The sequence below is a fragment of the Flavobacterium sp. 40-81 genome (assembly GCF_001898245.1).
Lineage (GTDB): Bacteria > Bacteroidota > Bacteroidia > Flavobacteriales > Flavobacteriaceae > Flavobacterium > Flavobacterium inviolabile.
The window spans coordinates 1-115343 of the sequence record NZ_MKTM01000012.1; the positions used below are offsets into that span (position 1 = coordinate 1).

At 40.6% G+C, this 115343-nt stretch carries 107 protein-coding genes (1 of these 107 running past the window's edge); 62 read left to right on the top strand and 45 right to left on the bottom strand.

The genetic code is table 11. The features are described from left to right. Positions 1–386: 386 nt before the first annotated feature. Positions 387–1100: a DUF4294 domain-containing protein gene (locus BGO42_RS03700; protein WP_177734692.1), complete on the bottom strand. Its 714-nt coding sequence runs from the start codon at positions 1098–1100 to the stop codon at positions 387–389. 82 nt (positions 1101–1182) lie between these two features. Here BGO42_RS03700 and BGO42_RS03705 point away from each other — a divergent pair, with 82 nt between their 5' ends. The 4 genes from BGO42_RS03705 to BGO42_RS03720 all read left to right on the top strand — a co-directional run bounded on the left by BGO42_RS03705 (position 1183) and on the right by BGO42_RS03720 (position 6416). After that, on the top strand, positions 1183–2271 hold the full coding sequence (locus BGO42_RS03705; protein WP_273246250.1) for a M42 family metallopeptidase: 1089 nt from the start codon (positions 1183–1185) through the stop codon (positions 2269–2271). 4 nt (positions 2272–2275) lie between these two features. Next, positions 2276–4234, top strand: coding sequence for a tetratricopeptide repeat-containing sensor histidine kinase (locus tag BGO42_RS03710; protein ID WP_273246252.1), 1959 nt, complete (start codon positions 2276–2278; stop codon positions 4232–4234). 5 nt (positions 4235–4239) lie between these two features. Then, positions 4240–4965 (top strand): LytR/AlgR family response regulator transcription factor, encoded by a 726-nt coding sequence (locus BGO42_RS03715; RefSeq protein WP_273246254.1) that lies wholly within the window; start codon positions 4240–4242, stop codon positions 4963–4965. A gap of 113 nt (positions 4966–5078) precedes the next feature. Next, entirely contained in the window at positions 5079–6416 is a 1338-nt protein-coding gene (locus tag BGO42_RS03720) for a phage tail-like protein (RefSeq protein WP_273246256.1), read from the top strand. 48 nt (positions 6417–6464) lie between these two features. Here the strand turns inward: BGO42_RS03720 and BGO42_RS03725 are convergent, their stop codons facing one another. The 3 genes from BGO42_RS03725 to BGO42_RS03735 form a co-directional block, all read right to left on the bottom strand. Next, positions 6465–6848: an ankyrin repeat domain-containing protein gene (locus BGO42_RS03725; protein WP_273246258.1), complete on the bottom strand. Its 384-nt coding sequence runs from the start codon at positions 6846–6848 to the stop codon at positions 6465–6467. A 178-nt stretch (positions 6849–7026) separates the two neighbouring features. Next, a complete protein-coding gene (gene dnaK, locus BGO42_RS03730) occupies positions 7027–8916 on the bottom strand; it encodes a molecular chaperone DnaK (RefSeq protein WP_177734698.1) in 1890 nt (629 codons plus the stop codon). Between the two features lie 168 nt (positions 8917–9084). Beyond that, positions 9085–10341 carry an NHL repeat-containing protein gene (locus BGO42_RS03735; RefSeq protein WP_273246260.1) on the bottom strand — a complete coding sequence of 419 codons (1257 nt, stop codon included), beginning with the start codon at positions 10339–10341 and terminating at the stop codon, positions 9085–9087. A 130-nt stretch (positions 10342–10471) separates the two neighbouring features. Between BGO42_RS03735 and BGO42_RS03740 the strand changes: the two genes are divergently transcribed. Next, complete coding sequence (locus tag BGO42_RS03740) at positions 10472–11893, top strand: L-serine ammonia-lyase (protein WP_177734700.1); 1422 nt, start codon at positions 10472–10474, stop codon at positions 11891–11893. A gap of 97 nt (positions 11894–11990) precedes the next feature. Here BGO42_RS03740 and BGO42_RS03745 read toward each other — a convergent pair whose 3' ends face one another. The 4 genes from BGO42_RS03745 to BGO42_RS03760 form a co-directional block, all read right to left on the bottom strand. After that, positions 11991–12401, bottom strand: a complete 411-nt coding sequence (locus tag BGO42_RS03745; protein ID WP_273246262.1) for a DUF1573 domain-containing protein — start codon at positions 12399–12401, stop codon at positions 11991–11993. Between the two features lie 17 nt (positions 12402–12418). Beyond that, on the bottom strand, positions 12419–13006 hold the full coding sequence (locus tag BGO42_RS03750) for a bacteriocin fulvocin C-related protein (RefSeq protein ID WP_273246264.1): 588 nt from the start codon (positions 13004–13006) through the stop codon (positions 12419–12421). A 639-nt stretch (positions 13007–13645) separates the two neighbouring features. Next, on the bottom strand, positions 13646–14053 hold the full coding sequence (locus BGO42_RS03755; RefSeq protein WP_177734703.1) for a hypothetical protein: 408 nt from the start codon (positions 14051–14053) through the stop codon (positions 13646–13648). 195 nt (positions 14054–14248) lie between these two features. Next, positions 14249–14680 carry a nuclear transport factor 2 family protein gene (locus tag BGO42_RS03760; RefSeq protein WP_273246266.1) on the bottom strand — a complete coding sequence of 144 codons (432 nt, stop codon included), beginning with the start codon at positions 14678–14680 and terminating at the stop codon, positions 14249–14251. Positions 14681–14780: 100 nt separating this feature from the next. On the opposite strand from BGO42_RS03760, the gene panB reads away from it, so the two are divergent. The 5 genes from panB to ypfJ are packed head-to-tail and all read left to right on the top strand — an operon-like array spanning position 14781 to position 19397. After that, on the top strand, positions 14781–15599 hold the full coding sequence (gene panB, locus BGO42_RS03765) for a 3-methyl-2-oxobutanoate hydroxymethyltransferase (RefSeq protein WP_177734705.1): 819 nt from the start codon (positions 14781–14783) through the stop codon (positions 15597–15599). Between the two features lie 27 nt (positions 15600–15626). Beyond that, positions 15627–16322, top strand: a complete 696-nt coding sequence (locus BGO42_RS03770; RefSeq protein WP_273246267.1) for an RluA family pseudouridine synthase — start codon at positions 15627–15629, stop codon at positions 16320–16322. Between the two features lie 45 nt (positions 16323–16367). Next, a complete protein-coding gene (locus BGO42_RS03775) occupies positions 16368–17696 on the top strand; it encodes a hypothetical protein (RefSeq protein ID WP_177734707.1) in 1329 nt (442 codons plus the stop codon). A gap of 42 nt (positions 17697–17738) precedes the next feature. After that, positions 17739–18524, top strand: coding sequence for a DUF2189 domain-containing protein (locus tag BGO42_RS03780; protein ID WP_273246268.1), 786 nt, complete (start codon positions 17739–17741; stop codon positions 18522–18524). 18 nt (positions 18525–18542) lie between these two features. Beyond that, positions 18543–19397: a KPN_02809 family neutral zinc metallopeptidase gene (ypfJ, locus tag BGO42_RS03785; protein ID WP_273246269.1), complete on the top strand. Its 855-nt coding sequence runs from the start codon at positions 18543–18545 to the stop codon at positions 19395–19397. Between the two features lie 33 nt (positions 19398–19430). On the opposite strand, the gene BGO42_RS03790 is transcribed toward ypfJ, so the two are convergent. The 3 genes from BGO42_RS03790 to BGO42_RS03800 form a co-directional block, all read right to left on the bottom strand. Further along, the gene (locus tag BGO42_RS03790) at positions 19431–20966 is read right to left on the bottom strand and encodes a YifB family Mg chelatase-like AAA ATPase (RefSeq protein ID WP_273246271.1); all 1536 of its coding nucleotides are present in this window, start codon (positions 20964–20966) and stop codon (positions 19431–19433) included. A gap of 374 nt (positions 20967–21340) precedes the next feature. Then, entirely contained in the window at positions 21341–21907 is a 567-nt protein-coding gene (locus BGO42_RS03795) for a YdeI/OmpD-associated family protein (RefSeq protein ID WP_273246272.1), read from the bottom strand. A gap of 215 nt (positions 21908–22122) precedes the next feature. Then, positions 22123–22773, bottom strand: a complete 651-nt coding sequence (locus BGO42_RS03800; protein WP_273246274.1) for a DUF6624 domain-containing protein — start codon at positions 22771–22773, stop codon at positions 22123–22125. Positions 22774–22933: 160 nt separating this feature from the next. On the opposite strand from BGO42_RS03800, the gene BGO42_RS03805 reads away from it, so the two are divergent. Together BGO42_RS03805 and BGO42_RS03810 are read left to right on the top strand one after the other, a co-directional pair. Next, positions 22934–23311, top strand: coding sequence for a PH domain-containing protein (locus BGO42_RS03805; RefSeq protein WP_177734713.1), 378 nt, complete (start codon positions 22934–22936; stop codon positions 23309–23311). 341 nt (positions 23312–23652) lie between these two features. Continuing rightward, on the top strand, positions 23653–24486 hold the full coding sequence (locus tag BGO42_RS03810) for a DNA-formamidopyrimidine glycosylase family protein (protein WP_273246276.1): 834 nt from the start codon (positions 23653–23655) through the stop codon (positions 24484–24486). Between the two features lie 116 nt (positions 24487–24602). Here BGO42_RS03810 and BGO42_RS03815 read toward each other — a convergent pair whose 3' ends face one another. From BGO42_RS03815 to BGO42_RS03835, 5 genes are all read right to left on the bottom strand, one after another. Further along, positions 24603–26609 (bottom strand): protein-disulfide reductase DsbD family protein, encoded by a 2007-nt coding sequence (locus BGO42_RS03815; RefSeq protein ID WP_273246278.1) that lies wholly within the window; start codon positions 26607–26609, stop codon positions 24603–24605. 57 nt (positions 26610–26666) lie between these two features. After that, positions 26667–27980, bottom strand: coding sequence for a tRNA lysidine(34) synthetase TilS (gene tilS / locus BGO42_RS03820; protein WP_273246280.1), 1314 nt, complete (start codon positions 27978–27980; stop codon positions 26667–26669). An 88-nt stretch (positions 27981–28068) separates the two neighbouring features. Further along, entirely contained in the window at positions 28069–29367 is a 1299-nt protein-coding gene (locus BGO42_RS03825) for an anthranilate synthase component I family protein (RefSeq protein WP_273246282.1), read from the bottom strand. A gap of 185 nt (positions 29368–29552) precedes the next feature. Continuing rightward, on the bottom strand, positions 29553–29777 hold the full coding sequence (locus BGO42_RS03830) for a hypothetical protein (protein WP_177734718.1): 225 nt from the start codon (positions 29775–29777) through the stop codon (positions 29553–29555). A gap of 175 nt (positions 29778–29952) precedes the next feature. Then, the gene (locus BGO42_RS03835) at positions 29953–30783 is read right to left on the bottom strand and encodes a universal stress protein (protein ID WP_273246284.1); all 831 of its coding nucleotides are present in this window, start codon (positions 30781–30783) and stop codon (positions 29953–29955) included. A 177-nt stretch (positions 30784–30960) separates the two neighbouring features. Between BGO42_RS03835 and mnmE the strand changes: the two genes are divergently transcribed. Then, positions 30961–32352 (top strand): tRNA uridine-5-carboxymethylaminomethyl(34) synthesis GTPase MnmE, encoded by a 1392-nt coding sequence (mnmE, locus tag BGO42_RS03840; RefSeq protein ID WP_273246287.1) that lies wholly within the window; start codon positions 30961–30963, stop codon positions 32350–32352. 447 nt (positions 32353–32799) lie between these two features. Here the strand turns inward: mnmE and BGO42_RS03845 are convergent, their stop codons facing one another. The 6 genes from BGO42_RS03845 to BGO42_RS03870 form a co-directional block, all read right to left on the bottom strand. After that, entirely contained in the window at positions 32800–34230 is a 1431-nt protein-coding gene (locus BGO42_RS03845; protein WP_273246289.1) for a glycosyltransferase family 2 protein, read from the bottom strand. Between the two features lie 4 nt (positions 34231–34234). Beyond that, entirely contained in the window at positions 34235–35056 is an 822-nt protein-coding gene (locus BGO42_RS03850; protein ID WP_273246291.1) for a hypothetical protein, read from the bottom strand. A 93-nt stretch (positions 35057–35149) separates the two neighbouring features. Further along, on the bottom strand, positions 35150–35515 hold the full coding sequence (locus BGO42_RS03855) for a response regulator transcription factor (protein ID WP_177734726.1): 366 nt from the start codon (positions 35513–35515) through the stop codon (positions 35150–35152). A gap of 76 nt (positions 35516–35591) precedes the next feature. Next, a complete protein-coding gene (locus BGO42_RS03860; RefSeq protein ID WP_273246292.1) occupies positions 35592–37583 on the bottom strand; it encodes a GAF domain-containing hybrid sensor histidine kinase/response regulator in 1992 nt (663 codons plus the stop codon). A gap of 651 nt (positions 37584–38234) precedes the next feature. Further along, positions 38235–42488, bottom strand: a complete 4254-nt coding sequence (locus tag BGO42_RS03865; RefSeq protein WP_273246293.1) for a T9SS type A sorting domain-containing protein — start codon at positions 42486–42488, stop codon at positions 38235–38237. A gap of 186 nt (positions 42489–42674) precedes the next feature. Further along, positions 42675–43169 (bottom strand): T9SS type A sorting domain-containing protein, encoded by a 495-nt coding sequence (locus BGO42_RS03870; protein WP_273246294.1) that lies wholly within the window; start codon positions 43167–43169, stop codon positions 42675–42677. 205 nt (positions 43170–43374) lie between these two features. Here BGO42_RS03870 and BGO42_RS03875 point away from each other — a divergent pair, with 205 nt between their 5' ends. Together BGO42_RS03875 and BGO42_RS03880 are read left to right on the top strand one after the other, a co-directional pair. Next, positions 43375–43749, top strand: coding sequence for a hypothetical protein (locus BGO42_RS03875; RefSeq protein ID WP_273246295.1), 375 nt, complete (start codon positions 43375–43377; stop codon positions 43747–43749). A 75-nt stretch (positions 43750–43824) separates the two neighbouring features. Next, on the top strand, positions 43825–44334 hold the full coding sequence (locus BGO42_RS03880; protein ID WP_273246297.1) for a contractile injection system tape measure protein: 510 nt from the start codon (positions 43825–43827) through the stop codon (positions 44332–44334). Between the two features lie 91 nt (positions 44335–44425). Here the strand turns inward: BGO42_RS03880 and BGO42_RS03885 are convergent, their stop codons facing one another. Both BGO42_RS03885 and BGO42_RS03890 read right to left on the bottom strand, forming a co-directional pair. After that, positions 44426–44830, bottom strand: coding sequence for a DoxX family protein (locus tag BGO42_RS03885; RefSeq protein ID WP_177734732.1), 405 nt, complete (start codon positions 44828–44830; stop codon positions 44426–44428). Between the two features lie 304 nt (positions 44831–45134). Beyond that, entirely contained in the window at positions 45135–46595 is a 1461-nt protein-coding gene (locus BGO42_RS03890; protein WP_273246300.1) for a glycosyltransferase family 2 protein, read from the bottom strand. 78 nt (positions 46596–46673) lie between these two features. Between BGO42_RS03890 and BGO42_RS03895 the strand changes: the two genes are divergently transcribed. The 7 genes from BGO42_RS03895 (at position 46674) to BGO42_RS03925 (ending at position 53336) form a co-directional block, all read left to right on the top strand. Then, positions 46674–46919: a hypothetical protein gene (locus BGO42_RS03895; protein WP_273246302.1), complete on the top strand. Its 246-nt coding sequence runs from the start codon at positions 46674–46676 to the stop codon at positions 46917–46919. 112 nt (positions 46920–47031) lie between these two features. Then, entirely contained in the window at positions 47032–47442 is a 411-nt protein-coding gene (locus BGO42_RS03900) for an OsmC family protein (protein WP_177734735.1), read from the top strand. Positions 47443–47547: 105 nt separating this feature from the next. Beyond that, on the top strand, positions 47548–48531 hold the full coding sequence (locus tag BGO42_RS03905; protein ID WP_246296996.1) for an alpha/beta hydrolase: 984 nt from the start codon (positions 47548–47550) through the stop codon (positions 48529–48531). 201 nt (positions 48532–48732) lie between these two features. Then, positions 48733–49755 carry a catalase family protein gene (locus tag BGO42_RS03910; RefSeq protein WP_273246305.1) on the top strand — a complete coding sequence of 341 codons (1023 nt, stop codon included), beginning with the start codon at positions 48733–48735 and terminating at the stop codon, positions 49753–49755. Between the two features lie 9 nt (positions 49756–49764). Further along, positions 49765–51639, top strand: a complete 1875-nt coding sequence (locus tag BGO42_RS03915; protein WP_273246307.1) for a LodA/GoxA family CTQ-dependent oxidase — start codon at positions 49765–49767, stop codon at positions 51637–51639. 26 nt (positions 51640–51665) lie between these two features. Continuing rightward, complete coding sequence (locus tag BGO42_RS03920; RefSeq protein ID WP_273246369.1) at positions 51666–52727, top strand: FAD-dependent monooxygenase; 1062 nt, start codon at positions 51666–51668, stop codon at positions 52725–52727. A gap of 270 nt (positions 52728–52997) precedes the next feature. Then, the gene (locus BGO42_RS03925; protein WP_177734739.1) at positions 52998–53336 is read left to right on the top strand and encodes a hypothetical protein; all 339 of its coding nucleotides are present in this window, start codon (positions 52998–53000) and stop codon (positions 53334–53336) included. A 64-nt stretch (positions 53337–53400) separates the two neighbouring features. Here the strand turns inward: BGO42_RS03925 and BGO42_RS03930 are convergent, their stop codons facing one another. Beyond that, entirely contained in the window at positions 53401–53631 is a 231-nt protein-coding gene (locus BGO42_RS03930; RefSeq protein WP_177734740.1) for a hypothetical protein, read from the bottom strand. A gap of 468 nt (positions 53632–54099) precedes the next feature. Between BGO42_RS03930 and BGO42_RS03935 the strand changes: the two genes are divergently transcribed. Then, positions 54100–54789 carry a Bax inhibitor-1/YccA family protein gene (locus BGO42_RS03935; protein ID WP_177734741.1) on the top strand — a complete coding sequence of 230 codons (690 nt, stop codon included), beginning with the start codon at positions 54100–54102 and terminating at the stop codon, positions 54787–54789. Positions 54790–54838: 49 nt separating this feature from the next. Here the strand turns inward: BGO42_RS03935 and BGO42_RS03940 are convergent, their stop codons facing one another. The 4 genes from BGO42_RS03940 to BGO42_RS03955 are packed head-to-tail and all read right to left on the bottom strand — an operon-like array spanning position 54839 to position 57529. Beyond that, the gene (locus BGO42_RS03940) at positions 54839–55498 is read right to left on the bottom strand and encodes a response regulator transcription factor (RefSeq protein WP_273246310.1); all 660 of its coding nucleotides are present in this window, start codon (positions 55496–55498) and stop codon (positions 54839–54841) included. 10 nt (positions 55499–55508) lie between these two features. Further along, positions 55509–56279, bottom strand: a complete 771-nt coding sequence (locus BGO42_RS03945) for a sensor histidine kinase (RefSeq protein WP_273246312.1) — start codon at positions 56277–56279, stop codon at positions 55509–55511. Continuing rightward, a complete protein-coding gene (locus BGO42_RS03950; protein WP_273246314.1) occupies positions 56269–56913 on the bottom strand; it encodes a hypothetical protein in 645 nt (214 codons plus the stop codon). The genes BGO42_RS03945 and BGO42_RS03950 overlap by 11 nt, the downstream gene beginning before the upstream one ends. Continuing rightward, positions 56906–57529 carry a hypothetical protein gene (locus BGO42_RS03955; RefSeq protein ID WP_273246315.1) on the bottom strand — a complete coding sequence of 208 codons (624 nt, stop codon included), beginning with the start codon at positions 57527–57529 and terminating at the stop codon, positions 56906–56908. The genes BGO42_RS03950 and BGO42_RS03955 overlap by 8 nt, the downstream gene beginning before the upstream one ends. Before the next feature lie 284 nt (positions 57530–57813). Between BGO42_RS03955 and BGO42_RS03960 the strand changes: the two genes are divergently transcribed. Genes BGO42_RS03960 through BGO42_RS03975 form a run of 4 tightly spaced genes read left to right on the top strand, consistent with a single transcriptional unit; the run spans position 57814 to position 61873 of the window. After that, entirely contained in the window at positions 57814–59769 is a 1956-nt protein-coding gene (locus BGO42_RS03960; protein WP_273246316.1) for a hypothetical protein, read from the top strand. Positions 59770–59772: 3 nt separating this feature from the next. Further along, the gene (locus BGO42_RS03965) at positions 59773–60366 is read left to right on the top strand and encodes a hypothetical protein (protein WP_273246317.1); all 594 of its coding nucleotides are present in this window, start codon (positions 59773–59775) and stop codon (positions 60364–60366) included. 3 nt (positions 60367–60369) lie between these two features. Further along, on the top strand, positions 60370–61464 hold the full coding sequence (locus BGO42_RS03970) for a hypothetical protein (protein WP_273246319.1): 1095 nt from the start codon (positions 60370–60372) through the stop codon (positions 61462–61464). A 16-nt stretch (positions 61465–61480) separates the two neighbouring features. After that, positions 61481–61873 (top strand): hypothetical protein, encoded by a 393-nt coding sequence (locus tag BGO42_RS03975; RefSeq protein ID WP_177734749.1) that lies wholly within the window; start codon positions 61481–61483, stop codon positions 61871–61873. 79 nt (positions 61874–61952) lie between these two features. Here the strand turns inward: BGO42_RS03975 and BGO42_RS03980 are convergent, their stop codons facing one another. Next, positions 61953–62108, bottom strand: a complete 156-nt coding sequence (locus tag BGO42_RS03980; RefSeq protein WP_273246320.1) for a hypothetical protein — start codon at positions 62106–62108, stop codon at positions 61953–61955. A 255-nt stretch (positions 62109–62363) separates the two neighbouring features. Between BGO42_RS03980 and BGO42_RS03985 the strand changes: the two genes are divergently transcribed. Together BGO42_RS03985 and BGO42_RS03990 are read left to right on the top strand one after the other, a co-directional pair. Continuing rightward, positions 62364–62945 (top strand): Crp/Fnr family transcriptional regulator, encoded by a 582-nt coding sequence (locus BGO42_RS03985; protein WP_273246322.1) that lies wholly within the window; start codon positions 62364–62366, stop codon positions 62943–62945. Positions 62946–63024: 79 nt separating this feature from the next. Further along, positions 63025–63711 (top strand): CPBP family intramembrane glutamic endopeptidase, encoded by a 687-nt coding sequence (locus BGO42_RS03990; protein ID WP_273246324.1) that lies wholly within the window; start codon positions 63025–63027, stop codon positions 63709–63711. 90 nt (positions 63712–63801) lie between these two features. Here BGO42_RS03990 and BGO42_RS03995 read toward each other — a convergent pair whose 3' ends face one another. Beyond that, entirely contained in the window at positions 63802–64287 is a 486-nt protein-coding gene (locus tag BGO42_RS03995) for a DNA-deoxyinosine glycosylase (RefSeq protein ID WP_273246325.1), read from the bottom strand. Between the two features lie 345 nt (positions 64288–64632). Between BGO42_RS03995 and BGO42_RS04000 the strand changes: the two genes are divergently transcribed. From BGO42_RS04000 to BGO42_RS04015, 4 genes are read left to right on the top strand one after another with little or no spacing between them, the layout of a single operon-like run. Next, on the top strand, positions 64633–65250 hold the full coding sequence (locus BGO42_RS04000; protein ID WP_177734753.1) for a hypothetical protein: 618 nt from the start codon (positions 64633–64635) through the stop codon (positions 65248–65250). Between the two features lie 3 nt (positions 65251–65253). Next, positions 65254–65919 carry a hypothetical protein gene (locus BGO42_RS04005; RefSeq protein ID WP_177734754.1) on the top strand — a complete coding sequence of 222 codons (666 nt, stop codon included), beginning with the start codon at positions 65254–65256 and terminating at the stop codon, positions 65917–65919. Beyond that, the gene (locus BGO42_RS04010; protein WP_273246326.1) at positions 65877–66626 is read left to right on the top strand and encodes a sensor histidine kinase; all 750 of its coding nucleotides are present in this window, start codon (positions 65877–65879) and stop codon (positions 66624–66626) included. Before BGO42_RS04005 ends, BGO42_RS04010 begins: the two co-directional genes overlap by 43 nt. An 8-nt stretch (positions 66627–66634) precedes the next feature. After that, positions 66635–67312: a response regulator transcription factor gene (locus tag BGO42_RS04015; RefSeq protein ID WP_273246327.1), complete on the top strand. Its 678-nt coding sequence runs from the start codon at positions 66635–66637 to the stop codon at positions 67310–67312. Between the two features lie 19 nt (positions 67313–67331). On the opposite strand, the gene BGO42_RS04020 is transcribed toward BGO42_RS04015, so the two are convergent. Next, positions 67332–67463 carry a hypothetical protein gene (locus tag BGO42_RS04020; protein WP_273246328.1) on the bottom strand — a complete coding sequence of 44 codons (132 nt, stop codon included), beginning with the start codon at positions 67461–67463 and terminating at the stop codon, positions 67332–67334. Between the two features lie 26 nt (positions 67464–67489). Here BGO42_RS04020 and BGO42_RS04025 point away from each other — a divergent pair, with 26 nt between their 5' ends. Further along, on the top strand, positions 67490–67900 hold the full coding sequence (locus BGO42_RS04025) for an SRPBCC family protein (RefSeq protein WP_273246329.1): 411 nt from the start codon (positions 67490–67492) through the stop codon (positions 67898–67900). A 94-nt stretch (positions 67901–67994) separates the two neighbouring features. On the opposite strand, the gene BGO42_RS04030 is transcribed toward BGO42_RS04025, so the two are convergent. The 3 genes from BGO42_RS04030 to BGO42_RS04040 are packed head-to-tail and all read right to left on the bottom strand — an operon-like array spanning position 67995 to position 73754. Continuing rightward, complete coding sequence (locus BGO42_RS04030) at positions 67995–69083, bottom strand: efflux RND transporter periplasmic adaptor subunit (RefSeq protein ID WP_273246330.1); 1089 nt, start codon at positions 69081–69083, stop codon at positions 67995–67997. Then, positions 69073–72357, bottom strand: coding sequence for an efflux RND transporter permease subunit (locus BGO42_RS04035; protein ID WP_273246331.1), 3285 nt, complete (start codon positions 72355–72357; stop codon positions 69073–69075). Before BGO42_RS04035 ends, BGO42_RS04030 begins: the two co-directional genes overlap by 11 nt. Positions 72358–72368: 11 nt before the next feature. Then, positions 72369–73754, bottom strand: coding sequence for a TolC family protein (locus tag BGO42_RS04040; RefSeq protein WP_273246332.1), 1386 nt, complete (start codon positions 73752–73754; stop codon positions 72369–72371). A gap of 167 nt (positions 73755–73921) precedes the next feature. On the opposite strand from BGO42_RS04040, the gene BGO42_RS04045 reads away from it, so the two are divergent. The 10 genes from BGO42_RS04045 (at position 73922) to BGO42_RS04090 (ending at position 87627) form a co-directional block, all read left to right on the top strand. Beyond that, on the top strand, positions 73922–74935 hold the full coding sequence (locus BGO42_RS04045) for a sensor histidine kinase (RefSeq protein WP_337955191.1): 1014 nt from the start codon (positions 73922–73924) through the stop codon (positions 74933–74935). Beyond that, positions 74932–75627 (top strand): LytR/AlgR family response regulator transcription factor, encoded by a 696-nt coding sequence (locus BGO42_RS04050; protein ID WP_177734763.1) that lies wholly within the window; start codon positions 74932–74934, stop codon positions 75625–75627. The genes BGO42_RS04045 and BGO42_RS04050 overlap by 4 nt, the downstream gene beginning before the upstream one ends. A 468-nt stretch (positions 75628–76095) precedes the next feature. Beyond that, positions 76096–80019 carry a Dyp-type peroxidase gene (locus tag BGO42_RS04055; protein WP_273246334.1) on the top strand — a complete coding sequence of 1308 codons (3924 nt, stop codon included), beginning with the start codon at positions 76096–76098 and terminating at the stop codon, positions 80017–80019. A gap of 148 nt (positions 80020–80167) precedes the next feature. After that, a complete protein-coding gene (locus BGO42_RS04060) occupies positions 80168–81538 on the top strand; it encodes a T9SS type A sorting domain-containing protein (protein WP_273246335.1) in 1371 nt (456 codons plus the stop codon). Positions 81539–81717: 179 nt separating this feature from the next. Beyond that, on the top strand, positions 81718–82287 hold the full coding sequence (locus BGO42_RS04065) for a Crp/Fnr family transcriptional regulator (protein ID WP_177734766.1): 570 nt from the start codon (positions 81718–81720) through the stop codon (positions 82285–82287). 239 nt (positions 82288–82526) lie between these two features. Next, on the top strand, positions 82527–83750 hold the full coding sequence (locus BGO42_RS04070; protein WP_177734767.1) for an MFS transporter: 1224 nt from the start codon (positions 82527–82529) through the stop codon (positions 83748–83750). Between the two features lie 2 nt (positions 83751–83752). After that, positions 83753–84751 (top strand): TIGR03571 family LLM class oxidoreductase, encoded by a 999-nt coding sequence (locus tag BGO42_RS04075; protein WP_273246336.1) that lies wholly within the window; start codon positions 83753–83755, stop codon positions 84749–84751. After that, the gene (locus tag BGO42_RS04080; protein WP_273246337.1) at positions 84741–85862 is read left to right on the top strand and encodes an alkene reductase; all 1122 of its coding nucleotides are present in this window, start codon (positions 84741–84743) and stop codon (positions 85860–85862) included. The genes BGO42_RS04075 and BGO42_RS04080 overlap by 11 nt, the downstream gene beginning before the upstream one ends. 2 nt (positions 85863–85864) lie before the next feature. Further along, the gene (locus BGO42_RS04085; protein WP_273246370.1) at positions 85865–86839 is read left to right on the top strand and encodes an aldo/keto reductase; all 975 of its coding nucleotides are present in this window, start codon (positions 85865–85867) and stop codon (positions 86837–86839) included. A 110-nt stretch (positions 86840–86949) separates the two neighbouring features. Beyond that, the gene (locus BGO42_RS04090) at positions 86950–87627 is read left to right on the top strand and encodes a type 1 glutamine amidotransferase domain-containing protein (RefSeq protein WP_273246338.1); all 678 of its coding nucleotides are present in this window, start codon (positions 86950–86952) and stop codon (positions 87625–87627) included. A 69-nt stretch (positions 87628–87696) separates the two neighbouring features. On the opposite strand, the gene BGO42_RS04095 is transcribed toward BGO42_RS04090, so the two are convergent. Further along, positions 87697–89673 carry a PKD domain-containing protein gene (locus tag BGO42_RS04095; RefSeq protein ID WP_273246339.1) on the bottom strand — a complete coding sequence of 659 codons (1977 nt, stop codon included), beginning with the start codon at positions 89671–89673 and terminating at the stop codon, positions 87697–87699. 192 nt (positions 89674–89865) lie between these two features. On the opposite strand from BGO42_RS04095, the gene BGO42_RS04100 reads away from it, so the two are divergent. From BGO42_RS04100 to BGO42_RS04110, 3 genes are all read left to right on the top strand, one after another. Beyond that, positions 89866–90714, top strand: a complete 849-nt coding sequence (locus BGO42_RS04100; protein WP_273246340.1) for a helix-turn-helix domain-containing protein — start codon at positions 89866–89868, stop codon at positions 90712–90714. A gap of 126 nt (positions 90715–90840) precedes the next feature. Next, positions 90841–91623: a HipA family kinase gene (locus tag BGO42_RS04105; protein WP_177734773.1), complete on the top strand. Its 783-nt coding sequence runs from the start codon at positions 90841–90843 to the stop codon at positions 91621–91623. Then, positions 91601–91984 (top strand): DUF3037 domain-containing protein, encoded by a 384-nt coding sequence (locus BGO42_RS04110; RefSeq protein WP_177734774.1) that lies wholly within the window; start codon positions 91601–91603, stop codon positions 91982–91984. The genes BGO42_RS04105 and BGO42_RS04110 overlap by 23 nt, the downstream gene beginning before the upstream one ends. Before the next feature lie 2 nt (positions 91985–91986). On the opposite strand, the gene BGO42_RS04115 is transcribed toward BGO42_RS04110, so the two are convergent. Both BGO42_RS04115 and BGO42_RS04120 read right to left on the bottom strand, forming a co-directional pair. Then, on the bottom strand, positions 91987–92316 hold the full coding sequence (locus BGO42_RS04115) for a DMT family transporter (protein WP_177734775.1): 330 nt from the start codon (positions 92314–92316) through the stop codon (positions 91987–91989). A 56-nt stretch (positions 92317–92372) separates the two neighbouring features. Then, on the bottom strand, positions 92373–94004 hold the full coding sequence (locus BGO42_RS04120) for a SulP family inorganic anion transporter (protein ID WP_273246341.1): 1632 nt from the start codon (positions 94002–94004) through the stop codon (positions 92373–92375). A gap of 666 nt (positions 94005–94670) precedes the next feature. Here BGO42_RS04120 and BGO42_RS04125 point away from each other — a divergent pair. The 4 genes from BGO42_RS04125 (at position 94671) to BGO42_RS04140 (ending at position 99127) form a co-directional block, all read left to right on the top strand. Then, positions 94671–95327 carry a suppressor of fused domain protein gene (locus BGO42_RS04125; protein ID WP_273246343.1) on the top strand — a complete coding sequence of 219 codons (657 nt, stop codon included), beginning with the start codon at positions 94671–94673 and terminating at the stop codon, positions 95325–95327. Between the two features lie 190 nt (positions 95328–95517). After that, positions 95518–97824, top strand: a complete 2307-nt coding sequence (locus BGO42_RS04130; protein ID WP_273246344.1) for a hypothetical protein — start codon at positions 95518–95520, stop codon at positions 97822–97824. A gap of 115 nt (positions 97825–97939) precedes the next feature. After that, a complete protein-coding gene (locus BGO42_RS04135) occupies positions 97940–98392 on the top strand; it encodes a RidA family protein (RefSeq protein WP_177734779.1) in 453 nt (150 codons plus the stop codon). 282 nt (positions 98393–98674) lie between these two features. Further along, on the top strand, positions 98675–99127 hold the full coding sequence (locus BGO42_RS04140; RefSeq protein ID WP_273246345.1) for a GNAT family N-acetyltransferase: 453 nt from the start codon (positions 98675–98677) through the stop codon (positions 99125–99127). Between the two features lie 100 nt (positions 99128–99227). Here the strand turns inward: BGO42_RS04140 and BGO42_RS04145 are convergent, their stop codons facing one another. From BGO42_RS04145 to BGO42_RS04155, 3 genes are all read right to left on the bottom strand, one after another. After that, the gene (locus BGO42_RS04145) at positions 99228–99512 is read right to left on the bottom strand and encodes a hypothetical protein (RefSeq protein WP_273246346.1); all 285 of its coding nucleotides are present in this window, start codon (positions 99510–99512) and stop codon (positions 99228–99230) included. 127 nt (positions 99513–99639) lie between these two features. Continuing rightward, positions 99640–100134, bottom strand: coding sequence for a hypothetical protein (locus BGO42_RS04150; RefSeq protein ID WP_273246347.1), 495 nt, complete (start codon positions 100132–100134; stop codon positions 99640–99642). Between the two features lie 195 nt (positions 100135–100329). After that, positions 100330–102306: an alpha-ketoacid dehydrogenase subunit alpha/beta gene (locus BGO42_RS04155; protein WP_273246348.1), complete on the bottom strand. Its 1977-nt coding sequence runs from the start codon at positions 102304–102306 to the stop codon at positions 100330–100332. 219 nt (positions 102307–102525) lie between these two features. Between BGO42_RS04155 and BGO42_RS04160 the strand changes: the two genes are divergently transcribed. The 5 genes from BGO42_RS04160 (at position 102526) to BGO42_RS04180 (ending at position 105805) form a co-directional block, all read left to right on the top strand. Next, complete coding sequence (locus tag BGO42_RS04160; protein ID WP_177734784.1) at positions 102526–103476, top strand: isopenicillin N synthase family dioxygenase; 951 nt, start codon at positions 102526–102528, stop codon at positions 103474–103476. A 118-nt stretch (positions 103477–103594) separates the two neighbouring features. Beyond that, positions 103595–103945, top strand: coding sequence for a translation initiation factor (locus tag BGO42_RS04165; protein ID WP_177734786.1), 351 nt, complete (start codon positions 103595–103597; stop codon positions 103943–103945). A 14-nt stretch (positions 103946–103959) separates the two neighbouring features. Then, complete coding sequence (locus BGO42_RS04170) at positions 103960–104832, top strand: nucleoside phosphorylase (RefSeq protein WP_177734788.1); 873 nt, start codon at positions 103960–103962, stop codon at positions 104830–104832. Further along, on the top strand, positions 104833–105288 hold the full coding sequence (locus BGO42_RS04175; RefSeq protein WP_273246349.1) for a DinB family protein: 456 nt from the start codon (positions 104833–104835) through the stop codon (positions 105286–105288). Then, on the top strand, positions 105272–105805 hold the full coding sequence (locus BGO42_RS04180; RefSeq protein ID WP_273246350.1) for a GNAT family N-acetyltransferase: 534 nt from the start codon (positions 105272–105274) through the stop codon (positions 105803–105805). Before BGO42_RS04175 ends, BGO42_RS04180 begins: the two co-directional genes overlap by 17 nt. On the opposite strand, the gene BGO42_RS04185 is transcribed toward BGO42_RS04180, so the two are convergent. After that, positions 105802–106632 carry a helix-turn-helix domain-containing protein gene (locus tag BGO42_RS04185; RefSeq protein WP_273246351.1) on the bottom strand — a complete coding sequence of 277 codons (831 nt, stop codon included), beginning with the start codon at positions 106630–106632 and terminating at the stop codon, positions 105802–105804. The genes BGO42_RS04180 and BGO42_RS04185 overlap by 4 nt on opposite strands. A gap of 158 nt (positions 106633–106790) precedes the next feature. Between BGO42_RS04185 and scpC the strand changes: the two genes are divergently transcribed. The 3 genes from scpC (at position 106791) to BGO42_RS04200 (ending at position 110261) form a co-directional block, all read left to right on the top strand. Beyond that, positions 106791–108302 (top strand): succinyl-CoA:acetate CoA-transferase ScpC, encoded by a 1512-nt coding sequence (gene scpC, locus BGO42_RS04190; protein WP_273246352.1) that lies wholly within the window; start codon positions 106791–106793, stop codon positions 108300–108302. Positions 108303–108455: 153 nt separating this feature from the next. Next, positions 108456–109304: a substrate-binding domain-containing protein gene (locus BGO42_RS04195; protein WP_273246353.1), complete on the top strand. Its 849-nt coding sequence runs from the start codon at positions 108456–108458 to the stop codon at positions 109302–109304. Between the two features lie 24 nt (positions 109305–109328). Beyond that, on the top strand, positions 109329–110261 hold the full coding sequence (locus BGO42_RS04200) for a transglutaminase-like domain-containing protein (RefSeq protein ID WP_177734794.1): 933 nt from the start codon (positions 109329–109331) through the stop codon (positions 110259–110261). On the opposite strand, the gene BGO42_RS04205 is transcribed toward BGO42_RS04200, so the two are convergent. Then, a complete protein-coding gene (locus tag BGO42_RS04205; protein WP_177734795.1) occupies positions 110262–110927 on the bottom strand; it encodes a uracil-DNA glycosylase in 666 nt (221 codons plus the stop codon). Between the two features lie 91 nt (positions 110928–111018). Here BGO42_RS04205 and BGO42_RS04210 point away from each other — a divergent pair, with 91 nt between their 5' ends. The 3 genes from BGO42_RS04210 (at position 111019) to BGO42_RS04220 (ending at position 113821) form a co-directional block, all read left to right on the top strand. Continuing rightward, positions 111019–113190: an endonuclease MutS2 gene (locus tag BGO42_RS04210; RefSeq protein WP_273246354.1), complete on the top strand. Its 2172-nt coding sequence runs from the start codon at positions 111019–111021 to the stop codon at positions 113188–113190. Positions 113191–113193: 3 nt separating this feature from the next. After that, positions 113194–113607 (top strand): thiol-disulfide oxidoreductase DCC family protein, encoded by a 414-nt coding sequence (locus tag BGO42_RS04215; protein WP_177734798.1) that lies wholly within the window; start codon positions 113194–113196, stop codon positions 113605–113607. A gap of 70 nt (positions 113608–113677) precedes the next feature. Beyond that, the gene (locus BGO42_RS04220) at positions 113678–113821 is read left to right on the top strand and encodes a hypothetical protein (protein ID WP_177734800.1); all 144 of its coding nucleotides are present in this window, start codon (positions 113678–113680) and stop codon (positions 113819–113821) included. 42 nt (positions 113822–113863) lie between these two features. On the opposite strand, the gene BGO42_RS04225 is transcribed toward BGO42_RS04220, so the two are convergent. Then, complete coding sequence (locus tag BGO42_RS04225; RefSeq protein WP_273246355.1) at positions 113864–114700, bottom strand: T9SS-dependent choice-of-anchor J family protein; 837 nt, start codon at positions 114698–114700, stop codon at positions 113864–113866. A 166-nt stretch (positions 114701–114866) separates the two neighbouring features. After that, on the bottom strand, positions 114867–115343 hold the 3' end of the coding sequence (aroC, locus tag BGO42_RS04230; protein ID WP_273246356.1) for a chorismate synthase. 573 nt of this gene lie beyond the right edge of the window; the window shows 477 of its 1050 coding nt (coding positions 574–1050); its start codon lies off the right edge, out of view; it ends in the stop codon at positions 114867–114869.

The following is a 115343-nucleotide window of genomic DNA, read 5'->3' on the forward strand; positions in this document are numbered from 1 at the left end:
CTTTTTTGAAAAAAAATTTAATCCCTTTTTCTCCCTGATTCAACCTCAATATCTAATGAACTTCGCCTTGATTGCGGGTGCAAAAGTAGCACCTTTTTACTCTTCTCCAAACTATTTCTAAACTATTTTTTAAAAAAATCAGGGTAACAAATTTAAACATTTAAAAATCAAAACATTAGTTTTTTAGATTTATTTTTTCAACAATTGCCTTTAGTCAAAAACAACACTAAAACCGTACTCTGTAAAAACGAAACGGGCTGTATAAAACAACATCACCCTGCAAATGCAGGGTGATGTTGTTTTTATGATACCTTATATTATACCTATAGAGTCATATTATACCTATAGAGTCGTTAAAATATCCTACCTATATATATAAGGTGTTTTTAATTTTCAAGTTCTTCTTTTACTTTCTCCAGTCGCAGCTGTTTGGATTTTTCGGCTTTAATTCTCCATGTGGCCGCCAATTCCGCTAAATCCATTGCTTTTGCCGGATCCTGTTTTTGCAGTTTACCGCTTTTGAATGCTTTGATCAGGATACTTTCAATGTAAAAATCTTCCAATTCATTAAAAGGATCGTATTCTTTTTTCAGATTGATATCAAATAAACGGGCTGTATTATTCGACCAGAAGGCTTTCCATCCGCTTTTAAGTTCTTTGATCAGACCAAAAGTTGTCTGCCCGGTTTGACGGTGGATTAATTTTACCAGAATCTGCCCGTCTTTACGGGAGAATTTTTTCAAACGGTCTTCAAATTCATTCTGAAGATAATTTTCAACAATCTTAAAATATTTCTTCTTCTCTCTGTCGGAAGAAAGTTTTGCCATATTCACATTCAGCATCGTTAAGTTTTCTGCTGCCGCTTTTGCATAGGGATATACTTTTAAAACACGACGCTCTAAAATCCGTAGTTTTTTCTGTTCTTCCAGATAGGCCGTATTTTTTCCGATTATTACTTCATCTATATGCACTAAATAGCTAACGGATGTATCATTTACGGTATTGTTATTTTCTGTTTTCAGCGAGTCCTTAGTGACTACCTGTCCAAAAAATACCAAAGGCGTAAAAATAGCTCCTGCAAGAAAAAATAAGCGCTTCATATAAAACAAATTAATGCGTAAAATTAGACAATATTCTGAGCAACTCTAATGCCAAATTCATATTTTAGCAAAAAAATATTTTATGGCAACAAAATCAATATTAACAAAATCGTCCCTATCCTTTTTAGAAAAATACCTTAATAATGCCTCTCCTACCGGTTATGAAGAAAGCGGGCAGAAAATATGGATGGATTATTTAAAGCCTTATGTAGATACTTTTATTACGGATACTTACGGAACAGCCGTAGGGGTTATCAATCCGGATGCTCCTTATAAAGTTGTTATTGAAGGACATGCCGATGAAATTTCATGGTATGTTAATTATATTACCGACAACGGTTTAATTTATGTTATCCGCAATGGTGGAAGTGATCACATGATTGCACCTTCAAAACGCGTTCACATCCACACAAAAAAAGGAATCGTTAAAGGTGTTTTCGGATGGCCGGCCATTCATACCCGAAACCGGGGCAAAGAAGAAGCTGCCAGAATTGACAATATCTTTATTGACTGCGGTTGTGAAACCAAAGAAGAAGTTGAAAAATTAGGCGTTCATGTGGGCTGCGTAATCACTTATCCGGATGATTTCATGATTCTGAACGAGAATAAGTTTGTTTGCCGTGCCATCGACAACCGAATGGGTGGTTTTATGATTGCCGAAGTTGCCCGTTTGCTGCATGAAAACAAAAAGAAATTACCATTTGGGCTGTATATCACTAATTCCGTTCAGGAAGAAGTAGGCTTGCGTGGTGCCGAAATGATCACCAAAACGATCAAACCTAATGTTGCGATTGTAACCGATGTTTGCCATGACTCCTCGACTCCAATGATTGACATGAAAATTGAAGGGGAAACCAAAATCGGCAAAGGGCCGGTAGTTACTTATGCACCAGCCGTACAAAACAATTTAAGAGAATTAATTCTTGATGCTGCCGTTGCCAATAAAATTCCTTTCCAGCGCCTGGCTTCGTCAAGGGTAACCGGAACCGATACCGATGCTTTTGCATACAGCAATGGCGGAGTAGCTTCGGCTTTAATATCGCTGCCGTTACGATACATGCACACTACTGTTGAAATGGTACATCGCGATGATGTTGAAAATGTGATCAAACTTATTTATGAGAGTTTGCTAAAAATAGAAAACAATGAAACGTTTTCCTATTTCAAATAATTAAATGTTTCTATCAGGGAAACTAAAAACAGCCTTATCAGTACTATTGTTTTGTGCTTCGATGGGTCATGCCATGGAAGAAAAAGACAGTATCATGACCGTATACTGTTCACAAAAAGGTATTGATAAGGTTCTTTTTTACGAAAGCCTCAGTCTTAATCAGAAAAGGGCGTATAAAAATTTCTTTTACCTCAATTTACCGAAGCTAACTGCGAATACCGCTATTAAAACCTCTAAAAAGGATTATATAAAATTCCTGTTTGCCTTAGCCGAAGTATACAATATAAAAGGTGAAGAAGTAAAATCTATTGGTGTTTTAAAAGAAATCAAAAACAACAAGGAATACAGGTTGTCCGATTTAGAGTATATGAATCTCCTGGTTGCGCTACAGAAATCGTATCTGAATTTAAACTTATACTCCAATGTTTTCCATATCAATTCTGAAATAGCCACTTTAAGAAAACAAGGGGTTCCGTTTCCGTTATGGAGTTATAATATCAAAAGCCAGCTATATGCCCGGTTATTTCTGTATGACAAGGCAATCATCCAGCTGAAATCAGAAATAAAAGAGTTGCTGCACAATCCGGAAAGAGATGCTCTTATCATTCCTTCTGCATACAACGACCTCGGATTTTATTATTCTTTAAACAACAATATTGACAGTGCTTTTCATTATTACAGAACTTCCTTAAAACTTTCCGGACAACATTTAAAAAAAACGCATCTTGATTCCTATGAGCGGTTAGCCGGAACGATTAAAGGAAACATGGCGGTATTGTATTTTAAAGCCGGGGATTATAAAACAGCTGTTTCGCTTTTAAAAGAAGATATTGCCGTTACCTTAAAAAACAAAGACGATAATGTGTGTGCCGCAAACAGTCTGCTTTTTTTAACGGAATCCGAATCCCGGTTAAAACATTACGCGGAAGCTCAAAAAGCCATTGCATTAGTGGAAAAATTACTTCCTAATATTACCGATCCTGCAACAAAAATTTATTTTTATAAAACAAAAGCCGAACTATTAAAGTCACTTAACCAAACGGAAGAGGCTTACCAGCTTTATAAAAAGGCATTTTATATTAATGATTCAATCAACAAAATAAGGCAGCACCGACTGCTTGAAGGCAATGAGATCTTATACCATCTGGAAAAACAGGACGACCTGATCGCCAGTCAGCAGATCGATCTTACTAAAAAACGGCAGAATACGCTGCTGATTATTTTATTTGGTTTGCTGGTTACTACTTTTTTCTTCTTCCTGTATCTGGTCAATTCCAAAAAGAAACAATTGAAGATCCAGAAGATGAATGCGGAAATTTCCTCCAAGAACCGGCTTATTAAAGAATCGCTTTCTGAAAAAGAAATGCTGCTCAAAGAGATTCATCACAGGGTTAACAATAACCTTCAGATTATTTCCGGTATCCTTGAGCTGCAAAACAGCGCCATTGCCGATCCGGATGCTAAAGTTGTTTTACAGGAAGGACAGGCACGCATCCAGTCGATTTCGTTAATTCATAAAACCCTTTATCAATCGGATAATTTTAATAAAGTTCCTTTTCAATCGTATTTAAACGAGCTGATCGGTGCGATCCAGAAAACATACCGCCAACATTATGTTTCGGTCCAAACGGATATTGACGCCCAAAACATCGAACTGAATATCAACACCGCTATTCCGTTAAGTCTTATTATTAATGAGATTGTCACAAATTGCTTTAAGCATGCTTTTAAGAAAACAACACAGGGTACCATTAAGGTGACGATTAAAAAAGAGGCCCACGGCTATGTGTTATGTGTTCAGGATAACGGTATCGGTTTTCCGGAAAATTTTAATCCGAAAGATTTGCATTCCATCGGTTTTGATCTTATTCAGGGGCTAACCAAACAATTAGACGGCGCATTTCAATGGAAAAGTAGTCACGGAACCGAAATTATTATTACATTTAAAGAAATCGTTAACTAAATATCATGAACCAGCCTCTAAACATTCTTATTGTTGAAGACGAATACATCACTCAGAAAACTATTTCCATTTTTTTAAAAGAGATTGGTTACAATGTTATCGGTACTGCAATGAATGCCGAAGAAGCCCTGATATACCTGAAGGAGCATACGGTGGAATTAGCCCTGCTTGATATCACGATACAGGGCGATAAAGACGGAATATGGCTGGCCAATTATATCCAGGAGCATTATCGCATTCCTCATTTGTTCCTGACAGCTTATGTGGACGATACGACTATAAAAAATGCCATTGCAACAAATCCGTACGGTTACCTGGTAAAACCGTTTCAAAAGGCGGAGCTTTTTTCGGCTATTGAAATCGCCATTATGAATTTTAACAAATGTATGCCGTCTGAAAAAACAAAATTGCCGGACTATATTTTTGTCAAGCATCATGAAGTATTTGAAAAGGTAAGTCTTAACACGGTTTTATATGTTGAATGTCAAAAAAATTACCTGCTGCTGGTAACAACCGATAAAGAATACCGTTTCAGAGCTACCATAACCGATTTTCTGTGTAAACTTCCGAATCAGTTTATCAAAACCCATAAAGGTTTTATTGTAAATACCCATAAAATCCAAAGCTTTAATTCCAGTACCATTATTGTGAACAATAAGAGTATTCCGGTATCCAAAACCTATAAAGAAGCTGTTTTACGTAAGATAAACATTTCATTTGTAAAAGCTTAGAATCCGATTATTATTTTTCATCCCTAAACAAACTGCTTATATCCCATTTTTTTTAAACAGTAATTGGTTTTAGTAATTTTTGTCCTAACAACTATTAAATATCAATGACTATTATGAAAAAAATACTTTTCGCATTATTGTTTCCAATGATGCTTTTTTCTCAGGTTGGCATTAACACCACTACTCCTCATGCCAGTTCAATACTGGATGTAACCGCAACCGATAAAGGTTTGCTGATTCCCAGAGTTTCCATTCCCAATCTCAATGCTGCCGCACCGGTGAGCAGTCCGGCAACCAGTTTACTTATTTACAATACAAATGTCACAACCGGTATCGGGTTTCACTATTGGGACAGCAGCAAATGGGTGCCGATAAGCGGTGCGACCAACAGCCACTGGATACTTACCGGAAATGATCTGCGCAATGGCAATTCCGGCAATGTTGGTGTGGGCACTACTACTCCAACGGCCAAATTTCATATTGAAAATTCCGCCGGAGCAGGCGTTGTTCCTTTTGCAAACGGTTTTGAAAGCGGTATTGCTCCGTTTACCACTTCCGGCAGCGGCGGTTCCTGGACCACCACTACTGTAGCCGGGCAGTTTAATGCCGGTGCCACCGGAATAAAATCCGGTTCCGGAATAGCCAGCAGTACCTCAACACTGGAATTAAATGTATCAATTCCTGCCGGAGGTTCTCCTTATTCCTTTAATTACCGCGTAGATAGTGAGGCGAGTTATGATTATCTCCGATTTTATATAGACGGCGTGCAGACCAGCCAATGGTCCGGTGCGGTTCCCTGGTCAACATATTCCGGAACTTTAACAGCCGGAAATCATACTTTATCCTGGCGTTATGAAAAAGACAGTTCTACCAATACAGGTCTTGATGCTGCTTTTCTTGACCAGGTTTCCATTACCAATACCCAATCTTTATCTCCCGTTATACGAATTGTAGATGGTTCGCAGGGAGCCGGAAAGGTGCTGACATCCGATGCCAATGGCTATGCCAGCTGGCAAAGTACCAATTTGCCCAACATTGCAACATTACAGGGTATGGTGATTCCGGTATGCGACAGTTATTCCAACGGGAGCTCCGGTTCCTTCACCATTCCGGTACGAGGAGTAAATACAACCGTTAGCTGGACAATTCTCGCAAAGCAAACCAAGAGTGGTTCGGCAGTTATATCCGGAAGCACCGTTGCGCTTGCTCCCATCACCGCTGAACGGTTACAGGTGCGCTACGATTTTTCGCCGCAATTGCCGTTCAATCCTTTGGGTATTATTTTTAACGCTTATAATTCCAGCGGTTACCCGGATACTTTCGTACTGAATTATGCCAACAAATCGCAGAGTTCCATTACGGTGAACATTGCCCGTGCCGATCTTTTTGCCAGTCAGACAACCAACTGCTGGACCGGACAGTTTTATTTTGACGTAATGGTCATGAACTAAAATAAAAAAGGGAGCCAAACGCTCCCTTTTCCATTGTGTCTTGTTTCCTTATTTTCTGGCACCAGCAGCTTTTAAAACTTCGATGATATCGTTGTTTTTATACATTTCTGCTAATTTCAATACAGTACTTCCGTTTTGGTCAACAGCAGTAAGGTCTGCTCCTTTTTCAACTAATAATTTTACAACTTCAAGGTTGTTGTAACGTACAGCGAACATTAACGGAGTTAAGTTGTTTGTTCTTTCGTTTACATCTGCACCGTATTCAATAAATTTTTTGATTGTTGCCACATCACCTTTGCTGATTGCTGTGCAAAGTGGTGTAGCGTTTAAAATTGATACTGTCTGAACTTTTGTGTTCACAGTATTTGAAGCAACAGAAACATTTGTAAATGCTACTAAAGCCAGTCCTAAAATAATGATCGATTTTTCCATGATGATTGATTTTTAAATTATTTATTTTGATTGTTACGAGTTAGACGACCCAATCATTATTTCGTTACAGGAAAAATCTTATTATAACATTTTTTTAACATATCCGGCTGTAAGATGGCTGTAACCCATAAAAAAACCGGAGCCATAGCTCCGGTTTTTATTATTCGTGATTCCGAGATTATTTTACTTCTTCGTAATCTACATCTTGTGTCTGATCGCCATTTTGAGCGTCCTGAGGTTGTCCTTGCGGCGCTCCCTGACCATCAGCCTGTGCTTTGTACATTTCTTCCGATGCATTTTTCCAGGCTTCATTAATTTTGTCTAATGCCGGTTGGATCGTTACTACATCTTTTGTTTCGTAAGCTTGTTTCAATTCGTCTAAAGCACCCTGAATAGCTGCTTTATTTCCTTCTGACAATTTATCTCCAAACTCAGACAATTGTTTTTCAGTCTGGAAGATCATTCCGTCAGCTTCGTTTAGCTTATCAACTTTTTCTTTTACTAATTTATCTGCTTCAGCATTTGCTTCTGCTTCTTTACGCATTCTTTCGATTTCTTCCTGTGTTAAACCTGAAGAAGCTTCAATACGAATATCGTGTGATTTTCCGGTTCCTTTATCTGTTGCGGAAACTTTGATAATACCATTCGCATCAATATCGAAAGTTACTTCAATTTGAGGTACTCCTCTTGGTGCTGGCGGGATTCCGTCTAAGTGGAAACGTCCGATCGTTTTGTTATCGTTAGCCATTGGTCTTTCTCCTTGTAAAACGTGGATTTCTACCGATGGTTGGTTGTCTGCTGCTGTAGAGAAAACCTGTGATTTTTTAGTAGGGATTGTTGTATTCGACTCGATTAATTTTGTCATTACACTACCCATAGTTTCAATACCTAAAGATAGTGGTGTAACGTCTAATAATAATACGTCTTTTACATCACCTGTTAATACACCACCCTGAATCGCTGCACCTACGGCAACAACTTCATCCGGATTTACTCCTTTTGACGGTTTTTTACCGAAGAATTTTTCAACTTCTTCCTGGATTCTCGGCATACGTGTAGATCCACCTACCAAGATTACTTCATCAATTTCTGATTTCGAAATACCAGCATCTTTTAACGCTTTCTCACAAGGAATCATTGAACGACGGATTAATTCATCTGCCAATTGTTCAAATTTAGCTCTTGTTAAGGTTTTTACCAAGTGTTTCGGTCCTGAAGCAGTAGCCGTTACATACGGTAGGTTAATTTCTGTCTGAGCAGATGCCGATAATTCAATTTTAGCTTTTTCAGCAGCTTCTTTCAAACGTTGTAAAGCCATTGGGTCTTTACGTAAATCCACACCTTCTTCGCTGTTGAATTCGTTTGCTAACCAGTCAATAATTACCTGGTCAAAATCGTCACCTCCTAAGTGTGTATCACCGTTTGTAGACAATACTTCGAATACACCGTCTCCTAATTCCAAGATAGAGATATCGAAAGTACCACCACCTAAGTCATAAACCGCAATTTTCTGATCTTTTCCTGCTTTATCCAAACCATACGCTAACGCTGCAGCTGTTGGTTCATTGATAATACGACGTACTTTTAATCCTGCAATTTCTCCGGCTTCTTTAGTAGCCTGACGTTGTGCATCATTAAAGTATGCCGGTACTGTAATAACCGCTTCCGTTACTGTAGTACCTAAATAATCTTCAGCCGTTTTCTTCATTTTCTGAAGTGTCATTGCTGATAATTCCTGTGGTGTATAAAGTCTTCCGTCGATATCCACACGTGGTGTGTCGTTATCACCTTTAACAACTTTGTACGCTACATTTCCTGCTTCTTTTTGGCTTTCTGAGTATTTGTTACCCATAAAACGTTTGATAGAAGCAATTGTTTTCGTTGGATTGGTCACTGCTTGTCTTTTGGCAGGATCTCCTACTTTGATTTCACCACCTTCTACAAAAGCAATTACAGATGGTGTTGTTCTTTTTCCTTCTGCATTAGGAATTACTACCGGCTCATTACCTTCCATTACAGAAACGCAAGAGTTAGTCGTTCCTAAGTCAATTCCAATAATTTTACTCATAACTAAGTTTATTTTATTATATCAATTTTGTCGTTTCGTTTTTTCAACTTGCTTGGTATAAGTCAATCATTGTGCCATTACAAAAAAGACATGAAAATTGTCATAATTCTATTTATTTTGATTTTCAAACACTGACAAGTTGACACTTTACCAGGCATAACAACACTGTCATTCTTTTAAACGATATTGGTATAATACCGGATTATCACACTGTTGCAGGTCTAATGTGTGATCTTTTTTATAGGCATTCCAGGGAGCATTGGCAAAAAAGTATATTTGCTTATCCTGTACTGCCATTAAAACCGGCTCGTTAAATTCCGGTCTGTTACTATCCAGAACTTTACTGGCGGTTATTGTATTTTCGCTATCATCGAGCGTGTACTGCATCAGCCTGACCGGCTTTATACCATTGTGAATGGCTATTAAGGATTGCTTATAATATGCCAGCCCGTCTATCCCCTTCCCTGTAGCTCCTTCCGGGAAGGAAAGCCATTTCCGGTTATTATTCTTTATATCGACAGCCAGTATACCTTTTAAGTAATCGGCTACAAACAGCTTTGATGCTGCGGTATTGAGCGTTATTCCCTGCAAATTAAACGCTTCCTGTGACAAATCGAGGAAAACGTCCATTGTATTGTTTTCAATTTTATAGAGTACCGGCTGTGCACTATCCGATACATATACCGTTCCTTCCCGGGTAACTGCGAGATCTCCAAACAAATGATTCCCGTTAACCGAAAACCGTGCGGTGATTTTCTTCCCGGCAATATCAATTTTCAGTATTACCGCCTTACCTTCCAGTTCCTTAGTGAACGATTGTGCTTCCGGAATGGCCGCAGTGGCAACCCATAAATATTTTTCGTTTTTATCCGGTTTCATGGCAAAAACAGCAAATCCCTTGTCGGCTATAAACCAATCCGTACACCCTCCTGTCTGGCTGTCGAAAGCAATTATTTTCCCTTTATGGATACTGGCTGCCAGCCATAATTTTGCTTTTGGCAGATACGTCAATCCTTCCGGATGCAAGTCCTTTTCCTTTAAAACCACTACTTTTCCGGAACCGGTTACGGTCTTGTTCTGCTCCTGCTTTAATGCTAAAATACGCTGGTAACCGGGCTTACTCCTCACCGGTTCAAAATCGGCATCCTGATCAAAATCGACTCCGTTATCCATCAGGATACTTTTTGCCATTACCGGCAAAGCTTCTTCTGTTTTTCCGTTCAACACCAGGGCAGCGGCAAGATTATATGTAAAAACAGGATGCGAAGGACGAAGGCTGTCCAGCTGCTTCATTATTTTTAAAAACGATCCGTATTCTTTGTTCTCATAAGCCGATTTGCTTTTATTATACATTTCCTGTAAATTTTGTGAATTTGCTTTAAAAACAAAGCTTATCAGCGCTATGAAAATGATGATATGACGCATGTTTTGAAGTATTTATACGATCAAAGATACCATAAAGCAGGTTATACTGATCAAAATATGTTTGGTCCGTTTTATTTATTGAATTATCGGGCTATCTTTGCTTTAACAAACTAAACATTTAGATTACTTTATGGAATGTATTTCTGTATTTGATATGCTTAAAATTGGTGTGGGACCGTCCAGTTCCCATACTTTAGGTCCTTGGCGTGCAGCCGAACAGTTTCTTGTTGAAATCAGAAATCACAATCTTATTGACCACATTAACCGAATCAAAGTGGACCTTTACGGTTCCTTATCATTAACCGGAAAAGGACACGCTACAGATCTTGCTGTCATGTTAGGATTAAGCGGTGCCGATCCGGAATATATTCCCGTAGAAAGCATTGATGTTATCATTTCGGCCATTAAAAACAAAAAAGAGATCTTTTTAGGAAATGAAATTATCATTCCTTTCGATACGGAAACCGACATTGTTTTTAATAAAAATTTCCTGCCGTTTCATTCCAATGGGATGACTTTTACCGTGTATACGGACAGTCAGGAATACAGCGCCACTTTTTATTCCATTGGTGGCGGATTTGTAGTAAAAGAACAGGCAGAAGAGAATATAGAAAAAGAAACAATCAAAAGAACCTTTCCTTTCCCGATCGATAAAGCCGAAGAATTACTAACCTATTGCCAGGCGGAGCAAAAAAAGATTTCGGAAATCGTATATGAAAATGAAAAATCCATGCGTACGGAGGAGGAAATTCACCATGAATTGCTTCGTATCTGGAATACCATGTTAGAATGCATGTATATTGGCTGTCATAGTGAAGGGACATTACCCGGAGGTTTAAACGTACGCCGCCGTGCTTATGACATGCACAAAAACCTGATTGGCGTTTTACCGTATGACAATCCGCAATCGTGGCTGGAAATCATCCGTATGACAGAAGTAAAATTCCGTCAGATCCTGAAATGGGTAAGCTGTTTCGCTTTAGCGGTAAACGAAGTCAACGCTTCCTTAGGCCGTGTGGTTACCGCTCCTACCAATGGCAGCGCGGGTGTTATTCCTGCCGTGCTGATGTATTATATGGTTATTGAAGATCACAAAGCCAACGAAGACCAGATCAAACAGTTTTTAATGGTTGCCGGAGAAATTGGCAGTATCTTTAAAAAAGGCGCTACTATTTCGGCTGCAATGGGCGGATGCCAGGCAGAAATCGGCGTTTCTTCTGCTATGGCCGCAGGTGCTTTGTGTGAATTGATGGGCGGCACACCGGAGCAGGTTTTAATGGCTGCCGAAATTGCGATGGAACACCACCTGGGGCTAACCTGTGATCCTATTGGCGGACTGGTGCAGATTCCTTGTATTGAAAGAAATACGATGGGTGCCATTAAAGCAATTAATGCTGCCGAATTAGCATTGGAAACCGATCCTAAAAATGCGAAAGTACCATTGGATAAAGTTGTCGATACGATGTGGCAAACCGCCAAAGACATGAACAATAAATACAAAGAAACCTCAGAAGGTGGTCTGGCTGTTGCCGTAAATATGTCAGACTGTTAAACCATTCTTTATAATACCAATAAAAAAGCGGAACTGACACAAGTATTCCGCTTTTTTTTTGCAACTAACAACTAATTAAGTAAAAAAACTCTAAACTTTATTTTTTAACAATTCCGTGTAAACTTAAAACGGTATAAGGAGGCGCTGTATTAGCCTCGACCACGATACTTTTTTCGGCTCTGCCTACCTGCTGCGGCACGAACGTAACGGCTATTTCAGCCGATTCGCCTTTCTTAATCTTTTCCCTGCTAAAGCTTGTGATTGTACAGCCGCAATTACTGTGTACGGCAACGATATTCAACACATTATCAGAGGTATTCTTGATTAAAAAAGTATGTTTTAAGGTATCTTTTAAATGCATGCTTTCAAAATCGAACGTATTGACAACTTCAATTGTTGCATTAGACAAACTGAAAACATTATTCCATTCCCGGCATTTCCCGATATAACATATCGCAATTACCAATACAAGACAGACTACTGAAACTTCTATTATTTTCCTTTTCATGGTATCCTTAGTTTATCTTATTTCCGGGCACAAAATCCATTACATATTTCTCCCAGCCACCATCCGCAGCCGGAATCGGCAGAGGAACAATAAAAAGAATAACAATCGCCGGTAACACACCAGCTATCGCTTGTATTACAGCCGCAATGTATTTCGGGCGGACCGGCAACAATGATTTTACTGTTAATGCTTGCAAAATTTGCAACCATTTCAGACGGTGTAAACAGGCTTAATCCTATCCGCTTCATCTGCGGCAGGTAACTGTTGTAATATTCTTTTGCGGTACGGGAACGTTCTTTTTCAAAAAAATCAACCCGAAGCGTTTCCTGCAATTCCCGGACAAAATGCTGTTGTTTGGCATTTAATTCACCGGTGCGCTGCAATATTTCCAGCTTGGTATTCCAAATATAAAATTTGTCGGCGGCTGTCAGCATATTATATGCAATAATCTGGCTTTCCCCATTCATTGCGATCACACTCTTAATTTTATTCAGATCAATGGCGGACGATACGATCTCCTTAGAATCTTCTTTTACACAAGAGGTAAACAAAGTAAAAGTGAGAACACTGAACAATAAATACGGTAAAAAAAATCGTTGTTTCATGGCAGTTAATTATTTATGGTTTATAAAAATTTTTCCGTGGCAAAATGCAACGCTTTTGTGGCGGCAATAAATATTTGACTAACTTAAACAAATTTTACCACAAAAACAAACTGTATTCTATTTTTACAAACAAAATAACATAATAAACAATATTTTAAAATAAATAAACAATATTAAAATACAAACAATACTCTACTAATTATTCGATTTTTTAAAAATATCCACAAAAAAAAGAACGAGTGCTTTACCCGTCCTTTTGTAAAATATATCCTAATTTAACTATTGCATCACCCGGCTGACACAGCATACACAAAAATTCCGAAAAGCAACAAGGAACTTATGCTATCAGCATTTCTGATCAATTGTTTTCTTTCCGTAAAATATAGCAGCACACTAATAACCGGCCTAATTAGTAACTGGGAACAGAACACTATAAAAATAATCCTGTTAGCCGGTTTTATATGGTTGAAATTACCGTTTAAAATGCCTTTAAAACTGGTTGTCAGTCCGCATGTTTTACAACTTGATCCTATTTCGGAATAGACACATTTAAACGAAACAACATTGCATTGAAGCAGTAAAAACATGGCCAGTATGACGGTCACAATGACAATGTTTAGGAGATGGTATTCCGCAAATTTAGAATTGAAGAGAATCTGCCTTACTTTTTTGAATGGAATCATTTTTTAAACTATCTTTTTCAAGAGCATTGTCCAGAGCTTCCTTCGTGATGGTTTCGAAGGCTTCATCTGTGATCGCATTAATCTCATCTTTGGCTTCAAAAACCGATTTATAATTCACATACTGAAAGATACCAATCGAAATAGTAATAACCGCAATGATCATTCCTGCCAAAGGTACACTGCCGTTCTGCTTTTGCTGTCTTGAATATAAAAAAGCGATCGTACAAAAAACAAATGCTATAAAAGCGGGAATAATGGCATAAAATCCAATGCAGGGAATAATCGAAAATAGCAGTGAGAATATTGCAATAACCAATCCTATGATACCAAACGGTTTCGGGTTACCTGAAAATTGTGTTTCCATTTTTTTGTTTTTTTCAGTGCTCAATATATACCTAAATATTCGTTTTGAAAAAGAAAAATAGGACAAATTTTACAAAAAACTAAAAAGCAAAAAGCAAAAAAGCAAAAAAGCAAAAAAGCGAATACCCAATTCAAACCCCATATATCATATATCATATACCATATATCGCATCTCAAATATCCCCAATCAAACTTCCTACTTCCTCCTCGTATCCACCACATAAATAATTTTCCAGCTGCCATTGTCCTTATACAACTGAAACGAATTAACGCCATGATGACTTAACTTACCGTCAATATAAAACTCATACGGCGTCCAGACATGTGCCATCGCACCGTCTATTTGCGTATTAAATTTCAGCAACCGTTCTTCAAACTTTTTATCGGAAGGAAAAGTGGCAATGGCTTTAAAGAAATCGGACGCTTTTTCATCCAGGAACTTTGTTCCCTTCGCTCCTTCCATAATGGATTGTAAAATCATTTTATCATGGCAGACCGATTTGATTTTTAGGGTATCTTTTGCGTGAAAACCTTCAAAAAAGGTCTTTATCGTGTTTTCAACATCCTTTTGCTGTGCCTGTAAACCGAAAGACAAACCACATACCAACAGTATTAAAAAGTTTTTCATAACAAGGAATTTAGATACCTTATCAGTAGTATTAATCTTTATTATGTTACAGTATCCTAGAAATTATAGTACTTTTACATTTCCTAAAATTTTTAAAACTATGTCAGTTGCAAAAAAAGACTACAAAAGAATCACGACAAAATCATTGATTGAAATGAAAGCCAATGGTGAAAAAATCTCCATGCTAACGGCTTACGATTATACTATGGCTAAAATTGTGGACAGTGCCGGAATTGACGCTATTTTAGTTGGTGACTCCGCTTCCAATGTAATGGCCGGACACGAAACCACTTTACCCATTACCCTTGACCAGATGATTTACCATGCTTCTTCGGTTGTGAGAGCCGTAGAAAGAGCTTTGGTTGTTGTAGATTTACCTTTCGGTGCCTACCAGTCGGATCCAAAAGAAGCCTTGCGTTCTTCGATCAGAATCATGAAAGAAAGCGGCGGACACGCAGTAAAACTGGAAGGCGGAAGTGAAATAAAAGACAGTATCAAACGTATCCTGAATGCCGGTATTCCGGTAATGGGACATTTGGGTTTAACACCGCAGTCTATCTATAAATTCGGGACTTATACCGTTCGTGCCAAAGAAGAAGCCGAAGCACAAAAGCTGATTGAAGATGCTAAAATGCTGGAAAAAATAGGCTGTTTTGCTTTGGTTCTGGAAAAAATCCCTTCTGCATTGGCTAAAAAAGTAGCCGAAAGCATTTCCATTCCGGTGATCGGAATCGGTGCCGGAGGCGGTGTAGACGGACAGGTTCTTGTTTTACACGACATGATTGGCATGACACATGAGTTCAGTCCGCGTTTTTTAAGACGCTATATGAATCTTTATGAGGACATGACCAAAGCCATCGGCCAGTATGTTACCGATGTGAAATCAGAGGATTTTCCAAATGCCAACGAGCAATATTAATTTACCGTTTAACCAACATTCTTTTTTGTGTCAGAAAAAATAGTTTCTACAAAAAATAATCTTCAGGTCATTTATGAGGACAATCATCTTATTGTCGTCAACAAACGCGTGGGCGACATTGTCCAGGGCGACAAAACCGGTGACAAACCGTTAAGTGACGTTGTTAAAGAATATATTAAAGAGAAATACAACAAACCGGGTGAGGTTTTTTTAGGTGTGGTGCACCGTCTGGACCGCCCCACTACCGGAATCGTAGTGTTTGCGCGTACTTCTAAAGCGCTCACCCGCCTGAATGATTTGTTTAAAAACAGGGAAACCCAGAAAACATATTGGGCGGTTGTTAAAAACCGTCCTTCAAAAGAAGAAGACACTTTAGTCCACTTTTTAAAACGAAATCCTAAAAACAATACTTCAAAAGCACATGTAAAAGAAGTTCCGGACAGCAAAAAAGCCAGCCTTACCTATACTGTGATTAAGGTACTAAACAACTATTTTGCGTTGGAAATCGATCTGCACACCGGAAGGCATCATCAAATCCGCAGTCAGCTGGCAGCTATCGGAAGTCCGATAAAAGGGGATCTGAAATACGGCTTCGACCGCAGTAATCCGGACGGCGGTATTCACCTCCATGCCCGCAAGCTGGTTTTACAGCATCCGGTCACCAAAGAACCGTTAACATTAATTGCTCCGGTTCCTGATGATACTATTTGGAAAAGCATTTAATTTTTTTACTATTTTTAACATTTAAAAGTTAATAACACCCCATTTATGCGAAAAGTATTGATCATAACCTGCAGTTTATTTATTTCATCCCTGTATGCACAGGAACATTTCAGCGGTATTAATACAACACGCCGGACCGGTATCCTGAATGCTTCTGTGAATCCGGCCGAACTGAGCAATCTTTCCAACCGGTATGAAGTGAATATTTTCAACACCAGCCTTAACGTTTCCAATAACAAAATCAGTTTTAAAGATATTGTCAAAGGAAACAATGTGGAAGATTTGATCTTTGAAGGCGATAAACCGGTGAACATGCGTCTGGATGCCGAAATTTTAGGGCCTTCATTTGCCATGAAAAAAGACAAATGGACGTTTGCGGTTACTTCCTCTGCCAAAGTAAAAGCCAATCTTATCGATGTGGATGTCAATCTGGGGAATGCCCTGAGAAACTCCTTTATAGGCTCGGCTATGATCGCTTCTGCGAACAACCAAAGAGTCAATGCAGTAACCTGGGGAGAGATCGGATTTTCCGCTTCGCGCATTGTTTTTGAAGACGATGTACACAAGTTTAGCGGCGGGGCTACTTTTAAATTATTGTTTCCGGGTTCTTATGCCAATATTTCTGCCGATAAGTTTACCGGTACCGTTACCAACGTTTTGGGTGATGTGGAATTAACCAATGCACATGCCGCCCTGAATGTTGCCTATTCCGGTTCCCTGGCAGACGGATTTACCGACAGCAGTAATTTCAACCAGTTTTTCGGAAACGGTATAAACGGTTATGCTGTGGATCTGGGCGTTAATTACCAATGGAAAGACACCAGCGACGATAGTTATAAAATCAATGCCGGATTATCGGTTCGCAACCTGGGAAGCATGACGTTCAAAGCGGATAATAATGTGTCCCGCGATTACAGTTTATCCGTTCAGGGCTTACAGAGTTTCGATCTGAACCAGTTTGAAGGCGTTGACAACATCAAAGAAATTGAACAGATTTTATTGAATAGCGGCTATGCTACCGTAGTGGATACCAAAAAAGATTTTAAGGTAAAAACACCAACGGTTTTATCGGCTTATGCCGATGTGCGTTTGCATGAAAAATGGTATGCTACCGTTTACACCCAGCAAAAAATTGTAAACGACAGTGAAAACAATCTGGCGACCGCTCAAAATATTATTACAATAACGCCGCGCTTTTCGGCAGAAACCTATGAGATTTATTCTCCCTGGTCCAGTAATGAAATCTCCGGTTTAACGGGTGGTATCGGATTTCGTTATCAGGGATTCTTTATCGGTTCCGGTTCCATTATTACCGCATTGGTAAACGATACCAAACAGGCTGATGCCTATTTAGGCTTCCGAATCGGTTTTTAAGCTACCCGCCAGAAATCAAATTTATTATTTAAAAATTATACGATGACAACTATTAAAAAAAGACTCGAAGAAATTAACCAGAAAGGATTACACCTGGATACGGGTGAACTGATTAACGAGAGTTTTGAAAATTATAAAAAAATAGCCTTAACTGCCGGTCTGGCTTTCCTTATCGTTACCGTTATTTTAGCGGCTCTTGTGATCAGCGGAATATCGGTATTTTACGGAATAGAGCGCTATGTTCAGGATTTTACACAAATCGAGCAAAAAGCGCTTTCGAAAGAGTTTCTGTTGATTTCAGCCGGTGTCAACACGCTTATGTCGGCTATTATGGCTCCTTTTATTGCCGGTATCCTTAAACTGGCACATGATGCGGATATGAACCGGGAACTAAGCATCGGCACTACTTTTGACTATTACAAATCCCCTAAATTCAAGAATATTTTCCTGGCAAGCTTTTTAATCGCGCTGCTATCGGTTTTAGCCAGCACCCTTTTACAGCTTGTTAACATGAATCTTGTCGGGACTTTTGTGAGCTTTATCATTAGTTTCCTGACCTTTCTGACCATTCCGTTAATTATTTTCGGAGATCTGAGCGTTAAAGATGCCATTACTATCAGTATTACTGTAATTAATAAAAAACCATTAACCATACTGTTAGCAATATTTGTTGCTGCGATAGGTTCATGCGTAGGTATAATTGCTTTCTGTTTAGGAATATTTTTTACAATTCCTTATATTTATTCTATGTATTATACGATTTACAAAAATATTTTCGGAGCAGAACAACACGAAATAGAAGAAATAGGGAATCACGAACATTTTTAATCTCTAAAATCTAAACATATGAAATGGAAAGGTCAAAGTAAAAGCGATAATGTAGAAGACCGTCGCGGGATGTCTACAGGTGGTAAAGTAGTTGCCGGAGGCGGAATTATTGGTATTATCGTTTTGCTTCTCAATATGTTTGGAGGCGAAAACGCTCAGCAATTAGCTCCTATTTTAGAACAATTACAACAAGGACAGTCCACAGAACAGGTGCAACAGCGGGAATTAACACCCGAAGAAATCGAAATGGGTGACTTTGCAGCGACAATGTTAGGAAATAATGACAGTATCTGGAATAAGGTTTTTAAAGAGAATAAAATGATTTATGAAAAGCCCGGAATGGTCTTGTTTACTGATAATGTTACAACAGCCTGTGGAAGTGCTACTGCTGCATCCGGTCCTTTTTATTGTCCGGCCGACCGAAAAGTATATATGGATCTGGCTTTTTTTGATGAATTGCGTACCCGTTTCGGTGCTCAGGGCGGTGATTTTGCCATTGCTTATGTTATCGCACACGAAGTCGGACACCACGTTCAGACCTTATTGGGCACATCCGGTAAGGTTCATAAACTGCAACAGGGTTTAAGTCAGACTGCTGCTAATAAATTATCGGTTTCCTTAGAGCTACAGGCTGATTTTTATGCCGGATTATGGGCACATTACAATCAGAAATATCTGGAAGCCGGCGATATTGAAGAAGCTTTGAGTGCTGCTCAGGCCGTAGGTGATGATGCTATCCAGAAAAAAATGCAGGGACACGTAACACCGGATTCCTTTACACACGGAACATCAGCCCAACGAATCGAATGGTTTAAAAGGGGTTATGAAACCGGAGATATCCGTAAAGGCGATACCTTTGCCGAATTGAATTAAATAAAAAAACGTCCGGTAATACCGGACGTTTTTTTATCCCAGCCATCCTTCCCGGTCCAGGCTTCGGTATTGAATCGCCTCGGAAATATGAACGGATGTAAGCTGTTCCGAAGCCGCTAAGTCGGCAATGGTCCGGGCAACTTTTAAAATCCTGTCATAGGCACGTGCCGACAGGTTTAGACGTTCCATTGCTGTTTTTAAAAGACTTAATGAACTATCGTCTAAAACGCAATATTCGCGGATCTGCCGGGTCGTCATCTGTGCATTATAATGGATACTTTCCGAATCCCGGAATCTTTCCGACTGGATTTTTCTGGCTGCCGTAACCCGTTTCCGGATGCTGGTACTGCTTTCGGCATTAGTCGAATCGGCAAGCTTTTCAAAAGGAACCGGAGCAACTTCCACATGTATATCGATCCGGTCCAGTAACGGTCCGGATATTTTGCTTAAATAGCGCTGTATTTCGGCTGCCGAAGTTGTTACCGGTGCATCCAGATCGTTGAAATAGCCTCCGGGACTGGGATTCATACTGGCTACCAGCATAAAGGATGACGGATAGGTAATTGTAAATTTTGCTCTTGAAATCGTGACTTCCCTATCTTCCAGCGGCTGCCGCATGACTTCCAATACTTCCCGTTTAAATTCGGGTAATTCATCTAAAAACAATACCCCGTTATGAGCCAGTGAAATTTCACCGGGCTGCGGATAACTCCCGCCACCTACTAACGAAACGGCAGAAGAAGAGTGATGCGGACTTCGGAAAGGTCTCAGGCTGATTAATCCGGCTTCTTTTATCTTACCCGCCACACTGTGGATTTTAGTCGTTTCCAGGGCTTCCTTCATTGTCATTGGCGGCAATATGCCGGGCAGTCGTTTGGCGAGCATCGTTTTACCGGAACCGGGCGGTCCGATCAGTATAATATTGTGTCCGCCGGCAGCCGCAATTTCCATGCTTCTTTTAATGCTTTCCTGCCCCCGTACTTCTGCAAAATCAAATTCGGGATAGTCCAGCGGTTTATAAAATTCGTCTTCTATATTGATCGTTTCCGGGAGTATGGTGCTTTTACCTTCAAAGAAATCCAGTACTTCCATCACATTTTCCACACCGTAAACATCGATTCCGCTCACCACAGCCGCTTCTTTTACATTCTGCTTTGGCAGGAAGAATCCTTTAAAACCTTCTTCCTTTGCTTTGATTGCAATGGATAAAGCGCCCCGGATGGGCTGTAAGCTTCCGTCCAGGGAGAGTTCTCCCATAATCATATACTGATCGATATTATCCGGTTTTATCTGACCGGAAGCCGCTAAGATACCAATCGCTATCGGCAGGTCGTAAGCTGAGCCTTCCTTACGCAAATCGGCTGGCGCCATATTGATGGTGATTTTCTTTCCGGGAAGCTGGTAGCCGTTGTTTTTTAAAGCAGCGGCAATCCGGTAACTGCTTTCTTTTATGGCATTGTCCGGCAGTCCTACCAGGTGGTAACCAATGCCTTTGTCGATATTGACTTCAATAATAATGGTCGTGGCGTCTACGCCAAAAACGGCGCTTCCAAAAACTTTTACTAACATGGCTTATACGTATTTATCAACTAAATATAAGCCTTTTCAAAAAAACTTAAAAATAAATCTGATTTTCAAAAATCTCTAATTATTTCTTCTTTTGGGTATTTTACCGTTCTTAATCCTGATAATTATACTGTCATTATATAATTTTTAAATCTATTATTTTAAGTATTTTACCTAATAAGCTTTGGTTTCCCCCATTCTGTAATTGCGTCTTTTACAAACTGATCCCAAATCTTTTTACTTCCAATACAAGAAGTATCATCTAATAAATCATCAAATCTGAAAATCCTTCTAATTCATTAACGATAATTCTCTTCGGTTTTATGTTAGTATTTATGCAAGACTAATACTAAAAAGCAGTTATTCTATTCGACTGATTATGGTCTTGCCTTCAAGTTTTGTTCACAAAGTTTGATTATCTCTACAATTCTGGCATTCCTTGTTTCCTCTCGTTTAGCATGATTTAACCAATAGAGATAGCTTTTCCTATATGAAGGACTGAAATTCTGATAATTAGTGTATGCCACTTTATTTTGGTTGAATGCCAATTGTAAATCTTCAGGAATTTCATGATTTTCAACTGCATCAAGCGAAGTCCACGAGCCATTTTGCTTAGCTGTTTCAATTTTAGCCAAACCACTTTCATGCATTAAGTTTTCTGCAATTAACTTTTCGATATAGGCTTTATTGAGTTTACTCCAAACACTTTTATCTTTTCGAGGGCTAAAAGTTTGTTTGCGACGTTCGTCATCTATTCTCTTTACAGTAGAATCAATCCATCCGTAACAAATGGCAACCTTCACCGCCTGTTCCCAACGCATGCTTTCAAAAATACTTCCCACTTTATAAAATATCAATTCAACACCCTGAGAAGTAGCATGATTTTCATGAAGCCATTCGCGCCATTCCTTGTCATTTTTGAAGTAAAATTGGGGTTTAGACATAATTTATTAAGGTTTATATGATTCTACAAAGTTCAATAAATTTTACCATATTATAATTTTATCCCTTTATTTTGGATATTCATCAATAGAATGTTAAATAAAAGCATATACATCTACGCCAAAAACGGCACTTCCAAAAACTTTTACTAACATGGCTTACGCATTTATCAATTAAATATCAGCTTTTTTAGCAAACCTGTTCCGTTTGTTAGGCTTTACGGCTTCCGGTATTTTGCTTCTATAGCGGGTAAGTCTTTTTTATATTGTTCCGGATCCCATTTCATATTCCAGTGGGCAATATAATCTGCCAACGGCGGAAGTCCTACTTTCGCTCTTCTCCGGTCTACTTTATCCGGATTTTCAAGCGGCAGCATATAGTATTCATTTGTTTTCATATCCCAGCCCACCTGTGAGCCGTAAATCTGTTTTCGTCCCTGCCGCAAGGCCACGCGGTCTTCCAGCAGTGCCAGGCTGCTTCCTTTTGCTTTTTTCTTTTTTACTGCCTTTCGCATCAGCGGTAAGTATTTTTCCTGAGCTTCCAGATCGGCATGCTGAATCACGAGGAACAAGGTACTGTTCCCCTCTTCTCCTACCTCATCGGCACCCAGCCAGCCGTAGCTATCCAAAATACGGCTTACTTTGATCAGGTTTATGGAATCGCTTTTGCGCATATTGGTCAACAATGCTTTCATCTCGGCAGAATTTCCGCCATATTTATCCTGAACAAATTCCATTTGTCCCCTTTCCAGCTGATCGCTATCCCTGATACCCGTGAGTTCCTTTATCAGCGCTTCATTGCGGGCGTTTTGTCCCGAAACTGTCATCGCAGTAAGCAGGAAAACTAAAGGCAAAAATATTTTTCTCATTTTATTCGTATTCAAGAGGATACCGCTTCTTATCACAAACATAATCATTCTCCCGGAAAAAAGCGGTATCGCGAAAAACCGATAAAACATTTCTTATAAAAGAAGGCCAAACATCAAATCTAATTTCTACATTTGGCGAGTTTTTATTCATACAGCAATTATGGGATTATTTAACGCCATTATGGGCAACGCTTCGGAAGTAAGCACAGAGAAAATAGCAAAAGAGTTCGACCCGATCTTAATTCAGGGGGAACATATCGAAAAGGCTTTTAAAGTGATCAGAGATATGTTTGTATTCACGAACAAACGTCTTATCCTGGTTGATAAACAAGGTTTAACAGGATCAAAAGTAGATTATCAGTCTATCCCGTATACCAGCATTAAAAAGTTTTCTAAAGAAAGTGCCGGATTAATGGATCTGGATGCCGATTTAAAAATCTGGATTACCGGTGAAGCGGCTCCGATTAAAAAACAATTCGGTAAAGACAACAATATCAATGAAGTTTACCAAATATTAAGTCAACATATCTTAAAATAAATTTCAGGCAATAGCTATCACATTTTGAAACGGGCAAAACAGTTGTAAAAGCTTAATTTACAACTGTTTTGCCCGTTTTTTTTCGATATTGCGTTTATAAATCCCAACACTCCTCAAAAAACCTATACTTTCGAAAGGTTTTTGTTTGCTGATTTTGCAACTACATACATTTTTAACCATCAGGATGCCGGACTAAATTATACCCTTTATTTAACAACGGAAAGTACAATTCTTATTAATTTTGTATAGCAAAATACTATCCCCTTCTTTTCAATCCCCCCTTGAATATGTTTTTTTGAATGCAAAAACAATACCGGCAGAAAAATTAAAACATAAAGATCATGAACGAGTTACCCGAAAATCAAACCGTAAGCCGTCAGATTAATGAGGCTGTTCAAGGGCGTACTATCACCAAAGTGTGCAATGCTACCAAACTTCATAAAAATACATTCTGGTTTGGTGATCCGCTGACCTACGAAAAACTACTAACCGGAAAACGAATAGTATCTTCCGAAAGTTTCGGCATGTATGTTGATATTCTTATGGAAGAAGGAACAAAAATCAGTTTTGGAGACGGAACGAATCTAAGGCATGGGGTTATAACCCAAAAAATGCCGGCAAATTATCAATTACTGCTTACTCTTGACAATAATACCTATCTTGTATTTACTGTCGGGATGTTTGGCGCAATAGCAGCCTATAACGGAATTTATGATGACCCATACTACCAAAAAAGCGCAAACAGCATCTCTCCGTTGAGTGACGATTTTAATAACGTTTATTTTGATAGTCTTTTTACCCAAAATAAACCTGCATTACCCGTTAAACTGTTTTTGGCAGCAGAACAGCGCATACCCGGTTTAGGAAATGGGGTTTTACAGGATATACTATTCAATGCGGGTATTCATCCCAAACGACAGTTAAACACATTGACCGATACCGAGAAATCGGTACTGTTCCAATCTATAAAAAGGACCTTAAAAACGATGACCTCACTAGGCGGCAGAGATACCGAAACCGATCTTTTTGGAAACAAGGGAGGATACAAAACCATACTTTCCCGCAAAACAAGTGGTGATCTATGCCCACAATGTGGCAGCCGGATTGTAAAAGAAGCTTTTATGGGCGGAGGTGCCGTATATTATTGTCCTGATTGTCAAAAAATACAACAGTAGTGATACCAATATTCACCTTTGTCCGTGAGTACATAAATACGTTACCCTATATTTTTAAACTTATTTTAGGACGGGACATTTTAAATAAAAAAAGCCACTCAATTGAGTGGCTTTTTTTATTTGTATTTGGCTATAGCGGTATCCAGCCATAGTTTATATTCTTCTGCATCCGGAGTATAGCCCACCGGTTCTGACAGTCTGTTTTCCTGATTGTCTAAAATAATATAATACGGCTGCGCATTGGCTTTATAATGGGTAATCTGGAAGTCACTCCATTTGTTTCCTACCGTTACGATTTCTTTTCCGGTTTCTTTGGAAACATATTGTTCGTTTTTAGGTAATTCACGCTTGTCATCTACATATAGCGAAATTAAAACCACTTTCTCTTTCAGTACAGCAAGTATTTCCGGTTTGGACCATACGAAGTCTTCCATCTTTCTGCAATTCACACAGGCAAACCCGGTGAAGTCCAGTAATACCGGTTTGTTTACCGATTTGGCATACGCCATTCCTTTTTCATAATCGGTGAATGCCATAATATCATGTGCGCCTAATTTAGCGCCATCCGGCAGTTTTTCACTTGCTGTGCTGCTTCCGCCTTTGGCATTACCAACACCATACGGGCTTTCACTATAGGTCATTGGCGGCGGGAATCCTGAAATCAGTTTTAAAGGCGCTCCCCAAAGTCCCGGAATCAAATAGACCGTAAACATTAATACCAAAAGTCCCATATACAATCTTCCTACGGAAATGTGCGATAACGGACTGTCATGCGGTAAGGTGATTTTCCCGAATAAGTATAGGGCAAGAACTCCGAAAATGGCGATCCAGATCGCTAAGAATACTTCTCTTTCCAGCAAATGCAATTGCAATACCAAATCGGCATTGGAAAGGAATTTAAACGCTAATGCCAATTCTAAAAATCCTAACACAACTTTTACGGTGTTTAACCAGCCGCCCGATTTTGGCAGGGAGTTTAACCAGCCCGGGAACATTGCAAATAGCATAAACGGTAATGCCAGTGCCAATGAGAATCCTAACATTCCTACAATTGGCGCGATACCACCTTTAGATGCGGCTTCAACCAATAACGTTCCTACGATAGGTCCGGTACAGGAGAATGAAACAATTGCCAGTGCCAGTGCCATGAACAAGATTCCAATTATACCGCCTCTGTCTGCCTGGCGGTCTACTTTATTCGCCCATGAATTGGGTAACATGATTTCGAATGCTCCTAAAAATGAAGAGGCAAATACCACTAAAAGGATAAAGAATATAATGTTGAACCAAACGTTTGTAGACAGTGCATTAAGGGCATCTGCTCCAAATATTGCGGTTACTAATGAGCCTAATAATACATAAATCAAGATGATCGAGATACCGTAGATCACAGCATTTTTGATTCCCTGCGCTTTAGTTTTACTTTGTTTGGTAAAGAAGCTTACCGTCATGGGAATCATCGGGAATACACAAGGCGTTAGCAACGCTGCGAATCCGGAGAAAAAGGCAATGATAAAAATGGTAAACAGTCCTTTTTGTTCTTCTTTTTTACCGATTGGTTTTGCTGTATCAACTGCTGCTACGGTTTCTTTTACTGCTGCCGTATCCACTGTTGCTGCCGTTTGGAGTGTGTCTGATACGGAACCTGCTGTTGCTTCGTAAGCTGCAATCTTTAAAGCCGGAAGTACAAATTCGAAGGTTTTATCCTGCTGAATACAGGCTTCTTTACAAACCTGGTATGAAATTGCCGCTTTAACCGATTTTAAGTTCGGATTGGTTACTTTTATCGTTTGTGTAAAACGGGCTTTATTGGCAAAGTAATATTCGTCTACTTCAAAAACATCATTAAAGACTTTTTTATATTCGCTTTCTTTTGTTTTTCCTACTATTTCGTAGTTTCCTTTACTGTCTTTATAGGTAAAAACGGTTGGCAATGCCCCACCTTCAGGAGTAAATTGGGAATACATATGCCATTCGTTATCGATAGCAGCTTCAAATACCAGAACAACTTCATTATCGGATTTTTTCTCTACGGAAGTTTTCCATTTAACGGGGTCTAAAATCTGTGCCTGCGTACTTAAAAAAGTAAAAAAAAGAAGTAGTAAGGAGGTTAACTTTTTCATGTAATTTTTATTTGCTTTCGAATTACAGACAATCGCCTTCTTTCTTTTTTGGGGCAATTACCATAAGCGTAATTCAATTTTTATAATGGTTTTGGTTATTGGTTCTACTTTAAATCTGCGGTCTGAACGTTTTCCGACAACCCATACAATCTGATTGTCTGAACATAAAAGCCAGCATTTTTCTTTATCTATTAACGAAAATTTTTCGTCTTTAAAGTATTTACTCAGTTTTTTCCGGCCATTCATTCCAGAAGGGTAAAAATAATCACCTTCTTCCCATTTACGCAAAACTAAGGGTAATTTTAACTTATCTTTATCAACAAAGATAACCCTGCTGTCTTCGTTATCTGTAACATTTGTTACGGACGCCATGACGATACTAAAATCATCGGGTTTTATTTCCTGATTTTCCGCAATTTCATAGGTGCGGTTTTCTGTTTTTTTCTGTTTTTTCAGGATTAAAAATTCACGGTCTTTCAGCAGGCGGTAACCGGCAGAAAACACCTGTTTCCCGGATTGTGCTTCCACTAAATCGTAAATATCATTCCAGGCGGTAAATCCGAATGGTTTTAGCCACTGATACAGATACGCATTATAGTCTGATAACAGTTTTAATTTTTCTATCGAAATGAGCTTTTGTTCTTCTTTTTCGGTTACGATCAGTTTGTACATCTGCGCAGCGGCATCTTTCATCAGGGTTTCTGCCTGCTGCAAATGCTGTAATGTTTCCTGAAAGCTGTTCAGGAAATTCGGGTTGAGTTCTTTCAGTACCGGAACAAGCTGATGGCGCAGGCGGTTCCGCTGGTATTTGTCGGATGCATTACTGCTGTCTTCTCTCCACGAAATCTGATGTTCCCGGGCATATTCTTCAATTTCTTTCCGGCTGAACGCCAATAAAGGTCTTATGATTTTATCGTTTTGTTTCGGAATTCCGGTTAGTCCTTCCAATCCGGTTCCGCGGGTCAGGTTGATCAAAAACGTTTCGATGGCATCATCTGCATGGTGCGCTGTGAGCAGGTAATCATAGCCTTCGTTTTCCAATAGCGTATGGAACCAGTCATAACGCAACTGGCGCGCGGCCAGCTGAATCGATAATTTATGCTGCTCTGCATATCCGGTCGTATCAAAACGCGTCGTAAAAAGCGGTATATCCAGCGCCTGGCAAGTTTCCATGACAAAAGCTTCATCCCCGTCACTTTCCGCTCCTCTCAGTCCGAAATTGCAATGGGCCACGGCAAGCTTGTAATTAAGCTTATGAAACAACCGGATCATAACGATGCTGTCTACTCCTCCACTTACCGCAAGCAGCAGTTTCTTTTCCTGCAGAAAAGGAAAATCGGTTGTAATGATTTTTTGGAGTTTTGGCAGCATTATATTTTAAAATGTCAGGTTTTGAATGATAACAATGAATACAAATTTACGAAAAGATATCGGGGTTTGTTTGGCTCCTTTACAGGACTCATTCCCTGTTTCCTTCCAGTACTTCCCGCATGGCTCTGGCTTTCAGCAGGCATTCTTCATATTCGTCTTCGGGTAAAGCCGCCGCTGTAATGGCACTGCCCACAGAAAACGAAACATATTGTTCCGCGGCATGGTATAGAATACTCCGGATGACCACATTGAAATCGAAGTCGCCTTCGGGTGTAAAATAGCCTACAGCACCGCTATACAGTCCTCTTTTGGTTTCTTCGAGTGCTTCGATTATTTCCATAGCCGATATTTTTGGTGCTCCGGTCATACTGCCCATCGGAAAGGTGGTTCTTATTATTTCTACCGGTGAAATTGCCGTACTGACTTCCGAAACAACGGTAGAGATCATCTGGTGTACTTGTTTAAAGCTGTAAATTCCGCAGAGTTCTTCAACTTTTACACTGCCTTTTTCGGCCGTATGGGATAAATCGTTCCGTACCAGATCGACGATCATGATGTTTTCTGAACGTTCTTTCGGATGCTGTGCCAGTATTATTTTAGCTTCGGTGTCCTGTAGTATATCAGTATGGCGCTTAGCCGTTCCTTTTATCGGTTGGGAAATTACTTTGGTTCCTTCTTTCCGCAGGTACCTTTCCGGTGAAGCCGACAAGAGATAATGGCTGTTATTTTTAAAAAAGACAGCAAATGGCGGCTGGGAAATGGCATTTAGCTTGCGGTACACTTCAAACGGTTCTATTGTTGCGTTTTCAGCAAAAAATTCCATACAGAAGTTGGCTTCATAAATATCCCCTCTATGGATATGGTGCAGCATTGTACTAACCTTATCTACATATTCCGCTTTGCTGATACGCTGCTGAATACGGTTGTTTTGAGGAATTACCTCCTGATATTCCGTAACGGACTGTATGTCATCCCAATCGGAATCGACTTCATCATCACACATGTTCAGATAGCGGATTTCCAGTTCGTTTCCTTTTAACAAGAACAGTTTTTTAGGCTGAAAGAAAAACAAATCAGGGAAATGTAAGCCGTCATGATTGTTCGAATGCAGTTGTTCCGTATCGTTTTTCAGATCGTAAGCCAGATAGCCAAACAGCCAGTCTTTTGCCTGCGACTGGTATTGTCTTAAATCTTCAAAAGCATTCTGATAGTCGGTTTTGATAGACGTAAACGCATCTGCAGCCAGAACAGCATCATAACTACCGTATTGCTGCGGGTAATCGTTACTGTCTAAAAATATAATTTCCCGGAATTGTCGCGCCCAAAGTAATAACTGTCTTTTAAAGGCTTCCGGATTAGGGATCTGTTTTGCAATTGCTGTTCTCAAAAGTCGGTATTAAGATTCCAAAAGTACAAAAAACCTGACTGCCGTTCAACATCGTTTTTACCTGCCAGACTTTATAGTATATCCTGAATTATCGCTGTGCTAAAATAATAAAGCCGTAAATAAATACGGCTTTGCTGATTATATTGTCATTTTTACTTTGTTGTTATGCTACATACGCATGATGCTTAGAAGAACAGGTTGGACCATCCCTCCCATCCGGACATGATTTCTTTTAAATGCTGATGGCAGTTGATCTTGGCATCACTGATGTTTTCTTCAGCAATGGTAATAATACATTTCTCCGCCTGTGTCATATAATCCGTTACCAGCATGTAAAAATCACTCACTGAAGTCGCGTCACTATTCTCAATAATTTTGTGAAGCTCGTTTTTTATTTCTATCGTTCCCATAACTGCTATACTTATTTGATTTGTAATATACGATAACTTCGGATAATAATCACTATTTCTACTGTTATCGTATATTTCCATTCCTATTTCCTACTCCCTGATCACTTTTTTGTAAAGCGTTTTGTGATTTTTACTTTTCCAATTACCAAACAATACGGCTATACTGTTTGTAATTTTATTCGTGCAATACTAAAATCGGTGTTTTGGAATGATACGATAATTTCTGAGTCAGACTTTGTCTGAACAACTCTTCAAAGAAAGAACGTTTATAGGTTACCATCGACAGGATATCAATATGCTGATTATCCAGAAAGTCAAAAATGGTTTGTTTGACATCGTCATCCGGAACGACGAAAAATTCAACCGGCTGCTTTTCAAATTCCTGTCGCCATTGTTCTATTAGTTCTTCCGTGCCTTCGAAATTTTTAGTTTTTACTGCCAGACATTTAATTTTCGCATTAAACATTTTGGCAAACTTAATCACCTCGTACAATCCTTCTTTATCCTGTTCTCTAAAACGTGTTGTAAACGCAATGTTCCTGATAATATCAAATTTTGCATCATTGGGTACGCTTAGAATATTTTTGCTGACGTTCGTAATGGCGCTTCCGGTATTGGATCCAAAAAAGGTTTCCTGCCAGCCGGTTGCTCCGGTTGTTCCCATCACCACCATGTCGATTTCTTCTTCTTTTACGACTTCTTTTATTACATGAATCAAATCGCCCTGTTTTAACAGATGCTGCATTTTGATATAGCCCAAATCATTATCCTCCGCTATTTTTCTAAGGGAAGGTATCTGATCTTTAAAATTTTCGAATTTATCGAGCTCAATGGTTTCAAATACTTCTACAATAGCGGTGGCATGTCCTTCATAGGAAATGGGCGGTAAATCATATACATGCAAAACCAGTACTTCAGCCTGAAGTTTATTCGCGAATTTTAAGGCGTAAATAAATGCATTGTTAGCTGTTTCTGAAAAATCTGTAGGGAAAAGGATCTTTTTCATGGTTAATAGTTTTGAATTTATTTTCTATAAAGTTAGTAAAAGAATTACAAAAAACACTGGGCAAAAACCAGTTTCACAATTATTTAACCCTACAAAATAATGCTGTTGCTGCCGGTTTTGATTTCAACAGTATTTCTTTTGTACCTTTGCTGTCTTATTTCGTTTTTGAGCATACTTATGATTCCACAAGATACTATTGTTGCCCTGGCAACTCCTTCGGGAGCAGGTGCCATTGCCGTTATTCGAATTTCAGGAAAAGAGGCGATCAGCATTGCAGCGTCTGTTTTTCAATCGGTTTCCGGAAAGGATATTACCCGGCAGCGTACGCATACCCTGCATTTGGGGCATATTGTTGACGGTGAAAAGGTATTGGACCAGGTATTGCTGTCTCTTTTTAAGGGTACCAATTCGTATACCGGCGAAAACACGGTGGAAGTTTCCTGTCACGGTTCTACGTATATACAGCAGCAGATTATTCAATTATTGCTCCGCAAAGGCTGCCGTATGGCAAATGCCGGTGAGTTTACACTGCGTGCCTTTTTAAACGGTAAATTGGATTTGTCGCAGGCTGAGGCTGTGGCCGATTTAATTGCTTCCGACAACGAGGCTTCCCATCAGATAGCGATGCAGCAAATGCGCGGCGGTTTTAGCAACGAGATAGCCAAATTGCGTGAGGAGCTGCTGAATTTTGCTTCCCTGATTGAACTGGAACTGGATTTTGCAGAGGAAGATGTGGAGTTTGCCGACAGAACACAGTTTCACGAGTTACTGAATCGTATCGAGTTTGTTTTAAAACGCCTGATCGATTCGTTTGCTGTGGGGAATGTGATTAAAAACGGTATTCCGGTAGCGATTGTCGGTGAACCGAATGTGGGGAAATCGACGTTACTGAATGCGCTTTTAAACGAGGAGCGTGCGATTGTATCGGACATTGCCGGAACAACGCGTGATACCATTGAAGATGAGTTGGTGATCAACGGAATCGGTTTCCGTTTTATTGATACTGCCGGTATCCGTGAAACGGTCGATTATGTAGAAAGTATCGGTATCAAAAAGACTTTTGAAAAGATGGAACAAGCCCAGGTAGTGGTGTACCTGGTAGACAGTTCGGCAATCCTTGGCGAAAATCTGAATTCCGTTCAGGTTGAAATCGAAAAAATCCGCAACCAGTTTCCGTTAAAACCATTGGTAATCATTGGTAATAAAGCCGATAAACTAACCACGGCACAAACCGCTCAGATACAATCGGAAATTCCGGATATTTTACTAATCAGTGCCAAAGAAAATATGAACGTTGAGGCATTAAAAGACAAGCTTTTATCGTTTGTAAATACCGGCGCTTTGCGCAATAATGAAACCATCGTAACGAATACCCGTCATTATGATTCCCTTTTAAAAGCCCTGGAAGAGATCCAAAAGGTACAATGGGGCTTACAGTCCAATCTGTCCAGCGACCTGATGGCAATCGATATCCGGCAGGCTTTATATTATTTTGGAGAAATCACCGGACAGGTAACGAATGATGAGTTATTGGGGAATATTTTTGCGAATTTCTGCATCGGGAAGTAATAACAAAAAAAACTTTTAGACTACTTTAAAAGGGTTGTTTGTCATTTGCACATAACATATCTGCAAATGACAGCTTTTTTTGTTCCCTTTTTTATCCTGAAAAAATCTTACACATGCCTGGAAACAGTTGATCTGATCAGAAAATAAATACCTTTTGTAAAATGGTTTCCCTTGGCATCTTCCTTTTTTATTTTAGGTATCTTCAAAAAAAATCAAAACTGTCTGATTAAACAATTGTGGCATTTTCTCCGGAGCTTCGTAATCTTCTCCTGTAAAAATAAACATTTTACTATTCGGTATTTTTTCAGCAAGCAACGTAGCCTGTTTCACCTTTACCACATCATTATCACTTATATTGACAAAACAGGTACTTTTCAGTATGAATCAGTAATCTGTTACCATACTTTATTTTAGACAAAAGATTGGTATCAAAAAGTTACTTTATCATCACTTCTTCGTAAACCCTTTTCTTGTCATTTCGCCCCAGCCTTTGGTGCCCATGACTTTTTCTTTATACCCTACCAAGGCAGAATAAACCGTTATCGGGTGAAAATATAGCGGTTCTATAAAAGCGGCCAGTAACAGCTTTACAAAATCGGCTTGCTTGGGGTATTTGTGGTACGTACGTTCTTCACAGTACAGTGCGATAACGGAAAAGAAAATAGCAAAGGAATAGACAAACAATACCAGCAGAAAGAAGAAATGCCAGTTGAGCATACCGGATATCAGGAATATTACCGTCATGATAAGTCCTATAAACTCTATTGCGGGTGCCAGGAATTCAAACAGCGTCCAGTACGGCACGCTGATTAGTCCCAAAAGTTTATAATTCGGGTTCAGGAACATTTTTTTATGAATGCTAAGGGTTTCGATCGTTCCCCGCATCCAGCGGCTGCGCTGCTTTTTGAATATTTTGAATTCTTCCGGTGCTTCGGTCCAGCACAGCGGATCGGGTATATAACTAACCGCATAAGGCAGCTTGTTTTCGAGCATATAGCGTCGCATGCGTACCACGAGTTCCATGTCCTCACCCACTGTTTTGGTGCTATAGCCACCAGCCAGTAAGGCTATTTCCTTATCAAAGGCTCCAAAAGCCCCGCTGATTAATAATAATCCGTCAAGCCTGCCCCAGGCCATTCTTCCTAAAAGAAAAGCCCTTAAATATTCCAGAACCTGTATGCGGGACAGCATGCTATCCGGAACATTTACCTCAACCAGACGTCCGTTTTTAATGATGCACTGGTTCGCTATCCTCACTACGCCGCCGGTCGCAATAATGCGCTTGCCATGCGATTCAAGAAAAGGTTTTGCCAGTTTGAGCAGCGAATCTTTATCAAGGATACAATCTACATCAATACATACCACGTATGGATATTCTGCTATATTAAGACCTGCATTCAGGGCATCGGCTTTGCCTCCGTTTTCCTTATCAACTACAATCAGTTTTTTAAATGCTGCATTCCGGGAGCGGTACAGGCCTTTTATTTTTTTTGTTTCAATTTTTGAATGCACCTCAAGTTCCGTAAGGACAAGATCGTACGTCCTGATCAGGATCTCCATCGAATTGTCCTTACTCCCGTCATTCACTATGATCACCTGGTAATTGTTGTAATTCAGGGAAAGCAATGATTTTACATTTTCCTCTATCGTGAAACCTTCATTGTATGCCGGTGCGATCAGGGAAAGTTTCGGCGCAAATTCGCTTGTAAGCAGCACGTTATAGTCTACAAAACTATTCTTTTTAAGATAGCCTCTCAGCTCTTTGGCAGAAAGGTATGCCAATATGAGATAGGACGACATAATCAATACCGCATAGGCCAGTATAAGGATTAAATACAGGTCAAAAAACAATGCTATTTCATTATTCAAAAAAGTCATCTGCTTATACTGTTAATGTCTGTAATACGTTTTGCGCTTCATATTTTATTGCGGTATTGGGCGCTCTTTCGGCCAACTGTGCTACATACGGCACTTTTTGTGACAGCTTAAGTTCTTTAATAAGCTTTAGGCCGAGAGCGATAACCGTTGTATTCTGTGATTCCAGTAAATTCTCAATCCCTTTGGTATCGCCTAAATCATGTTTTTTAAAAGCGTCTATAATATTCACCTGCGTCCAGTCATCAATCGGATAAGGATGTGCTGTGAGGTATACGATCCCTTTTGTACCACCCAGTTTGATTCCCGCGTTTATAGCGGTAATCTGCAAGGTTTTATTCCGGGCTTTGGAATATGTTATGATCGTATCGAAAGCGTCCTTAACGTTCATCTCCGCCAGTTCGGTAATCCCTTTACAGCGGACATCCCATTTGAGGCTTTTAAGCTTTTTTAAGGAATCATTGATTAATCCGGATTCTTTATAAAACTGCTCCAGCTTCTGTGCATAAAGACCATCATAATTTTTATGGAGGTTGATAACCGACTCCGTTATCACTTCCCGGAAAAAACGGCTATCCGCTTTCGCCGCATACTCTTCGTCCTGCATAACGGCAGAAAAAGGAATATCTTGGAAAGCCACGGCAAACAGTAATTTGTCAATACAGCTACTGTATACGATCCGGAGCCTTTCCCTTTTTATATTACCGCTTCGGCTTTTAATAATGAACAGGTACAGGAAAAATGATGCCGTTATAAACAAGCCGGTTGCCAGGATTAAAAAAGGCTCGCTCCATGTACCGCTTGTATAAAGTTCCCGGAAATGTATCATTTTAGAAGTATTTCGTAATAATTAGCTGAAAAGTAAACCTGTTTCTGTACTATCTGTACACCGGCAGAAAAATGAAATCGTATATAAACGTCATCAAACACGGATGTTCAACAGCTTATTGATTCTCACCAAAAGCACCGCCGGGCTGACCGGTTTGGCTATAAATTCGTTGGCTCCGATGTCGAAAGAATCCAGTTCGGTCTGTTCCACCCCTGAAGAAGTCAGTATAATTACAGGAATATCCGAATTCAGGCGCTGTCTTACATATTGCGTGATTTCCATTCCGCTGATGCCGGGCATGTTGATATCGGTAAGGATCAGGTCGTAACTATTGGTTTCAATAGCATCCAGTGCATCCTTACCGTCAGAAAACTGGTCAACAGTATATCCTTTAGACTCTAAGAAAAAAGATAATGATTTGCGTAGGATATCATTATCTTCTGCTAAAACTATTCTCATTGATTTAATATTTGTCTTGGGGCAAATTGTATTTTATCCGAGCCAGAAATGATGTAAAACCATATATATTTTTTTTTTACAACAGCTCTTTTAAATATTTAACTACTTCTACAATTCCGAAATGCAGGGTATCGATTTCCCCGGCTGTTGCTGAGGTAAACTGACCCAATCCGGCTTCCATCTCGATAGCGGACAAACAGTGACTAAGGTCTTCCAGCATGAACATGTCTAAACTGGATTTCATATTATGCGTCAGCCGCTTTACCATATCGTGGTCATTATTCTGAAAGGCTTCCTGCAGCTGTGCTACATCGGCCGGAATTTTTTCTATAAAAAGAGCTATAATTTCTTTTCTGAAGTTCTGGTCTCCGCTTGATGTTTCATCGATAAAAGACAAATCGACCTTTCGCTTACGGTTAAGTTTATTATCCGGGCTCAATGCCGCTTTTATAGCTTCTAAAAGGACTACCTGCTTGAACGGTTTGGGTACATAAGCATTCATCCCCACATCATAACAACGTTCCTGTTCTCCAATGAGGGAGTGTGCCGTCATGGCGACAATAGGAATCGATGAGTTCAGGTCTTTCCTGATATATTCGGTGGTCTGGTAACCGTCTTTAACCGGCATCTGAAGATCCATCAGTATCAGATCGTATTCGTTTTTTAATAAGAGCTCTATCCCTACTTCTCCGTTTTCGGCAATGTCTAATTCAAATCCAAAGTTATTGATAACACTCTTCGCCAGTTTTTGGTTTAAAACATTGTCTTCACAAAGCAGTATTTTAAGTCTGCCCAGGTTTTCTCCGGATAATGTTTCCGTTTTTGTTTCCGTATAAGCTGCTTTTTCATAAGTAAGCACAAAGAAAAATTCGGAACCTCTTCCTTCCTTACTCTTCACCTGGATTTCGGCGTTCTGTAATTCAATTAACTGCTTTACAATGCTAAGACCAAGTCCTGTACCGCCAAATCTTCGCGTAGTACTTTCTTCTGCCTGCGTGAAACGTTCAAAAATAGTTTTGAGCTTATTCTCCGGAATACCGATACCGGTATCTTTAACCGAGAACCGAAGTGCATAATGATTGTCTGTTTCTTCAACCATTTTTACAGAAACCGTTACTTCTCCATCTTCTGTAAACTTCAGAGCGTTACCCACAAGGTTAACCAGCACCTGGTTTAGTCTTCCCTGATCGCCAACCACCATTTCCGGCATATCGGCATCCAGGAAGAGATTGAATTCAATATCTTTCGGAACCTTTACTTTTAGTAAATTATAAACGTGTTTAAGTGTCTTTTTTAAATTGAATGGTTCTGTTTCAATGGTTAAATTACCGGATTCAATTTTAGAAAGATCCAGGATATCATTAATGATCAGCAGCAGGTTTTCTCCGGCTATCTGTACACTATCGATATAATCATGCTGGGTAGCATCCAGTTTTGTCTGGGCAAGAAGATCCGTAAAGCCAATTATCGCATTTAACGGTGTTCTGATCTCGTGACTCATATTGGCCAGGAAACTATCTTTGGCCAATACCGCTCTTTCGGCAATTTTTCTCTGAGCGTCCAGTTCAATATTTTTGGTTCTTAGTTCCAGTTGGTTTATAACGTGTTTTGCCACGATTGAAAGGGCATTCCGCTGGTTTTCGTTAAGTTCTTTAGAAACATGATCTATCGCGCAGATGGTGCCTATGTTGTAACCATCGGGCGTGGTAAGCGGAATACCGGCATAGAACCGGATTTTAAAGCCTCCGGTTACATTCGGGTCGTCTTTAAATTGGTCGTTTAAAAAGGTATCGCTTATTTCAACCATTTTGGAATCCATAATGGTATACTGGCAAAACGTAATTTCACGCGGAACTTCCGACACTCCAATTCCTATTTCGGATTTAAACCACTGTCTGCTCTCATCTATAAATGAAATATGGGCAATAGGTACACCGCAGATGTAGGATACCAGTTTTGTTGCATCATTAAAAGCATGATCGGGCAATGTGTCCAGGATATTGTAACGCTTTAATGCGGCTAAACGTTCTAATTCGTTGTGTGGAATCGGGTATTGTTGATTATTCATTTTATCAAAAGGAAAAATGCATAAGTACAAAAATAATTCGAGATAAAACCCTGCTAAAGGATTTTGTAACCTAAAAAAAATCAGAACCGGTTATTGTACCTGTACCTGCCTAAACTTATTGCCGCCTTTTTGTTCATCCAGATCAAATTATTTTTTCGGGCATTTGACTTTTCGGCTAATTATTGGCACTAATCCAGGATCACTACAGTGGTATAAAGGCAGCAAAGTTACCAGCCTAAAGAGCAGTCCAATACCTTCCCTTTTTCTGTTGCGACCAGAAAATTATTCGAACCTCCTTTTTATAAGACCAGCTGTTCAAGCTGTTTCATCAAAAAAGCGGCAAGGTGTTTTCTCCTGTGACTGCTTTCTGTTATTATACTGTCATAAACAGCTAAATCATCGACAAGAACAATATGATTGGCTACATTTTAAATAGCTATTAATAAAGCCCCTAACAATATTGTCCTAAAATCAAAACTGAAAATTATTTTAGATAGGGTTGAATCACATAAAAAATCTCAAAAGCAACTTATACTTTTGAGATTTTTTTAAAGATCATTTTATAGGTTGATGATTCATATTGATTTCATCAAATATCCAAGCTATTTTATGTGCATAACAATCGTACGCTTTTCGTTATAATCATGTTTATTAGTTTTTAATTAGCTTAAGAGTTACTGTCTGTATACCATTTTCCAGTTTTGCCAAATAATAACCCGTTGCCAAATGTTGCAGATTTATTATATTATTCTCTTTTGGAGTTAAACTCGTAGAATATATTTTTTCGCCTAAAATATTATAAATAGAAACCAAATAATAGGCTTCTTTTTCCTGGCTTAAATCAATATTAAACAGCTCCTTGCTTGGGTTTGGATAAACTTTAATATTGCTATAGCTTTGATTCATTTCAATCTCAGGTTCACCAACTTTAGCCTGGAAGCCTGCCGAACCAGATATTCTGGTAATATTTCCAGCCGGTAGTCCATTAAAAGTCAGGAATTTCCCTCCCACTATTATTTTACCATCACTCTGTAATTTTAACGCTTTAATATAATTATTGGTTATACCTGGCAAATCTGTAGTTCCTTCACCAATAGAAAACGTAGAGTCTAATGCTCCGTTTGGATTAAGACGTATCATCTTTTTCACCGGATTTCCATTAAAAGTAGTAAACTCTCCTGCAATGATTATTTTGTTAGTACCCGGTTCCAAGAGTATGTCATTTATACCTCTTTCTACACCCATAGTAATATTAAAATTAGGGTCAATTTGCCCGTTATTTAATAACCTTACGATACATTTTACATTAGTACCATTATATTTTGTAAAACCTCCCACAACTATGATCTTACCATCTGCCTGTAACGCCATTTTAGTTAAAGGACCAAAAATAGAGACATTCAGATCATTATAACTTATTGAGCCTATGGTATCTCCCGCTAAAAAATTACTATCAAGTGTACCGTTGGCATTCAATCGAATGATATTTTTTACTGTAGTACCTGCAACAGGTGATGAAAAACTACCCAATAAGAGAATTTTACCATCCGGTTGTATCAATATGGACTGAACAATAGCCCAATAATATGTATTTAATTCTGTAGGGTTAAAAGTAGGATCTAAAGTCCCGTCCGTCTTAAGCCTTACTATACCTTCTTTTTGTACTCCATTATATGAATAGAAATCCCCTCCGACTAATATTTTACCATCCGATTGTATTGCACAGGCATAACCATTATGATTTGTACGACCAGACATTCCCGCAGTACCTACACCACCCACATTAAAACCTGGATCGACACCTCCATCCGGCAATAATCTGGTAACACATGAAGTCGTACTGCTAAATACTGAATTAGTCGACACTACAATGATTTTATTATCCGATTGTATTGCTAATCCATTTCCTCCCTGATTGCCTGTATAACTAAAGCCTGGGTCTAATGTTAGATCAGTATTAAGTCTGGCTATATAAGGTTTTGAAATATTATTGTAGGTGGAAAAGTGACCTGCAATAATTATTTTATTGGTATTTTGCTGCCCAATATTCCTAACCAAATTATTAGCTCTTACATTAGCAGGCAGCGTAGACTCATTTGCCCTACTTACAACAATGGTAACTGTAGCAGTGTCTGTAACATTGCAATTCCCAAAAACACTTAATGAATAAGTTAAAACATAAGTTCCAGCCGGAGTATTTACAGGAACAGTAATTGCTCCCATACTATCAATACTTGCACCTGCAATAGAAACCGGTGCAACTAATGCCATAGAAACATTGGATAACGATTCTGGACTAGAAAGCACGCCATTATACTTATCATTTGCATATACGCTAATAGTAGTACCACCGGTATTGCTGTATATGGGTGCACTGGTAAAATCATCGTTTATAGCATCTATTGCAATCGTATTAGCCGCTGTGGTTGTTACATTAATCGTTCCATATAAAGTTGTTGCACAACCATTTGAATTAGTGAATGTATAGCCAATGGTTATAATGCCAATACCAGCTACTGAGGCATTAAAAGAATAAACGCCATTGGTTACCGTTACGCCCGGACCTGAAAAAACGCCATTCTCAGGTACATCAGATAAATAAGCTCTTAAATCACTGAGCTTTTGAGTAGTACAAATAGCTGTAGGTAGTTCCAGTTTCTTCCCGTTAGTAGGAATTAAAACAACATTATCTATATAATAACTTCTACGAAAAGTTTGTGGTGAGTTTAATTCTTCATTCGCATAATTATAATATTCACATCCTGGAATATTCGAAGCAGGAGTATTTGTCACTATTGTTTCGTTATTCAATGCTCCTAAATACAAAAATTGCTCACCACCCGTAGTCGTGGTAAAATTAAATGTTATGGTATCCCAGCCATTAGTATTTCTTATTATTCCCGGTGATGTAAATAGATTAGCTGTATTTGTAATACTAATCTCTGTCGTAGGATTTAGAGGGACTACTTCAATATTCGAAAAATAAGCCTGTAAGCTACTTGCAAAAGCACTAGATCCTTCAGCTAGCGATGCGTCAAAACTCAATTGATAAGTAGTGTTGGGCTGCAAAGGTGTTTTTAACGTTGTATACAAATGTGCTCTACCCAGATTATGCTTGGAAACGATGATATTTGCATATCCATTACCAATATTATTGTTAGACGTCTGATAGCCACGCATATTACAAGGAACACCTGGTGTATGAGAAGTTGAATTAGGAGCAGCAAGCGCATTAAAGTAGGAAGGAGCCATTACAGGAGAACTTGGATAATTCCATCCGCAGGCTTTTGTTATTTGATAAGCACTTGTTGGCAAACTGGAATACTGCTCAAAATCACCATTCATTACCAAATTACAGGCTGTAGGTACAGGACTGCAGCTATCCGGGTTAGGTAGTGGTAAAATATATACATACATATAAGTAATATTCCCTCGTTGTGTACCATTAACCGGTACATAGCGCAACAGGTGTAAACCGGGAACTGTTGTTGTAAAATTAATTGTTGTTCCTGCTGTCCCTGCTGTTGCCGAAAGTGTTGATGCTGCTGTGATATCCTGCAGACATTCAAAACCAGTAGCATTTACATCGTTGGACAAAATTCCTGATAGGATTACGTTGGTACTGGTGGCACCAGCTGTACTAATCGAGCCTATAAATGTATAGGTACCATCTGCATTTATCCCATCATTAAGACCAGCAACTGTAATACCACTACAAGCCGTGCCTCCATAATTAATAAAACCACTACTTGTAGTACTTGAACCAAAAGTAGTTTTTACATTATAACCTATATCACATAAGGTTTTACGTTCTTCGTTTTTTAAATATCTTTTGGTAATTCCTTTGTTGATATTGTTACTCAATACAAAATAGGCATCATTACCATAAGGACTTGTACAGGTTGGATATAACTGATCTTCAAAATGACTTAAACTGCTACCCGGTTCAAAACAGGTTGGAGTATAAACCGGTACAGTAGAAGTTCCTACATATTTTACGGCATTAATACAGACCGTACTGTTAAGTGAACCACTGCTTAAATTGTCTGGTGAAGTACACCCCGGCCGTAAAATTGAAAGCGGTACGATTGGGTTAAAACTAACGTCATACATTGTACAACTCCCCATAGTCAGCAACGGTTGATTTGTATTGGATCTTAAAAAAGTATCATATCTGGTATAATATCCCATTCCGGTTATTGAAGCTCCATTTTGATCTATAAAGCTATTAAAGCCCAGGGCATGCGTTATCTCATGCAACATAACGGTATATAAATCATATAAATTACCTGGTGCATTTATTGTCAGATCTGTATGCCACAATATATTTGAATCGGTGAAGTTAAAAGCAACCTCACCGTGGTAAAAATTACCTAAATTTCCCATATTAGTATAAGAATCATTTCCCAGATGTATTGTCTTCCACATTTCCCCATCCAAAATACCTCCTGCAAAAATACCTGGATTATAAGGTGCAATGTAATATGAAGATGCCATACCTAAAACTCCTGCCGGAGCAGAAGTATTGTTGAAATTCTTAACCAAAATATTTACTTTCTTACCGGTAGCAGTAAGTGGAGAAATAATAAAATTAGACAAGTCTTCAAAAACTTTACAGATTACAAGCCTGCGGGCATTATGAACCGGGTTTGAAGTATTTTCCATTCCTGATCCTGTTTCGAAAAACAAATTAAAATAAGACGTTGATGAACATGTCAGCTGTGGTGATCTATTTAACGATCCATCCGGAGTATTGATTGTTATGTCATTAAGAGTATACTGCTTTCCATATCGATCATATATTTTCCCCAACGAAGGTTTTTGCTGGGAATACCCCTTTAAAAAGGTTATCAATACCAGAAATAGTAATGAAAAATTTTTACCTATGTGTTTATTTTTTGTCATAAAAAATATTTAGAATGCTAAAATAACGAAAACACATCCACATTTTAACATTCCAAAAAGAAAAAGTCGCAATTTGCAAACATTGCTTTTTTAATGACCTTTTTACACACATAGCTTTTTTTAAGAAGCTTATCTTGTTTTAATCCCGAATAACCACAGAGGTATAAAAGCTGTAAAGCTCTCAGCCTAAAGAGCGGTACTGAGCCTTCCCTTCTTCTGTTGCGACCAGAAAATTATTTGAAACTCCTTTTGATAAGAAGCCCGATTACTGTTCTCTTTAGATTTTAAAATTACTCTTCCTTTGATATCTATAATCTCTATAGAAAAAATGTTTGATTGGGATTCAATATTAAGAATATTGTTTACCGGATTGGGATATATCGTTAAATCATTTTGAAAAGCAACTTCCTTGTTTGATAGCACACCGCAGCTTAACGATATTGGAACATTCGAATTGCTATTGGTACCGTTGCCTAATTGTCCGCTTTGATTCCAGCCCCAGGTCCAAAGAGTTCCGTCTGTTTTTATTGCAGCCGTGTGACCATGTCCTTCACTTATACTTTGCCAGCATTGAGCATAAGTTAAATTGCTAATGAATATTACTAAAAGTAAAAAACAAACCTTTTGATTTTTTATGTTATTTTTCAAAAAAAGCGTACTATTTTTCTTATATTGATTCATTTTAATTAAAATTAATGCAATACAATCACACAATATGTCCCAGCCATAGTGTTAAAGTAATCAAATTATACTAATAATAAACCTATATTATCCAAACATTGCCTTAGCTTTTCATTTCAATTTATCTTATTCATTGTCTTCTTAGGCTTACATGGAATCTTTTATTAAATTTACTACAGCCTTAATTGTTATTAAACAGCAAATCATGCCAATACGATTTTTAATAGTATTCCTTTCTTTGTGTTTTTTGTCCTGCAAAAAAGAGGATCGTACGGAAACCGATAAAAAGGAAACCATACCCGTGGCTGCTTTTGATAAAATCAAATGGAAAACAAAAGAAAATCGGGATTATCCCTATAGGGACAAAATGCTTGACTATTTAATGACAAGCGATACCCTGAAAAAATTAAAAAAAGAGGAAGTGCTGAACCTGCTCGGACAACCGGACCGGATTGACAGTGCCTATCTGTTCTACAGGATAAATCAACAAAGGCTGTATTTTTTTCCTTTGCATACCAAAACATTAGTCATTAAACTAAAAGAAAACGACAGCGTAAAACCCGTTATGATCCATGAATAAATGGGGCAAAAACCGGCTGTTGCTTATTTTGACAGGGATCAATACATCCAACCAAAAACAATTTAAACAACTGTTATGAAAGAAGCGATTAAGGTAGAAAACGCAGGAATGGTAATCCTGACAAATTATATCCCTGTTTTATTGGAACGTCTTCGTCTGGTAAGCGGCAAACAATTTACCAGTTCAGAAAACCAGCAAAATGCAGCCCTTTATTTACAATATCTGATCACAGGATTACAGAAAACAGATGAGGTTTATTTGTCCTTGAATAAAGTTCTTTGCGGATTGCCTGTAAATCAAGACTTAGCTGATCAAATGGAGATCTCCAATGAAGACCAATTGCTAATGACCGGTTTAATGGAAGCTGCCATTTCACACTGGACAGCCATTGGCCGCTGTTCTGTTGATGCTTTCAGAGGTAATTGGCTTATCCGGGATGGAATACTAACAGAACATGAAGACAAATGGGAACTCACCGTTGAAAAAAGAGTTTACGATCTATTACTTAATAAATCTCCTTTTTCTTTTTCAATTATAAAACATCCCTGGATGAATAAACCCTTATATGTCAACTGGCCTTATTAACAGCTTTTTCACAAGGAATAGTGCATTATTTTTAGCCGATTCTGCAACATAAAAACACCATTTCAAAAAGGCAATTAACTTAAAAGCCGGTTTATGCTTTAATTTGCTGCTTCTTAACGGCATCAATGCTATATGGTCCAGCTCCGAAATAGGAAATCATCAGCGCACCACCAACAATAGACATGTTTTTCATAAAGGTCATCAAAACCAGCTGATGCTGCATGCTATCTTCAACAGCCCAGAAATTGTGCATGATAAAAGTTACCGGCAGCAATACCAGAATGATGAGCCAGGCACCCCATTTTGCCATAAAACCAAATAAAATACTCAGTCCGCCCAGCAATTCGAATATTCCAACCAGCGGAATAAGGATATAGGATAACGGTATTCCCTTGACTGCTGCTTCATAGACATAACTGTCCGAAAATTTAGCAATGGAAGAATACATAAAGATCATGCTGAAAAGAAACCGGCCGATTAAAGGAATACACTTCATGATTCAGGAATATATATTGTTAGGAAATATGCTTTTTAACACAAATAAAAAACACTGTTTGAAATTTCCTTCAATATACTAAAAATAAATCAAACAACTCATAATCAACACAATATTAATAAAACCCAATTTTCAAATAAAGATAATTTATGGTTTCATTAATACAATCACAAGCTTGCATATCCCAGACTATTCCCAATAACACCTTGCCCTTTGCTTTTTGCCTCCTGACCTTTGCCTCCTGACCTTTGCCTCCTGACCTTTGCCTCCTGACCTTTGCCTCTTGCCCTTTGCTTTTTACCTCTCACTTCTTCTCCACTAAACCACGCGTCAGCCAGCCTCTTCTGTTTGCTGTAGCAATGGCATACGGAGTGATCCAGAACAAGCCAAAAGTATAGAGAATACTATAGGAATAAGCCCAGAATGATTCGGATATACTATACCGCTTCGCATAAAAGAAAACGGAAAAACTGGACATAATCAGGATACCGGAAAGTGTGGCACTCAGAAACAACACCGGATGCGTGAATATAAAAAGTAACATCGCTATAATAAACGGATAGGCCATAACGATCTTTAACGACTGGTTTAAGAATAAAAGCCGGGTTCCCACTGTAGAACCGTTTCTAAACTTTTTAAACACAAACCTGGACATCATGATATTTTCACGCACATTGCTTCGGTCCCATCGGATAAACATCTTGTACAAACCGCTGTATTGCTCCGGTACATTCGTTAAAACATACGAATTTCTCTGAAACAGAACATGATACCCCTGCTTCAGGATCATATTGGTCATCGCACGGTCTTCGCCAATATCGGAAGGCTGCCCCATAAACGTCTGGCTGATCCATTCCGGAAGACACGCAAACACCACATCACTGCGGTAAGCCGATAAAGCTCCCGGAGTACACATTACCGATCCCAGCGCACTTTCGGCAGAACGCATAAACTCAAAACTCAATACAAAACTAACATTCAGCATTTTCGGAATAATCCCGCTGTTGTTATTTAAAACCTGGACATTTCCGGCAACGGCACCACACTTCTCGTTAGTAACAAACGGGCTGACTAAATTTCGTAAAGTATCTGCCTTTACAATCGAATCACTGTCGACCGTCACAAAAATCTCCCCGGTACCAAGCTTGAACCCGCGGTAAAGCGCATGACGCTTTCCTTTATTTTCCGGTTGCTTATAGATCGACACCCGATCCCCTAACCTTTCTTTTGCCTGCTGCATCCAGTACCAGGTATCATCCTTACTTCCATCATCTATCGCCAGCAACTGTAACTTCTCCTGCGGATAATCGCTGTTTGCCAGGCTCATTAAAGTATCCCACACCTGCTTGCCTTCGTTATAAGCCGGAACGATCACCGTACAGGTAGGCAGTAACGCGTCTGTAACAGATTCAACGGGCTTGTATTTAAAATATAAAAACAAATTATACAGGAAAAACCCCAATCGGAACAACAGCAGTGAAGTGCTTAGTACAATAAAGCAAAACCACCCTGTAGTATTCAGGCGCTCCAGATTGACTTTATCAAACTCCGGCTGCAATTCATACACCAGGAAAGTCGAGCCAAGCAACAGTACAAAAGTACTCACGAGTACTGCAATACCCAAAGGCTTTAATGATCCCTTTGCCGCCTTTTTTGATGCTTTTTTATTGCTGTAAAAAACAGGATTACCCATACCGGGTACCGCTGTAGCCCTATCGTTTTTGGCAAAATATAATTGTTCGGAAGTAATTGATTCGCTTTTCATATTTGTTGTACTATTCGTTACTATCGCGATTCCACACATTTGATGAGGAATCTGCACAGTCACAACAAAACAAGCGGTATGCCATTTACATTTTCAAATGATAATGAAGGCTTTAGCGCTGAAAACCCTAAAATAAAAGTGTGGAAATTCCCCAATTCAATACCCAATTCCCCAACCACATCCGGATTCTTCAACCGGTTACCACAGTTTCCGGAAAACAGGAAAAACAATCCCTGCCGGCCAGATACAAATCAGCATTGGAAAAGACAATTTTATCAGGCTGTCAACCAAAAAACCCGTACAAACCGCTTAAAAAAACAATAAAAATACCATAAAGGGAAAAATGTACAATTTTAATAGCCTTTTATACCTTTCCGGAGGCGCTTTACGATCCTACCTTTGTCCTATCAAATTAATCCTTTAAAAAATAAACAACATGAAACGTAAAGCAAAAGCCGTATGGAACGGTAACATCAAAGAAGGTAACGGACACCTAACCACAAACAGTCTTGTTTTAAACAAAACCCAATATTCCTTTAACAGCCGTTTTGCTGAAGGAATAGGTACAAACCCCGAAGAACTGTTAGCAGCGGCACATGCCGGGTGCTTTACCATGAAATTAAGCCTGGATCTCACTACTGCCGGCTATACTGCCGAAGAGTTGACCACAGAATCAACCGTTACACTTAACGACGGAAAAATTACACAGTCACTACTCATTCTTACTGCAAAAGTACCCGGAATATCCGATGAAGAATTTCAGCAATTAGCCAGACAGGCGGAAGCTACCTGCCCTGTTAGCCAGGCTTTTAATTTTGAAATCATACTGCAGGCAAACCTTGTTTAATCGTTTTTTATACTTAACTTTTAAGTTCATTTTATTATGAAACCTATATTTTCTTTCAAACGGGTAGTATCCCTCATTTTAATAGCAACCTTAAATTCAACAGTTATGGCACAAGAAAGAGCTTACAAAGGAGAAAGTGATCCACAGATTTTTAAGGACGTACGATCATTTTTAAAAGCGCTTAATTCCGGCGATGGCAAACCACTGGAAACCTTATCCCCGGCCGATGCAAGACAGGTATTGGTGGGCGCGCAGCAATCGGTTACCGTAGATTATTCCGGAATTGAAGAAACGGAACGCAGTATTTCCCAAAACGGTTACACCGTAAAAATCCATATCACAAAGCCCAAAGGCGTACAGAACAATGCTCCGGTATTTATTTTTATCCACGGCGGCGGCTGGGTACTGGGCGACTATCCTACCCACAGAAGACTGGTGCGTGACCTTGTCGTTGCAAGTGGTGCGGTGGCCGTATTCCCGGACTATACCCCATCGCCCGAAGCAAAATACCCAACGGCTATTAATGAAATATATGCCGCTGCCGAATGGGTGTCAAAAAACGGCAAAGAAATCGGTGTGAACGGTAAAAACCTCGCAGTAGTCGGTAATAGTGTTGGCGGAAATATGGCGGCAGTAATTGCCCTGATGGCAAAAGACAAAAAAGGACCGGAAATCAAATTACAGGTGCTGTTATGGCCGGTAACCGATGCCGATTTTGAAACGGATTCCTATAACTCATTTGCAAACGGACGATTCCTGACTAAAAACATGATGAAATGGTTTTGGGACAATTACCTGCCGGATCCTGCAAAAAGAAAAGAAATATATGCCTCACCATTGCAAGCCGGTTTGGCTCAGCTGAAAGGCCTGCCACCGGCACTTGTTCAAACGGCAGAAAATGATGTACTCAGAGATGAAGGAGAAGCCTATGCCCGAAAACTTGACGAAGCCGGCGTACCGGTAACCCTTACCCGGTATAGCGGTTTAATACACGATTACGGACTTTTAAACCCTATTGCCACTATTCCTGCTGTACAAACAGCAATACAACAGGCAGCTGTGGTTATCAAGACAACCCTGAATAAATAAACCGCAATTAATGCTACAATAGCCCTGGAGCCGATTATAGTAATCGGCTCCAGGGCCATTTATTCGTTTTAGCACCAGCCTTCTTCCTAAACCATCCGGCTGCTACAGACTCTTGTTCCTTTTTAAAATCACGTATTACTACCTGACCCCGGACTTTGGCGATTTTCTATATTGCAGTAACAAACTTACAACTCAACTACCATGCAAAACGAATCATCAAAAAAAGCAGCTATTGATTGCGAAACCAATCCTGCTTTATCCCTTAAAAAAATGTTTGTCGATACGACTATGGGGAACCGTATCATTGCCGGACAGTGCCCGGTGCGCAGAGGGGTATTCTTAAAACCCCATGGTGTTGCCAAAGCCGATTTTATCATGATGCCGGGATTACCTCCGGAATACAGAGTCGGGATCTTTGCACACGATCATTTTGAAGCCTGGGTACGTTTTTCAAGCGATACCGTTCCGCATGCACCCGATATGAAAACAACGGTTGGCATCGGGATCAAACTGTTTGGAGTACCGGGCAAAAAATTGCTGGAATCCAGTGAACACGCCACTACTGCCGATTTTATCCTGCAGAATATGAATGTGTTTTTTGTAGATAATGCTACCGAAATGTGCAAATTCACAAAAGCCGGCGTTGTAGACCACGATTATAACCTGTACCTGAAAGACCATCCGGAAACCGAACGCATTTTAAACGAAATGCAAAAAGTCGTTCCGAGCTGCCTTACAACACCTTATTGGAGCGGACTACCCTATTCTTTTGGCGAAGACCGCTTTGTAAAATACAAACTGGAGCCAATCAGTCCGCCGTTTAGTGCGCCGCCGTCTCAAAACTCAACAGACTATCTGCAAGCCGATTTACAGGCCCGTTTGAACATGGGAGAAGCCCAATTTAAATTTATGGTTCAGTTCCGTACCGATCCGGATAAAATGCCGTTGGACAAAGCCATGGTTCCCTGGGACGAAACAGAGTCTGTTCCGTTTCATATCGCTACGCTCGTTATCCGCAAACAGGACATAACCACTCAGGGACAGGCCGAATATGGCGAGAACCTTTCTTTTAATCCCTGGCGGACCCTGGAAGTACACAAACCGCAGGGCAGCATTAGCGATGCCCGTAAAATTGTGTATGAGGCCGGAGCCGATTTAAGACGTTTTAAAAACGGTGTTCCTGCCGTAGAACCCAATCTGCCAAGACAATTAAACAACCAATAAGACAGCGTTATGGATACTAAAAAGATACAAAAAGTAGCTATTTATCCGGCCATCGGAATAGCGCGAATAGGAAATTCAAAAGAATATTACCTGGCTTCCGATTTACCGGGAGTTACTCCGGTTTCGGAAGGCGGTTTTAAAGACGGTGACAATCTGTTTAAAAAGCAGGTGCCTTTGTTCCGTATTTATGCATTGGACGAAAACGACAAACCGTTATATGAAATTAACATGGACACCGCTGCCGATGTCAATATCGAATGGCGGGTGCATGTAGCCAACAGAAAAGCGGCCTGGTACCAGTTTAACAATGCCCTGGATCTGGGCGAATACAGTATTCCGAGTACCAAGCGTAACGGAGCCGTTATGGGTGCCGACAGGAATCAGCTTGTAATTGACCCGGGAACGCGAACCATCAGCGGAAGAAAAATATCCGGTGACACCTACCAGTTCAATACCGGAAAGTTCTATGACAAGGAAGTTTCTTTGGGTGAGATCAAAACAGACGAAAAAGGCCGGTTACTCTTCTTTGGTGGTGATGGAAAAAGTGCCTCCCATCTTGGGAACCGCGCGATAACCTTTGCCAATAACGACGACTGGCACGATGATACTTCAGACGGTACCGTACGCGCCAAAGTGACCATTGGCGGACAAACATTTGAAGCCAAACCTGCTGTGGTAGCCTGTACGCCGCCAAATTTCGGACAGGGATTGTTCCCGGTCGTAAGCATGCTGGATGTGGTTGAGGACCTGTACCTGCGTGAAGGCTGGATGGCTCCAAAGGAAACGGTTAATTTCTATGAAGACATTCACCCGATACTGTCCCGGATGAGTACGACACAATGGGTAAACGAAGGTTTCTTTGTTTTATTCGGTACCAATTCCCCGAGTGATTTTAACAATCCTGATTTTATCCGCCAGCTGGAAAGTCCGGACGAACAATATGAATCCGAGAGAAAACGGGTATTCGAATGGTTCCGGGACCATCAGTCTACGGAATATGAGCCGACCAAACTGCCACCGCATTACGGTGATTTATTTGGTGATTATGACGATCTGCCGGCGGTTGACCTATCGGTAACTGCAACACAATATGAACGGTTACGACTATGGGCTGAAGGTAATTTTATTACCGGAAAACCGAAAGAGATCATTCCATTTGAGGAATTACCGGTAGCCGGACAGGTGGATGCTTTATTAAAAGCACCGCTGGAAGAATGTTTGGGCGGACCTTTCCACCCGGGCATCGAGATTACCTGGCCTTTCCGACACCTGATGATGTGGGAAGAACCTTTCCGCTTAAAAGTTTTAGCCGAAAATGAAAAGGTAAGAGACGATTACGGCGGCATGATCACTTCCGAAATAGCCTTATCGGAAAACGGACCGCTGGACGGAACCGGACCGGGATCGCTTACCCGATGGTTAGGCGTGCCGTGGCAAACGGATGAAGCCAGCTGTATGTCGGGTTATGATGTAACCCTTTACCTGCCGTTGCCTTCTTTCTGGTCGGTAAGAGTTCCGAATACGATATTATCAATGGACAGCTACGAGCGGTTGAAATCGAAAACGACAAACGACGGTCAGAAATTAAAGCATTTCTCATACCGCGTGGACTGGATGCGTGATTTCACTTCAAATTACGTTCCGCGTATTAACAATATGATCGCCAAATGGCATCAGTTGGGAATCATTACCAAACAGGAACTGGAAACGCAATCGCAGTTTTTACCCGATGCTTTATGGGTAGAAACCGACCGCGAAGGCCCAAAAGGTACAGATCCTACTTTTGAACAGGTAAAACATGCCGAAAGAGAAAGTATCGTGAGTGGCCGATTATTAAGAGAAGTACCACGTGAAAGTCATCCATTAAAACGTCACGAATTATAGCAACGTCCGTTTCCATACCGGTAGTTATCGTTGGCGGTGGTCCTGCGGGATTAGCGACCGCATTAACGCTGCACAGTCATAACATTCCGTGTATCGTAATTGACAATCATACCGAAAATGCCGTTAAATTAGGAGAATCATTGGCTCCCAGTGCCAATGCCGTTTTTCGGAAATTAGGTCTGGAAGGAGTGTTGACTTCCGGACAACACAGCTTGTATGTGGGTAATAATGTTGTGTGGGGCGATTCGTCGCTCCGCCAACGTTATTTTTTACACGAGCCTTATGGCGATGGCTGGCATTTAAACCGCAGCTTATTTGAAAAACAACTCCGGGAAACGGTTATCAGCCGCGGAATTCCATTGCTGCAAAATTACCGCTTATCGGAAATCACGGCATGGGATGATAAAATGATCGTAAGTTGTTCGCATAGCGATGCTGCCCCCTATACAATTACGGCCGATTTTATAGCCGATTGCAGCGGAAGAGCTTCCATAGTGGCTAAAAAAATGGGCGTAAAAAAACAGACTGTCGACAATCTGGCTTCCTATTATTTTATTGCAGAACCGGCGGCAAATCCGTTAAAAGGCATGACCTTTATCGAAGCGGCAGCAGATGGCTGGTGGTATGCCGCACCGATAGCAAACAACCGGATTATCGTCAATTTCATGTCGGACAGCGATTTACATCCTGCCAAAACAGCTTCTCTTACGGACTGGTTACTCCGGAAAGTAGCCGCTACCGAACATCTTAAAACATATATTTCCACAACGGCAATACCAACGGCAGGTATTAAAACCGCCACCACTTCACTGCTGGAAAAACCGGGCGGCAAACAATGGATAGCCGTGGGCGATGCTTTGTGCACCTATGATCCGCTCACTTCTTTCGGGATTACCAATGCCCTGGTTAGCGGCCACCATGCAGCAAATGCAATCGCCTCATTTTTACAGGGTAATGCCGGTGCTTTATCGGACTATATCACTTCTCAAATGGCATTATTCAATAAATCGGTTGCCTTGTTACAAAACCAGTATCAGTCGGAACAGCGCTGGCCGGAACATCCGTTTTGGGAAAGACGACAGGTTTAAGGGGTGATTTATGATATTTGAGGGTTGAGGTTTGATTTGAGAAGGATGAAGTTTGAAGTATGATTGGGGATATTTGATTTACGAGGTTTGATTTTGATAGTGTAAGTAATTACGGAAGTGCTACTACCTGTTTTTACAAAAGGGGTGAAACTACTCATATCCAACACAATAGATCCGATTACTTTAGCTGTGTGATAAAATTATTTTACCACAGAAAGGTAGCATCCGAAAAACCTTAAACGAGTAGGAAAACCCCAAATACTATTTACTATGTCACAACAATCATTTACCTGGTCTTTAGAGGCTTATGAGTCTCGTGGAAATTTATGGTTACGATGGAGCAGCAATGCACCATTCAGAGCACAACAAGGTCAGATTCACGTTTACAACGCTGGCTTCCCTTCCGATCCTACAAAAGAAACAAAAGCATGGTCATGGGATAATGAAAACAACAGAAACTGGGATACCGGACAAAAATGGGGCACCGGATGGAATTGTGCCTACATTGCTGAAAAAAGCCCGAATGGTCCTTATACTTATTTTATTCAGCTGACAACAACCAGCGCAATGGGACCTAATGTTTTAAAAGCAGAAGAAACTGTAGCTTAAAAGCAAATACACTATTAATGAGCTTATGCAGGGAAGTTTCGCTGCATAAGCTTTTTTATATTGTTTAGAACGGTTGTCTTACCCAACGACCGGAAACACATACATAAATACAAGTTGGCATCCCCCATGACAAATCCGTATTTTGTGCCGGACAGCCATTGTTTACCGCACTAACGTTATCATAAGCACAAACTTCTTCAAAACCGCCATCTCCTCTGCCGCCTCCGGTAATGTGTACCTGCTGTTGCTTTTCTACTTTTTGAACACCTTCAAGATTTAAAATTTTTTTTAACATAATTGATAGATTTAAGTTGTTTGGTTTACTCAATCATTAAAGTCGGTTGAGTTTTCCGACCGCATTATAATACTATTACGCGATTAATGTCTATTTATTGTGAGCCCCTTAAAGAAAAATAGTACATTTTAAAGTTACAACTCTTTGTAAATATGAAAAAAGTCACATTAAAGATGTTTATACAAATGATTTAGTGTTCGAATTGAGAATAAAAAGCAATAAACAAAAGGCAAAGGGTAATTGACAAGAAGCAATTGACAAGAAGCAATTGACAAGAAGCAATTGACAAGAAGCAATTGACAAGAAGCAAAGGGCAAAGAGAAAAAAGGCAAAGAGAAAAAAGGAAAACGTCATTATGAAAGGACAATTCCTAATTCGTAATTCTTAACTCGTAATTCTCAACTTAATCTGCTTTTTAAAAAAAATCTTATATTTGTTTTTTAACAATTAAAATAATAGTTACAGATTATGGAACCGGAAAACATTCTTGTTGCCCATGCAACGGACCTTGAAAAGGCGACTTTTTACAAAAAAACCTATTTACACGTAGCTTTAGCCATATTGGCTTTTATTGTTGTAGAAACCATTTTACTGCAAACTGTTCCGGCGGAATGGATATATGCCATGATGGGCGGAAAATTCATTTGGTTGTTTATTATTGGTCTTTTCTGGCTGGGAACGACTTTATCTGAAAAGATGAGCTTTAATCCTTCCCGTCAGCAGCAATATTTAGGATTAGGACTGTATGTGATCCTGGAAGCTATTATTTTCCTTCCGATGATCGCGATTGCCGTAGCCTATTCCGGTCCTGATATGATTACCCAGGCAGCAGTTATCACATTATTCATGTTCTCCGGACTAACAGCTGTTGTATTTTTTACCAAAACCGATTTTTCCTTTTTAAGAACAGCCCTGATTGTAGGTGGTTTTGTTTCTTTAGGCTTAATCGTTGCAGGCGCTATTTTCGGATTTAATCTGGGATTATGGTTCTCTGTAGGTATGGTAATCTTAGCATCAGGAAGTATTTTATACCAGACACACCAAATCAAAAACCAATACGGTACCGAGCAATATGTGGGTGCTTCTTTACAGTTGTTCTCCTCTGTTATGCTTTTGTTCTGGTATGTGCTACGAATTTTAATGAGCAGAAGAAGCTAATATATGCTCTCTTTATAATAAAAAGTCCTGATCTTCATCAGGACTTTTTTTATGTTAAAAACGGAGCTGTCAGGCGGTATTTATAGGAAAACAGTACCAAGCCCACTTTGGATTTGATGCTGTATCGCTCAAAAAGTGCCGCACGATAAGCTTCTATTGATTTTACAGACAGCTGCATAATATCGGCCATCTGTTCGTAGGTATATTCCTGTTCATCGCAAACGAGTTCTAAAAAGGTGCGTTCCCTTTCCGACAACACGATGTTTTGCTTTTCTTTTTCTGTGGGCGATTCATAATTCCGGATACGTTTCAATATTTCGGATACGTTGTTATACCCGATTTTGACAATGTTGTCTATCGCAAATTTTAAATCGTGGGCGGTACAGTTTTTATGTAAAAAGCCCCTTGCTCCGTGATGATAGGCATCGTTGATGAGCTGTTCGTCAAAATGCTGGGTAAGCAGCAATACTTTATATTCATCGTCCAGTTCTTCAAGTTCCTGCAATACTTCTATCCCGTTTTTGCTCGGCATGGAATAGTCCAGTATATACAAATCCGGTTTCGCATCCAGTGGCAGGGCTGCTAAAAAATCTTCACCGTTATCAAACTCTGCCACAACCTTATAATTGCTGAGTTTCTGTAACAGTTCTTTCAGTCCCTGCCGGACAATGGCATGATCGTCTATAATACAAATGGTCGTGTACTGCATAGTTCAATGATTATTTTTCCGTGATGATAATAGTGGTTCCCGTTCCTATACCGGACCGGATCTCAAAACCGTAACCGATCATGTCTGCCCGATGTTCCATATTTTGCAAACCTAAGGTGGTTTTACTGTCCTTCGTTTTTGCGATATCAAATCCTTTTCCGTTATCGGCTATTTCCAGTGTAAATAACGGACTGGTTTTGACTGCAATCGTTATCTGTGTGGCTTTTGCATGTTTTAGCGTGTTGTTTATCGTTTCCTGAAAAATCCTGTAGATCACGATTTTTTCATTGACGGTAAATACTTTTGTTTTTTGTTCCGATACGCTGAGGTTGATGTCAATTTTAGGATTTTTGTTTAAGCGCTCTGCTTCTATCGCAATCGCTTTTAGCAGATCCTGCTGTAAAAGCAGCTGATTGTTCAGCGAATGGCTTATACTCCGTATGGATTGGGACAGACTCCCAACCGATTGGGACAAGGGCGCTAATGTTTCCTGTAATCCGGGAGCATCCAGTTTAAGGTTTTCAAGCTGAAAGTTGATGTACGTAAGCTGTTGTCCGGTATCGTCATGCAAATCTGCTGAAATATTGTTTAACACCTGTTCCTGGGTTTCAATTATGGCTGCATTGAGCGTTTTCTGGTAGTCGATATCTTTCTGATAAATGAGCCGGGTATAGTTCTTTATTTTATTGATATACAGCTTGATTATCAGGATGCAGAACAACAGCAGCAAACTGATAAAAAGGAGTCCTATGATGATGCCAAAAGCGATATCATTCAGCATATTGTTCTTTCTTGTTACGATAAATATAAATATTTACCAATGAATAATAAGTGATGTTTACGAAATAACTAATCAGGGAATAGAGCTTTATATCACCGAAAATTATCGTTGTATTCAGCATTTTGTTCTTAAATCCGAAAATAAAACTGAACCCCAGAAAAAACAAGATCGGGCTGGCCAACAGCAAGTAGTTATTGGACGTAAAAAACGGGAAATTCTCTTTCCGCAAATGGTAATAGCTCCAGTATAAAAAGAGCAGTACATACAGTAGGGCACCACAGATAAATGTCCGGGCATTGAAGGTCTGCACACCTTCAATAAAAAACAGGTTTACAAAAGCAAAAACCAGGAAAAAGAAAAGCGGTACATATCCTTTTGCAGTATTGCTGCAGATCACCGTTATCAGATACAGCCATAAGGCATGGTGGATAATGATACTCAGCGTTGTTAAAAAAGAAAAACTGATACCTCCATACAGCAATATGGAGGTCAGCACTTCTGTACAAAAGCTCACCGTGATGATCAGAAACAACAGTGTATTATGCTTTTTCAATTTAAGGTTAAAACAGGCATAAATAAATGTTGCCAGTACAAGCAGCTTAATACTGTTTATGGTTGCCAGTATATTACTCATTTTCTTTTAAACCTATAAAAGTCGGATCAAGGGAGATATCGTAATATCCGGTAAAGCCACTGCCTTTTATTCTGAAAAGAATATTCACATCGGCACCCGGATCCATTTTTCCTTTGGTAAACTCAATAGTATGTTTCGATGCCATAACATCGTGATTTTGCATGATGCTTCTAAAAAGCGGTACCGAAAAACAGGTTGTCTTATCACTGAAGGTGCTCACCAGGACCGGTTCAATATCATCGGCATTACTCATCCCGCTGTTATTATATTTGAATGACAGATACTTTTCATTACAGCTAACGCTGTCCAGCTTTTTTTTTATTTCTTCCCACGATACAGCCTTGTATTTTGCAGCATTAACATCTCCCCAGTAATTAACCAGCATGCTTTCAAACAGTCCCATATCGATCTTGTGGTACTTTTCAATAACGGAATAATCATTCGCCTTACAGGCTAAAAACTGTAAATCTCTGATGATTTGCGGAACAGAATCTTGAAATGTTGTTCGCTTGGAAGCCGTCGCTTCAGTAGTTGCTACGCTGCGATCAGTTGTCTTTTTTTCGGTACAGCTGTAAAAAGCAATAAGCAGGACTAATAATAGTGTCGTTTTTTTCATGGCTATGTAGATTTAGAGGTTACTTGGTTTGCATCAAAGGTTAACTATTCTTTATCTCCAATCAATAGGTAAACCCCTAATCAGCCCGGGATAATACCCTAATTTATAAGACACTACTAAAATATCACTTTTTTCTTAATAATTTATCAATCCGCCTCATTTATAACCAATTAGGCAAAAAACAGCTTCTTTATAGGGTTTTCCCCATTGTTTCCGGTATATAGCTGCCCTAGCTTTGAAATGACCAAACTACTTCAATCATTAACCTGCTAAACATTCATATCATGAAAAATCGTTACAAACTATTTTTATTAGGGACCGCTTCATTGCTTTTTATAAGTTGTGAATCTGTACGAACACTGGTAAACAAGCAGTTCCCGCCCATATCGGCAACAGATCAGCAATATGCTTCCATTACCGATAATCTTCGCAGTATGGATACGCTGAATCCGCATATAGGCGTTTATATCCACAAAGGAATGGTTCAGGAATACCTTCCTGATGCGCTGAAAAAAGCGGCTGAAAATGCTTCAGATCAAAACATTGTTATTAAAAGTGTTACGCCTGAAATACTTTTAGACAAGCAGGGCATTTTAACAAATGCTGATTTTTTAATCGATATTCCGGAATATCATGCAGAAATCAAAGGAACACTGGCCGGTTTAACCGCTGTCGCTACCCGCGGTGACACGGTTTATCTGAGAAGTGCTTTACAATCCCTGAAAATCAAGAACATTACGTTTACGCAAAAAACCGGATTGCACAAACGCGCTTTAGCCAAACTGATAAGCCCGATATTAAAGCATTATATTGACAATATTAACGGGATGCTGTTTAAAAATCCGGTTGTATTCCAGACCAATTGGGAAAAAGGCTATTCTTTAGATCCCAAAGAACTGTTTAAAGATCCTAATACCGAAGTTATTGCCGAGCCAAAAACGATTTCCCGCGCCATCAAAGGAAATGCCGTTCTGATTACTACTGAAGGGATTTCGGTATTAGTCGAATTAACGGCAAAAAAGTCCGCTCCGGTAACGTTACCCAAAACACAAACGGCTGCTGCAACTGCTTCACAGGTTTCTAAATTGTTTGCGGTTTACAACACCGCTTTCACTAAAAAGTGGCAGCACGTTTTTGAACCTGTTCCTGAAAACAGCGCTATCAGCGTGCAGATCAGTAAAGCGGAAATAGCCGGTATTTTTAACGAGGCACTTTCTGCTCCTATTGTTCTGAAACAACAGTTTACACTGCCCGAAATGGCTTTTAATGAAAAACTGGAGGTTAAACGCGGGGATATTGACTGCCAAAAGGTGCGAACCAATTTTAAATATCCGGATTTTAATGGTGCCAGTTGTAATTGGAACTGTATGCGCAGAGTACTTGGCGTCCGCTTTGAAGATCCGGTTTGTGCCGCTACCCGAAGAGCCTGCCGACTACGTGTAGAAGCCGAAAGGATTGCCTGGCAGGCCGCCAGGGAAACTGCCCGGATAGCCCATCAGGTTGAAAATGAAGCAAAAGTAGCTGCCTGCAATGTACAGCGTGAAGCGATGGATTTTATGTCGCTGGGTAAATTTAAAGGCAGCGTTTCCGGCAGCGGAGCAGCGACAGTAAATTTTAATTCCTTCCGGTTTAATGAGGACCTGTCCGAACTGACCTTACAGTATTCCGGCGATGTCAATGCAAAACTGCAATCGCAACTCGAACTGAATCCAACCGATTTAGGATATGTTTTTTTCTGCTACAGCAACTATGGCAAAAACACGAGCAGTAATGTTTCCCTCAATATTCCACAGGCTACCAATACTATAGCAATTGGCACTTCAAGAGATCAGGAAAACGTATTGCTGACCATAAAACCGGAAAAAATAGACTATACCGCTTCGATCAATCCGAGTCCTTTACACAGCCTGTTATCCGATCCGCGCTTTGCCGTTCAATGCCCGATAAGCAGTCTGATAGGAGCTATTGCTGCCGGTGCTGCCGTGGCAAACTTTTTAGACATGATAAAACTTGCCCCGGAACAGGAGTTGCTTTTAATGGGAAAAACCAAAGGCAAATATGGGATAGATGCGGTTACAATCCCTTTTAAACCCATTGTTTTCCGTATCAACGGAAGTGACGATAAAAAAGCATTCGTGTACTGGAATGCCCATTCCATACAATTCACCCACTATAAAGCGGATACAAAAAATAATTCCGGCAATATGCTTGCAACACTACAACCAAACACTAAAAATTAAATTATGAAAACGTATTATCTGCATCTTGTGCTGTTAGCAGCCACATTATGCTCCTGCTCCACGATATCTGAAGAGCACTATTTTAAAGATGAGGTGGGCACTAAGCTCAAACCAAAAGACGATGACTACTTTCTTTCAGATGAAAAAGAAACTGTTTCCAATTACTATCGAGTCAAAGTCAGGGGTTTTTCGTTTTTGTCCAGTTCCCGTTATGTATCGGGTTATTTTAACCAGAATGCCGTTAACATGTATTTTAATGAAATTCCACAGCCGGAAAACGGTAAGCTCTTTACTCCGTTAGTGACCAATGAAGACGGAAATGAACTCATACTGATCCTGTCGACGAATGCCAAGGCAATTACCGATCAGCTGGGCAATGTCACCAAAAGCCAGACCATTTTAAACTCGATAAGCCAGGTTGTAAAAAAAGAAAAGATCCTTGAGGCGCACACCGTTAAAACCGATATCGCCAGTACAGATCAGGCAATAAAAAAACTGATAGCCACAACGGATATGTACCTGGATAAAATCGATACAAAATCGGATGCCGATATCAACAAAGCCATACGTGAACTTACAGAAACCTTAAAAAAATAAAAGATGAAACCTATTCTAATTCTCCTTTTAGGCTGTATGCTGCTAACAGGCTGTATGAGCAGGCTAAAAGTAACTGTGGAAGCAGCAAACAGGGATGCTGTTTTAGCCAAACACAAAGAGCTGCAACAGGAAAAGAACAGTACCGGTGACCGGAAAATCCTAAACGCCATTGTGGCTTTGCAAAACTTTACAGCCAAACATAGTGAAAACAGTAATGCCGCATTGATCACAGCCTTAACGACCCTGAAAAAGGATATGCGTGCTGCTGAGGTCAGCCCGGAAGTTCAAAAAGATATTAAAGACTATATTGATACTACCATAAATACGATAGCGAACCTGCAGGATCAAGCCAATATTGCCTATCTGAACCATAACAATCCGGAAGCCAAAAAACTGATTAAACAAGCTTATCTGGTTGTTACGGAATTCGAGCAGTTTTTAAAAGAATCCAAAAAGGCTGTCGCTGACGAAAAAATCCCGGTTATCAATGAAAGCCTGCAACAGATCAGTCAGGCAAAAGAACCTTTAAACGGCACAGAGCGTACCCGTTTCCCGCTATTGGGCGACGAAATGACCTCTTTTATTACTGCAAGGAAAGACAAAGACCATGATCTGTGGAAAGGTGTATTCAATAAAACGGTTTCATTTAATCTTTTGGGCAATTCGGATGTTGCCGTGATATTGCGCTCCAATCCTACCGAACGGGAATTAAAAAGCGGCGATTACAATAACAATTTTACGATAAAAGGGGTCCGGATGGATGCTGCCGATGCCACAAATGCGACCTTTAACGGACTGACACAAACCATGCATTTTATTGCCAGCACTTACGGATTACCGCTCGGACAATCCGGTTCTGAAGCCACAACAACAACGACTACCACCACCAGTACTGAAGATACAATCATTCAAAACATTCATTCCGACAGGGCAAAACTGGCTCAGAAGCAACAGCTCATAGCAGACAGTAAAGCGTTGCTGCTGGCTAAAATTCAGCTTGAAAATGTGACCGGCAGAAAAGACAGTGACGATAAAAAAGCCGCTTTAGGACGGGTAACCGAATTCTGGACAACCTTAAAAGCAAAACTCAACGAATAACTTAAAACCTGCAATCATGAAAAAAGACAGTATTTATATCCTAAACAAAAACCTGGATTTAAAAGAAGACAATCTGATGGTCAAAAAGGGAAACCTGCTAAAGATCAGCAATCTTTTTGACGAAACGGATAAAGAACTACCGACTATCGTCAATATCAAATTAAAAAACCTGAACGGTCATTATCAGATGGAAGAAAATGAATTTCAGAATCTGCTTGCCGCAAAAACGCTGCTTGCTATCGAACCGGCAAAATATAAGGAAAACGACAAGGTCATTCATGCCGTTTACGGAAAAGGGACCATAACCTTTGTAAAGTACCATAAATACATCCGAAAATGGCTTTATACAGTAGCTTTTAGCTCGAATACGGTAGTTGTCAATGAAGCAGAAATAAGACTTGATACTTAATTAACAGATGCAAAGAAGTACTATTTAAAAAAGCTACAGTGTGATGCTGTAGCTTTTTTAATTACAATACGGGTATGATTTACAAAATGCACAATACTATAACAAACAATATGGGTGCTAACAAAAGCATACATCCGTTTCCTTTTTTAGGAGAAAATCCTTTTGAACGATGATTTGTAAAATGCCCCTGAACATACGTTCCGTCCTTTCTAAAATAACCTTTTCTATATGCCATAATTAATGTTTTATTTTCAGCAACAAATAACTTTAACAAATCCGTTATTTCATTACGGGAAACCATAATTGCCAAACAAGACATTACCATAATGATTTTCAAGCCTTTGATTTATTTAATTTTATCATCCATTGTTATTTATTTGCACATACTTCAAATCCGCGCTATTAAGACTAAACATTACTGTCCTTGAGTCCGCATTTTAAATCATTATATTTGTCGTATAACACACCGCTCTATATTAGCCTCTATTGTATGGAACAACCAACCCCCGAAAGAATAAAAGAAATATTTGATCCGTTTTATAAAGTCGATATCAATTTATGGACCGCTTTTACAAAGTTCCTACACATACGCACCTTTGAAAAGAATGAAATCATAAAAGATTACAATAAAACCGAAAAATACATCAACATCTTAATTTCTGGTTCGGCGGCTCACTTTGTTTTGGCTAACGAAAAAGATGTTTGTATTAACCTGTATTATGAGAATCAAATCTTTAGCGACTATCTGTCATTTCTAACGCAATCGGCAACGGTTATTAAAACCCAGGCTTTGGAAGACGCAGTCATTTGGTCAATAAGCCATCATGATCTGAACGAATTATATTCCAAATCCCAGACAGGCCTTTTTATCGGCAAGGCAATTTCCGATGCGATGTTTATCCGGAAACAATCCGAACAGATAAATCTACTGACTCTTTCCCCAACAGAACGGTATTTGAAATTAATAAAAGAGCGTCCTGAAATTTTCCAGAGAACATCTTTAAAGATACTCTGCTCCTATCTTGGCATTACAGCCGAAAGCCTGAGCAGGATCCGGAAAAAAATTATCTGACAATATCATTTCTTACCCATCGTCAATTTTTTAGCGAAACCATCTTTATACTTTTGGAGTATAATTCAAACCGATAAAAATGAAAACTAAAATCAACTATTTCGCTATCCTTACCTTTTACGCCATTGCAATACTACTGCGCTATCTCACAAACAAAACCGACTTGTTAAACGGTGTGTCCGGTGATTTTCTAAAAGTAATTTTACAGGGTATTGGTCCGGCTGTTGGCGCTGTTGTCGCATTTTCTGTTTTTAAGATAAAACCCACACTTACCCTAAAAGGGAATTATAACAAAACACTTATTCCTTTCCTGCTGTATTGGGGACTTCCAATTGCTTTAATCTTAGGTGTTGAATATTGTACAAAAGGAACAATTTCATTTACAGCTGTTACCGCAATTTTAATTTACGGTCTTTTGGAAGAAATCGGATGGCGTGGTTTTTTACAACAGGAACTAAAAACCTTACCGGCATTTCTGAATATCGTAATTGTTGCTGCATTGTGGTTTATCTGGCATTTAAACTTTGATTTTACAAGCGCAAACCTGCTCTTTTTCGGGATATTACTTCTTGGAACCTGGGGAATCGGAAAAGTAGCGGACAATACCCACTCCTTATTAGCGGTAGCCGCTATCCATTCGCTTAATAACTTTTTCCAGCAGATGAATACAACAAAAACAATGATACTGGTAACATTATTGTCTGTTTGGGTAATTGCCCTGGTAATCAGAAAAAGGCAATTAAAGAAAAGTGTTACTGTATCATAAAAAACATATCCTTATGTTGGTTGGAAATACTTTTGTACATAAAATCGGTTCAACCGCTTAAGACTATTCGTTAAAAAACAAACTTGCATCTTAACTTCCAACCTTCACCACCTTCCACTCTTCCAGTTTTGCTTCAAAATTTTTACCGGCATTGGCTGGACTGGTTGAGGGTAATGTATGCAATTGGTATGCTTTTGCTGTTTTGACATATTTTTTAAAATAGGCTGCCGCTTTCTGTCCGTTAAAGAAAATATGTTCTATTGCGGGATGAGCGGCTAAAAAACCGGTAAAATCGTTAGGAACCTCTTCTTCTATCGCACTGTCCAGGCTGCCTTCCCTTTTACAGGCCTGCAAAACATCCCAAAGCGCTATTTTATGTTGCAGCAGCAGTTCCTTTTTAGTACTATAATCGGTAGAGAAAGGCTCCTCAAAAAGCGTAAAAAGTATTTTCCAGAAATGATTCCGGTTGTTTCCGTAATATTCCCCGGCCTGTAACGACTGTACGCCGGGCATGGTTCCTAAGATCAGGATTTTCGCATTAACATCGGATATGGATGGAAAAGAATAAAGTATCATGGATTCCTTTTTTTAATAGCTTTTGATAAATTAGAGTGCCTGTTTTGGCTGCAAATTAGCAGCAATCGTCCAAATAAAAAAACAGCAAACGATCCGTTCCCTGTTTTAGCGGTCAAAAAACAGCCTCAGCACCCCATATTTCGCCCCTGTTGCTGCGTTTCCACTTGTTGTAAAACTTCTCTTATTCTGTGCTAATAGCAGGATTATCAACCATATTCTCAAAATAAAAATAATCCTATTAAAGTATTGTTACTAATAAGTGGATATAATTTGCTTTTTATGCATCAAAAATCTAATTTTGAACGACTCAAACAGTTTATTTATTAACTAAAAACATCCAAAATTATGCCATTACCACTACAAACAGTTCTTGATAGTATCGCAGAATGGAACAGAGTACGTAAAGATCGTGAATTAGTAACTTTCTATTTAAATCAAGGAAAATTTTTCCCTTTCGAATGTGTTAACAAAGGTGCTTCAAAATACCTGCATGCTTATCCGGGTATCATGAATGACAAACTTTTCTTCTTCTTAATCCCGTCGGAATTTGATACGGAACAAAAATCTGCTGTGCCGATTACAGAGTATATCAATGCTTTCCCTGTAGAAAACGGATTAGGAAACGGTCAGGAACTTCCGGAAAAAGAAGCTAAGCAGCGAATTGAAAACTGGGATGAAAACCTAAACAAATGGATCAAAACGCAGATTGATGCTCCTGAAGGAATTTTCCAGGCTTTTGCAATGCCAACCGATTATCTTGTTGATGCCACGAAAATACCTTACAATGCGAATTTTGCTTTGAGAACAAGCCCTGAAAAGGCATCCGGTTTCACTGCCGACCTTGTTATTGTTGACCAGGCAGATCAGAAAACCGTTTATTACGATACGGTAAGACCGGTTCCGCCGTTCGCACCGCTTGAAGGAGAATTCTATTTATTACAACTTGCTACAGTTACTGCTTAAACTATGACTTTTTATCAGGTATTGGATTATTTAACCTATTTGTCTCCGGCTTTATTACTGTCCGGAATCGGAATTGGATTATTCCGTTACAAATCGTTGGATACCTCACACAAATTAATAATGCTGTATTTTGCCACCGCGCTATGTACCGATCTGGTAAGCCGTATTTACGGGCAGCTTTTTGGTAACAACCTGATATTCATAATCGTATTCAGTTTACTGGAACTTATCGTTTTTTCGATACTATATCAGTTCTGCTTTTTTGAAAAGAAAAGCAGAACTCTTTTTGCCTTAATCGCTGTCGCAATCGGTTTTATCATTTGGGAGCTTTTCTCATTGCAAACCATTTCCCCGCAGCAGTTTCAGTCCTACTCCAAAGTAATGGACGCCTTTGTGATCATACTCCTGGCCATTACCTATTTTTTCCAGAAAGTCGGCAGGAATAAAGAAACGCCAAAAGATGTTTTACGGATGAATGCGGTGATTTTGATCTTTTTTTCACTCCATCTTTTATTTTTTCTGCCAATTAACTTCCTGATTAATGTAAGTTCCGAACTTAAGTTTTACTTTTGGTGTGCCAATTTGGTAATCACACTTTTATTTTACGCCTTTTTAAACTGGGAAATATGGAAAAATGGATTGAGCCGAAAACCATTATGCTCTGGATAATAATTGCTATTTCGGTAGTTTTTATACTGGTTTTTTCATTTATACGACTTGCATACCTCAATTTCAAACAGATGGCAGAAGCCCAGCTGGAAGAATCACGCCTCAAACTCGAACATCAGAAAAAATTGCTGGAAACCGGCATATTGGTTCAGGAACAGGAACGCACGCGGATTGCCGCAGATTTACACGATTCCCTGATCGGAAAACTAACTTCCCTGAAACTCAAGAACCAATTAGCATACAATTATGACGAAGTGGACCATCTTTTAGGAGAAAGTATAGCCGAAGCGCGAAGAATTTCCCACGATTTGAGTCCACCTATGCTGGAATTTATATCTTTGTACGAGCTTATTGATGGAATCATTAACCCGTGGAAGAAAAATATCCAGGTCGTTTTCTTTCATGATGTGCGAACAGATGCTGCTTTGCCGAACAACATCAAAATTCAGTTTACACGTATCCTTCAGGAGCTGATTACGAATATTTACAAACATGCCGGAGCCACAACCATTTCGATCCACCTGCGTCAAACCGACCAGTGGTTAGCGCTTAAGGTTAGTGACGACGGAAAAGGATTTGACCCTAAAACCGGTAAAAAAGGGCTTGGCCTGCAAAATATTGAACTGCGGATGGTATACCTGAACGGACACCACCACATTAAACCACATCAAAAAGGAACAACAGCCTTATTGCTGCTAAAACTATAAGACATAAAATGGATGCGATTCGAATTGCCATAACAGATGACGACGGACTGATTGTAAAACTGCTGGAAAGCTACCTGAGCACTCAAAAAGGCTTTGAGGTTATTTTTACAGCAGAAAGCGGCGACGACCTGATAGCATTCCTCGAATCGGCTTCGGTACTGCCAGATGTCCTGCTACTGGATTTAAAGATGAAAGGTATGGATGGTGTGGAAGTAACCCGCCATCTTAAAACCAACTTTTCCAGTATAAAAGTCATTATCGTTTCGTCCCATTACCAGCGATCCTTTATGAATTTCATGCTAAAAACCGGTGCTTCCGCTTTTTTACCAAAAGGCGTTTCTCCAACGCTGCTAACCGAAATTATCCCGGTTGTTCATGAAAAAGGCGTCTTTTTTATGGAAGACCAGATGGAAGCCATCCGGGAACAGATCGCAACCAAATCCACCCAAAAATCAATCTTTGACAACGGATCGGAACTATCAAAACGCGAAATTGAAGTCCTGCAGCTAATAAGCCAGCAAAAAACAGCCAAAGAAATTGGCGACACCCTTTTTATTACCGCAAGAACTGTTGAAGGGCACAAAAACAATCTCTTTGTAAAAACCGGGGCAAAAAACATCGCCGGATTGGTTATCTATGCCATCCAGAACAACTATATCACGGTAGAAGACCTGCCAATGATCTAATAGTTCCTTTTTTTTACCCTTAACTTTCCGGATAATAACTGTCCGGTTCCTGTGTATTGTTTGAAATATCCGAAAACCACATCGGTATTTCAGCTGTAAAAAGACGCAAAGCACTGCTCATTCCACAGCATTTATTTGTTATTTTTAACATCTGTTAACCCCTAAACACACATCACCATGCAGACAATCACAGTTGAAAGTACGATCAATGCTCCTGTAGCACAGGTCTGGACACTTTGGACAAGCCCCGAACACATCAAAAACTGGAATACGGCTTCCGAAGACTGGCATACAACCCATGCCGAAAACGATTTACGCGCCGGCGGCAGCTTTTCATCCCGGATGGAAGCAAAAGACGGCAGCTTCGGTTTTGACTTCAACGGCAGCTATGATGCTGTTAACCTGCACGAACACATCGCATACACCATTGCCGACGGCCGTAAAGTAACCATTACGTTTTCCGGTTCAGGAAATACAACCAAAATAACCGAAACGTTTGAAGCCGAAAACACCAATCCTCTGGACATGCAGCGAGGCGGATGGCAGGCAATACTCGACAACTTTAAAAAATATGCGGAAAGTAATTAAGAATTAGGAATTGCGAATTAGGAATTAGGGGCTTCAATCGTAATTCCTAATTCGTAATTCAACAAAAAAGGGAACACTAACGTTCCCTTTTTTATTATTTAACCGAAGTTCCGTCCGGTATTTCTTCTGTTGCCAGTTTCACCAGCTGCGTACTATCCGAAATCGCTCCGAATACCTCTACCCGATCTTCCAGGACACGTCCTTTCTGAACCGGTAAACGGCTGGTTTTATGGTCTGCTACAACAATCACAAAAGTGCCTTCACTGGAAGTTACCACAGCAGTTTTAGGCACTACATACGTACTGTCTTTTGCCGTTAACGGCAGCTGTACTTCGGCAACCATACCCGGAAGCAGCTTGTTGCCGGCATTGATCACATCCATTTCCACTCTTTCGGAGCGCAGCTTGCTGTCCAGAGCACCGGACATACGCGCAATCGTTGCCGAAAAGGTTTGTCCCGGCAGCGATTTAACCGAAAACTGCAACGCACTTCCGTTCTTTAAATACCCGGAATACTGTTCCGGAACATATACCGAAAGACGCAGTTTGTTTTGCTGCTGAATCGTCATCAACGGCGCTTCCGAACCTTTCCCGGCCGGACCAACGTAAGCTCCGTGGTTTACGTTACGTGTCGCCACTACTCCGTCAAACGGCGCTCTGATCTGCAAATACCCCAATAAGGTCTGTATTTCCGTATAAGCCGCTTTTGCGGCCTGATATTGGGCAAAATCGGAATTCTTTCGTGCCTCGGCCACTTCCAGGTCGTTACGGGAAACCGTTCCTTCTACCTTGCTGGTTTCAAACAAACGGTTATAAGTACTTCTGCTGGCCGTATAAACCGCTTCCTGCGAACGCAAACGCGATTGGGCGGCCGCAAGCTGCGAACTCAGTTCGGGTGCTTCCAGCAGCATTAAAAGCTGCCCTTTTTTAACCTGCGAACCAATGTCGGCTTTTAACTCTTTTACATAACTGCTCACTTTCGCATAAATATCCACCTGCTGAAATCCTGTAATTTCTGCCGGCATACGAAGTTCTGTAGTTAATATTTCTTTTTTAGGGACAAAGGTTTCTATAACCGGTAGTTTTTCTGCTACCGCGTCATTTTGCTTTGCCGAAGTCTGACAGCCTGCTACCAGTGCTGTCGTTCCTAAAAATACGATTGCTTTTGCTAAATTATTTCTCATCTGTTTGTGCTAATGCCGCTATATAATGTTTACTTTCTTTGTCTTCCGGATCTAACGATACCGACTGTGTTCCTGTTTTACCCATAACCCAGGCAAAAATAACCGGTAAAATAACCAATACCGTAAAAGTAGAGAATAATAATCCTCCGATTACCGCTCTTCCCAACGGCGAAACCTGCTCACCGCTTTCTCCGTGTCCGATTGCCATTGGCAGCATCCCGGCAATCATTGCGATACTCGTCATAATGATAGGCCGTAATCGCAAAGAAGCTGCTTCTCTTGCCGATGCCAGGGCATTGTTATTGTGCTTTCGCAATTGTTCTGCATTGGTAACCAGCAATACGGCATTGGCAATGGATACTCCCACCGACATGATGATTCCCATATAGGACTGCAGGTTAAGCGTGGACCCGGTTGCCAAAAGCAACAGCAAGGAACCCAATACCACTGCCGGAACCGCAGTTAAAATCACTAAGGAAATACGGAATGACTGGAAGTTGGCCGACAGCATCAGGAAGATCACGATTACCGCTACCAGTAATCCGGATTCCAGACTGCCCATCGTTTCTTTAAGTACTTTACCCAATCCGATCTGCTCAATAAACATACCTCTTGGCAATTCGCCCAGCGAACCAATTACCTGCTGTACGTCTTTTGAAGCAGTACCCAGATCGGTATGATCAATATTTGCCGTAACCGAAATATACGGCATCGCTCCTAAGTTGTCATTCTCACCATAAGTAAAAGATGGCGTAATGGTCGCCACATCGCTCAATACCGGACGTGCCGTATTTTTAAGCAACGGAATTTCCCCTATTTCCTTAACATCCGTCATTTTATCCAAAGGCACCTGAACCTGTACATTATAGGACAAACCTGCCTTTTCGTCTATCCAGGTATTCTTTTCGGTATATCGGGAAGACGATGTTGACGCAATCAAGGAACGGGATATTTCACTCATATCCACACCCAATTGTGCTGCTCTTACCCTGTCGATATTAATATCCAGTGCCGGATATTTAATAGGCTGTGCCAATTGTATATCCCTGAAATACGATTTCTCTCCCAGCTGTGCCATGATCTTGTTCGCATACTCCTCGTTTTTCTTTTTGTTTTTTCCGGCAATACGAATCTCAACCGGCGTTGGCGATCCCTGACTCAATACTTTATCTGTTAATTCGATAGGTTCAAAAGACACTTTTACATCCGGCAACAGCTTTTTAAGATGCTGGCGGTATTCGTCTTTAAAATCATCCATATCGCGGTGGTAGTCTTTTAAGGCTACCTGGAATACTGCTTCGTGCGGTCCTGCCATAAACAGGTATATGGGCGATACGGAAAACAGCGAAGGGTGCTGCCCTACATAAACCGAGGAAATCGATACATGCTCTTTTCCGACAATCTTTTCCAGTTCGGCTAAAGCTATTTTAGCCTTTTCCTCCGTGCGCTCCAAACGGGTTCCGTCCGGTGCTTTTAAACGCATCTGGAACTGACTGGAATTCACTTTAGGGAATACATCCTGTCCGATAATGTTTAGCAGCAATATCGCTAAAGCGGTTACCCCAACAAGGTAAGCAATCGTAATTGGCTTTTTAAAATGGAACAGGCGGTTGATTAGCCTCATAAATCGGTTACGGAACTTCTCAAACGGACTGATTTTTCCATCATTATTAAAATCTTTACGGCTAACCAGTATTTTCTTCTGATCCATCGTGTCTTTTTCCGATTCCGGAGTCAGTCCCGAAGCCATAAATACAGCTTCATCATCGGATATTGTTTCCGGATGCGGCACTTTTGCATGATCTTTCATTAACCAGTTTGCCATAATCGGCACAAAGGTCTGCGACAGCAAAAACGAAACAATCATTGAAAAACCAATGGATAAGGCCAATGGCAGGAATAACGATCCCGGTATTCCGGTCATGGTAAACGCCGGTGCAAATACGGCAAGGATACACAGCAAAATCAATAATTTCGGCAAGGCTATTTCCTTACAGGCATCCCAGATGGCGAGTGCCTTGGGTTTCCCCATATCGAGATGCTGGTGGATATTTTCAATCGTTACCGTACTTTCATCAACCAGGATACCAATAGCCAGCGCTAATCCGCTCAACGACATCAGGTTGATCGTCTGTCCGAATAACTTCAGGAACAATACCCCGGAAATAATCGAAATCGGAATCGTCAGGATCACAATCAAAGCCGCTCTTCTGTCACCTAAGAACAAAAGCACCATCAATCCGGTTAATATCGCTCCGATAAGCCCTTCGGTAATCAAACTTTTTACAGAGTTGATCACATAAACCGACTGGTCAAATTCATAGGACAGTTTCACATCTTCCGGAAGCGTACTCTGAATACGCGGCAATTCGGCTTTCAGCTTTTGTACCACATCCCAGGTAGAGGCATCACCGGCTTTGGCAATACTCACATATACCGAACGTTTTCCGTTTACCAAAGCATAACCGGCAGTAATATCTGCACCGTCTTTAACCGTGGCAACATCTCCTAAATATAAATTCTGAACACCGCCTTTAAACAACGGGATCTTTTCAAAATCCCTGATCTCCTTGATTGTATTATTCGTTGGCGTAATATAATTTTTATCGCCTACCCTCACGTTTCCTGACGGTGCCGTCTGGTTATTTAAATGGATGGCTTCCACGATCTGGTCCGGAGTTAAATTGTGTGAACGCAGTAAATCGGGATCCACATTCACCTCTACGGTTCTCGGGCTTCCTCCAAATGGTGGCGGCGACAATAGTCCCGGAATGGACGTAAAAGAAGCCCTTACATACACATTCGCCAAATCCTGCAATTCATTGTTGGAACGCGTCGCACTGCTCAATACCAGCTGTCCTACCGGAAGTGAAGACGCGTCAAAACGAATAATAAACGGCGGCTGCGATCCGGGTGGAAAAGCCGCCTGGATTCTATTGGACAAAGCACTCAGCTCTGCCGCTGCCTGTGCCATATTCGTATCTTCATAATACGAAATTTTCATTAAGGTAAGTCCCTGTATATTCTTTGTTTCTATGGACTTAACGCCATTGGCAAACAGCATTATATTCACGTAGTTTTTGGCAAAATAGGACTCCATCTGGTTGGGTGTATAGCCTCCAAAAGGGTGTGCCAGGTAAATTACCGGCAGGTTCATTTTGGGTAAAATATCCACTTTAATGCTTTTTACGGCACCAATACCAAAGATGATAAGCCCCAATACCAAAACGATAATCGAAATCGGTTTACGAAGTGCAAATCGTATTAAATTCATTTCTTATTGGGTTATAATTCGTTAATAAAAAGATCCAGATCACCTGTAGCGGCTGCTTTCAGTAACAAGGACTGCCAAACGTTCACGTGAACAATATCACGGTCGGTTTCCGCGCGGTTTAAAGTATACAGTGTCTGGGTTACATCAACCAGATTGGTCAGCCCGTTTTTATACAGCGTCATTTTCTGCAAATAAGCCTGAGCGGCTGCTTTTACCTGTCTTGGCGCTTCTTTGTCGCTTTCCATAGCCAGCTGCATTTTTACATTTGCCGCATCCGACTGTGCTTTAAATTGCTGTTCCATAACGGTGTATTCCTCCTGTAATGCTTCGGAAACAAATTTCTGGGCGCTTACTTTCTTGGCCGCACGGGCAATACTGGTCAGATTCCAGCTTACGCCCACTCCAAACAGGTAGTTTTGACGGGTAGGGTCAACACCATCCCAATAGTTATGGGTAAACGAATGCTGATCGACAGCATAATCGGAATTGAATCCGGAAGCCCTCGTCTGGTACACCCCAAACAAACTGAACGTTGGGTAATATTCCTTCCTGAAAAGCTTCAGCTGCTGCTGTCCGTAATCCATCCGGCTCTTGTAATATTGCAGTATCGGATTAGCATTATCGATTGAAGTATCACTTTCGATTATTTTATTGGGTGATTTGATTACCAGTGTCGTATCGGTTTTAATATCGATAACCGCTATACCCATCAGCGTAGTCAGTTTGTTGTTCTGATCTTTAATCTGATCTTTGATCTGATTTAAGGCAATCCGCGCCCGGGAAACCTCAGCCGAAGCCAGAGTAGAATCCACTCCGGGAAGCAATCCGTTCTTCACGCGCGCAGCGGCGAGTCTTTGAAAAACGATCGCCCGGTCCAGATTTTTCTGTTGGGATATTTCAAGACGCTGCCCTGCTAATAAGTTCAGGTAAGCGCCTGCGATTTTGATTTTATGCTGGAATTCCTCCTGCTCCAGGTCTTTTTCAAAACGGTCGGCATCCGCTTTAGACACCGCGATCCGCTGCCTGATACGCCCGAAACTGTAAAAGTCCCAGTTCATGTTCACCAGGTACAAAGCCCCAAAGGCAGCATTCCAGTTTTGTTCCGGCAAGGGTAATCCGGAAGAAGCCACTCCCAATCCTCCGAAACCGTATAAGGGACCGTTTTGTCCGTTTACCGTTCCGTAATCCTGCTGAGCCGCCAGAGTCAGATTGGGCCAATAGTCCCGCTGGTTCTGTTTCACGGTCTCTTGCGAAGCCTGCGCATACTTTTGCTTGGCTTTGATGGTGCCATAATTTTCAACTCCTTTATCGATAGCTTCTTTCAGCGTGAGGGATTGGGAAAATCCGCCGGAAAAGCACAATAACAGGAATAATAAAGGCATTTTTCGTGATATCATTAGTGTAGTAAGATTTTTGATCATGCGAAACTACAACACATCCCGAAGATGAAGTCTTAAAAAATGACTAATTCCGCACAAAAAATGACCAATTGCATTGGTCATTTAATCTCCTTATTTATTCATATTTTTATCCTTATTTTGCCAGCTATATATCCGGAATGAGCATGAAGAAGATTTTAGAGAACAAATGGTTGCAGGAATTTGCCATATTGGTATTTTCATTTATTCTTTTCACCCTAAACGATTGGATCCTTATCCTGAGCTGGAGAGGCTTTTGGACCGGCATACTGTACTTTATGATTTTGTACAGCCATGCCCAGGTAAACCGTTTTTTCCTGCTGCCCATCCTGCTTAAAAAACACCAGCCGCTCACCTATATTTTTTCGACAATTGTCTTAATATTAATATTTTCTGTTATTTTACATGAAGCATCAAATGAGATACTTTATAAAAACTGTTTCCTCTATAAAACGTCTTTACAAAAAACCTATCACTTCCAGTTAGGCACCCTTGCCGGAACGCTGATCTGTATTTTGGGCGGCTTCCAGCTTATCGAACATTACCGGGAACAAAAGAGAAAAACCAACAAAGAATTACTCTACAACCAGATACAGTTAAACGCATTGAAAGGACAGTTAAACCCGCATTTTCTGTTCAATACCTTCAATACGCTTTACGGCATCAGTCTGCAATATCCGGAACGCACATCCGACATGATCATGCGTGTTTCCCAGTTAATGCGTTACCAGGTGGAAAACACCCAGAAAGAATATGTATCGCTGGAGGATGAGGTTGACTTTATCACCAGCTATATCGAACTGGAAAAAGAACGTGTAGGCTATCGCTGTGAGATCGAATTCGACTATAAAACCGATGCCGACACCAACTATATGATTGCACCCATGCTGCTGATTCCGTTTATTGAAAACACCTTCAAACACGGCACCTGTGCGATTGAAAACTGTTTTGTAAAAATAAAATTATCGGTAACCGAAGGAAAACTCCGTCTGGAAACCTTAAATTCGATACCGGAAAAAAAACGAAAAATAATTTCCACCAAAATAGGCCTGAGCAATACCACCGAACGTTTGCGGATCCTCTACCCTAAAAAACATCATTTACAGATCAAACAGGAAGAAAAACAATATCGTGTAATTTTGGAAATGGATTTGATATGACAGCCCCTAAAAAATGTATTATCGTTGACGATGAACCGGCAGCACATTATGTACTGACGAACTACATTAACCAGAATCCGCAGCTGGAATTGGTTGCCCAATGCTATAACGGCGTGGAAGCCCTGCAATACCTGCGCCTGCATCCGGTTGACCTGATGTTCCTCGATATCGACATGCCCGAGATCAGCGGACTGGAATTGCTGCAAACCCTGCAACAGCCGCCCAAAACAATCCTCACCACAGCCTATTCGGAGTTTGCACTGGAAAGCTATGACTACGGTGTGATTGATTATCTTCTAAAACCGATTTATTTCCCGCGCTTTTTAAAATCCATAGAGCGCTACCTTTCTTTACAAATGCCCGAAAAAGAAACGGTTACCCCTACTTCACTATCGGTTAAAGTGAACGGAAAAAACATAGACATCCGCCTGGAAGATATCCTATACGTCCAGAGTTACGGAAACTATGTGAAGATATTCACCAAGCAGCGGACATTTGTAACCGCAATCACAACCAACCAGCTGGTACAGGAGCTCCCATCGGACAACTTTATGAGAGTTCACAAATCCTATATCATTGCCATTAACAAAATCGACCTGCACGAAAAAGAACACATCGTTATTCAGGACGAGAAAATCCCTCTGGGCATCACTTTCCGACGCGAACTCAACGAACGCCTTAGAGAACTTTAGAGGTGAGATTTACGATATACGATTTTGATATACGAGGTATGAAATATGATATTTGAAGGTTGATATTTGATATATGATATTGTCAAATACTACAACATCCTCAATAAATAGAAAGCACATTTTACCTCTTGCACATTGCCCCTTGCCTTTTACCAATTGCCTCTTCCCCTTTATCCTTGCCTCTTTCTTCATGCTTTTGCCAATTGCTCTTTGCCCTTTGCCTTTTGCCCCTTGCCCCTTGCCCCTTCACCTCTCACCTCATCCCTCCAAAAAAACAGGTGTTTGTACGTATAGCCCTGACCGTCCTTTTCAATACTTTTGAAGTCAGCGATTTCCCACTATAATCCTCTATATCTTATTTTGAAGACAGATTCTCTGTTATTAAGACTGCATCGTTATGTTCTTAAAGGATCGCCGTTGCTTTCTAAAATAACAACTATAAAGGCATTAACCAACAAACAAAACAACATGAAAACACTAAACTACGAAGAAAGATTTGACGAAGTTTGGAAACATTGCCAACGAGGTCTGGTGTATCCGTCTCCGTTTGCAATTTTCGCAACTTTCTGGCTTAATAAGCCGGTGAGCAAATTACAGTTGTCCATTTTAATGGCTTCTGTCCGTGCAACAATCAACACGCATGAAGCGTTAAAGGACAAGAACACTACAGTTGTATTAGGGGTTTCGTTTAAAAACTGGGCGGAAATCTGCGAACATGAAGGGATGACATTACCTAAGGGAATGAAATTCAACTATCCGGAAAGTGGCAATCCCTATAATTCGAGCGTTTTTAAAACATCCAACGATGTTTTCGACGATTCTCACGGCGATATCTGGTTTCACATTAAAAGTGACAAGGAAGAGGCTTGCGACATTGTATTACAAATGCTGATAGAAGCTTTGGAGAAAGACACTTCCGATTACTATGCACAGGCTGCTGCTTCAAAATCCAACGAAGAAGACGGACATCGCGGTAAAGTGTTAGGCTGTCGTTTTTCGGAAAACCTCAACAACCCTTCCGATCCTATTACCATTGCAAAACATACATTAATCGGCTGTGACGACATGGAACACTTTGGAGGTTCCTTTGTTCTGGCACAACGCTTTCTGATCAACTGGAATCAGATCAACATGATGACGGAAGACCAGATCGAAGACTTGATCGGCCGTAAAACAGACGATACAATCATTCCGGACCGCGATTCCCGTTCCCATATTAAATCGGCGCGAATCCAGGACGAAAACGGAAATACAACCCCGGTACTGCGGTTAGGACTGCCTTTTGGCAGAGCCAAACAAACCGGAAGCGGATTCCGTACGCCGAAATCGGTTACCGTTTCGGATGAAGAAGGAATCTACTTTGCCGGTTTCTCCAGAGAAGTGGGCATACTGGAAAACATCATGTTCAATCAGATTGGTCCGGACAGCGGTTTTATGAACGACCGTTTGTTCAATCACTTAAAATCCGATTTGGGCGGTTTCTTCTATATCCCGAGTGTGGATGACCTGGATCTGGACATGATGAAAGATTACAAAAACAACTTTTCCTATATGGAAAAAGGCGACTGGACCCGTTTTCCGGGTGTAGACTGGACCCGTCTGGATCGTCACTATCGCAATGCGTCCAAAAACGGGCTGATGTATTACAGCCATCAGAATTACCTGTTTACAATGTCGACCGAAATCAACCGCGACAACAAATATTTCAATGTTCCTTCCAACCGTATTTTAAGCCTGTTAGAGAACATTTTCTCCCTTTGGCAGGATAACTGGTACTTTAACCGCAAACAGGAAGAAATCAAAGAAGACATCCGCCATTATATCGACCAGTATAACGGAACCGACAAACCTGCCGACATTATGAGCGAATCCATCATGATTCGTAAAGGCTGGGCGATTCGTTTGAGCCTGCAATTATTCAGCTCTGCCGACTATGGCTTTAGAGGACGCAGAATCCGTTTGAGCGACGGTACCCTGATTCCGTATTCCTCTTTCCGTGAAAAAGAAGGCGAAATCGTTTACGGTTCCGACACTTACCGTATTTCTCCCGAAGAGATCATTGTGGGCGCCATGCCAAATTTATCTTTGGGTGAAGGCCGCTATGTGATGAAATACCTTTCGGACGCAGAACGTCTGGACGGTTTCCTGAGCAACCTGAGCGAAGCTTCCGGTGTGGGACACGTGATTCCACATTATGAAAAAGCCTTACAGAAAGGTTTGCTGACCATGCAGGAAGAAATCCTTGCCTATGAAAAACAAACCGACAATACCGAGAAAAAAGAACTGTACCGTTCTGCTTACCTGTCTTTAAAAGGTATTTCCGAATACTGCTTAAACTATGCCGATCTGGCTCGTAAAACAGCAGCAAAAATGACTGCCGGCCAGGAATGGGAAAGACAAAACCTGGAATCTATTGCCTATCGTATGACAAAACTGGCAACAGAAAAACCGGATACTCTGGTAGAAGCCGTTCAGTTTATCTTCACCCTGCACAGCTGTCTGCACTTAAACGGTGAGCCTACAGCGATCGGAAGAATGGATCAGCTGTTACAGCCTTTCTATGAAAAAGACGATGTTTCGGAAACAGAAGCACAGGAAATAATCGACGCATTCTATATCAAACTGGACGAAAAAGTACAGCAGAACCGTATCTTTATGGAAGACCATCAGCCGTTTGGTAACCTTGCCATGGGCGGAAGTTCCGGTCCTTATCCGCAAGGTGCTTCTTTAGGACAATGGATCCAGCAGATCACCGTGGGTGGAACTGTTGCCGACGGAACTCCTTTTGACGATTCCAAACCGGCTTATAATTACATGACCAAACTGTTTATCCGTTCTTCAGGACGTTTGCCGCTCAATGCGCCATGTCTGTCGCTGAGAACGCGTAAAGATATTCCGCGTGAAATCCTGGAAGAAGCGGCACATGCCCTGCTTTCCGGAGGTGCGCATCCGATATTGTTAAACGACGAAAAAATTATTGACGGTTTATACCGCAGTGGTGACAACGTAGGCGGATCCTTAGGTGATGAAAACAAAAACTGGGATTCCAGAGTGAGCTTGCAATCGGCACAAAATTATGCCTGCGACGGTTGCTACGAACCGCAGTTTCCGGGTGAAAACTGGTTCTCTCTGGGCGGATTCTCTACCTTACAACCGTTAGAATGTGCCTTAAACCAGGGTAGAACCTATTCTTCTGCCGGTCAGTCCTATTTATTCGGACAGGTGGTTTCTTTAACCTCAAAACCGGCCGATCAGATCAAAAGCTTTGACGAACTGGTAAAAATTTATTTTGAACATTTCAACCTTTTAAACCGAAAAGCTTTTAACGGTCAGTTAATGGGATATGGTGCCAACACCAAATTCTGCCCATCCCCGATACTGAATGTATTGATGGATGACTGTCTGGCTAAAGGACAGGATTTTTACAGCGGCGGAACCAAATACAATATTTACGGACCGTGCTATATTTCCCTGAGCAGTACCATCAACTCGCTTTATGCCATTAAATCGATGGTATTTGACGATAAAAATGCGGTAACAACCTTACCGGAATTACTGGAATGCCTGTGCTGTGACTGGGGTTATAAAATGACCGAACCGTTTATCAGTAACCTGGCAGGTGAATCCCGTATTGCCAGCCGTTCGGACCGTTTCAAACGTTTGCGTGAAATAGCCTTATCCTTACCGCGTTACGGAAGAGGCCACGAAGAGATCGATGCTTTCGGAAACACTATCCTGGAAGGCATTGCCCGAATCTCTGTAGAAACCTTCACCCAGCCCTGGACGCAGTTACGCGATACGCTTAAAAATATGGCTTCCCGCTTTGGCTCGGAAGAGTTTCCATTCGGAATCCAGATACAGCCGGGTGTGGGAACCTTTGAAAACCATGTGGAAATGGGTGCCTGGAATGGTGCCAGTGCCGATGGCCGTCGTTTGGGAACTACCGTTGCTTCCGATTTGAGTGCAGCACCAAGTCCTGCCGATTTACCAATCGAACACCAGTTTGCCGGATTTGAAGAAGCCCTGGCCGGATTTGACGGAAAAGGAGCCGAAATGATGACAGACGGTGCGCCGACAGATTTCAACATTGACGAAGACTTCCCTGTAGAAAAACTGGTGCAGGTAATGCAGCAGTTTGCCCAGGGACAATCCTCAAATATACTAACGGTTACGGTAGCCAATCCGGATACGTTTAGTGAAGCAGTAGATTCACCGGAACAATACGATTTACTTCGTGTGCGTACCGGAGGCTGGACAAACTTCTTTACTTCGGTATTCCCGATCATCCAGGATCAGCACCGCCGCCGCCCGGTTTCAACTCCGGTGGAAGTCAAAAAAGACAAAAATGCCGCAAAAGGCTGTCCGTTCCATCAAAAAATGGTTCAGGAATAATCGTTTTAAAAAAAGTGGTGAAAGGCGCCCCGGGAAACCGGGGTGTTTTTTATTTATATCGCACCCCAGCTTATCTAAAATAACCACTAAAATATTACTTTTGTAAAATGTAAGAGCAATCCTTACTTCGTTCCTATCCTCTTTACTTATGCAAAAAATTTCATCCCTTTTTTTCTTATCCTTCTTATTATTAACCTCCTCCCTATTTGCCCAATGCTGGCAATCTGTTTCGGCAGGCGGGAATCATACTTTAGCTATTCGGCAGGACGGAAGTCTTTGGGCATCGGGATTTAATGCAAACGGACAGATCGGTGTCGGCAATTATCAGGTATACTACAGTCTGTTCACCCTCGTAAACAGTCAGAACCAATGGAAAGCTGTAGCGGCCGGCGAACAATTCTCCCTTGCGATCCGCCAAGACCATACCTTATGGTCCTGGGGTAATAATTATTTGGGGCAATTGGGAACCAATACTTCCGAAGATAATGTCCCAACACCGCACCAGATAGGCACTCATAACGACTGGGAAAAAATAGCAGCTGGAAACAGCCATGCCATTGCCTTAAAAAAAGACGGTACCCTATGGTCGTGGGGCAGCAATTTTTACGGGCAATTAGGAGACGGAACGACCACTTCCCGCACTGCTCCCGTGCAAATTGGCACTGATAATAACTGGAAAGAGATAGCTGCCGGGCACTGGTATAATTTAGGCATTAAAAAAGACGGTACTTTATGGGCATGGGGCGCTAATACCAAAGGTGGATTAGGCGACGGAACAGTGATTCACAAATATATTCCGACACAAATAGGCAATGCCAATAACTGGAAGACTATTGCAGCCGGCAATGCACACTCCTTAGCAATAAAACAGGATGGTACTTTGTGGACATGGGGATATAATATTTCCGGTCAGTTAGGAAACGGAACAACAAACGACACCAATATTCCGGCTCAGATAGGCTCGGCAAATAACTGGCAGGGCATCGAATGCGGCGGCACACAAACAATCGCCTTCCGAAGCGACGGTACATTATGGACCTGGGGCAATAATTATTACGGGGAATTAGGAAACGGCAATAATCAAAATTCCTCAATACCCGTAACGGTTGGCATTCCAAATAATTGGTCGGCAATCAGTGCCGGATGGCATTACAGTTTTGCTTTAAAAAATGATGGTACCTTATTCGGTTTTGGCATTAATGCCGAAGGGGAATTGGGTAACGGAACCGCAACAAACACCAATATCCCCGTGATAATCCCGTGTACGTCACTCAGTATAAAGGATCATCAGCCAATGAACGTTTTAGTGTATCCCAATCCAACATCGGACATCATAAATATTCCTGACAATAATCAGCCTGTAAACAAAATCAACATCTATGACCTGTCCGGAAAATTAATCCGTAACTATTCCGGAAATACAGCTGTATTATCTTTAAATCCTTTAGCAAAAGGAATGTATACGATAGAGATCCTGTACGACAATTCCACAGTAAGGCAAAAAATCATGAAATTGTAATGACCAATTTGTTGTCTTTATCCCTTTCACTCTTTAACAATATTGAAAAGCGTAAACCTGTACAAACAAACAGGAATCCGGAGCATCCTGATCCTTATTAAAACCGGAATTCGTTCCTACCGGTCCGGCAAAGCGGAATTCATCTGTTTTAGCTATTTTTGTAAGACAATTATTTTCTCATGAACCAATACGACCTCCTACGCCAACATATCGCTGCCATTTGCCCGCTATCGGATAGTGAATGGGAATATGTTTCCCAGTATTTTACACACCGGAAACTGCGCAAACACCAGTTTTTGGTTCAAAAAGGCGAAATGGTTCCCTGCGAATTCTGGATTATCAAAGGCCTGGTTAAAACCTATGCCATCGATACCGACGGCAAAGAACACATCCTGCAGTTTGCTATGGAAGAATACTGGACCAGCGATTTCCACGCCTTCCAGAATCAGGTTCCGGCAGGAATGTTTATGGATTGTATTGAAGATTCCGAATTCTTTTGCTTAAAACTGGAAGATCGTGAGAAAATATGCTGTGAAATTCCGGCTATGGCAAACTTCTTCCGGATCAAAGCCAATTACGGGTATATCGCGCTGCAGCAACGCATCATGTCGCTGCTCACCGAAACAGCCGAAGAACGCTATAACAACCTGATCAAGAAACTGCCGCGATTAATCCAGCGCGTTCCTAAAAAATTACTGGCGTCCTACCTGGGCGTAACCCGGGAAACCCTCAGCCGGTTAAAGAGCTGAAAAGTGTGATATACATCACCAAAAAACGGTGACCTAACTCCTCGCACAGTTCCCTGCCTGTTCAGACATTTGTACTGTTATTTTTAGCAATATAAATATGACCGTAGGAAATTGTTTTACCCGTTGTTTTTACAAGTTATTGTGTACTAATTATTATTAGGATCAAGTGCTGCCTGTACCCGTTACGCGGCAGGGATACCACTTTATTTCTTTAGTAATTAATACGATAATAACATTATATGAAAACAATACATAACAACAGTACTGCCGCTGTCGCAGCAGTACCGGCAAAATCAACAAAACTTCCCGCTGCCTTATGGGCACTGACCATTAGTGCTTTTGGTATCGGAACCACCGAATTCGTAATTGTAGGCTTATTGCCCACAGTTGCCAAAGATTTAGGAACATCTATTGCTTCAGCCGGACTACTGGTTAGCTTATATGCTTTAGGAGTAGCCATTGGCGCACCCATTTTAACCGCCTTAACCGGTCATATCAACCGTAAAAAACTGCTTTTAGGGATTATGATACTGTTTATCATTGGGAACGGTCTGGCATCGGTAGCACCATCATTTATCACCTTAGTACTCGCCCGGATATTAACCGGATTTGCACACGGAGTCTTTTTCTCCATCGGGGCAACCATCGCCGCCGGATTGGTTCCGGAAGATAAAAGAGCCAGTGCCATCGCCATTATGTTTGCCGGATTAACCGTTGCCATCGTAACCGGAGTACCGTTAGGAACTTATATCGGACAGCATTTCGGATGGAGAGCGACTTTTATTGGTGTGGCATTATTGGGAATCATCGGGTTTATAGCCAGCAGCCTGCTGGTACCAAACACCATTCAGAAAAGCAAAGCCTTAAAACTGAGCGATCAGCTTAAAGTATTGAAAAATCCGTCCATTCTTTTAGTATTGGCAATAACAGCCTTAGGATATGGCGGGACTTTTGTAACCTTTACCTATATGGCGCCTTTATTGGAAAACATTACCGGATTTTCTGCCGATGTAACCGGTTTATTGTTACTGATCTACGGAATTGCGATTGCTTTGGGAAATGTCATTGGCGGTAAAGTATCAAATCATAAGCCTGCCAAAGCCTTAATGATCATGTTTATACTACAGGCCATTGTTTTACTGGTATTATCCTTTACTGTTTACAACAAAACAGCTGCGGTAATGACCCTGTTTGCTATGGGAATCCTTGCCTTTTCAAATGTACCCGGATTACAGCTATATGTAGTTCAGATGGCCGAAAAATATTTACCCGGAACGGAAGATGTCGCTTCAGCACTAAACATTGCCGCTTTTAATGTCGGAATCGCCATCGGTGCCTTTATTGGCGGAACCATTGTGGAATCTTCTTTAGGTATCCAGGCTACTCCATGGGTAGGCGCTATTCTGGTTGCCATTGGTTTTGTGGTAAGCTTTATCAGTTTTAAAAGAGAAAAAAAGAATTGATTATGGAAACGATATGTGAAACAATCTGTAAAATACACGTTCCCGGAAAAATGACCATCGGACTCGAATTTCCTTTGGATAACGATTGGTCACTGGCCGGAGAAAAAAAACGCAATGCAGCAGGACGTCCTTTCGGTATACCGGACATCAGCCGGCATACCGAATACATCAAACTGGCTGATCAACTGGGATTTGCAGCCCTATGGATGCGCGAAGTCCCTGTTTATGATCCGAATTTTGGTGACGGTGCCCAGTTATTTGAAACTATGGCCTACCTGGGCTATATCGCCGGAATTACAAAATCGATCGTATTGGGAACCGCTGCGGTAGTTTTACCGCTGCACGATCCGCTGCAACTCGCAAAAGCTGTTGCTACGATAGAAAACCTGTCCGGAAGCCGGTTGCTTTTAGGAGTGGGTTTAGGCGACCGACCTGTTGAATTTCCGTTATTCGGTTATGACTTTGAAAACAGGGCGGAACGCTTTATCGAAAACCACCAGATCATGCTGGAAGCCTGGAAAGACCATAGCGAACTGAACCGGTTCTATAAAAACCTGGACAACCGGATCCAAATTTATCCGAAACCGGAAAACCCGATTCCGTGGATTATTGCCGGAAGGGCACAGCAAAGTATGGACTGGATTGCCCGAAACATGCAAGGCTGGTTCAACTACCCACGTCCGGTGGAAGAAACGGCACAAATGGTAATCGACTGGCGCAACGTTCTATACGATAACGACCAGGCATCCAAACCGTATATCACGGCTTTTCACCTGAATCTTTCAGCCGATGATGATGCCCCGTTCAAACCGCATCGTTTTGGCGGATCGGTCGGTATAAACGGTTTGTTGCCGCTGCTCAAACAATATGAAGAAGCAGGTGTCAACCACATGGCATTGCACTTGCGCAAATCGGAAACTCCGGTTCAGGAAGCACTGGAAAAAATAGCTCAAAAAGTAATCCCCCATTTTAATTATAAAGAATATCAACATGTTGTTTAAAAATCATACCCTCGGAAACATTGTATTGAAAAACCGGATTGTGATGCCGCCAATGACCCGCTCCAGAGCCGGAAAAGGCGATGTCGCCACTCCGCTTATGGCAGAATACTATAAGCAAAGAACCTCAGCCGGATTGATCATTTCCGAAGGAACCCAGATTAGCCGCCAGGGACAGGGTTATGCCTGGACACCCGGAATTTATACCCCGGAACAAATCAAAGGATGGCAGCAGGTTACCGATGCCGTTCACCAGCATAACGGAATCATTTTTGCCCAGCTATGGCATGTGGGCCGTGTGTCGCACATTGCGCTGCAGGAAAACAACCAGCCTCCGGTTTCGTCCAGCGAACTGGTTGCCGAAGGGGTTAAAGTTTTTGTGGATGCCGAAGGAAAAGGTCCTGAGAACGGTGTGGGCGAAATGGTTCAGCACTCCAGACCGAGAGCCTTAACGGTTCCGGAAATCAAGGACATCGTTTCCGAATATGCACAGGCGGCTAAAAATGCACTGGAAGCCGGATTTGACGGTATTGAAATACACGGTGCCAACGGTTATCTGATTAACCAGTTTATCGATTCGCAGGCTAATAACCGTACGGATGAATACGGCGGTTCGTTAGCAAACAGGCTGCGTTTCCTGAAAGAAGTGGTTACCGCTGTTACCGCGGCCATAGGCAGTGAAAAAACCGGCGTTCGTTTAGCACCGCTAACCACACTGCAAGGTGCCGTTGACGATAACCCGGAGGAAACCTATACGGAAGCGGTAAAAGTACTGGAAGCCTTAAAGGTCGCTTATATTCATATTGCCGAAGCCGACTGGGAAGATGCTCCGCTAATGCCGGTTGCTTTTAAAAAGGCTGTCCGCAGTCATTTTTCCGGAACACTCATCTATTCCGGAAAATACACCAAAGAAAGAGCCGAAAAAGCGTTACAGGAAGGCTGGACAGACTTAATTGGTTTTGGCCGGCCGTTTATTGCCAATCCCGATTTGCCATACCGCCTGGAAAACAACCTGCCGCTCAACGAACCCATCCGCGAACAGTTCTTTGGCGGTAATGCAGCCGGATATACCGATTATCCGTTTTATACCCCAACAACAATACATACACTTTAATTATAGCTATGAGAAATTTAGGAAAAACAGACCTTAAAGTATCCCCTATCACGCTTGGTGCCTTTGCCATTGGCGGAACGATGTGGGGCGGAAATGAAAAAAACGATTCCATCGCAGCCATCCGCGCTTCTATTGATAATGGTGTTACCAGTATTGATACGGCTCCGTTTTACGGTTTCGGACTCAGTGAAGAAATGATTGGTGAAGCTTTAAAAGGCAGGGACAGAAGCAGCATACAAATCCTGACAAAGTTCGGGTTAGTATGGGATGGCAGCAATAACGGAAAAGGTGAATACTTCTTTGATGCTGACGGTACCCCGATATACAAATATGCTTCCAAAGCCAATGTGATCAAAGAGGTAGAAGAAAGCCTGCAACGTTTGAAAACCGATTATATCGACCTGCTGCAACTGCACTGGCCGGACAGTACTACTCCAATTGACGAAACCATGGAAGCTTTGGAATTGTTGATACAGCAGGGAAAAATTAAAACTGCCGGTGTTTCCAATTACAGCGCTTCCCAATTAGAAGAAGCTAAAAAAACCGTAACTTTAGCTTCCAATCAGGTTGCTTACAGCATGTTGAACCGCACGATTGAAAAAGAGCTGGTACCCTATACCCTTGAAAACAACATGGGTATCATTGCATACAGCCCTATGGAAAGAGGCCTGTTAACCGGTAAATACTTTAAAGACGGTAAATTGCCAGAAAGCGATCATCGAAACGGCTACTTCGGGCAATATGATCTGGAAAAGGTAAAGAGCTTCCTTGACAAAATCACACCGATAGCCGACAGTAAAAATGTCACGCTGGCACAACTGGTTCTGCGCTGGACGGTACAACAACCGGGAATTACAGTAGTTTTAGCCGGAGCCAGAAATGCCGAACAGGCGGTTTCCAATGCACAGGCACTGCATTTTGAACTGACAGCAGATGAATTAAACCTTATTAATCAGGAACTAACTATTTTTATATAATGATGAAGAAATTAAAACACCTATTGGCATTAAGTATGATGGTATTCGCGGGCTGCACCATCCTATTGACAGGAAATGAAGCAACCGCACAAACTAAAAAATCAGTACCAATGAAAAAGAAAATCTTATTTGTAGTTACCAGTCATGGTCAGAAAGGCAGCACCGGCGAACCTACCGGTTACTACCTGAGCGAGGTTTCCCATCCGTGGGAAGTACTGCACAATGCCGGTTATGAAATTGATTTCGTGAGCCCTAAAGGCGGTAAAGCCCCGGTGGACGGATTTGATTTAAAAGATCCGATCAACAAAAAATTCTGGGACGATAAAACCTATCATGCAAAAGTTGAAAACACCATGAAACCTTCCGAAGTTAATCCGAAGGATTATGTTGCCATTCATTTTGCCGGCGGACACGGAGCGATGTGGGATTTACCGGAAAACAAAGAGATTGCGGCACTGGCTGCCAAAATCTATGAAAACAACGGGATTGTAAGCGCTGTCTGCCACGGTCCTGCGGGATTGGTGAACATCAAGCTTACAAACGGCAAATACCTTGTTGACGGTAAAAAAGTAAACGGTTTTACCAATGAAGAAGAAATTGCTGTGGGACTGGAAAAAGTAGTTCCTTTTATGCTGGAAGACAAATTAATTGAACGGGGTGCTGAATTTGAAAAAACCGGCTTATGGCAGTCACATGCCGTTGCCGACCAACGTCTGGTGACCGGACAAAATCCGGCTTCTGCAGAAGCTGTTGGTAAAAAAGTTTTGGCAGAACTTCAAAAATTATAATCTGATTTCAGATTTTTTAATGGTGGAAACGCACGATGGATCTCGGTCTGTTGTGCGTTTTTTTAATGGCTATAATTTCAATAATTTCTGTTGGGCGCTACTGCCATCAGTATGCTGCAGGTTTATGATATACACACCGGAAGCCAGACCGGACGTATCCCAGCGGTACTGTCCGCTTGATAACGTGTGCTGCATGATTTTCTGCCCGGTCAGGGTATAGCAGGAAATAACCATCCCCGGACTGGCGTTATCCATATAAAAGGTATCTTTTACAGGATTAGGATACACTTTTATATTCGGGAAAATGCTGTTCCAGTCGGTTGCCGAAAGCGGTCCTATCGTAACGGTTTTACAGGTCGTATCCGTTCCGCAATTGTTGGTCGTTTCCAGACAAACCGTATAGGTACCGTTAGCGGCATAGTGGTGTACCGGATGAATCCCTGTACCGGTTTGTCCGTCTCCGAAATCCCATTCCTGGCTGAGAACCGATGCATCGGAAAGGTTTGTAAAAGCAACCTGCTGTGCCGTTGTCTGCTGGGTAAAGGAAGCCGTTGGCAGAGGACAATCACAGTCGTAGCCGTATTTGGCAACAAAAAAATCGGAAGAGCCACCTAAATTATTGATGGTCTGATTGCCTATCAGCAGTTCATTCGCGAAATAACCGCCTAAAAACAAGTCCTTTTTATAGAAGCGCATTGCTGTAATCCCGTCGTAGAATCCTGTTCCTTCCACCCTGCCCAGTTTTTCCAGCGTTCCGGTATTTTTATTCAGGATTGCAAACCAGCCATCCTGCCCCGTACTGCTGATGGATTCGTTATCCCAATGCATTTCGGTTGCAAAATAGCCGCCTATTGCCACTTTATTGTGATTGACCGTTCCGGTTTGCGTAAAATTAACCGGCATCGAATAGCCGCTTTTTGCCCACAAACGGTTACCTGAGGCATCCATTTTCATGATAAAATTGGCAACATTCGTAAAATTAAGCCCCAAAGGGTTTTCAAAAATAAAACCGTTAAAACTATCTCCTAACGATCCCTGACCAAAAAAATAAAGATTGCCGTCTTCATCTATATCAACCGGAGACTGCGTCATCGTATTATTCATGACACCAGACAGATCGCTCTGTTTGTGCCAGAGGTATTGCCCCGACTGGCTAAAACAGCCAACATACATTTTCGAACTGACCAATTGATTCCCTAAATACAAAACATCGTTGCCAACGCCCGTTTGCGGCGGAACAAGGCTTCCGTTCACATAATAATTCCCGGTGAGCGGATGCCGTCTGAAATGCATACCGTATACAATAAATGCCTGGTCGTTTCCAGAAAAATTAATATCCAGTTGCTGTACCTGCTGCAACACACCTGCCGTATTGTATTGGAGTACATATATTTTATTTTCCCCGCTGCCGTCCGGAATCTTAATATTGCTTTCTGCCAGCTTACTGCCCGGCGGAAACAGCGAAAACAGGTAAACATTGCCCTGTTCATCCAGATCCATATCAATAATGGCCGTACGGCTATAGGACCATCCGGAAACGGTATCCGACTGTATCATTTTTGTCCAGTTCATTGTACCGTTTGTTTCATACTGGCTCAGGAACAAGGTTTGAAATCCGGCTGCCGGCAGTTGCAGATCATTACCAAAATCAACTGCATAGCCGTTTCTGTTCACCATACCGGTAAGGTAGACTTTTCCCTGTTTTGAAACGCGCAGCGTTTTGGCCTGATCGCCGGCTGTTCCGCCAATTATTTTACTCCACCGGTGTTCGCCGTTACAGTTAAGGCTTCCGAAAAGTATATCGGTGTGCAATGCATCATGCCCGTCACCCGGTGCCGCTTCCCCGAATTTGATATTGTTCCGAAAAACCGGAGAAAACAAATAGACATTCCCTTCGGCATCGGTATCCATTTCCGCCACACGTTCCGTCAGTGAAATCTGTCCGCCGTCAGCGCTTCCGCCACTTGTTCCCCATTGTAACTGCGGGTTTTGCTGTGCCAATGAAAAAAACGGGATGATTCCGAAAACGAGTAATAGCTGCTTCATGTGGTTGCCGGTTATTTTATATTTCAAATATATTATTTTTCTTATATATAAAACCACAACACCCTAATTATCAACACCAAAAAGAGAAGATTCTTTCTTTATTATTGTTATCACGCTGTCCATAAGCTGCTCCTTATTCCTGAAGCCATGTCGGGGAAAAATGGTTATATTTGACTATATAATCGCTAAAAAATGGCCAAACGTTATTCGGAACACAGAGCCTTGAATATTTTCTCATTTGAAGTCGAAAAATGGGAATATCGGCTGCACAAGCACAATTTCTTTGAATTGATTTTTATAGAAAAAGGTTCCGGCCTGCACATTGTTAACGGAATCACTGCGCCCTACGATCCACAATCGTGCTTTTTGATGACGCCGGATGATGAGCATGAGTTTATCATTGAAGAAACCACATTGTTTTCTTATATCAAGTTCACAGAGATCTTATTACAGGAGCGTGCCGATGCCGTCTGGCAAAAGAGAATGAAGACCGCCCTGCAGCATTTTAATTTTATGGGGCAGGAAATTATCGGCGAGGAAAGCGACCGCAGTAAAATGTTTGTATTGTTACGGCTAATGCAGCAGGAATACCGGGAAAACAAATTATCCAACAGGCTTATTTTACTGGATCTATTCAGCGCCATGCTGCTTATTATCAACCGGAACAGCATTATCAGAGACGACGCCGGCAAAAAAATCACCACCGCTACCGGGGATAAAATCCACGCTATCCTAGCTTATCTGCGGGAACATCTTACCGATAAAGAGAAAACCAGTATTGAAAATCTGGCTGTGGTTTTTGGCCTGTCTCCTACTTATGTCAGTGAATTTTTTAAAAAACATACCGGAGAATCCCTGCAGCAGTTTCTGATACAGTCCAAACTAAAAATAGCCGAACGCCTTTTAAAACAAAGTGACAGCAGCATAACGGAAATAGCCAATACCTTAGCCTTTAACGATGTGAGCCACTTTAATAAAGTTTTCTCCGGCCGGCATCAGTTATCGCCAAAAGCATACCGGAAAAATTCTCAAAACCGCTAATCCAGATCTCCGGCCGGTTCCGGAATTTATTTCCGTCCTGCCTTTAGATTTTGCAGCTTCAAATCGTTCCAATTAAATCCGGAATAGTACATTTGTAGCTGTTGAAATTAAAAATTCAATGCATCCATGAAACTACGAACAGTAAATGTAACACGATATATCACTCCGCTTCGGGAAGGAGGTTCTCTCCCGGCCCTGGCAGAAGCTGATGATGATTTTAAATACGTTCTGAAATTTAAAGGTGCCGGCCACGGTACGAAAGCACTGATTGCAGAACTGCTTGGCGGTGAAATTGCCCGTGCTTTGGGACTTCGCCTGCCCGAAATTGTATTTGCCAATCTGGATGAGGCTTTCGGGCGTACCGAAGCCGATGAAGAAATCCAGGACCTGTTACAGTTCAGCCAGGGATTGAATCTGGCACTGCATTTCTTATCGGGTGCCATTACTTTTGATCCGGTGGTTACAGATGTTGATGCCGAACTGGCGTCACAGATTGTGTGGCTGGATGCTTTTATCACTAATGTTGACCGGACTTTCCGAAATACGAATATGCTGATCTGGCACAAAGAGTTATGGTTAATCGATCATGGTGCTTCTTTCTATTTTCATCATTCCTGGAACAACTGGGAGCATCATGCCAAAAGCCCTTTTGCACTGATAAAAGATCATGTTCTACTGCCAAAGGCAACGTTACTGGAAACCGTAGACACCGCATACAAAGCTCTGTTAACCGAGGAAAAGATCCGCGAAATAGTTGCTTTAATACCGGACGAATGGTTATTATGGGATGATAACCGGGACAGTCCGGAAGATTTAAGAGAAGTATATGTTCAGTTTTTATTATTACGAAAAAGTCATTCCGAAATTTTTATAAAAGAAGCTCAAAATGCAAGAGAAACACTTATATGAATATGCTGTGATTCGCGTTTTGCCGAGGGTTGAGCGTGAAGAATTTTTGAATGTCGGCATTATTTTATTTTCAAAAGGCGCTAAATTCATCAAAGTATTGTATACCATTGATGAAGAAAAGCTCAGATTGTTTGCTGACGATCTGGATGTGGATCAGCTGCGCCTGAATATGGAATCTTTTGAAAAAATTGCCCGTGGTGATAAAGACGGCGGCCCTATTGCGCAAATGGATATCCCTTCCCGTTTTCGCTGGTTAACTGCCGTGAGAAGTTCCGTTATACAAACATCAAGACCGCATCCCGGTTTTTGCGGCAACCTGGAGGGAACAATCGAACGCCTGTTTACCGAACTGGTGCTGTAATTTTAATGGGAAACACTTTTTGAAAACAGGTTGATAATCAGGACACCGATAATAATAAAGATAATCCCGATCAGCGCCGGAAAATCCAGTGTTTGTTTATACGCGAAATACCCTATTGCCGATATTAACACGATTCCCAAACCGGACCAGATTGCATAGGCTATTCCGATGGGGATTGTTTTTAAGGTTAACGACAGGAAATAAAAGGCAAAAGCATACCCCGCAACAGCAATCAGCGACGGCCATAATTTTGTAAACTGTTCGGATGATTTGAGCGCACTGGTCGCAATCACTTCAAAGAAGATGGCGATTAACAAAAAGAGGTACTTCATCTTTCAAATTTACGGTTTTCTTCCTGAATATTTTTTAAAACTCAATCGGATTATTCTTATTTATAGCTTTTCCCGGCAATATTTACGGCATCGTCAACACTCAGAAAGCTTAAGAAAACCGTTGGATATTCCGGTGAGAGCAACTGGCTCAGCACCCGGTAAACCGGGTCTTTAAGGCGTGTTAAAACGAGTTTCTTTTCTTCTTTTGTCATGAATTCCCAGAAATCTTTTATCGTTTCCAGAGCCGTACCGTCCAGATCCGGGGATTCTTCCAGGCTAATAATAACGGTATGAATACTGTTCCTGTCGGCTATTATCAGCGCTCTTGCCTGATTCAGTATGCGTTCGGTATTTGCAAAAAACAAAGGCTGATCCGGTCTGAGAATCAGAATCCCGGCAACGGGAAGCGCATCGGGATGTTTTTTAATATCCACAAAATCGTGGCTGTTGTCCAGACGTCCTAAAATAGATATGGTGGATTCTGAAAACTGTTTCAGCAATAAAATCACGCTGGTTCCGATAGCCACTAACAAGCCGTCCAATACGCCTAATAAAAGGACACTCATAATGGAAAAGACAAGCAGAAAACGGTCCCTTTTCCATACAAAATACGGTTTTAATACGGCAGGATTCAGGTTATGTCCCACAGCATGAATAACAATCGCCGCCAGAACGGGCTGAGGTGTATATCCGATGAGCGGTAACATCCCGACAATAATAAGGAGTAGTGTTATGGCAGCAACCATACCGGCTGTTTTTGATGTTGCACCGGCGGCTTCATTGGCAGAAGTTGCAGAATATCCGGCGCCCACAGGCATGCCGTGAAATAAAGCAGAAACGATATTGGACACACCCAATACCCATAAATCCCTGTTGGACCGTATGCTATCGCCATGTTTCAGGGCAAAACTCCTGATTGATCCGTAAGATTCCGAATATAAGACCATTACCAAAGCCAGTCCCAGTTCTACCAGGCGCAGCCAGTCATTATAGGATAGCTCCGGTAAATCCGGCAGCTCCGGTTTTAAGTGAATCGTTCCTACATTTGCTATCCCATAAGCCGGAAAGTCAATCCCCTTCCCGATGATAATGCTTAATCCGATAACGACCAGACCGCCGGGAAAATATTTAATCCGGGAAAAGACCGTTAACAGCAATAAGGCGATAACGGCTGTTAAGATGCTCCAGTAATTCCATTCTTTATACTGTAAAAAAACATCGGGCAAATACCGGAAAAAATTGGAATGTGATGTGTTAATTCCGGTTATACCGCTCCATTGTTTGACAATTATCGTAATAACCAAACCGAATGTAAAGCCTCTTAATACCGGCTTTGCTATAAAATCGGTGATTGTACCGATACGAATCAATGATGCGATTAAGAAAAACAACCCGGTAATGAATACCAAACCAATGGCAAAAGTGAGGCTGGAAGCATTACTTCCGTAAGCGGCTAAAGCAGCTGCCATTACTACAGCCGATGAAGAGGTTGCCGAAACAATAGCAAAACGGCTTGTTCCAAACAGCGCATAACACAATAAACCGGCAAAAAGGGCTATGATACCCGACTGCGGCGGCATATTCGCCAATCCGGAGTAGGCAACGGCTTCGGGCAGTAAAAGTCCGGCAATTGATAAGCCGGCGATAATATCCTGCAGGTTTAATCCGGATAAGATACGCTTATTCATACCGATATTCTGTTTTATCACTCAATTAAAGATACATACTTTCTCTGCATCAGGACTTATCGGATACTATTTTTCGATAAATCCATTACTTTTTTGCCCTTTTTACACTTCATTTTTTGTTTTTTAATACGCATTAACACATAATTAACCACGTGCGTAGATGTGCGTAGTAAAATATTAGTTTTTCTTCAGACTATGTTTTTAATTTGTTTCAACAATTCGAAACAACAATTTCCGGATTTGTTATTTACCCGGATTTTCAGTGTCGATTTGAATTTTATACGCCTGTTTTTTTTACATATAATGTGCTTTTTTATATACCATGAATGCCGGACAGTCAGAACAGTTGTTCAGGAGCAATGAAATACCCCTAACACTTTTTGACTGTCTATTTTTAAGCTGTTTATCAATACTGCCTGTCATTTTTAAAGCAGTATACTTTGTCATTTTGTGTTTTTTGAGTTTTCTTTTCAGAAACTAAAGACGGTATTCTTTGAAATCTAAAGATACTGTTAAAACATTATTTTCATTCATTTTTACTTAGTAATTTGAAAGCTGATAATTTAAAAAAACCGGCAGTACTGAGAAATCCATTCCTATACAGTACTACATGCCTTAGTCTCATGCTGTCGGTTTTAAAGTAATAACAGCTAAAAAGAACACACTATGACATTAGAAGAATTCAGGCAAAAATTTTCTGAGGAAGATGCTGTCGGATGGATGGAAATTGACAGCAAATTAGAATCGTTTTATCCGGAGCAGGAACCCAGTCACTACGCTCCAATGATCAAATATATGTTGGGCGGCAATGACCCTTTAGACGGCATCAGTTATTATCATAGTGACACCCATTTACCCCATTATCACGCGGTCAGTTATGGTTTTTCCAACCTGTATTACGATGAAAAAGCCCTTGGTGGCGAATTCAGCAAATGGGGATTTGAACTCACTTACCGTACCTTTCCATATCATCTGGACAAAGAACTCCCTTTTTATGCCGGTAATGTAATGCAAAATCTGGCACGTTATGTCTATGAAAGTGAACGCTGGTTTGAACCGTATCATTATATACCGCTCAACAGCAGTATCCGGCTGGACAGCGACACCAAGATTAAAGCATTGCTTTTTGTTATAGATCCGGAACTTGGTGAGATCGACACCCTATACGGAAAGCTTCAGTTCTTACAGATGGTCGGCATTACCGAAACCGAATATCAAAAAATTCTCGACGGGCAATATACCCCCAAAGAACTGATCAATAAAGCAAAGGAAACCAATCCGCTGCTGATTACCGATTTAAACAGAGAACACGATTATTTATAGTACCCAAATCGTTTCGATTACCCATTATTACTACTCATAGTTACTCAAAAACTGCATTTTGCTGTTCTGTGTAGCTATGAGTAGTTCTTTTTTAGCATTTTCTGTAAATCTTTATTTTATTTGTCTTTACGACTACACATCCTGTACCTGTTGCCTATTTTACGGAATGCTTTTTTTTAAATGATTGCCTATGAAAATAACGACATTATTACCCCTGGAAAAACTGGAAGAATTGTTTGACTTTCCATTGTTTGCCACCAAAGAAACCTATAGTTTATATCTTGATACGGCATATTTTGTAATTCATAAATTCAAAAGTATTTATATCAACAAAAGCGGCGATTTTAGCTTGTTTATTTCCATTCAGAAAAGAAAGTACCTGTTCTGGACCACTTCCAGAATAACATATACCTATAAGACTGTAAACAGTACGGTCTGGAATGAAATGAACAGTGTTCCGCCGGAAAGTATAATCCGTTTTTTAAACCAATACTGGCCGAAACTGATCCGGGAACTGGCACACAGGGATACCCTGACCCCGGAAATCATTTCCTACTGGCGCACTATCATTTCCCGAAATATCACTGTTGAAAAAATAGTCCATTACTGCTCCCTTCCCGTTGTATTTAATACTTCCGGTCCTTTTACACAAAACTGCAAAAAAACAATTACCGGCAGCGATCTTTCTTTTCAGTTTGACTGCTTCCGTACCGATAACGGGAGCAAGAGTACCATTACCATTACGGAGCTGCACAACAACCCGAAACGGTATTCCTTTCTTTTTGTATATGAAACAACGCAGCTACAAGACAAAACCATCAGCCTGCAGTTACAGCATCATAACGGTATAGAATCCGAGTCGCGGGCAATTGATTTCTTTGAAACCGATTATCTGAAAAAAGCACTGGAATTATGGCAGGCTATGGAAATCTGCATTACGGCCAAAAACGACCTATACCTGCAAAAAGCTGCTACACAGCACGGGAATACGATTCCCATATCCAAACCGGTTTTAAAGAACAATTATGTTTCTATCCAGGGAAACAAATTGCGGCTGATCGATCCGGGACAGGCACAGCGGTATCTGGAAAATATTATGAATGCCGATTATTCCGGTAAATTGTATGAGCTCACCGATTCGTTACAATTTCCGATCCGCAAAGACAGTGTTGTTCCGGATGTGTTTATACTTGCCGAAAAAAATGTCCATCTCAGCTATCTGAATTTTAAAGAGATTCTATCGGATTATCAAGACGAACTGAATATCCTGGGCTTTATTTTCCTTAAAGATCTGAATGTGGCTTCCTATATCCTATCTGACGATTTTTGCTATACAAAGCCGTTAATCGTATTGGGCAACCTGAATACCAAAAACATCTTGCTGGACAGCCAGACACACTATATACAAGGGAATCTCAATTGTGAATTTTTTATCGGCCTGGGGTATAAAGGTTCCTTTTATGTAAATGGCAAACTGGCCGCAAAATGCCTGCTTTCAGATGAAATGACCGTTTATACTTCCGATTTGTATGTAGCCGCGCTAATTGGAAACGGAATGATCAAATTTTCAAAAATCGTCGTTGAAGAAAACAACAAAGTCCTTTTAAAATATTATAGCTTTCCCGATACCCATTATCTGAAAAACATCCTTCATGCTACCCTTTTCAACGCGCCGATAGCATTGAAAAATGTACCTAAAATAATATCCCGGATAAAAAACGGTCTTTCGTTACTGCATCCCGATTATAATCCCAATTACTCCGGCTTTCCTGTAACGATCACCAAGCGGTTTGATGTTATTTTTAATTTTCTAAAGCAATCCGGCGAGAATTCGCATACTATCGCAGCGGACGGTCAGCTGGTTTTGTGTCGTTATTTAATCAAAAATTACAACGGCAGGACCTATCAGGTGGTGGGACAGCATCATACCGCGAATAATTATTTTGTGGGCATTATCCGTAATTTACTGACCAACAGCTTCAATATTATTATTAATTATTACGAACCGGATAACAAAACCCTCAAGCTAAACCATATTATCCCGATTATCGAAAACACTATTCTGGCCAAAACGGGAAAACACGCTTTTGACAGTGCCGAGAAGGCGCTTTTGGAGCCGGTACCCATAGCGTTTTACCAATCCAACTATCATGATTTTGGCGCTGTCGGCCCCTATACCATCAACGATATCATGACCTTGCTGATTGACGAATTAAAGAGCGAAAAGTATGCTATAGACCGGGAAAATGCAGAATTTAAAGTTACTATTTACAATAAACGATGGGCCATTGCTGCCAGTATATCCGGCCTTGTTATTTTTGAAAATAAAGAACTGGATGAAATGCGGTATTCTTCGCTGCCCCTCAAGATGTACCTCTATAACATTGATGACGAAAAATTAAAGCTGTTATGGCTGGCCACGCTGTACAACGATTATGCAAAAATCCTCCGGGAAGACTGGAAATCATTAGAAGAGCTTTCCGGAAAATTAAAATGATGTTATCCTTACATCCTCTTCTTTACGGAATTATAAGCAGTAAAACATCAACATATGTAAACATTCCCGCTAATTTTTATACCGAATTTTGTATTCTAATTCTAAAAAAGTTATCATGAAACCCGGAATACTGACACCGATTTTTCTATCGCTGAGTCTGCACAACAGCTTTTCACAGGAAATATCCAATCCCGAAACCCTTTATGACCCAACGATACACGGGTATTCCCACGTTGCCGTAGTTCCAGCAAACAGTGTGCAGGTTTTTGTTGCCGGGCAGGGCGGCCATACTAAAGAGGGCGTTATTAGCCATGATTTCCGCAAGCAGGTACAGCAATCCTTTAAAAACCTGGAACTGGCATTGCAATCGAAAGGATTAAGCCTTAAAAACATTGTAAAACTGACCACGCTTGTCGTTGACTATGACGAGAAGAAACACCAAATCCTTATTGAAGAATCGGCAAAAATATGGACCGATAAAAAATTCCCGGTAAACACGCTGATTCCCGTTCCCAGACTGGCACTCACGGAAATGCAGATTGAAATTGATGCTACAGCAGTCAAATAAATAACATTATTTATAAAAGTACAGGCTATTTAAAAGAAGAAATCCTTTTATTTGAAAAAATTCACATAAAGTGAAAATCACTATAAATATTCGCATATTTCTTACATTTTACACCCCGTAAAATGTGTTTATTTGACTTAAAATACTATTTTTTTAACTTTTTTTTAAATTTATAATACATTATTAGAAAGTAAATAAATAAAATATATTCCTTTTTGGTAAACATTCGTATCTTTACCAAGCCTCACGTCTTTTTAAAATTCTGACCAAATAATTTAAATTATGCCAGTTTTAATTAGAACGACTTCAAACAATAATGATTTTAAAAATCTTGTTGTGTTACTTGACCAGGACCTTAAAATAAGAGATGGGAAGGAGCATTTGTTTTTTGCTCAGTTTAATAAAATCGACAAAATTAAACATGTCGTTTTAGCGTACAAAGATGACAAAATTGTTGGTTGCGGTGCTATAAAGCAGTATTCTGACGATATTACTGAGATTAAACGAATGTATGTTCATCCTGATTTTCGTGGTCAAGGAATTGCCGGTGAAATTCTAAAGGAATTAGAACGATGGGCTACTGAATTATTTTTTTCCGAATGCATTTTAGAAACCGGGAAAAAACAACCTGAAGCCATTCGCCTTTATGAAAGATCCGGTTATCATATTATCCCGAATTTCGGACAATATGAAGGTATAGAGAGTAGTGTTTGTATGAAAAAAGTTATCTTATAATTTGTTTATATACAATCTCGATAGTTTTTACAATAAAAAAAGAAGCTTAAAAAACTTCTTTTTTTATTGACTACTCTAGTGCCATAATATAAGGGTAATACTATATTGTTTTGTAAATTCTTCTTACAGGGATTACGACTCCTTGCTTCAAAATAATACGTTCATCCGTTACGCCCCAAATAGTAGTTTCCACCATTTTTTTAGAAACATTATCCTCAAAGTAAATCTTAATTTTCAGATGCTCTAAATTACCTAAGGTTAAAGCTCTGTTCAAATCTTCCATTCTTCTTGTAATGGCTGCTTTATCATCATCTAAAACATCACTTTCCGGGAATGATAAGGCCTCTATTAGTTCTTTGTCAACTATTTCAAAATTTGCATCCATAAATTCATTTCATTTAAATAATACTCACATATATTAACTAAATTAAAAAAAAATCCTTACAGTTTTCCTAAAAAAGTATTAAAAAAAGCCATACTTCCGTATGGCTTTTTTATCTGTCTGATTTCGATTATTTTATATATGTTTTATTTCCGTTATCGTTAATGTAATATTTACCGCCTCTTGGCCCGGTATATACTTTTTTACCGTTATAGGTACCGGTTACCTTGTCTTCTGTAACAGCTGCTTTGGCTGTTGCCGCTTTACTCTTAACGTCTTTTTTCGCTGTGGCAGCTTTTTCTTTGGTATCGGCTACTGCTTTATCCGTTTTTTTCTCTGCTTTTTTAGCCACTTCTTTTGCTTCCGCTTTGGTGTCTTTTACAGCTTTATCTGTTTTATCCTTTACTGCTGTAGCATCCTTTTTAGTATCTTTTACGGCTTTGGCTGTTTTGTCTTTTACCGCTTTGGTATCGTCCTTAGCTTCTTTTTTTGCATCAGCCGCATTTTTCTTTGCTTTAGCCATTTCCGTATCGGCTTTTTTGGTGGCTTTTTTTGCTACTGTTTCCTGGGCAAAAACACCTAATGAAACCAATAATGCCAAACTAAGATAAATTACTTTTTTCATACAATTACGTTTTACAATTAATATTAAATTTAACAGTTATATTAAAAATACATTTAATTTTCACATAAAATTACAAACAAAACCTACATCTTGTTTGCATTAACAAAAAAATAATTACACTGCTGCCAAAGTTATTTTCAGACCATAAAAAAAGCCCCATTAAAATGAGGCTTTACAATTATAATACTGTACCTGTTAATAGGCTATTAATTCCAATAAGTCTTTTTCAAAACGTTGTTTTGGCAAATATTGATCTTCCAGTGCTTTTACAAAAGGAATAGCACTTTCCAGACTTCCCACGCGTTTTACAGGACCGTCAAGATATTCAAAACAGTTTTCCATGATCATCGCAGAAACATCACTTGCAATTCCGCCAAACAGTGAATCTTCCTGTAAAATAATCACTTTACCGGTTTTCTTAGCCGACTGGTAGATTGTTTCTGTATCCAGCGGTTGTAACGTACGCAAATCGATTAAATCCGCTTTAATTTCCGGATGTTTCGATAATGTTTCCAAGGCCCAGTGTACTCCGGCTCCAAAAGAAATGATCGTTACCTGATCGCCTTCTTTTATTAAAGAAGCCTTTCCAAACGGAATGGTGTAATAATCTTTAGGTACATCCTGGTAAACACTTCTGTACAATTGTTTGTGCTCAAAAAACATTACCGGATTCGGGTCGTTAATCGCTGTATTCAGTAAGCCTTTAGCATCATAAGGAAATGCCGGATAAACCACTTTTAATCCCGGTGTTTTGGTAAACCAGGCTTCATTTGTCTGCGAATGGAAAGGACCTGCCTGTGTTCCGCCGCCGCAAGGCATACGCACCACCACATCGGCATTTTCCTGCCATCTGTAATGCACTTTTGCCAGGTAGTTTACAATCGGGTTGAATCCTGTAGAAACGAAATCGGCAAACTGCATTTCCACAACCGCTTTATGTCCGTTAATCGACAATCCCATTCCGGCTGAAACAACAGCACTTTCGCAGATTGGCGTATTGCGTACGCGGTCTTTTCCGAATTGTGCTACAAAGCCATCCGTTATTTTAAAGGCTCCACCGTATTCGGCTATATCCTGCCCCATAATAACCAGGTTATCATGACGCTCCATTGATTGTTTTAGTCCCTGTGAAATAGCATCCACCACACGGATGTTCTCTACCGCATCGGAATGGTCGAACGCTTCAAACGCATACGGTCTGTAAACATCGTTCAATTCCTCGCTCAGACTTGCTTCAATTTCAGGTTCTTTCTGAACTTTAGCCCAGTGTTCGTCTATTTCTTTTTTGATTTCCGCACGGTATGCTTCATCCAAATCCGGCGTTAGCACCCCTAACTCTGTCAGGTATTTTCTGAAATTATCAACCGGATCTTTAATAGCCCACATGTCCATTAATTCCTGCGGAACATATTTTGTACCGCTCGCCTCTTCGTGTCCGCGCATACGGAATGTTTTGAATTCCAGTAAAACCGGACGCGGGTTAGTGCGCATCGAAGCTACCAGTTCGTCTATTTTGGTGTAAACTTCCAGTATGTTATTACCGTCAATAATATGGCTTTCCATTCCGTAACCCACGCCTTTATCGGCAAGGTTCTCGCAACGGTATTGTTCATTTGTTGGTGTAGACAAACCGTAGCCGTTATTTTCAATAACAAACAATACCGGTAAGTCCCAAACGGCAGCAATATTTAAAGCCTCGTGGAAATCACCTTCAGAAGTTGCTCCTTCACCGGTAAATACCGCTGTAACTTTTCCGTTTTTCTTTAATTTGTTCGCCAAAGCAATACCATCGGCAACCCCTAATTGTGGTCCCAAATGGGAAATCATTCCGATAATCTTGTATTCCTGTGTTCCAAAATGGAAAGAACGGTCACGTCCTTTGGTAAAACCATCGGCTTTACCCTGCCATTGTGAAAATAAACGGTATAAAGGGATTTCTCTTGTTGTAAACACACCTAAATTACGGTGCATCGGCAGTATGTATTCGTCTTTGTCCAAAACCGAGGTAATTCCAACAGAAATTGCTTCCTGTCCTATTCCGGAAAACCATTTTGATACTTTTCCCTGACGGATCAGAATCAGCATTTTTTCCTCTATCAATCTTGGTTTTATTAATTTTTTATATAAATCTAATAATTTGTCGTCACTTAGATTTTTTTTATCAAAATTCATGTTGTTTTGCTTTGATTAAACGCTCCCAAAAGTATAAAAAAATAACAGTCACACATTTATTTGTTATCAAAATATTTTCCCAAAATTTACCGTGTTTCCGGAATACTTTTACAGCGGATCCGATTGTTAATAACTTTATGAATTTTATCTAAAAATTATTATTTACTTTTGTTTTATAATGGTTTCACGACCAAAAAGTTATTAACAAAATTTTTCAAGATGCAAAACATTCCCAGTGTTGACTTGCGTGATTTCCTATCGGGTGACCCGGTACGTAAACAAAAATTTGTAAATGAAATCGGAAAAGCCTACGAAGACATCGGCTTCGTAGCATTAAAAGGTCATTTTTTAGATGACCGATTAGTTGATGAACTTTATGGGGAAGTTCGTAACTTTTTCAGCCAGCCTCTTGAGGTTAAAGAAAAGTACGAAATTCCGGGTATTGGTGGACAGCGTGGCTATGTTTCTTTTGGAAAAGAACATGCTAAAGGCAGAAAAGAAGGCGATTTAAAAGAGTTTTGGCACTTTGGCCAATACGTTGAAAATGACCCGAAATTAGAAGCGGAATATCCTGCTAATGTAGTTGTGGATGAGCTTCCGAAATTTAATACTGTAGGTAAAGAAGCCTATCAGATGCTTGAAAAAACAGGTGTATACGTGTTAAGAGCACTGGCTTTATACTTAGGGCTTGACGAGTTCTATTTTGACAATTACATCAAAAACGGAAACAGTATTTTAAGACCTATTCACTATCCTCCTATCACGTCAGAACCGGAAAATGCCGTTCGTGCAGCAGCACATGGCGATATCAACCTGATTACCTTATTAATGGGAGCACAAGGGAAAGGATTACAGGTTCAGAATCACAACGGCGAATGGATTGATGCCATTGCCCAGGATGATGAACTGGTTATTAATGTGGGCGATATGTTATCCCGTCACACGAATAACAAACTGAAATCCACTATTCACCAGGTGGTGAACCCGCCAAGAGAATTATGGGGAACTTCCCGCTATTCGATCCCGTTTTTTATGCACCCGATAAGCGAAATGCCTTTGGACTGCCTGGAAAACTGCATTGATGCCGAAAATCCGAAACGCTATGACGATATTACCGCCGGTGATTTCTTATACGAACGTTTGGTAGATTTAGGGTTAATTAAAAAATAATCGCTATTTTTATAGTATTGTAAAAGACATTAAGTTCGATACTTAATGTCTTTTATGTTTTACAATATCGGTGATGCAAACGGTTATACCGGCTTGGCATCACCTCTATAATTTTTTTATGGCAAAGAAAATAAGCAGTTTAGAAGACCTTGGCGGATTTGTATTTTCCACCAATAAAGATTTTGAGTTCCATGACGAGCAGGAACAGGAAGAAACATTAGCGCCTGACAAACAACAACTGGAAGCCCATCTGGATAAAAAAAACAGAGGCGGTAAAACAGCAACCATCATCAAAGGGTTTGCAGGTAGTGAAGACGATTTAAAAACATTGGCCAAGCAATTAAAAACACTGTGTGGTGTGGGCGGGGCTGCCAAAGACGGAGAAATCATCATTCAGGGTAATTTCCGTGATAAAATCATGGATTTCCTTGTAAAAGAAGGCTATAAAGTAAAACGCGTAGGCGGTTAATAAAATTAAAACGAATGACAACAATTGAATCATCAGAATTAATCCTGAATCCGGACGGTAGTGTTTACCACTTAAACCTTAAACCGGAAAACATCGCTACAGATATTATATTTGTGGGAGACCAGAACCGGGTCTCTAAAATCACCAAACATTTTGATACCGTTGAATTTTCGACTCAAAAAAGAGAATTCAAAACCGAAACCGGTACCTACAAAGGCAAACGATTAACAGTAATGTCTACAGGAATCGGTCCCGACAATATCGATATTGTTATGAACGAACTGGATGCCCTGGTTAATATTGACCTGGAAACCCGTACGATTAAAAAACAGCTGACTTCCCTTAATATTATCCGCATCGGGACTTCCGGTTCCTTACAGGCTGATATTCCGGTAGACAGTTTTGTAATGTCGGAATACGGTTTAGGACTGGACAATATGCTTCGCTCCTATATTATAGATACTATTTCCGAAAAAGAAATTGAAGAGGCTTTTATCAAACATACCGACTGGGATCTGAGAAAAGGAAGACCTTATGTTGTAAAAGGAAGTGCTGCGCTATCAAAAAAAGTAGAAAGCAGCCAGATCCACAAAGGTTTTACCGGAACGGCAGGTGGTTTTTACGGCCCGCAGGGACGTGTACTGCGCTTACCGATTCAGGACGAACAGCTGAATGCCAAAATGGACAGCTTTAACTATAACGGCACCCGAATGACCAATCTTGAAATGGAAACCGGAGCAATTTACGGCTTGGCCCGCTTACTGGGTCACGAAGCCTTATCGCTAAATGCCATTATTGCCAACAGAGCCAACGGAACTTTTAGTGAAGATCCGTATAAAGCGGTGGATGAGCTCATCCTATACACCCTGAACAAACTGGCAGAATAAATGAACACCGTTGCCGCGAAGCTGCAAAAGAATATTCAGGAGATTGAGGATTTATTTCACCGTAAACAGCTTGCTGATTTCGATCGTAAAATTTCCGGTACCAAATGGTCTAAAAAAGAAATTTTAGGCCATTTGATTGATTCGGCTATTAATAACCTACAGCGTTTTACAGAAATCCAGTACCTGGAGAAACCGTATTCCGTAAGGCCATACAATCCGGATGAACTGGTAAAAGCAAATCGCTATCAGGAAAAAGACAGTCCCGATTTACTGCTGCTTTGGGTACAGCTAAACAGGCAGATTGCCTTTGTGATGCTCAATCAGACAGAAGACACCCTGGCTTATCCGCTATTATTACCGGATAATCAGCAGCGGGATCTCCGTTTTTTAATGACCGATTATGTTGTACATCTGGAACACCATCTTAAAGCAATAAAAAATGAAGCCAATAATTGAAACCGAAAGATTGTACATCCGGGAGTTAGTTCCTGAGGATGCTGCCGGTATTTTCCGTTTGGATTCCGATCCTGACGTGCATGAATTTTTAGGCAAAAAACCCATAAAAACACTGGAAGAAGCCCAAAATGCCATTGCGTATATCCGAACCCAATATCAGACGAATGGCATTGGCCGCTGGGCAATGGTTTTAAAAGACACCAATGAGTTTATTGGCTGGACAGGTTTAAAACTGATTACCGAGCCTCTCAATCAGCATGTTCAATTCTACGATCTGGGTTATCGTATTATTAAAGAACATTGGCGAAAAGGCTATGGTCTGGAATCGGCAACAGCGTGTCTGAACTACGGATTCAACACCATGCAGCTGGATAAAATTTATGCTTATGCCATGATTGGCAATACCGGATCGCGGGCTATTCTTCAAAAGCTGGAACCGTCGCATACCGAATTTTTCTCGGATGACGGGGATGAATGCATCTGGTTTGAATACACCAATAAAAAAGCCGGCAATTAACTTTGCTGGCTTTTTTTTAGAATTTCAACACCGTTTAGATAATCGGACGGACGCTGCCCTAACAGTTTATAAAAAGTATTGCTGAAAGTCGGGATACTGTTGTAACCAACCGCCTGCGCCACTTCGTTTACCGGTAATCTTTTTTCCAAAAGCAGCTCAATTGCTTTTAGCATTCTTCGGATTGTAAAAAACTGGATAAACGACATGCCGAGGTCTTTTTGAAACAGGCGGTATAAGGAACGCTCACTGAATCCGAATTTTGCTGCCAGATCCGAAAAAAAGATGGTTTCATCTAAATTTTCATCCAGATAGGATACAATTTTAATCAGCCTTTTATCTTTTGCCGAAGGTAATGCCAGCGGCAGATTGGTTTCACATATTTCCGGCAAGATCGCTTTAATGGCTTTTGCTATCACAAAATTCCGGCTGCCTTTTTTCAGATTACCATTCCACCGGTTTGTAAAAAGCATCATTTGCAATAGCAAATCATTTACCGGGTAAATTCCTTCATTATTATAAAAGGAATGTTCATTCTTATCTATCGGAAAATACAGGTTCCGCATCATTACATTTTCCGAACTGGGATGAATACTGTGCCTGATATTGTTCGGAATCCACATAAAATGGCGTGCCGGAAGAAAATAGGTTTTGGTTTCGGTGGTCACATATACAATCCCGCCTTCCGTATACAACAGCTGTGCTTTTTCGTGCCGGTGCGTTGGAATGAGCAATTCGCCCATCAAATCATGATGGCAGTAAATACTGCTCTTATCGGTATCGACATCTTTGGTATAGTATTTTTCAATGACCTGATTGTTTTGCTCCATAGTGTCTGAAATGAATATGTTTTTGGCTTATAACAATAATAAGCTGCTATATTATTTCTCTAAAATTGTAATCTAAACCAATAATATTAAAATTAATAAAAAGCTTTTGTTATTAAAACTTTATTTTTTGGTTTTATTTTTTATCAAAATATCAATTTATGAACTCAGATAGAATTCGATTTCAAAATTACAAAGACAAAGTGATATCCGCACATCAGGCCGCCGGTTTTTTCAAAGACAAAATGGTTATTGGCTCCAGCGGATTCACCAAAGCCGGCGACAGCAAAGCGGTACTTCCTGCCTTTGCCCTTCGGGCAGAACATGAAAACATCGGCATTACCCTGATTACCGGCGCTTCTTTAGGACACACTACCGATGCCGATTTGGCCCGAAGCAATGTCCTTTATAAAAGAATGCCTTTCCAGGTAGATCCGGTAATGCGGGGGAAAATCAACAGCGGCGACATTCTTTTTATTGACCAGCATCTTAGCGAAACCGCTGAATTACTGGAAAACAAACACCTTCCGAAGCTGGATTTCGCTATTATTGAAGCAGCTTATATTGACGAAAACGGAAACATCATCCCCACTACTTCCGTTGGCAACTCGGCCACTTTTGCGCATTTAGCCGATCAGATCATTATTGAGATCAATACCTCCATCCCTTTTGAATTTAAAGGAATACACGATATTTTTATTCCCGATGCCTATCCGCACCGCAATCCGATCCACATCACTACTTCCGACGAACGAATCGGTTCTGATGTGATTGCGATCAACCCGGAAAAAGTAGTCGGAATCGTTTTTACGGAAATTCCGGACAGCCCGGCACAAACCGCCGCTCCCGATGTAAAAACCACCGCTATAGCCAATCATTTGCTGGCCTTTTTTGAAAAAGAAATTCAAAGCGGACGTTTAACCAATTCGTTAATGCCGCTACAGGCAGGAATCGGAAAAGTAGCCAACGCCGTAATGTCGGGACTTGCCAAAGGAAACTTTGAAAATCTGGTTATGTATTCCGAAGTGCTTCAGGACAGTACTTTCGAATTGATCGATACCGGCAAAATGACCTTTGCCTCGGCATCGTCCATTACCGTTTCCGAAGACTGCTACAAGCACATACTGAAGCATTTTGACAACTACAAAGACAAGATTATCTTACGTCCTCAAAACATCAGCAATGCCGCCGAAGTGATCCGCCGCCTGGGCATCATCGCGATTAATACGGCTATTGAATTTGATATTTACGGTAATGTAAACTCCACCCATATATCGGGAACAAAAATGATGAACGGTATTGGCGGTTCCGGCGATTTTGCCCGAAATGCCTACCTGAGCATTTTTGTAACCCAGTCCTCATCTAAAGAATTCAATGCCATTTCCCATGTACTGCCAATGGTTTCGCATGTGGACCATACGGAACACGACGTGGACATTCTGGTAACCGAACAGGGATTAGCCGATTTGAGAGGCCTGGCTCCAAGAGAAAGAGCCCGGGTAATCATTCAAAACTGCGCACACCCGGAATACCGTGACCAGCTGCAGGATTATTTTGAAAGAGCCTGCCTTAGAGGCGGCCACACCCCGCACCTGCTGGAAGAATCATTTCTTTTTCACACCAGATATACCGAAACAGGCTCCATGAAGCAAAACTGTCTCGTAACCTATTAAAAACAATAACATTTGTGTTGTTTTCTTTGTTTATTTGCGAAAAACTTTCCCCGGTAGTAAATCTTATTTATTATACGGGGAATGTTTATTTTTACCCCCTTCTTGTCTTAAAAATCTATTTTCTCTTACTATCTTAGCAATTAATTTTTTCACATGAAAACAATTCGAATTGCTGGAGTGCCGGAGCATTTTAATTTACCCTGGCATTTGTGCATTGAAAACGGCGAATTTAACGAAGTAGATATTGACTTACAATGGGTTGATGTTCCGGAAGGAACCGGAAAGCTATGCCAGATGCTTCGTGATAATCAAACAGATATAGCGATACTATTAACGGAAGGAATTGTAAAAGATATAGCCGGAGGAGGCAATCCGAGCAGTATCGTGCAAACCTATGTGCAGTCGCCTTTGATCTGGGGTATTCACGTTGCCGCAAATGCTCCTTACAACCACTTATCCGATTTAGAACAAAAAAAAGCAGCCATCAGCCGTATGGGTTCGGGCTCGCATTTAATGGCTATCGTAAACGCTAAAAACGAAGGCTGGAATACCGATGCCCTTTCCTTTGAAATTGTCAATACCATTGACGGTGCGGTAGAAGCCCTGACAAACGGTACTGCAGATTATTTTATGTGGGAACGTTTTATGACAAAGCCACTTGTCGATAACGGTACTTTCCGAAGAATCGCCGATTGCCCGACGCCATGGCCCTGCTTTGTTATTGCCGTGCGCAATGAAGTTCTGGAAAAAGACAAACATGTAATCGACCAGATTCTGGAAATTATCAATACAACTACCCGTGAGTTTAAAGAAATTCCGAGTATTGACCGGACACTGGCAAGCCGCTTTAATCAAAAAACGGAAGACATACAGGAATGGCTGAAACTGACACAATGGTCACAAAAACAATTCGATAAAAAAACGTTCGAAAAAGTACAGTCTCAATTATTCGATCTGGGCATTATCAGTACGAAAATTGGTTATGAAATGGTTGTAAAATAATTTTACAGTTTTATTGACGCTAAAATGACTTCACCCACGGCAACAAATTTAAAAAAAGTAAAAGAAAAGCTTTCTTTGCCAAAGCCATGGGATAATATTGTCATTTTTTTACTGAATATCTTAATAACCATTCCGATTTTTATTATTGCCCATCAGAATTTAATTGATCCGGAATGGTTTTTACATATCGACAGAGTATTGCTGTTTGTGGTGATACTGGTACTGGTTCAGCTGGCACTCCGCCTGCTCAAAACGGTCATCATTATCTGTATTTTCCTGTACCTGCTGGCTTTGATCTGGGGGACTTTATTTGGCGGTTACGGTTTTAATTCCGTTTTTGAAGATTATCGTGCCATGATCTACACCATGTCGGAAGATGCCAATCCGCAGGATATCATTATCTCTAAATTACTGCCGTTTCCCAACAAATCCAAGATTATAGATGCTGTAGATTATACCAATCCTAAAGTCCGCAATTTTGCCTTAAAAGCCACTACCCTGCATTTTCAGGATGTAAAAGGATTCCGGGAATACCGCCAGATCATTCAGTGCTTTGCCGTTTTTGCCGAGGTTAAAAAACGATGGAATTATGTTAACGATCCGAAAGGCCGGGAATACATCGCTTCGGCCAGTGAATCGCTGCAGCACTTTTCCGGCGATTGTGATGACCACGCCATCCTGATGTCGGCATTGATACGCGCCATTGGCGGTACGCCAAGAGTAATCCATACCGGAGGCCATTTGTATCCGGAAATGCTCATTGGTACCAAAGCCGATCTTGAAAACGTGATTTACCTGATCAAAGAGGTTCTTTTTAAAGAGGAAAGTAAAGGCAAAGACATTAATTACCACATAGACGAACGCGGTCAGATCTGGCTGAATCTTGATTATACAGCCAAATATCCGGGTGGTCCGTTTATGTCGGAAGAAATTCTGGGTGAGCTTACCTTTAATTAATTACCAGTTAATTTCCGGTTTTCCTTTTCCTTTCAGAAAGGCGTTGGCTTTCGAAAAATGACGGTTTCCAAACCATAATCCCCTGTTTGCACTCAATGGCGAAGGATGTCCGGTTTCCAGCACAAAGTGACGGTTCCGGTTTATTTTGGCACCTTTTTTCTTGGCAAATCCGCCCCAAAGTAAGAAAACAACGTCTTCTTTTTCATCGGAGATTTTCTGAATCACGGCATCGGTAAATTCTTCCCATCCCTGATTCTGATGGCTGCCTGCCAGGCTTTCTTTTACGGTTAAAGTTGCGTTTAAAAGCAGTACACCCTGGTCTGCCCAGCGTTCCAGGTTTCCGGTTTTCGGAGTGCCGATGCCCAGATCACTTTCAATTTCCTTGAAAATGTTTTGCAGCGACGGCGGGAAAGGAATACCATCGTTCACCGAAAAGCAAAGTCCGTTTGCCTGATTGGGTCCGTGATACGGATCCTGACCAATGATAACGACTTTTACATTATCGAAAGGGCAATGGTCGAAAGCTGAAAAAATATGGCTTCCTTTCGGATAACATTTAAATTGCAAATATTCGTTCTTTACGAAGGCGATTAATTTTTCGAAATATGGCTTATCAAACTCAGAAGCGAGTACATTTCCCCAGGAAGGATGTATATTTACTTGCATTTTTTTATTTTTTATCAAAAATAGTATTTTTAGCAGACATTTAGCCTTAGCGATTGGGCTTCTTTGTAAATTTGCAATTCAACTTTTTAAAATGATTTCAATTACCGATAAAACCCTTCAAGATTTAGAATTCAGAACGATACTGAATACCATTTCGGATATTTGCAATACCGAAATCGGGAAAAATAAAGCTCTTGAAATTACACCCTATAAAGATCAGGAAACCCTGATGGATGCGTTATTGCAGACATCCGAGTACGTTTCTTCGTTTACCAATAACAACGCCATACCGAATCATTATTTCGATACCATTACCAATGAGCTTAAGTTTCTGGCCATTGAGGACAGTTTTCTGGAGCTGAGCAGCTTTAGAAAAATAAGTGCTTTGTCGGAAACCGTTAATACGCTGCTTTTGTTTTTCAGAAAATTTGAGGATTATTATCCCAAGTTAAACGAAAAGGCTTCGGAAGTGGAGCTGACAAAATTCATCGTTCAGAAAATTGATGAGGTTGTTGACAAATACGGGGAAATTAAGGATAATGCCTCCCCGGCGCTGGTGGAAATCCGCCGTAACATGAACCTGGTACGCGGAAAAATCAACCAGAGTTTCGGAACGGCACTTTCGAGTTATAACAGCCTGGGATACCTGGACGACATCCGCGAAACGATTGTCGATAACCGCCGTGTTCTTGCTGTTTTGGCCATGTACCGCCGTAAAGTAAAAGGAACGATACTGGGCAATTCCAAAACCGGAAGCATTACCTATATCGAGCCGGAAGCGACTTTGCGCTATTCCCGTGAATTAAGCAACCTGGAATATGAAGAGCGTGAGGAAATAACGCGTATTTTAAAACAGCTGACGAACACTATCCGTCCGTATCTGGAGCTTTTAAAACAGTACCAGGAATTTCTGAGCGATATTGACATTGTTGCCGGAAAAGCCAAATATGCCTATAGAATCAACGGTATCCTGCCTACAATCACCAATGAAAAAAGATTGTTTTTCCGCGAGGCCTACCATCCTATTTTATACCTGAACAACAAGCAGAAAAATGCGCCTACCTATCCGCAGACCATTGAGCTGAATGATGAGAACCGGATCATCGTGATTTCCGGCCCTAATGCCGGCGGAAAGAGTATTACCTTAAAAACCATCGGTTTGCTGCAGTTAATGCTGCAAAGCGGGATTTTAATTCCGGTACACGAGCGCAGTGAAACGTTCTTATTTGACAGGATATTAACCGATATCGGCGATAATCAGTCGATTGAAAATCATTTGAGTACGTACAGCTACCGTTTGAAGAATATGAATTACTTCCTTAAAAAATGTAATTCCAAGACCTTATTCCTGATTGACGAATTCGGAACGGGTTCCGATCCGGAACTGGGTGGTGCTTTGGCCGAAACGTTTCTGGAAGAGTTTTATCACCGGGAAGCGTTCGGAATCATTACCACACATTATACGAATTTAAAAATCCTGGCGAACGAATTGCCGTTTGCCACAAATGCCAACATGCTTTTTGACGAGAAATCCTTAGAGCCGATGTACAAACTGCATCTGGGTCAGGCAGGAAGTTCCTTTACGTTTGAAGTAGCCCAGAAAAACGGTATTCCATACGGATTGATCAATCGTGCCAAGAAGAAAGTTGAAGGCGATAAAGTGCGTTTTGACAAAACCATAGCCAACTTACAGAAAGAGCGTTCCAAGCTTGAAAAAACCTCTCAGAATTTGAAGGAAGAAGAAAGCAAAGCCCGTGAGGAAAGCAAGAAAATGGAAGGCATTAACACCAAGATCCAGCAAAAACTGGAAAGCTACCAGGAATTATATGATGCTAACCAGCGTTTGATCTATATGGGTCAGAAGATGGACGATATTTCGGAAAAGTACTTTAACAACAAGAACAAAAAAGAGCTTATCGGTGAGTTTTTGAAAATGGTGGAAATTGAAAATTCCAAGCGTAAAAAAGTTACCGTTAAAGAGAAAAAAGCGAAGGAAATCGTTCAGAAAGAGATCATCGAAGAAGTAAAAGTCAAGGTTGAAGAAATCCGTAAAGAGAAAAAAGAAAAGAAGATAAAAGCCATCAAAGAGGAAAGCAATAAACCTAAGATTCCTTTAAAAGTGGGCGACCGCGTGCGTATGCTTGACGGTAAAGCCGTGGGCAGTATTGATGCTATTGAAAAGAATAAAGCAACGGTTAACTACGGGATTTTCACTTCCAAAGTGGATCTGGACAGTTTAGAGCTTGTGGAAAGAAAAAAATAACGAATGGAAGGTTTACCTAAAGATAAAAAAATTGTGCTTTTTGACGGTTACTGCAACCTGTGTGACAGTTCTGTGCAGTTTATCATCAGGCATGACAAGAATGATGTTTTCCGCTTTCTTCCGCTACAGTCGGAGCTGGGACAGCAGGTAATCCGGTATATCGGTATTGATACTGCCAAAACCGACAGTATTATTTTATACGAACCGGGAATTGCCTATCATTACAAGGCAGATGCAGCTATTAGTATTGCTAAAACAATAGGTGGCGTATATGCTCTTATGGGCGTGTTTTCACTGGTTCCGAAAGCCATTGCCAATGCCGTTTACGATTATGTTGCCCGAAACCGCTACAAATGGTACGGCAAAAAAGAAAGCTGTATGATGCCCACACCGGAGCTAAAGGCTAAATTCCTGTAAAACTGATAATTATCATTATTTTATCTTTTTTTAAAGTATATATTTGATTGAAACTTAAATCTTATACTTTATGGAAAAACTGGCAATGCCCTTGTATTCCTGGTCGAACGGTGCCTTTATTATGATCGGTATCTTTTCACTGGTTGTATTTTGTCTTATAGGGATTGTATTCTTTATGATGAATACCGATAAAAAGAAAAAAGAACGGGATTAGAAAATTTCTAATCCCGTTCTTACATTCAGAAAAAAAATTAAATTATTTTTTAACGATCTTTTTAGTGCTAACACCTTCGTTAGTTGTGATATTCATAAAATAAACACCTGCGTTTAATTCCGAAACATTTACCTGAGCTTCAGATACCGCATCCAGTTTAACAGTTTTTACAGTTCTGCCATTGATGTCGTTAACCTGAACAGCATTGATTAAAAGATTCGCATTGTTCGTAATCGTTACCACATCATTAGCCGGGTTAGGGAAAACGGATAGTTTAGACGCTAAGAAATCGGCAGTTGAAGCCGTTGCTGTAGCGGTAATCGCAACATTATCGATGCTCAGCAAATTCTTGTCACTATTATTATTTCTCCAGGCAATGTAGATATTCTGTCCGGCAAATTGGGATAGATCTATCGTTTTATTTTGCCAGGTATTCACCTCTGCTGAGATATTATAAACGGTAGTCCCGAAATTTGCAATACTGGTTCCGGTGGTAGAAACATATACGGTATAACCATCTCTGAAAGCAGGATCGGTATCTCCGGATTTCGCATTGAATTTTAATTCAACTACATTATTAGCCGGCACTGCAATTTGCGGCGACACTAACCATCTGTCTGCCTGTCCGGCAGGATTAAACCATGATGTTGTAGAGGCTACTTTATTTCCCGCTTCTGAAGTCCAGGAAACAACAGCCCAGGCATTTGTTCCAAATACTCCCGCATAGGTTCCGTTTGGCGTTAATCCGTCTACATTATGAAGTGTCCATCCCGCTAAAGTGGCATTGTTTTCAAAATTTTCCTGAAAAATAGTAGTTTGTGCATTCGCACTAAATAGCGTTCCAAATAGCAGACCTGCAAAAAGTAATGTTCTTTTCATTAAATATATTTTTAGATTAATAAAAGTAAATTTAACGACTAAAATTTAAGTAAAAAACTACAAATATGTTAATTCGGAAAATCCCTACAGCAACGTTAATACCTATAAAAAAACCTTAAGATTAACTTAAGGTTTTGGATAAAAGCTATTTTTTTTACTAATTTTCTTATTTTCTAAGGTAAAAATCCAATAAAACAATGGCTGCCATTGCTTCAACGATAGGTACTGCACGCGGCACCACACACGGATCATGACGTCCTTTCCCCTGCTGTTCGATCAGATTGCCTTTATTATCAAGAACTTCCTGTTTTTGCATAATGGTGGCTACCGGTTTAAAAGCGACCCTGAAATAGATATCCATTCCATTGCTGATACCTCCCTGGATTCCGCCGGAAAGATTGCTCTTTGTTGTCCCGTCAGCATTGTACAGGTCATTGTGTTCGCTTCCTCTCATTTTAGCCCCGCAGAAACCGCTTCCGTATTCAAATCCTTTAACGGCATTAATGGAAAGCATGGCTTTACCCAATTCGGCATGAAGCTTGTCGAAAACCGGTTCTCCCAGGCCAATCGGCACATTCTGGATCACACAGGTTATCGTACCGCCAACGGTATCCCCGTCTTTGCGGATTTCTTTAATATAGTC

Coding starts and splice junctions, on each gene's coding strand:
- BGO42_RS03880 (WP_273246297.1), top strand. CDS start 43,825: ATGAAAGAAGCGATTAAGGTAGAAAACGCAGGAATGGTAATCCTGACA.
- BGO42_RS03910 (WP_273246305.1), top strand. CDS start 48,733: ATGCAAAACGAATCATCAAAAAAAGCAGCTATTGATTGCGAAACCAAT.
- BGO42_RS03950 (WP_273246314.1), bottom strand. CDS start 56,913: ATGAGTAATATACTGGCAACCATAAACAGTATTAAGCTGCTTGTACTG.
- BGO42_RS03905 (WP_246296996.1), top strand. CDS start 47,548: ATGGCACAAGAAAGAGCTTACAAAGGAGAAAGTGATCCACAGATTTTT.
- BGO42_RS04095 (WP_273246339.1), bottom strand. CDS start 89,673: ATGAAGCAGCTATTACTCGTTTTCGGAATCATCCCGTTTTTTTCATTG.
- panB (WP_177734705.1), top strand. CDS start 14,781: ATGTCAGTTGCAAAAAAAGACTACAAAAGAATCACGACAAAATCATTG.
- BGO42_RS04145 (WP_273246346.1), bottom strand. CDS start 99,512: ATGGATGCAAATTTTGAAATAGTTGACAAAGAACTAATAGAGGCCTTA.
- BGO42_RS03740 (WP_177734700.1), top strand. CDS start 10,472: ATGGAATGTATTTCTGTATTTGATATGCTTAAAATTGGTGTGGGACCG.
- BGO42_RS04050 (WP_177734763.1), top strand. CDS start 74,932: ATGACAGCCCCTAAAAAATGTATTATCGTTGACGATGAACCGGCAGCA.
- BGO42_RS03715 (WP_273246254.1), top strand. CDS start 4,240: ATGAACCAGCCTCTAAACATTCTTATTGTTGAAGACGAATACATCACT.
- BGO42_RS03860 (WP_273246292.1), bottom strand. CDS start 37,583: ATGAATAATCAACAATACCCGATTCCACACAACGAATTAGAACGTTTA.
- BGO42_RS04170 (WP_177734788.1), top strand. CDS start 103,960: ATGACAACAATTGAATCATCAGAATTAATCCTGAATCCGGACGGTAGT.
- BGO42_RS03875 (WP_273246295.1), top strand. CDS start 43,375: ATGCCAATACGATTTTTAATAGTATTCCTTTCTTTGTGTTTTTTGTCC.
- BGO42_RS04205 (WP_177734795.1), bottom strand. CDS start 110,927: ATGCAAGTAAATATACATCCTTCCTGGGGAAATGTACTCGCTTCTGAG.
- BGO42_RS04200 (WP_177734794.1), top strand. CDS start 109,329: ATGACTTCACCCACGGCAACAAATTTAAAAAAAGTAAAAGAAAAGCTT.
- BGO42_RS04075 (WP_273246336.1), top strand. CDS start 83,753: ATGGAAACGATATGTGAAACAATCTGTAAAATACACGTTCCCGGAAAA.
- BGO42_RS03710 (WP_273246252.1), top strand. CDS start 2,276: ATGTTTCTATCAGGGAAACTAAAAACAGCCTTATCAGTACTATTGTTT.
- BGO42_RS03970 (WP_273246319.1), top strand. CDS start 60,370: ATGAAACCTATTCTAATTCTCCTTTTAGGCTGTATGCTGCTAACAGGC.
- BGO42_RS04040 (WP_273246332.1), bottom strand. CDS start 73,754: ATGATATCACGAAAAATGCCTTTATTATTCCTGTTATTGTGCTTTTCC.
- BGO42_RS03795 (WP_273246272.1), bottom strand. CDS start 21,907: ATGTCTAAACCCCAATTTTACTTCAAAAATGACAAGGAATGGCGCGAA.
- BGO42_RS03870 (WP_273246294.1), bottom strand. CDS start 43,169: ATGAATCAATATAAGAAAAATAGTACGCTTTTTTTGAAAAATAACATA.
- BGO42_RS04080 (WP_273246337.1), top strand. CDS start 84,741: ATGTTGTTTAAAAATCATACCCTCGGAAACATTGTATTGAAAAACCGG.
- BGO42_RS04165 (WP_177734786.1), top strand. CDS start 103,595: ATGGCAAAGAAAATAAGCAGTTTAGAAGACCTTGGCGGATTTGTATTT.
- ypfJ (WP_273246269.1), top strand. CDS start 18,543: ATGAAATGGAAAGGTCAAAGTAAAAGCGATAATGTAGAAGACCGTCGC.
- BGO42_RS04135 (WP_177734779.1), top strand. CDS start 97,940: ATGAAACCCGGAATACTGACACCGATTTTTCTATCGCTGAGTCTGCAC.
- BGO42_RS04160 (WP_177734784.1), top strand. CDS start 102,526: ATGCAAAACATTCCCAGTGTTGACTTGCGTGATTTCCTATCGGGTGAC.
- BGO42_RS04100 (WP_273246340.1), top strand. CDS start 89,866: ATGGCCAAACGTTATTCGGAACACAGAGCCTTGAATATTTTCTCATTT.
- BGO42_RS04130 (WP_273246344.1), top strand. CDS start 95,518: ATGAAAATAACGACATTATTACCCCTGGAAAAACTGGAAGAATTGTTT.
- BGO42_RS03995 (WP_273246325.1), bottom strand. CDS start 64,287: ATGATACTTTATTCTTTTCCATCCATATCCGATGTTAATGCGAAAATC.
- BGO42_RS04070 (WP_177734767.1), top strand. CDS start 82,527: ATGAAAACAATACATAACAACAGTACTGCCGCTGTCGCAGCAGTACCG.
- BGO42_RS03965 (WP_273246317.1), top strand. CDS start 59,773: ATGAAAACGTATTATCTGCATCTTGTGCTGTTAGCAGCCACATTATGC.
- BGO42_RS03720 (WP_273246256.1), top strand. CDS start 5,079: ATGAAAAAAATACTTTTCGCATTATTGTTTCCAATGATGCTTTTTTCT.
- BGO42_RS03735 (WP_273246260.1), bottom strand. CDS start 10,341: ATGCGTCATATCATCATTTTCATAGCGCTGATAAGCTTTGTTTTTAAA.
- BGO42_RS03790 (WP_273246271.1), bottom strand. CDS start 20,966: ATGTTAGTAAAAGTTTTTGGAAGCGCCGTTTTTGGCGTAGACGCCACG.
- BGO42_RS04015 (WP_273246327.1), top strand. CDS start 66,635: ATGGATGCGATTCGAATTGCCATAACAGATGACGACGGACTGATTGTA.
- BGO42_RS03705 (WP_273246250.1), top strand. CDS start 1,183: ATGGCAACAAAATCAATATTAACAAAATCGTCCCTATCCTTTTTAGAA.
- BGO42_RS03990 (WP_273246324.1), top strand. CDS start 63,025: ATGAAAACTAAAATCAACTATTTCGCTATCCTTACCTTTTACGCCATT.
- BGO42_RS04045 (WP_337955191.1), top strand. CDS start 73,922: ATGAAGAAGATTTTAGAGAACAAATGGTTGCAGGAATTTGCCATATTG.
- BGO42_RS04010 (WP_273246326.1), top strand. CDS start 65,877: ATGGAAAAATGGATTGAGCCGAAAACCATTATGCTCTGGATAATAATT.
- BGO42_RS04005 (WP_177734754.1), top strand. CDS start 65,254: ATGACTTTTTATCAGGTATTGGATTATTTAACCTATTTGTCTCCGGCT.
- BGO42_RS04185 (WP_273246351.1), bottom strand. CDS start 106,632: ATGGAGCAAAACAATCAGGTCATTGAAAAATACTATACCAAAGATGTC.
- BGO42_RS04225 (WP_273246355.1), bottom strand. CDS start 114,700: ATGAAAAGAACATTACTTTTTGCAGGTCTGCTATTTGGAACGCTATTT.
- dnaK (WP_177734698.1), bottom strand. CDS start 8,916: ATGAGTAAAATTATTGGAATTGACTTAGGAACGACTAACTCTTGCGTT.
- mnmE (WP_273246287.1), top strand. CDS start 30,961: ATGATTCCACAAGATACTATTGTTGCCCTGGCAACTCCTTCGGGAGCA.
- BGO42_RS04140 (WP_273246345.1), top strand. CDS start 98,675: ATGCCAGTTTTAATTAGAACGACTTCAAACAATAATGATTTTAAAAAT.
- BGO42_RS03960 (WP_273246316.1), top strand. CDS start 57,814: ATGAAAAATCGTTACAAACTATTTTTATTAGGGACCGCTTCATTGCTT.
- BGO42_RS03885 (WP_177734732.1), bottom strand. CDS start 44,830: ATGAAGTGTATTCCTTTAATCGGCCGGTTTCTTTTCAGCATGATCTTT.
- BGO42_RS04220 (WP_177734800.1), top strand. CDS start 113,678: ATGGAAAAACTGGCAATGCCCTTGTATTCCTGGTCGAACGGTGCCTTT.
- BGO42_RS04215 (WP_177734798.1), top strand. CDS start 113,194: ATGGAAGGTTTACCTAAAGATAAAAAAATTGTGCTTTTTGACGGTTAC.
- BGO42_RS04120 (WP_273246341.1), bottom strand. CDS start 94,004: ATGAATAAGCGTATCTTATCCGGATTAAACCTGCAGGATATTATCGCC.
- BGO42_RS04030 (WP_273246330.1), bottom strand. CDS start 69,083: ATGAGAAATAATTTAGCAAAAGCAATCGTATTTTTAGGAACGACAGCA.
- BGO42_RS04090 (WP_273246338.1), top strand. CDS start 86,950: ATGAAAAAGAAAATCTTATTTGTAGTTACCAGTCATGGTCAGAAAGGC.
- BGO42_RS03775 (WP_177734707.1), top strand. CDS start 16,368: ATGCGAAAAGTATTGATCATAACCTGCAGTTTATTTATTTCATCCCTG.
- BGO42_RS04150 (WP_273246347.1), bottom strand. CDS start 100,134: ATGAAAAAAGTAATTTATCTTAGTTTGGCATTATTGGTTTCATTAGGT.
- BGO42_RS03800 (WP_273246274.1), bottom strand. CDS start 22,773: ATGAGAAAAATATTTTTGCCTTTAGTTTTCCTGCTTACTGCGATGACA.
- BGO42_RS03700 (WP_177734692.1), bottom strand. CDS start 1,100: ATGAAGCGCTTATTTTTTCTTGCAGGAGCTATTTTTACGCCTTTGGTA.
- BGO42_RS03810 (WP_273246276.1), top strand. CDS start 23,653: ATGAACGAGTTACCCGAAAATCAAACCGTAAGCCGTCAGATTAATGAG.
- BGO42_RS03865 (WP_273246293.1), bottom strand. CDS start 42,488: ATGACAAAAAATAAACACATAGGTAAAAATTTTTCATTACTATTTCTG.
- BGO42_RS03725 (WP_273246258.1), bottom strand. CDS start 6,848: ATGGAAAAATCGATCATTATTTTAGGACTGGCTTTAGTAGCATTTACA.
- BGO42_RS03760 (WP_273246266.1), bottom strand. CDS start 14,680: ATGAAAAACTTTTTAATACTGTTGGTATGTGGTTTGTCTTTCGGTTTA.
- BGO42_RS04195 (WP_273246353.1), top strand. CDS start 108,456: ATGAAAACAATTCGAATTGCTGGAGTGCCGGAGCATTTTAATTTACCC.
- BGO42_RS03780 (WP_273246268.1), top strand. CDS start 17,739: ATGACAACTATTAAAAAAAGACTCGAAGAAATTAACCAGAAAGGATTA.
- BGO42_RS03815 (WP_273246278.1), bottom strand. CDS start 26,609: ATGAAAAAGTTAACCTCCTTACTACTTCTTTTTTTTACTTTTTTAAGT.
- BGO42_RS04105 (WP_177734773.1), top strand. CDS start 90,841: ATGAAACTACGAACAGTAAATGTAACACGATATATCACTCCGCTTCGG.
- BGO42_RS03940 (WP_273246310.1), bottom strand. CDS start 55,498: ATGCAGTACACGACCATTTGTATTATAGACGATCATGCCATTGTCCGG.
- BGO42_RS03915 (WP_273246307.1), top strand. CDS start 49,765: ATGGATACTAAAAAGATACAAAAAGTAGCTATTTATCCGGCCATCGGA.
- BGO42_RS03985 (WP_273246322.1), top strand. CDS start 62,364: ATGGAACAACCAACCCCCGAAAGAATAAAAGAAATATTTGATCCGTTT.
- BGO42_RS04035 (WP_273246331.1), bottom strand. CDS start 72,357: ATGAATTTAATACGATTTGCACTTCGTAAACCGATTTCGATTATCGTT.
- BGO42_RS03925 (WP_177734739.1), top strand. CDS start 52,998: ATGTCACAACAATCATTTACCTGGTCTTTAGAGGCTTATGAGTCTCGT.
- BGO42_RS04115 (WP_177734775.1), bottom strand. CDS start 92,316: ATGAAGTACCTCTTTTTGTTAATCGCCATCTTCTTTGAAGTGATTGCG.
- BGO42_RS03955 (WP_273246315.1), bottom strand. CDS start 57,529: ATGAAAAAAACGACACTATTATTAGTCCTGCTTATTGCTTTTTACAGC.
- BGO42_RS03930 (WP_177734740.1), bottom strand. CDS start 53,631: ATGTTAAAAAAAATTTTAAATCTTGAAGGTGTTCAAAAAGTAGAAAAG.
- BGO42_RS03980 (WP_273246320.1), bottom strand. CDS start 62,108: ATGGCATATAGAAAAGGTTATTTTAGAAAGGACGGAACGTATGTTCAG.
- BGO42_RS03945 (WP_273246312.1), bottom strand. CDS start 56,279: ATGCTGAATGATATCGCTTTTGGCATCATCATAGGACTCCTTTTTATC.
- BGO42_RS04210 (WP_273246354.1), top strand. CDS start 111,019: ATGATTTCAATTACCGATAAAACCCTTCAAGATTTAGAATTCAGAACG.
- scpC (WP_273246352.1), top strand. CDS start 106,791: ATGAACTCAGATAGAATTCGATTTCAAAATTACAAAGACAAAGTGATA.
- BGO42_RS04175 (WP_273246349.1), top strand. CDS start 104,833: ATGAACACCGTTGCCGCGAAGCTGCAAAAGAATATTCAGGAGATTGAG.
- BGO42_RS03900 (WP_177734735.1), top strand. CDS start 47,032: ATGAAACGTAAAGCAAAAGCCGTATGGAACGGTAACATCAAAGAAGGT.
- BGO42_RS04110 (WP_177734774.1), top strand. CDS start 91,601: ATGCAAGAGAAACACTTATATGAATATGCTGTGATTCGCGTTTTGCCG.
- BGO42_RS03805 (WP_177734713.1), top strand. CDS start 22,934: ATGGGATTATTTAACGCCATTATGGGCAACGCTTCGGAAGTAAGCACA.
- BGO42_RS03935 (WP_177734741.1), top strand. CDS start 54,100: ATGGAACCGGAAAACATTCTTGTTGCCCATGCAACGGACCTTGAAAAG.
- BGO42_RS04025 (WP_273246329.1), top strand. CDS start 67,490: ATGCAGACAATCACAGTTGAAAGTACGATCAATGCTCCTGTAGCACAG.
- BGO42_RS03835 (WP_273246284.1), bottom strand. CDS start 30,783: ATGAAAAAGATCCTTTTCCCTACAGATTTTTCAGAAACAGCTAACAAT.
- tilS (WP_273246280.1), bottom strand. CDS start 27,980: ATGCTGCCAAAACTCCAAAAAATCATTACAACCGATTTTCCTTTTCTG.
- BGO42_RS03975 (WP_177734749.1), top strand. CDS start 61,481: ATGAAAAAAGACAGTATTTATATCCTAAACAAAAACCTGGATTTAAAA.
- BGO42_RS03850 (WP_273246291.1), bottom strand. CDS start 35,056: ATGATACATTTCCGGGAACTTTATACAAGCGGTACATGGAGCGAGCCT.
- BGO42_RS04155 (WP_273246348.1), bottom strand. CDS start 102,306: ATGAATTTTGATAAAAAAAATCTAAGTGACGACAAATTATTAGATTTA.
- BGO42_RS03755 (WP_177734703.1), bottom strand. CDS start 14,053: ATGGAAACACAATTTTCAGGTAACCCGAAACCGTTTGGTATCATAGGA.
- BGO42_RS04180 (WP_273246350.1), top strand. CDS start 105,272: ATGAAGCCAATAATTGAAACCGAAAGATTGTACATCCGGGAGTTAGTT.
- BGO42_RS03750 (WP_273246264.1), bottom strand. CDS start 13,006: ATGAAACAACGATTTTTTTTACCGTATTTATTGTTCAGTGTTCTCACT.
- BGO42_RS04065 (WP_177734766.1), top strand. CDS start 81,718: ATGAACCAATACGACCTCCTACGCCAACATATCGCTGCCATTTGCCCG.
- BGO42_RS04125 (WP_273246343.1), top strand. CDS start 94,671: ATGACATTAGAAGAATTCAGGCAAAAATTTTCTGAGGAAGATGCTGTC.
- BGO42_RS03830 (WP_177734718.1), bottom strand. CDS start 29,777: ATGGGAACGATAGAAATAAAAAACGAGCTTCACAAAATTATTGAGAAT.
- BGO42_RS04060 (WP_273246335.1), top strand. CDS start 80,168: ATGCAAAAAATTTCATCCCTTTTTTTCTTATCCTTCTTATTATTAACC.
- BGO42_RS03895 (WP_273246302.1), top strand. CDS start 46,674: ATGCCATTTACATTTTCAAATGATAATGAAGGCTTTAGCGCTGAAAAC.
- BGO42_RS04000 (WP_177734753.1), top strand. CDS start 64,633: ATGCCATTACCACTACAAACAGTTCTTGATAGTATCGCAGAATGGAAC.
- BGO42_RS03855 (WP_177734726.1), bottom strand. CDS start 35,515: ATGAGAATAGTTTTAGCAGAAGATAATGATATCCTACGCAAATCATTA.
- BGO42_RS03845 (WP_273246289.1), bottom strand. CDS start 34,230: ATGACTTTTTTGAATAATGAAATAGCATTGTTTTTTGACCTGTATTTA.
- BGO42_RS03890 (WP_273246300.1), bottom strand. CDS start 46,595: ATGAAAAGCGAATCAATTACTTCCGAACAATTATATTTTGCCAAAAAC.
- BGO42_RS04020 (WP_273246328.1), bottom strand. CDS start 67,463: ATGTTAAAAATAACAAATAAATGCTGTGGAATGAGCAGTGCTTTGCGT.
- BGO42_RS04055 (WP_273246334.1), top strand. CDS start 76,096: ATGAAAACACTAAACTACGAAGAAAGATTTGACGAAGTTTGGAAACAT.
- BGO42_RS03745 (WP_273246262.1), bottom strand. CDS start 12,401: ATGAAAAGGAAAATAATAGAAGTTTCAGTAGTCTGTCTTGTATTGGTA.